The organism is Neobacillus sp. MER 74 (assembly GCF_023714155.1).
The window spans coordinates 633670-749012 of record NZ_JAMAUV010000001.1; the positions used below are offsets into that span (position 1 = coordinate 633670).

122 protein-coding genes, 2 riboswitches and 1 other annotated feature (2 of these 125 only partly in view) are annotated in these 115343 nt (G+C 37.4%); of the genes, 45 read left to right on the plus strand and 77 right to left on the minus strand.

Translation table 11 applies throughout. The features are described 5' to 3' along the window. The 3 genes from opp3C to M3610_RS03130 all read right to left on the minus strand — a co-directional run. A protein-coding gene (gene opp3C, locus M3610_RS03120) for an oligopeptide ABC transporter permease (RefSeq protein WP_098572451.1) crosses the window boundary here: on the minus strand, positions 1-204 show its 5' portion. Its footprint begins 825 nt before the window's first position; 204 of the gene's 1029 nt are visible here — the first part of the coding sequence; it begins with the start codon at positions 202-204; the stop codon falls past the left edge of the window. Next, entirely contained in the window at positions 201-1133 is a 933-nt protein-coding gene (gene opp3b, locus M3610_RS03125; RefSeq protein ID WP_098572450.1) for an oligopeptide ABC transporter permease, read from the minus strand. The genes opp3C and opp3b overlap by 4 nt, the downstream gene beginning before the upstream one ends. 113 nt (positions 1134-1246) lie before the next feature. After that, positions 1247-2944, minus strand: coding sequence for a peptide ABC transporter substrate-binding protein (locus M3610_RS03130; protein WP_251456458.1), 1698 nt, complete (start codon positions 2942-2944; stop codon positions 1247-1249). Between the two features lie 221 nt (positions 2945-3165). Here M3610_RS03130 and M3610_RS03135 point away from each other — a divergent pair, with 221 nt between their 5' ends. Both M3610_RS03135 and trpS read left to right on the plus strand, forming a co-directional pair. Next, complete coding sequence (locus M3610_RS03135; RefSeq protein WP_098572448.1) at positions 3166-3522, plus strand: DUF3899 domain-containing protein; 357 nt, start codon at positions 3166-3168, stop codon at positions 3520-3522. Between the two features lie 55 nt (positions 3523-3577). Further along, positions 3578-3832: a binding site (T-box leader), on the plus strand. Positions 3833-3880: 48 nt separating this feature from the next. After that, positions 3881-4873: a tryptophan--tRNA ligase gene (gene trpS, locus M3610_RS03140; RefSeq protein WP_251456755.1), complete on the plus strand. Its 993-nt coding sequence runs from the start codon at positions 3881-3883 to the stop codon at positions 4871-4873. A gap of 58 nt (positions 4874-4931) precedes the next feature. Here the strand turns inward: trpS and M3610_RS03145 are convergent, their stop codons facing one another. The 12 genes from M3610_RS03145 to M3610_RS03200 all read right to left on the minus strand — a co-directional run bounded on the left by M3610_RS03145 (position 4932) and on the right by M3610_RS03200 (position 17041). Continuing rightward, positions 4932-5678: a YjbA family protein gene (locus tag M3610_RS03145; protein ID WP_098572447.1), complete on the minus strand. Its 747-nt coding sequence runs from the start codon at positions 5676-5678 to the stop codon at positions 4932-4934. Positions 5679-5841: 163 nt separating this feature from the next. Then, the gene (opp4C, locus tag M3610_RS03150; protein ID WP_251456460.1) at positions 5842-6753 is read right to left on the minus strand and encodes an oligopeptide ABC transporter permease; all 912 of its coding nucleotides are present in this window, start codon (positions 6751-6753) and stop codon (positions 5842-5844) included. A 13-nt stretch (positions 6754-6766) separates the two neighbouring features. Then, the gene (gene opp4B / locus M3610_RS03155) at positions 6767-7732 is read right to left on the minus strand and encodes an oligopeptide ABC transporter permease (protein ID WP_251456462.1); all 966 of its coding nucleotides are present in this window, start codon (positions 7730-7732) and stop codon (positions 6767-6769) included. A gap of 129 nt (positions 7733-7861) precedes the next feature. Continuing rightward, complete coding sequence (gene opp4A / locus M3610_RS03160; protein ID WP_098572444.1) at positions 7862-9577, minus strand: oligopeptide ABC transporter substrate-binding protein; 1716 nt, start codon at positions 9575-9577, stop codon at positions 7862-7864. A gap of 74 nt (positions 9578-9651) precedes the next feature. Continuing rightward, positions 9652-10662, minus strand: a complete 1011-nt coding sequence (locus M3610_RS03165) for an ABC transporter ATP-binding protein (RefSeq protein WP_285850897.1) — start codon at positions 10660-10662, stop codon at positions 9652-9654. Further along, a complete protein-coding gene (locus M3610_RS03170) occupies positions 10659-11684 on the minus strand; it encodes an ABC transporter ATP-binding protein (RefSeq protein ID WP_251456464.1) in 1026 nt (341 codons plus the stop codon). Before M3610_RS03170 ends, M3610_RS03165 begins: the two co-directional genes overlap by 4 nt. 136 nt (positions 11685-11820) lie before the next feature. Further along, positions 11821-12621 carry a DUF2268 domain-containing putative Zn-dependent protease gene (locus tag M3610_RS03175; protein WP_251456467.1) on the minus strand — a complete coding sequence of 267 codons (801 nt, stop codon included), beginning with the start codon at positions 12619-12621 and terminating at the stop codon, positions 11821-11823. A 117-nt stretch (positions 12622-12738) separates the two neighbouring features. Beyond that, complete coding sequence (gene fabF / locus M3610_RS03180) at positions 12739-13977, minus strand: beta-ketoacyl-ACP synthase II (protein WP_251456469.1); 1239 nt, start codon at positions 13975-13977, stop codon at positions 12739-12741. Between the two features lie 45 nt (positions 13978-14022). Then, entirely contained in the window at positions 14023-14955 is a 933-nt protein-coding gene (locus tag M3610_RS03185) for a beta-ketoacyl-ACP synthase III (RefSeq protein ID WP_251456471.1), read from the minus strand. Positions 14956-15118: 163 nt separating this feature from the next. After that, complete coding sequence (locus M3610_RS03190) at positions 15119-15307, minus strand: ComZ family protein (RefSeq protein ID WP_251456757.1); 189 nt, start codon at positions 15305-15307, stop codon at positions 15119-15121. A gap of 92 nt (positions 15308-15399) precedes the next feature. Beyond that, positions 15400-16239: a hypothetical protein gene (locus tag M3610_RS03195; RefSeq protein WP_251456473.1), complete on the minus strand. Its 840-nt coding sequence runs from the start codon at positions 16237-16239 to the stop codon at positions 15400-15402. Positions 16240-16318: 79 nt separating this feature from the next. Next, positions 16319-17041, minus strand: a complete 723-nt coding sequence (locus tag M3610_RS03200; RefSeq protein WP_098572437.1) for an alpha/beta fold hydrolase — start codon at positions 17039-17041, stop codon at positions 16319-16321. A gap of 235 nt (positions 17042-17276) precedes the next feature. Here M3610_RS03200 and M3610_RS03205 point away from each other — a divergent pair, with 235 nt between their 5' ends. Continuing rightward, positions 17277-17462: a YjzD family protein gene (locus M3610_RS03205; RefSeq protein WP_026566124.1), complete on the plus strand. Its 186-nt coding sequence runs from the start codon at positions 17277-17279 to the stop codon at positions 17460-17462. A gap of 35 nt (positions 17463-17497) precedes the next feature. Here M3610_RS03205 and clpB read toward each other — a convergent pair whose 3' ends face one another. Then, the gene (clpB, locus tag M3610_RS03210; protein ID WP_251456475.1) at positions 17498-20095 is read right to left on the minus strand and encodes an ATP-dependent chaperone ClpB; all 2598 of its coding nucleotides are present in this window, start codon (positions 20093-20095) and stop codon (positions 17498-17500) included. Positions 20096-20251: 156 nt separating this feature from the next. Then, entirely contained in the window at positions 20252-20431 is a 180-nt protein-coding gene (locus M3610_RS03215) for a YjzC family protein (RefSeq protein WP_026566122.1), read from the minus strand. Positions 20432-20700: 269 nt separating this feature from the next. Here M3610_RS03215 and M3610_RS03220 point away from each other — a divergent pair, with 269 nt between their 5' ends. Continuing rightward, positions 20701-21393: a Crp/Fnr family transcriptional regulator gene (locus tag M3610_RS03220; protein ID WP_098572435.1), complete on the plus strand. Its 693-nt coding sequence runs from the start codon at positions 20701-20703 to the stop codon at positions 21391-21393. A gap of 87 nt (positions 21394-21480) precedes the next feature. Here M3610_RS03220 and M3610_RS03225 read toward each other — a convergent pair whose 3' ends face one another. The 4 genes from M3610_RS03225 to M3610_RS03240 all read right to left on the minus strand — a co-directional run bounded on the left by M3610_RS03225 (position 21481) and on the right by M3610_RS03240 (position 24716). Beyond that, positions 21481-21651 carry a hypothetical protein gene (locus M3610_RS03225; RefSeq protein WP_251456477.1) on the minus strand — a complete coding sequence of 57 codons (171 nt, stop codon included), beginning with the start codon at positions 21649-21651 and terminating at the stop codon, positions 21481-21483. A 414-nt stretch (positions 21652-22065) separates the two neighbouring features. Then, positions 22066-22794, minus strand: a complete 729-nt coding sequence (locus tag M3610_RS03230) for a YwiC-like family protein (protein WP_251456479.1) — start codon at positions 22792-22794, stop codon at positions 22066-22068. 135 nt (positions 22795-22929) lie between these two features. Then, entirely contained in the window at positions 22930-23463 is a 534-nt protein-coding gene (gene mobB, locus M3610_RS03235; protein ID WP_251456481.1) for a molybdopterin-guanine dinucleotide biosynthesis protein B, read from the minus strand. Continuing rightward, complete coding sequence (locus M3610_RS03240) at positions 23451-24716, minus strand: molybdopterin molybdotransferase MoeA (RefSeq protein WP_098572432.1); 1266 nt, start codon at positions 24714-24716, stop codon at positions 23451-23453. The genes mobB and M3610_RS03240 overlap by 13 nt, the downstream gene beginning before the upstream one ends. A gap of 237 nt (positions 24717-24953) precedes the next feature. Here M3610_RS03240 and ric point away from each other — a divergent pair, with 237 nt between their 5' ends. After that, positions 24954-25649, plus strand: coding sequence for an iron-sulfur cluster repair di-iron protein (gene ric, locus M3610_RS03245; protein WP_251456484.1), 696 nt, complete (start codon positions 24954-24956; stop codon positions 25647-25649). 66 nt (positions 25650-25715) lie between these two features. Here the strand turns inward: ric and moaA are convergent, their stop codons facing one another. Beyond that, positions 25716-26732: a GTP 3',8-cyclase MoaA gene (gene moaA, locus M3610_RS03250; protein ID WP_251456486.1), complete on the minus strand. Its 1017-nt coding sequence runs from the start codon at positions 26730-26732 to the stop codon at positions 25716-25718. A 284-nt stretch (positions 26733-27016) separates the two neighbouring features. Between moaA and M3610_RS03255 the strand changes: the two genes are divergently transcribed. Next, the gene (locus M3610_RS03255; RefSeq protein ID WP_251456488.1) at positions 27017-27715 is read left to right on the plus strand and encodes a Crp/Fnr family transcriptional regulator; all 699 of its coding nucleotides are present in this window, start codon (positions 27017-27019) and stop codon (positions 27713-27715) included. A gap of 82 nt (positions 27716-27797) precedes the next feature. Here the strand turns inward: M3610_RS03255 and M3610_RS03260 are convergent, their stop codons facing one another. Together M3610_RS03260 and M3610_RS03265 are read right to left on the minus strand one after the other, a co-directional pair. Continuing rightward, positions 27798-28928, minus strand: coding sequence for a TIGR04053 family radical SAM/SPASM domain-containing protein (locus tag M3610_RS03260; RefSeq protein ID WP_251456490.1), 1131 nt, complete (start codon positions 28926-28928; stop codon positions 27798-27800). A gap of 162 nt (positions 28929-29090) precedes the next feature. After that, positions 29091-29399, minus strand: a complete 309-nt coding sequence (locus M3610_RS03265) for a metal-sulfur cluster assembly factor (RefSeq protein ID WP_098572428.1) — start codon at positions 29397-29399, stop codon at positions 29091-29093. A 282-nt stretch (positions 29400-29681) separates the two neighbouring features. Between M3610_RS03265 and M3610_RS03270 the strand changes: the two genes are divergently transcribed. The 3 genes from M3610_RS03270 to M3610_RS03280 all read left to right on the plus strand — a co-directional run bounded on the left by M3610_RS03270 (position 29682) and on the right by M3610_RS03280 (position 30946). Continuing rightward, on the plus strand, positions 29682-30494 hold the full coding sequence (locus M3610_RS03270; protein ID WP_251456493.1) for a Cof-type HAD-IIB family hydrolase: 813 nt from the start codon (positions 29682-29684) through the stop codon (positions 30492-30494). A 111-nt stretch (positions 30495-30605) separates the two neighbouring features. Further along, entirely contained in the window at positions 30606-30758 is a 153-nt protein-coding gene (locus M3610_RS03275; RefSeq protein WP_180230019.1) for a hypothetical protein, read from the plus strand. A 2-nt stretch (positions 30759-30760) separates the two neighbouring features. Continuing rightward, positions 30761-30946: a DUF3813 domain-containing protein gene (locus M3610_RS03280; protein ID WP_098572427.1), complete on the plus strand. Its 186-nt coding sequence runs from the start codon at positions 30761-30763 to the stop codon at positions 30944-30946. Between the two features lie 49 nt (positions 30947-30995). Here the strand turns inward: M3610_RS03280 and M3610_RS03285 are convergent, their stop codons facing one another. After that, a complete protein-coding gene (locus M3610_RS03285; protein WP_251456495.1) occupies positions 30996-31838 on the minus strand; it encodes a YitT family protein in 843 nt (280 codons plus the stop codon). Between the two features lie 124 nt (positions 31839-31962). Between M3610_RS03285 and M3610_RS03290 the strand changes: the two genes are divergently transcribed. Continuing rightward, entirely contained in the window at positions 31963-32829 is an 867-nt protein-coding gene (locus M3610_RS03290) for a DegV family protein (protein WP_251456497.1), read from the plus strand. Between the two features lie 74 nt (positions 32830-32903). On the opposite strand, the gene M3610_RS03295 is transcribed toward M3610_RS03290, so the two are convergent. Both M3610_RS03295 and M3610_RS03300 read right to left on the minus strand, forming a co-directional pair. After that, positions 32904-33035, minus strand: coding sequence for a DUF3941 domain-containing protein (locus M3610_RS03295; RefSeq protein WP_081825501.1), 132 nt, complete (start codon positions 33033-33035; stop codon positions 32904-32906). A 66-nt stretch (positions 33036-33101) separates the two neighbouring features. Then, on the minus strand, positions 33102-33965 hold the full coding sequence (locus M3610_RS03300) for a CvfB family protein (protein WP_098572424.1): 864 nt from the start codon (positions 33963-33965) through the stop codon (positions 33102-33104). Positions 33966-34153: 188 nt separating this feature from the next. Between M3610_RS03300 and M3610_RS03305 the strand changes: the two genes are divergently transcribed. Together M3610_RS03305 and M3610_RS03310 are read left to right on the plus strand one after the other, a co-directional pair. After that, positions 34154-34651: a YajQ family cyclic di-GMP-binding protein gene (locus M3610_RS03305; protein WP_251456499.1), complete on the plus strand. Its 498-nt coding sequence runs from the start codon at positions 34154-34156 to the stop codon at positions 34649-34651. 321 nt (positions 34652-34972) lie between these two features. Beyond that, the gene (locus tag M3610_RS03310) at positions 34973-35845 is read left to right on the plus strand and encodes an SDR family oxidoreductase (RefSeq protein WP_251456501.1); all 873 of its coding nucleotides are present in this window, start codon (positions 34973-34975) and stop codon (positions 35843-35845) included. Between the two features lie 95 nt (positions 35846-35940). Here the strand turns inward: M3610_RS03310 and M3610_RS03315 are convergent, their stop codons facing one another. After that, on the minus strand, positions 35941-37452 hold the full coding sequence (locus M3610_RS03315; protein WP_251456503.1) for an alpha-amylase family glycosyl hydrolase: 1512 nt from the start codon (positions 37450-37452) through the stop codon (positions 35941-35943). 113 nt (positions 37453-37565) lie between these two features. Continuing rightward, positions 37566-39413 (minus strand): asparagine synthase (glutamine-hydrolyzing), encoded by a 1848-nt coding sequence (gene asnB, locus M3610_RS03320; protein ID WP_251456505.1) that lies wholly within the window; start codon positions 39411-39413, stop codon positions 37566-37568. Between the two features lie 79 nt (positions 39414-39492). On the opposite strand from asnB, the gene M3610_RS03325 reads away from it, so the two are divergent. Next, positions 39493-39717, plus strand: a complete 225-nt coding sequence (locus M3610_RS03325) for a hypothetical protein (protein WP_251456507.1) — start codon at positions 39493-39495, stop codon at positions 39715-39717. A gap of 102 nt (positions 39718-39819) precedes the next feature. Then, positions 39820-40383, plus strand: a complete 564-nt coding sequence (locus M3610_RS03330; RefSeq protein ID WP_098572419.1) for a DUF2777 domain-containing protein — start codon at positions 39820-39822, stop codon at positions 40381-40383. Positions 40384-40450: 67 nt separating this feature from the next. Here M3610_RS03330 and M3610_RS03335 read toward each other — a convergent pair whose 3' ends face one another. The 3 genes from M3610_RS03335 to M3610_RS03345 form a co-directional block, all read right to left on the minus strand. Beyond that, on the minus strand, positions 40451-40807 hold the full coding sequence (locus tag M3610_RS03335) for a YisL family protein (protein ID WP_098572418.1): 357 nt from the start codon (positions 40805-40807) through the stop codon (positions 40451-40453). A gap of 137 nt (positions 40808-40944) precedes the next feature. Further along, positions 40945-41853, minus strand: a complete 909-nt coding sequence (locus tag M3610_RS03340) for a fumarylacetoacetate hydrolase family protein (protein ID WP_251456509.1) — start codon at positions 41851-41853, stop codon at positions 40945-40947. A gap of 150 nt (positions 41854-42003) precedes the next feature. Beyond that, positions 42004-43152, minus strand: coding sequence for a TadA family conjugal transfer-associated ATPase (locus tag M3610_RS03345; RefSeq protein ID WP_285850909.1), 1149 nt, complete (start codon positions 43150-43152; stop codon positions 42004-42006). Positions 43153-43199: 47 nt separating this feature from the next. After that, positions 43200-43286, minus strand: a riboswitch (cyclic di-GMP riboswitch). Between the two features lie 249 nt (positions 43287-43535). Here M3610_RS03345 and M3610_RS03350 point away from each other — a divergent pair. The 6 genes from M3610_RS03350 to M3610_RS03375 are packed head-to-tail and all read left to right on the plus strand — an operon-like array spanning position 43536 to position 45537. Further along, positions 43536-43757 carry a spore germination protein gene (locus tag M3610_RS03350; protein WP_098572417.1) on the plus strand — a complete coding sequence of 74 codons (222 nt, stop codon included), beginning with the start codon at positions 43536-43538 and terminating at the stop codon, positions 43755-43757. A gap of 17 nt (positions 43758-43774) precedes the next feature. Continuing rightward, entirely contained in the window at positions 43775-44005 is a 231-nt protein-coding gene (locus M3610_RS03355) for a spore germination protein GerPB (protein ID WP_098572416.1), read from the plus strand. 58 nt (positions 44006-44063) lie between these two features. Continuing rightward, positions 44064-44678, plus strand: a complete 615-nt coding sequence (gene gerPC, locus M3610_RS03360) for a spore germination protein GerPC (protein ID WP_251456513.1) — start codon at positions 44064-44066, stop codon at positions 44676-44678. After that, complete coding sequence (locus tag M3610_RS03365) at positions 44675-44851, plus strand: spore gernimation protein GerPD (protein ID WP_098572414.1); 177 nt, start codon at positions 44675-44677, stop codon at positions 44849-44851. The genes gerPC and M3610_RS03365 overlap by 4 nt, the downstream gene beginning before the upstream one ends. 5 nt (positions 44852-44856) lie before the next feature. Beyond that, a complete protein-coding gene (locus M3610_RS03370) occupies positions 44857-45264 on the plus strand; it encodes a spore germination protein GerPE (RefSeq protein WP_251456515.1) in 408 nt (135 codons plus the stop codon). A gap of 54 nt (positions 45265-45318) precedes the next feature. After that, the gene (locus M3610_RS03375) at positions 45319-45537 is read left to right on the plus strand and encodes a spore germination protein (protein ID WP_251456517.1); all 219 of its coding nucleotides are present in this window, start codon (positions 45319-45321) and stop codon (positions 45535-45537) included. Between the two features lie 46 nt (positions 45538-45583). On the opposite strand, the gene addA is transcribed toward M3610_RS03375, so the two are convergent. Together addA and addB are read right to left on the minus strand one after the other, a co-directional pair. After that, the gene (gene addA, locus M3610_RS03380) at positions 45584-49378 is read right to left on the minus strand and encodes a helicase-exonuclease AddAB subunit AddA (RefSeq protein ID WP_251456519.1); all 3795 of its coding nucleotides are present in this window, start codon (positions 49376-49378) and stop codon (positions 45584-45586) included. Continuing rightward, on the minus strand, positions 49371-52865 hold the full coding sequence (gene addB, locus M3610_RS03385) for a helicase-exonuclease AddAB subunit AddB (protein ID WP_251456521.1): 3495 nt from the start codon (positions 52863-52865) through the stop codon (positions 49371-49373). The genes addA and addB overlap by 8 nt, the downstream gene beginning before the upstream one ends. A 137-nt stretch (positions 52866-53002) precedes the next feature. On the opposite strand from addB, the gene M3610_RS03390 reads away from it, so the two are divergent. After that, the gene (locus M3610_RS03390) at positions 53003-53185 is read left to right on the plus strand and encodes a hypothetical protein (RefSeq protein ID WP_251456523.1); all 183 of its coding nucleotides are present in this window, start codon (positions 53003-53005) and stop codon (positions 53183-53185) included. Positions 53186-53235: 50 nt separating this feature from the next. Here the strand turns inward: M3610_RS03390 and lepB are convergent, their stop codons facing one another. The 3 genes from lepB to M3610_RS03405 are packed head-to-tail and all read right to left on the minus strand — an operon-like array spanning position 53236 to position 55422. Beyond that, positions 53236-53790, minus strand: a complete 555-nt coding sequence (gene lepB / locus M3610_RS03395) for a signal peptidase I (protein ID WP_251456525.1) — start codon at positions 53788-53790, stop codon at positions 53236-53238. Continuing rightward, positions 53780-54445, minus strand: coding sequence for a TVP38/TMEM64 family protein (locus M3610_RS03400; RefSeq protein WP_098572194.1), 666 nt, complete (start codon positions 54443-54445; stop codon positions 53780-53782). The genes lepB and M3610_RS03400 overlap by 11 nt, the downstream gene beginning before the upstream one ends. 41 nt (positions 54446-54486) lie before the next feature. Continuing rightward, positions 54487-55422 (minus strand): LCP family protein, encoded by a 936-nt coding sequence (locus tag M3610_RS03405; RefSeq protein WP_251456527.1) that lies wholly within the window; start codon positions 55420-55422, stop codon positions 54487-54489. Between the two features lie 270 nt (positions 55423-55692). Between M3610_RS03405 and M3610_RS03410 the strand changes: the two genes are divergently transcribed. After that, the gene (locus tag M3610_RS03410; protein WP_098572192.1) at positions 55693-56058 is read left to right on the plus strand and encodes a YhjD family protein; all 366 of its coding nucleotides are present in this window, start codon (positions 55693-55695) and stop codon (positions 56056-56058) included. Positions 56059-56078: 20 nt separating this feature from the next. Here M3610_RS03410 and M3610_RS03415 read toward each other — a convergent pair whose 3' ends face one another. Then, positions 56079-56681, minus strand: coding sequence for a competence protein ComK (locus M3610_RS03415; RefSeq protein WP_251456529.1), 603 nt, complete (start codon positions 56679-56681; stop codon positions 56079-56081). 160 nt (positions 56682-56841) lie between these two features. On the opposite strand from M3610_RS03415, the gene M3610_RS03420 reads away from it, so the two are divergent. After that, positions 56842-57078 (plus strand): IDEAL domain-containing protein, encoded by a 237-nt coding sequence (locus M3610_RS03420; protein WP_251456531.1) that lies wholly within the window; start codon positions 56842-56844, stop codon positions 57076-57078. Positions 57079-57243: 165 nt separating this feature from the next. Here the strand turns inward: M3610_RS03420 and M3610_RS03425 are convergent, their stop codons facing one another. The 10 genes from M3610_RS03425 to hemE all read right to left on the minus strand — a co-directional run bounded on the left by M3610_RS03425 (position 57244) and on the right by hemE (position 67733). Next, a complete protein-coding gene (locus M3610_RS03425) occupies positions 57244-58515 on the minus strand; it encodes a M48 family metallopeptidase (RefSeq protein WP_251456534.1) in 1272 nt (423 codons plus the stop codon). 130 nt (positions 58516-58645) lie between these two features. Next, positions 58646-58954, minus strand: a complete 309-nt coding sequence (locus M3610_RS03430) for an AzlD domain-containing protein (RefSeq protein ID WP_098572189.1) — start codon at positions 58952-58954, stop codon at positions 58646-58648. After that, positions 58944-59672 (minus strand): AzlC family ABC transporter permease, encoded by a 729-nt coding sequence (locus M3610_RS03435; protein ID WP_251456536.1) that lies wholly within the window; start codon positions 59670-59672, stop codon positions 58944-58946. The genes M3610_RS03430 and M3610_RS03435 overlap by 11 nt, the downstream gene beginning before the upstream one ends. 102 nt (positions 59673-59774) lie before the next feature. Then, positions 59775-60551 (minus strand): enoyl-CoA hydratase-related protein, encoded by a 777-nt coding sequence (locus M3610_RS03440; RefSeq protein ID WP_251456538.1) that lies wholly within the window; start codon positions 60549-60551, stop codon positions 59775-59777. A 53-nt stretch (positions 60552-60604) separates the two neighbouring features. Further along, entirely contained in the window at positions 60605-62164 is a 1560-nt protein-coding gene (locus tag M3610_RS03445; RefSeq protein WP_251456540.1) for a fatty acid--CoA ligase family protein, read from the minus strand. 151 nt (positions 62165-62315) lie between these two features. Beyond that, positions 62316-63305, minus strand: a complete 990-nt coding sequence (gene lplA, locus M3610_RS03450; protein WP_251456542.1) for a lipoate--protein ligase — start codon at positions 63303-63305, stop codon at positions 62316-62318. Positions 63306-63324: 19 nt separating this feature from the next. Next, positions 63325-64059 (minus strand): MBL fold metallo-hydrolase, encoded by a 735-nt coding sequence (locus M3610_RS03455; RefSeq protein ID WP_251456544.1) that lies wholly within the window; start codon positions 64057-64059, stop codon positions 63325-63327. 72 nt (positions 64060-64131) lie between these two features. Then, positions 64132-65556, minus strand: a complete 1425-nt coding sequence (hemY, locus tag M3610_RS03460) for a protoporphyrinogen oxidase (RefSeq protein ID WP_251456546.1) — start codon at positions 65554-65556, stop codon at positions 64132-64134. A 34-nt stretch (positions 65557-65590) separates the two neighbouring features. Continuing rightward, the gene (gene hemH, locus M3610_RS03465) at positions 65591-66526 is read right to left on the minus strand and encodes a ferrochelatase (RefSeq protein WP_251456548.1); all 936 of its coding nucleotides are present in this window, start codon (positions 66524-66526) and stop codon (positions 65591-65593) included. Positions 66527-66686: 160 nt separating this feature from the next. After that, positions 66687-67733, minus strand: a complete 1047-nt coding sequence (gene hemE, locus M3610_RS03470) for a uroporphyrinogen decarboxylase (RefSeq protein WP_251456550.1) — start codon at positions 67731-67733, stop codon at positions 66687-66689. A 300-nt stretch (positions 67734-68033) separates the two neighbouring features. Here hemE and M3610_RS03475 point away from each other — a divergent pair, with 300 nt between their 5' ends. Next, the gene (locus M3610_RS03475) at positions 68034-69434 is read left to right on the plus strand and encodes a hypothetical protein (protein WP_251456552.1); all 1401 of its coding nucleotides are present in this window, start codon (positions 68034-68036) and stop codon (positions 69432-69434) included. Between the two features lie 37 nt (positions 69435-69471). Here M3610_RS03475 and M3610_RS03480 read toward each other — a convergent pair whose 3' ends face one another. Then, the gene (locus M3610_RS03480) at positions 69472-70107 is read right to left on the minus strand and encodes a phosphatase PAP2 family protein (RefSeq protein WP_251456554.1); all 636 of its coding nucleotides are present in this window, start codon (positions 70105-70107) and stop codon (positions 69472-69474) included. A gap of 147 nt (positions 70108-70254) precedes the next feature. Between M3610_RS03480 and M3610_RS03485 the strand changes: the two genes are divergently transcribed. Then, positions 70255-71433 carry a M20 family metallopeptidase gene (locus M3610_RS03485; RefSeq protein WP_251456556.1) on the plus strand — a complete coding sequence of 393 codons (1179 nt, stop codon included), beginning with the start codon at positions 70255-70257 and terminating at the stop codon, positions 71431-71433. 15 nt (positions 71434-71448) lie between these two features. Here the strand turns inward: M3610_RS03485 and M3610_RS03490 are convergent, their stop codons facing one another. The 3 genes from M3610_RS03490 to M3610_RS03500 all read right to left on the minus strand — a co-directional run bounded on the left by M3610_RS03490 (position 71449) and on the right by M3610_RS03500 (position 74216). Then, a complete protein-coding gene (locus tag M3610_RS03490; RefSeq protein WP_251456558.1) occupies positions 71449-72174 on the minus strand; it encodes an EcsC family protein in 726 nt (241 codons plus the stop codon). A gap of 97 nt (positions 72175-72271) precedes the next feature. After that, on the minus strand, positions 72272-73483 hold the full coding sequence (locus M3610_RS03495; RefSeq protein WP_251456560.1) for an ABC transporter permease: 1212 nt from the start codon (positions 73481-73483) through the stop codon (positions 72272-72274). Then, a complete protein-coding gene (locus tag M3610_RS03500) occupies positions 73476-74216 on the minus strand; it encodes an ABC transporter ATP-binding protein (RefSeq protein WP_251456562.1) in 741 nt (246 codons plus the stop codon). Before M3610_RS03500 ends, M3610_RS03495 begins: the two co-directional genes overlap by 8 nt. Before the next feature lie 593 nt (positions 74217-74809). On the opposite strand from M3610_RS03500, the gene M3610_RS03505 reads away from it, so the two are divergent. Both M3610_RS03505 and M3610_RS03510 read left to right on the plus strand, forming a co-directional pair. Beyond that, positions 74810-75229 (plus strand): HIT family protein, encoded by a 420-nt coding sequence (locus M3610_RS03505; protein WP_098572176.1) that lies wholly within the window; start codon positions 74810-74812, stop codon positions 75227-75229. Positions 75230-75377: 148 nt separating this feature from the next. Then, positions 75378-75905 (plus strand): tryptophan transporter, encoded by a 528-nt coding sequence (locus M3610_RS03510; protein WP_098572175.1) that lies wholly within the window; start codon positions 75378-75380, stop codon positions 75903-75905. Positions 75906-75961: 56 nt separating this feature from the next. Here M3610_RS03510 and yhzF read toward each other — a convergent pair whose 3' ends face one another. After that, on the minus strand, positions 75962-76153 hold the full coding sequence (yhzF, locus tag M3610_RS03515) for a membrane protein YhzF (protein ID WP_098572174.1): 192 nt from the start codon (positions 76151-76153) through the stop codon (positions 75962-75964). Positions 76154-76439: 286 nt separating this feature from the next. On the opposite strand from yhzF, the gene M3610_RS03520 reads away from it, so the two are divergent. Further along, a complete protein-coding gene (locus M3610_RS03520; RefSeq protein ID WP_251456564.1) occupies positions 76440-77021 on the plus strand; it encodes an HTH-type transcriptional regulator Hpr in 582 nt (193 codons plus the stop codon). A gap of 6 nt (positions 77022-77027) precedes the next feature. Here the strand turns inward: M3610_RS03520 and M3610_RS03525 are convergent, their stop codons facing one another. Beyond that, on the minus strand, positions 77028-77363 hold the full coding sequence (locus M3610_RS03525) for a DUF1878 family protein (RefSeq protein ID WP_251456566.1): 336 nt from the start codon (positions 77361-77363) through the stop codon (positions 77028-77030). A 236-nt stretch (positions 77364-77599) separates the two neighbouring features. Between M3610_RS03525 and M3610_RS03530 the strand changes: the two genes are divergently transcribed. After that, the gene (locus M3610_RS03530; RefSeq protein ID WP_251456567.1) at positions 77600-77779 is read left to right on the plus strand and encodes a hypothetical protein; all 180 of its coding nucleotides are present in this window, start codon (positions 77600-77602) and stop codon (positions 77777-77779) included. A gap of 84 nt (positions 77780-77863) precedes the next feature. Here the strand turns inward: M3610_RS03530 and M3610_RS03535 are convergent, their stop codons facing one another. After that, on the minus strand, positions 77864-77956 hold the full coding sequence (locus M3610_RS03535; RefSeq protein ID WP_066251949.1) for a YjcZ family sporulation protein: 93 nt from the start codon (positions 77954-77956) through the stop codon (positions 77864-77866). Positions 77957-77993: 37 nt separating this feature from the next. Further along, positions 77994-78077 carry a YjcZ family sporulation protein gene (locus tag M3610_RS03540; protein WP_142332969.1) on the minus strand — a complete coding sequence of 28 codons (84 nt, stop codon included), beginning with the start codon at positions 78075-78077 and terminating at the stop codon, positions 77994-77996. Positions 78078-78286: 209 nt separating this feature from the next. On the opposite strand from M3610_RS03540, the gene M3610_RS03545 reads away from it, so the two are divergent. Beyond that, positions 78287-79159, plus strand: coding sequence for a peptidylprolyl isomerase (locus tag M3610_RS03545; RefSeq protein WP_251456568.1), 873 nt, complete (start codon positions 78287-78289; stop codon positions 79157-79159). Between the two features lie 42 nt (positions 79160-79201). On the opposite strand, the gene M3610_RS03550 is transcribed toward M3610_RS03545, so the two are convergent. The 6 genes from M3610_RS03550 to M3610_RS03575 form a co-directional block, all read right to left on the minus strand. Next, complete coding sequence (locus tag M3610_RS03550; RefSeq protein ID WP_098572168.1) at positions 79202-79390, minus strand: sporulation YhaL family protein; 189 nt, start codon at positions 79388-79390, stop codon at positions 79202-79204. Between the two features lie 106 nt (positions 79391-79496). Further along, the gene (gene yhaM, locus M3610_RS03555; RefSeq protein ID WP_098572167.1) at positions 79497-80441 is read right to left on the minus strand and encodes a 3'-5' exoribonuclease YhaM; all 945 of its coding nucleotides are present in this window, start codon (positions 80439-80441) and stop codon (positions 79497-79499) included. 51 nt (positions 80442-80492) lie between these two features. Further along, on the minus strand, positions 80493-83498 hold the full coding sequence (locus M3610_RS03560; RefSeq protein ID WP_251456569.1) for an AAA family ATPase: 3006 nt from the start codon (positions 83496-83498) through the stop codon (positions 80493-80495). An 18-nt stretch (positions 83499-83516) separates the two neighbouring features. Continuing rightward, positions 83517-84737 carry a metallophosphoesterase family protein gene (locus tag M3610_RS03565; RefSeq protein WP_251456570.1) on the minus strand — a complete coding sequence of 407 codons (1221 nt, stop codon included), beginning with the start codon at positions 84735-84737 and terminating at the stop codon, positions 83517-83519. A gap of 377 nt (positions 84738-85114) precedes the next feature. Then, positions 85115-86368 carry an ABC transporter permease gene (locus tag M3610_RS03570; protein WP_251456571.1) on the minus strand — a complete coding sequence of 418 codons (1254 nt, stop codon included), beginning with the start codon at positions 86366-86368 and terminating at the stop codon, positions 85115-85117. Further along, positions 86361-87260 (minus strand): ABC transporter ATP-binding protein, encoded by a 900-nt coding sequence (locus M3610_RS03575; protein WP_251456572.1) that lies wholly within the window; start codon positions 87258-87260, stop codon positions 86361-86363. The genes M3610_RS03570 and M3610_RS03575 overlap by 8 nt, the downstream gene beginning before the upstream one ends. 124 nt (positions 87261-87384) lie before the next feature. Here M3610_RS03575 and M3610_RS03580 point away from each other — a divergent pair, with 124 nt between their 5' ends. Beyond that, complete coding sequence (locus tag M3610_RS03580; RefSeq protein ID WP_251456573.1) at positions 87385-87570, plus strand: YhzD family protein; 186 nt, start codon at positions 87385-87387, stop codon at positions 87568-87570. A 66-nt stretch (positions 87571-87636) separates the two neighbouring features. On the opposite strand, the gene M3610_RS03585 is transcribed toward M3610_RS03580, so the two are convergent. From M3610_RS03585 to M3610_RS03595, 3 genes are all read right to left on the minus strand, one after another. Next, positions 87637-88428, minus strand: a complete 792-nt coding sequence (locus tag M3610_RS03585; protein WP_251456575.1) for an enoyl-CoA hydratase — start codon at positions 88426-88428, stop codon at positions 87637-87639. A gap of 150 nt (positions 88429-88578) precedes the next feature. Beyond that, entirely contained in the window at positions 88579-89448 is an 870-nt protein-coding gene (locus M3610_RS03590; protein WP_251456577.1) for a Cof-type HAD-IIB family hydrolase, read from the minus strand. A 122-nt stretch (positions 89449-89570) separates the two neighbouring features. Next, entirely contained in the window at positions 89571-89918 is a 348-nt protein-coding gene (locus tag M3610_RS03595; protein ID WP_098572159.1) for a YlbF/YmcA family competence regulator, read from the minus strand. Positions 89919-90094: 176 nt separating this feature from the next. Between M3610_RS03595 and M3610_RS03600 the strand changes: the two genes are divergently transcribed. The 8 genes from M3610_RS03600 (at position 90095) to M3610_RS03635 (ending at position 97766) form a co-directional block, all read left to right on the plus strand. Beyond that, positions 90095-91477, plus strand: coding sequence for a YheC/YheD family endospore coat-associated protein (locus M3610_RS03600; RefSeq protein ID WP_251456579.1), 1383 nt, complete (start codon positions 90095-90097; stop codon positions 91475-91477). A gap of 1 nt (position 91478) precedes the next feature. After that, positions 91479-92582, plus strand: a complete 1104-nt coding sequence (locus tag M3610_RS03605) for a YheC/YheD family endospore coat-associated protein (RefSeq protein WP_251456581.1) — start codon at positions 91479-91481, stop codon at positions 92580-92582. Beyond that, the gene (locus M3610_RS03610; RefSeq protein WP_251456583.1) at positions 92560-93924 is read left to right on the plus strand and encodes a YheC/YheD family endospore coat-associated protein; all 1365 of its coding nucleotides are present in this window, start codon (positions 92560-92562) and stop codon (positions 93922-93924) included. Before M3610_RS03605 ends, M3610_RS03610 begins: the two co-directional genes overlap by 23 nt. Continuing rightward, positions 93921-94967, plus strand: a complete 1047-nt coding sequence (locus tag M3610_RS03615; protein WP_251456585.1) for a YheC/YheD family endospore coat-associated protein — start codon at positions 93921-93923, stop codon at positions 94965-94967. Before M3610_RS03610 ends, M3610_RS03615 begins: the two co-directional genes overlap by 4 nt. Before the next feature lie 74 nt (positions 94968-95041). Further along, positions 95042-95251 carry a YheE family protein gene (locus M3610_RS03620; protein WP_251456587.1) on the plus strand — a complete coding sequence of 70 codons (210 nt, stop codon included), beginning with the start codon at positions 95042-95044 and terminating at the stop codon, positions 95249-95251. Positions 95252-95333: 82 nt separating this feature from the next. Next, positions 95334-95525, plus strand: coding sequence for a hypothetical protein (locus M3610_RS03625; protein ID WP_098572153.1), 192 nt, complete (start codon positions 95334-95336; stop codon positions 95523-95525). Positions 95526-95649: 124 nt separating this feature from the next. Continuing rightward, positions 95650-96561 (plus strand): helix-turn-helix domain-containing protein, encoded by a 912-nt coding sequence (locus M3610_RS03630; protein WP_251456589.1) that lies wholly within the window; start codon positions 95650-95652, stop codon positions 96559-96561. A 104-nt stretch (positions 96562-96665) separates the two neighbouring features. After that, positions 96666-97766 (plus strand): ABC transporter ATP-binding protein, encoded by a 1101-nt coding sequence (locus tag M3610_RS03635; RefSeq protein ID WP_098572151.1) that lies wholly within the window; start codon positions 96666-96668, stop codon positions 97764-97766. A gap of 81 nt (positions 97767-97847) precedes the next feature. On the opposite strand, the gene M3610_RS03640 is transcribed toward M3610_RS03635, so the two are convergent. Beyond that, positions 97848-98090, minus strand: coding sequence for a hypothetical protein (locus M3610_RS03640; RefSeq protein WP_026566045.1), 243 nt, complete (start codon positions 98088-98090; stop codon positions 97848-97850). 358 nt (positions 98091-98448) lie between these two features. On the opposite strand from M3610_RS03640, the gene M3610_RS03645 reads away from it, so the two are divergent. After that, on the plus strand, positions 98449-98652 hold the full coding sequence (locus tag M3610_RS03645) for an alpha/beta-type small acid-soluble spore protein (protein ID WP_026566044.1): 204 nt from the start codon (positions 98449-98451) through the stop codon (positions 98650-98652). A 72-nt stretch (positions 98653-98724) separates the two neighbouring features. Here the strand turns inward: M3610_RS03645 and fumC are convergent, their stop codons facing one another. From fumC to M3610_RS28485, 3 genes are all read right to left on the minus strand, one after another. Continuing rightward, positions 98725-100107, minus strand: coding sequence for a class II fumarate hydratase (fumC, locus tag M3610_RS03650; protein WP_251456590.1), 1383 nt, complete (start codon positions 100105-100107; stop codon positions 98725-98727). 145 nt (positions 100108-100252) lie between these two features. Next, on the minus strand, positions 100253-100714 hold the full coding sequence (locus tag M3610_RS03655) for a PaaI family thioesterase (RefSeq protein ID WP_251456591.1): 462 nt from the start codon (positions 100712-100714) through the stop codon (positions 100253-100255). A 154-nt stretch (positions 100715-100868) separates the two neighbouring features. Then, positions 100869-100964 carry an acyl-CoA synthetase family protein gene (locus tag M3610_RS28485; RefSeq protein WP_396953630.1) on the minus strand — a complete coding sequence of 32 codons (96 nt, stop codon included), beginning with the start codon at positions 100962-100964 and terminating at the stop codon, positions 100869-100871. Positions 100965-101276: 312 nt separating this feature from the next. Between M3610_RS28485 and M3610_RS03660 the strand changes: the two genes are divergently transcribed. After that, complete coding sequence (locus M3610_RS03660; RefSeq protein WP_251456592.1) at positions 101277-101897, plus strand: NAD(P)-dependent oxidoreductase; 621 nt, start codon at positions 101277-101279, stop codon at positions 101895-101897. A 36-nt stretch (positions 101898-101933) separates the two neighbouring features. Here the strand turns inward: M3610_RS03660 and M3610_RS03665 are convergent, their stop codons facing one another. The 8 genes from M3610_RS03665 to thiT form a co-directional block, all read right to left on the minus strand. Further along, the gene (locus M3610_RS03665) at positions 101934-103949 is read right to left on the minus strand and encodes an ABC transporter ATP-binding protein (protein WP_251456593.1); all 2016 of its coding nucleotides are present in this window, start codon (positions 103947-103949) and stop codon (positions 101934-101936) included. Beyond that, the gene (locus tag M3610_RS03670) at positions 103946-105703 is read right to left on the minus strand and encodes an ABC transporter ATP-binding protein (RefSeq protein WP_251456594.1); all 1758 of its coding nucleotides are present in this window, start codon (positions 105701-105703) and stop codon (positions 103946-103948) included. Before M3610_RS03670 ends, M3610_RS03665 begins: the two co-directional genes overlap by 4 nt. A gap of 437 nt (positions 105704-106140) precedes the next feature. After that, positions 106141-108114 (minus strand): transglycosylase domain-containing protein, encoded by a 1974-nt coding sequence (locus tag M3610_RS03675; RefSeq protein ID WP_396953634.1) that lies wholly within the window; start codon positions 108112-108114, stop codon positions 106141-106143. A 194-nt stretch (positions 108115-108308) separates the two neighbouring features. Next, positions 108309-108764 (minus strand): helix-turn-helix transcriptional regulator, encoded by a 456-nt coding sequence (locus tag M3610_RS03680; RefSeq protein ID WP_098572144.1) that lies wholly within the window; start codon positions 108762-108764, stop codon positions 108309-108311. A 110-nt stretch (positions 108765-108874) separates the two neighbouring features. Continuing rightward, a complete protein-coding gene (locus M3610_RS03685) occupies positions 108875-109030 on the minus strand; it encodes a FeoB-associated Cys-rich membrane protein (protein WP_251456596.1) in 156 nt (51 codons plus the stop codon). Between the two features lie 21 nt (positions 109031-109051). Continuing rightward, positions 109052-111055, minus strand: coding sequence for a ferrous iron transport protein B (gene feoB, locus M3610_RS03690; RefSeq protein WP_251456598.1), 2004 nt, complete (start codon positions 111053-111055; stop codon positions 109052-109054). Next, positions 111055-111279 carry a FeoA family protein gene (locus M3610_RS03695; protein WP_098572141.1) on the minus strand — a complete coding sequence of 75 codons (225 nt, stop codon included), beginning with the start codon at positions 111277-111279 and terminating at the stop codon, positions 111055-111057. The genes feoB and M3610_RS03695 overlap by 1 nt, the downstream gene beginning before the upstream one ends. Positions 111280-111465: 186 nt before the next feature. Then, on the minus strand, positions 111466-112047 hold the full coding sequence (gene thiT / locus M3610_RS03700) for an energy-coupled thiamine transporter ThiT (RefSeq protein ID WP_251456600.1): 582 nt from the start codon (positions 112045-112047) through the stop codon (positions 111466-111468). A 113-nt stretch (positions 112048-112160) separates the two neighbouring features. Next, positions 112161-112269, minus strand: a riboswitch (TPP riboswitch). A 216-nt stretch (positions 112270-112485) separates the two neighbouring features. On the opposite strand from thiT, the gene M3610_RS03705 reads away from it, so the two are divergent. The 4 genes from M3610_RS03705 to M3610_RS03720 form a co-directional block, all read left to right on the plus strand. Then, a complete protein-coding gene (locus M3610_RS03705) occupies positions 112486-113613 on the plus strand; it encodes a histidine kinase N-terminal domain-containing protein (protein ID WP_098572139.1) in 1128 nt (375 codons plus the stop codon). 148 nt (positions 113614-113761) lie between these two features. Continuing rightward, positions 113762-114316 carry a GNAT family N-acetyltransferase gene (locus tag M3610_RS03710; protein ID WP_098572138.1) on the plus strand — a complete coding sequence of 185 codons (555 nt, stop codon included), beginning with the start codon at positions 113762-113764 and terminating at the stop codon, positions 114314-114316. A gap of 9 nt (positions 114317-114325) precedes the next feature. After that, positions 114326-114508, plus strand: coding sequence for a hypothetical protein (locus M3610_RS03715; protein WP_251456602.1), 183 nt, complete (start codon positions 114326-114328; stop codon positions 114506-114508). A gap of 144 nt (positions 114509-114652) precedes the next feature. Further along, a protein-coding gene (locus M3610_RS03720) for a hemolysin family protein (protein ID WP_098572137.1) crosses the window boundary here: on the plus strand, positions 114653-115343 show its 5' portion. The gene runs 638 nt beyond the window's last position; only the first 691 of its 1329 coding nucleotides appear in the window; its start codon is at positions 114653-114655; the stop codon falls past the right edge of the window.

Below are 115343 nucleotides of genomic sequence, written 5' to 3' on the forward strand. Positions count from 1 at the left end.
CGTAATCATTGGACCAACAAAGGCCATTAATATCATTATAACTAGAATGACCATGCTGACTACAGCACCTTTATTTTTCCTGACTCTTAGCCATGAATCTTGCCAGAAATTCAAACTTGGTTTGGCAATCTTTTCACTTTTTGATGGATCAATATGGACAGGAGCAAACATATCCTTTGAAATTGTTATGTCTTTGTTGCTCATTTAGTTTTCCCCCCCGATACACGAATACGTGGGTCGATGATTCCATAAAGAATATCAACAATTAAGATTACTACGATAAATAGGACCGCAAATAATATGTTAGTTCCCATAATAACGGGGTAATCATTCATATTAATAGATTTAACGAACTGCTCACCAATTCCTGGGATTCCAAAAATTTGCTCAATAACAAGTGAGCCAGTCATTAAACTAACAGCTAATGGCCCTAAAACAGTAACTACAGGTATTAACGCATTTCTTAAAGCATGCTTAAAGCTAATCTGCCAGCGGCTCGCACCTTTAGCTCTCGCCAAAGTTATATAATCAGACCCTAATACTTCAACCATTTCAGTACGCATAAAACGCGCTGCAATCGAGATTGGAAACATCGCTAGTGCAATAGTAGGAAGAATTGTATATTCAGGTCCTTTCCATAACATTACTGGAAGCCAGCCTAACTTTACCGAAATATAATACTGCATTAATCCAGCAAAAATAAATGATGGGATTGATTTACCAACTACTGCGATAAAAGTAGAACCGTAATCTATCCAAGTGTTTTGCTTTAGAGCAGCAATTACACCTAATAAAATACCTAAAATTGAGCCTACAACCATTGCTTGAAAACCTAATTGTGCAGAAGGTCCAAGGCGATTAGCAATTAGTTCTGTCACAGGGGTATTATCAAATTGGAAGGAAACTCCTAAATCCCCTTTTACCAAGTTCATCATATAGTTAAAATATTGAACAGGCAGGGGGTCGTTCAAGCCATATTTATCCAGCAAAATATTTCGCTGAACTTCAGATAGCTTTTCGAAGTTATTAAAGGGACTACCTGGAATTAGCTTCATGAGGAAAAAGGTAAGCGATGTTACAATAAAAAGTGTAATAATCATATAGCCAACACGTTTTAGTATATATTTGACCATGCCTACACCTCCTAATTATTTTGAATTTTCGACATCTTACGACAATTCTAACACAGGTAAAAAGAGAGTATATTGGTAAATATACTCTCTTTTTATTTGATTAGTTATAGTTACTATTTTGTGATTTTAATCCACTGGTAACTATAGTCAGGACCAAATGCATGGTGAGCAAAACCTTGAACCTTAGGATTGATTAATAGGTTCACTGAACGTTGGTATAATGGTGCGATAGCCGCATCATCTTCTAACAAGATTTTTTCTGCATCTTGAAGAGCTTTCCAACGATCTTGTGGCTTAGCTACAAGTTCTTCACTAGCTGATTTGATTAACTTATCAAATTCAGGATTGCTATAGCTCATGTGGTTTTGTCCGCCGTTAGTTACCCATAGATCCATATAAGTCATTGGGTCAGCGTAGTCAGGTCCCCAACCACCCATTAATAAATCATAATCTTCAGCATCTTCACGAGCGATACGAATTTTGAAAGGAACTGCTTCGATTGTAATTTTTAATCCTGGTAAGTTTTTCTCTAACTGATCTTTAACGAATGCATCAGTTACTTTTGAAGTTTCAGTATCTTGACCTACATAAGTAAACTTAACTTCTTTAAGTCCTGTTTCTTTAAGACCTTGTTCCCAAAGCTTTTTAGCTTCTTCTTTGTTAGTGCTTAAGTAAGTTCCAGTAGTTTCACGGAAGTCTTTATTATTTGTGTCAAAAGAGAATCCTTTTGGAACTAAGAAATCAGCAGGGATGGATCCGTTTGCTAATACATCTTCAGTTAAAGCTTTTTTGTCAACAGTTAAAGCAATTGCTTTACGGATATTAACATTCTTTAATGCTGGGTTCTTTTCGTTCATTTTTAACCACCAGATTGATGGTTCTTGATAGCGAAGTAAATCTTTTTGTCCTTCAAATTGTGAAAGAATTGCCGCTTGTGCAAGTTTTGGTGTGATATCAGCTTCACCAGCAGTATACGCGTTTGCAGATGCTTGTGGATCTTTAGAAACGTTAAAGTTAATTTTCTCTAAAGTAACGTCCTTTGCATTTACATAATCAGCATTCTTTTCTAATACCCACTCAGTTCCTGTTGGACCATCCCATTTAGTCATTTTAAACGGACCATTGTAAAGTAGGTGTGTTGCATCTTTCGCATAGTTATCGCCTTCCGCTTCAACAAACTTTTTGTTTTGTGGGAAGAACAATGGGAAAGTTAAGTAAGATTCGATGTATGGAAGTGGTCTTACTAATGTAATTTCCAAAGTATAATCATCTACTGCTTTAATACCTAAATCATCAAGTTTTGCTTTTCCAGCAACAATTTCAGATGCATTTTTGATTTTGCCTTCCATGAAGTATGCGCCGTATGGAGCAGCAACTTTAGGATCAATTGCACGTTGCCATGCAAATACAAAATCATGTGCAGTTACAGGGTCACCATTTGACCATTTTGTATCTTGTTTTAATTTAATTGTGATAACAGATTTATCATCATTATAAGTTGGTGCTGCTTCAGCAACGCCAGGAATAACTTTTTGGTCTGGATCTAAACGATATAAACCTTCGTTTGTAGCATTTAACATTGTGAAGCTCAATACGTCTTGAGACATTACGCTGTCCATTGAAGGAATTTCTGCAGACTCAAGAACATTTAGGACTTGCTCATCTGCTAATTGGGTTTCTTCAGTGCCGGCTTTATTATCGCCTTCATTTTTGGACGTACCTTCATTCTTGTTTCCGCCCGAACATGCTGCAAGGAACATGCTGAGAACTAGTGATAGTACTAATAGTAGTGAAAGTTTTGATTTCTTCACTAGTAGACCTCCCTTTTCTATTATTCTGAAAAATTACTACATTCTCTATTATACATATTTTCTAGAAATTGTACATTATTTTTTTGAAGTTTATTTACATTTCAGAAACATTCTTTACGTTATCATTACATTTTCCTATGTTATAATTTAGACTTATACGGATTTTTAATATAATATACTTAAGTAAACCCCTATTAAATCAATCTTTTGGAGGTTATTTAGTGAATTATCAACTTAAGAAAAAACTCCTAATTATTGCATTCATACAACTAGTGATTATTTTTATTTCTTTTATTAACAATCACAAAGTGTCCTTGTTAAGCTATATCAATATATCTTTTTATTTTTCAGCAGGACTCTTGCTTACTTCCTTGCTTGTTTATACTATCCATTCAGGCTTTTATGACGTCATTTCAAAATCTTTCAGTTTTGCGTTTCAAAGAGGTCATAATAAAAGACGATTTGATGAAATACCTCCTTTATCAGAACTTGTTACTTTCAACCAAAAGCCCTTAGCTTTTTACGGGCTTATTAATGGACTGTTTATGCTTATTGCCCTTGTCATATATTATTTTTAACTGACTTGAAAATAATTATTCGTTTCATTATAATAAGTACAATTGTATAGTTGCTTAAAAGGCGATGATAAAGAGTAGTACGTATTTACATTCGGATCAGAGAGTTTGTGGGTGGTGGAAACAAACACGAATAAATACGGAATGGACTTTGGAGCCTCTATCTGAACAAATTATTTCTATGTTATATATAAGTAGGATTAGACGTAACCTTGCGTTAAAAGGTGGCTAAATTGTCTTCGAGATGGTTTTAGCAATGAGTGACTCTTTTTTGAGTAATTTAGGGTGGTACCGCGAACCATTCGTCCCTATTCGTTTTAGGGGATGAATGGTTTTTTTATATATTTTTTAGGAGGAAATGATTATGAAAACGATTTTTTCTGGTATTCAGCCAAGTGGAACGATAACACTCGGTAACTATATTGGAGCGTTGAAACAATTTGTAGAAATGCAAAACGAATACAATTGCTTTTTTTGTATCGTAGACCAGCATGCCATTACCGTTCCGCAGGACCCAGGAATTCTGCGGAAAAATATCCGAAGTTTAGCTGCATTGTATCTAGCAGTTGGAATTGATCCAAACAAAGCCACATTGTTTGTTCAGTCGGAGGTTCCTGCTCATGCTCAAGCGGGATGGTTGATGCAGTGTGTAGCCTATATTGGAGAATTAGAAAGAATGACTCAATTCAAAGATAAATCCACAGGGAAAGAGGCAGTACAAGCAAGTTTATTAACTTACCCTCCTCTTATGGCAGCCGATATTCTTCTATATAATACGGATTTAGTTCCTGTTGGCGAAGATCAGAAGCAGCATATGGAATTAACTCGTGACTTAGCAGAACGTTTTAATAAAAAATACAGAGACATTTTAACTATTCCTGAAATAAGTATTCCTAAGGTTGGTGCAAGAATTATGTCTCTGCAAGAACCAACGAAAAAAATGAGCAAATCTGATCCAAACCAAAAAGCTAATATCACACCTTTAGATGATCCAAAGCAAATGGTGAAAAAAATCAAGAGTGCTGTGACAGATTCTGAAGGGATTGTTAAATTCGATAAAGAAAACAAACCTGGCATATCAAACCTATTATCAATTTACTCTATCTTGGGTGGAAAAACTATTTCTGAAATTGAAGGAATGTACGAAGGGAAAGGCTACGGTGATTTTAAAAGTGACCTAGCCGATGTCGTTGTCAACTTCTTTACACCAATACAAGAAAGATACTATGAATTACTTGATTCACCCGAACTTGACCGTATATTGGATGAAGGTGCAGAAAAAGCAAACTTAGTGGCTAATAAGACATTAAAGAAAATGGAAAACGCTATGGGGTTAGGCCGTAAGAAGAGGTAGAATTTAAAAAAGCCTGAATCCCAACAGATATGTGTAGCATATCTGTTGGGTCAGGCTTTTAATTTACTTTTGGACCGTGTTCCATTTCCCAAAGTTTTTCAAAAAATGGCTGTCCTTTTATTAGATTTTCACAAAATGTTTCATGCCTCTTCGACCATCCATACTTTGTTTCCTCAAATAACTGTTCCCATGCGGCTTCAAAATTTAAAGCTTGAATCGTTGAATAATTTTCTGGACACCATTCAGTGTACCAATACCTAACTTCTGCCTCATTACTCGATGAGAGTAATTGGTCAAGTGCCATAAATAATAGTTGTTTTAATTGACGCTCTTTTCTTGTTAAACCTCTCATTAATTCCGGCTCAGGTGAGAGAATGTGATAGTCTTTTGATTTTGGCTGCTCATAAAAGTGGTATTTATTAGCCTCATGTTGACTTATCATTTCGTAAACTAACTGCTCTTGTCTTGGAATTAATCGGCTTTTACGGATTGGAATATTATAGCCAATGGTATCAATGGCTAATATACCAATTCCATCTGTAACTACAAAACAATAGTCAAGTTGAACTCTTTCATGATTCTTCCTCAAATACGCTTTCTGAAAGATATCATCTAAGAGCTGTTGAGGTAATTCTGACAAATCATTTTCAATGTAATTAAACAAAATCGGTTCAACTTTCATCAATGGCACTTGGTCTAATAACTCCACGCCATCATCCTTACGCCATTCATGGAAATGACATACATTGTAACCGTTTTCTTCCCCTTCAAACCAATTCACCCATACATCATGAAGATACAACATTGTACAACCCCTCACTTCAAGAAACTGTTTGTAAATCAGTATGGGCAGACCTTAGTTAAATTATTCCTTTATATATATTTTGCTCCAATTACATTTATGAACTGCAATCAACAATGAATTTTAAAATGCCAACAAAAAAAATCCACCAGGTAATGGTAGATCTTTAACGTTTAGATTTTGGATTAAAGGCATCCTTTAGACCTTCACCGATAAAGTTAATAGATAAAATGGTTATTGTGATGATTAATGCTGGCGGTACCCAAATCCAAAGTTTGAATTGAAGAACATCAGGCTCATTAGCTGAATTCAACATATTTCCCCAACTCGGAATTTCTTGCGGTACACCAAAGCCAAGAAAACTTAAACCTGTTTCAGCAACAATCATCGTTGCAAATGTAATCGTTGCTTGAACAATAATAGTAGATAAAATGTTGGGAAGAAGATGTTTCACAATAACTTTTGTTGGTGAACAACCTATAGAAATGGCTGCTGTAATGTATTCATTTTCTTTTTCGGAGAGAATCTTACTGCGGACAATCCGGGCAATCCCCCCCCAACTTAGCAAGCTTATTGTTCCAATTAATACCCACAATCCGTTAACTTTTCCAAAAAGGATCGCATTTAGAACAATGACAAATACAAGGAATGGAAAGTTTAAGATAAAATCGGTAAATCTCATTAATAAGCTATCAACCGCTCCGCCGAAATACCCTGAGATTGAGCCGATTAAAGTTCCCAGTATAATAACAAAAAATGTACAACTGATCCCTACTAACAAAGAGATACGTCCGCCATAGAGCAATCTTGTAAAAACATCGCGTCCAGATTTATCTGTTCCCAGCCAATGTTCACTACTTGGCTCTAACGACATTTGCCCAATGTTAATTCTAGTTATATCTGCCGTAGTGATATAGGGTGCGAGGATTGAAACAATCGTAACAAGCAGTAAAAAGAAAAGGCTAATCATTGCCAATTTATTTTTCACAAATTTCTTTCGTGCTATTGCAAAAGGAGATAAACTTTTTTTCGGGGGTGTTACTAACATATTTTTCTCATTTTGCGTTACTATTTGCATCTTTTCCTCCCCCTTAATCTAGTCTAATTCTCGGATCTACAACACCATATAAGACATCCGCTATTAAATTGCCGATTAATGTTAAGAATGAGAATAACATTGTCAATGTCAATAAAACTGGATAATCCCTCGTCCCTACAGACTGTAGGAATAGTTGTCCTAAACCAGGATAAGTAAAAATTGTCTCAGTAATAATGGCACCACTAATAATGGCGACGATATCAAATCCTAAAAATGTTATAAGTGGAATAATTGAGTTTCTTAAAATATGAACATTATAAATCTTTCGTTCCGGCGTACCCTTTGCACGTGCTGTGCGGACATAGTCCTTGCGGCTATTTTCGATAATATCGTTACGTAAAAATTGGGTATAACTAGCTGTACTTAATAATCCTAGTACGACCGCAGGCAGAAAGACATGATGTAAACGGCTTAACCACCATTCAATGGTTCCCTCGGTCACACCAATATCGACTGAACCATTGGATGGAAACCAGCCTAGCGTAAAGGAAAAGAAGAAGATAGCGAATACCCCAGCAATAAAGGATGGGATGGCCAATCCTATGTAGTTTAATCCTCCAATTAGATTATCAGTCAGGGTATAAGGCTTTCGTCCTGCATAGGAACCCATTATAAATGCGAGAATATAGGTTATTAATATGGATGAAAAACCTAAAAGTATTGTGTTAGGGAGCCGCTCACCAATAACCTCGGATACCTCTATTTTGAAACGTGTTGACTTTCCAAAATCCCCCTCAACGAATCCACTAATCCAACGGAAATACTGCTGAGGCAGCGGGTCATTATACCCCAATTTCTCTCGCATTTCTGCGATATACTCAGGATTCGTATTTCTAGGATCTATTTCTCCACTTAGTGAATCGCCCGGCATTAATTTTGCCAATGTAAATACTACAATGGAGGTAAGGAGTAACATTGGAATCATTCCCAATATTCTTCGAAATGCATATTTCAGCATGTGCATTCTCCTTGTCTATTAAGCTTTGGTACACACTCTGTGTAAATCGAATACCAGCTTATTCAAATGGGAGAAGTAAGCCTTCTCCCATTTGAAGATTAAGATTGTGTTAGTATTTTTTAGCAGAACCTATTGCTTAATCCACCATTCGTTTGGACGATTCATACCAGATACATCAAATTTAACGTCCTGCACTCGCTTGCTGACTGCCATTGTTTCTTCTAGTTCAGCAATAGGTAATGCTGGTAGATCTTGCATGAATAGCTTTTGCCATTGGACATAAAGATCCTTACGTTTATCGTTATCTGTTCCTACAATATTGATATCAAGTGCTTGATCTAGCAATTTATCACTATCAGCATTTACCCAGCGTGGGTAGTTCCAAACTGCTTTCGATCCCCAAAGTGGAGTCGGATCTGGGTCTGACCCAGTTGACCAGCCACCGAAGAATACTTCCATTGATTTATCAGCTTTATCAAGCATTTCATAATAAAGGTTTACATCTGTCATTGTTAATTTCGTTTTCAAACCAACTGCTTCCCAATATTGAGTCATTGCCTTAGCGCGCGATTCAAATGTAGGGTTATCGGTTGCATAGTGGCTGAAATTAACAACAAATTTCTTCCCATTTGGATCTTCACGGAAGCCATCGCCATCAATATCTTTGTATCCCGCTTCATCTAATAATGCTTTCGCTTTTTCCGGATCATATTTGTATTGCTCTAAATCTTCATTAGGGGCTGCAATCCAATGGTTTGTAGGTATTGGACGATTGACTGGCTTACCTACACCAAAGAAGAACGCCTTAACCCATTCCTCACGATTGATTGCATAATACATTGCTTCACGAAGCTTCTTCTCTTGGTATTTAGGTTCGTTCATGATGTTTTTCTCGCCATCCCAGGTACCTAATCTGAAACCAACATAGTAGTAGCTTACGCCTGGATAGGTAACAGCATTTACATTATCGAGCGCTTTGACTTGATCAATAATACTAGGATGGAAAGAAGTCATATCAAGTGTCCCGTTTTTAAGTTCTCCAACAGAAAGTGAAGGATCAATCACTTTAATAACTACTTTTTCGATATGTGGTTTGCCGCCAAAGTAATCATCAAATCGTTCCATTTCTATGGATTCACCTGGAATTACTTTCGTTACTTTAAATGGTCCTAAACCAACAGGCTTGGTCCGAACTTGTGCGGATGCCATCATATCTTTTACTGCAAGTCCTTTAAATTCCGTACGGTTCATCGGGTATGTCCAAAGATTATCCAAGTTGTTTACACGAGCTTTATCAAAAGTAATTTGGATGTGGTAATCATCCACTACTTTGATACCAGCGATTTCTTTCGCTTTGCCGTCATGATAATCTTGTGCACCTACAATATTTCTTACGTTATCAAAACGTGGACCATCATAATCCTTGTCGGCGATAACTTTCAATGCAAATTCCCAGTCTTTCACTGATAACTCATCGCCATTGTGCCACTTTACACCTTGCTTGATTTCGAAATCAAAAACTTTATTGTCTGTTGTTTTCCATGAGGCGATATGAGGCTGCGCTTTTAAATTCTCGTCATAATCAATTAGGTTTTCATCAAAGAAATCAATGACATACTGATCAGATGCATTACCATAAAAAGAATAGTTAAATTTACCCTCTGGTGCGGAATCTAGTGCATAAACTAGTGTCCCGCCATCTTGTGGTTTTCCGGCCGTTTCGCCAGTCTTACCATCATCTTCATTTTTGCTTGTCCCTGTTTTTTCTCCGCCGCTGCAGGCCGCTAAAAATGCGGATAGAACCAGCATCAATGCGGCTAGCATAAGCATACTTCTCTTCTTCATTTATTTACCCCCCTATAGTTTTTATTTTTCCTTTCGTTACTGCCTAGTGAAAGCGTACATGTGCATTCGCTTTTCTAGTAAAGGTGGCAAGCAACTCGATGAGAGGGCTTCACCTCCTTTAATACCGGCAAAATTTTAGAACATTGCTCCATTGCCATGGGGCAGCGGGGATGAAATCGGCATCCTGTTGGAGGATTAATTGGGCTCGGCACATCACCTTTTAAGATAATCCGCTCTTTTTTCACCCTGGGATCAGGAGATGGAATTGCTGAAATTAATGCTTGTGTATATGGGTGGAGAGGTACAGCATATAAATCTTCTTTATCCGCAACCTCGACCATATTACCTAGATACATAACACCAATTCGATCACTCATATGTTTAACAACACTTAAATCATGTGCTATAAAAAGAAAGGTAAGGTTAAATTCTTCCTGCAAGTCTTTTAACAAATTTAAAACCTGAGATTGGACTGAGACGTCGAGTGCTGAAACAGGTTCGTCGGCAATAATTAATTTCGGCTTTAATGCTAACGCTCTAGCAATTCCGATTCTTTGACGCTGGCCCCCAGAAAATTCATGTGCATACTTGTAATAGGCATCTGGCGATAATCCTACTTTATTTAACAAATCCATGACTTCCTGTTTTAATACATCCTTACTTTTTTTAGAAAAGTTATAAATAGGCTCAGCGATAATGTCTCCAACCATTTGCATCGGATTCAAAGAAGCATAAGGGTCCTGAAACACCATTTGCATATCCTTTCGAATCTCGCGAAGTGATTTGCCTGATACTTTGGTAATGTCTTTACCATTAAAAAGAATTTGACCCTCTGTTGGTTTTAATAGTCGAAGGATTGTTCTGCCTGCAGTTGATTTACCGCATCCAGATTCACCAACTAGCCCAAGCGTTTCCCCTTTTTTAATCTCAAAAGAGATATTATCCACTGCTTTTACATTTCCAATCGTGCGTTTTAAAAATCCGCCTTTAACAGGATAATAGGTTTTAAGATTCTTAATCTCCAATAGATTCTCTGACTTCATGGGAGAATGGTCATCCTGTTTATGTACTGAAACAGTCTTCATGATCTCACCCCTTCAATTGGTTTACTTGTTTCATAGAGTAAACATGCAACTTCTTGGCCATGTTCTACCTCTTCAAGTAAAGGGGTATTTGTCGTGCATTCAGGCATTGCTTTTGGACATCGATTTGCAAAACGGCAGCCCACTTTTGGCATATTAATAAGCGAGGGTACGATACCCTTTATCGAACTTAACCGTTCATTTTGTCCATCCATTTTTGGGATAGCCCCCAATAGTAGACTAGTATAAGGATGTTTGGGATTATGGAAAAGCGTATCAACATCCGTACGTTCAACAATCCTTCCGGCATACATCACCATAACTTCATCACACATTTCAGCAATCACGCCTAAGTCATGGGTTATTAAAATGATAGACATGTCATTTACTGCCTGAATTTCCTGAAGAAGTTCTAATATCTGAGCTTGAACAGTAACATCCAGTGCAGTCGTTGGTTCATCAGCAATCAATAATTTAGGCTGACAAGCTATGGCAATTGCGATCATCACTCTTTGTCTCATCCCGCCGGATAGTTGATGTGGATACTCATCAACCAGTTTTTCAGGCCGTGAGATTCCGACACTTTTTAATAAGGCAATTGATTTTAACCTGGCTTCTTGCTTCGAAATTTTTAAGTGATTAAAAAGGACTTCTTGTAATTGATAACCTATTGTAAAAACTGGATTTAATGAAGTCATTGGCTCTTGGAAAATCATCGAGACGTCTTTCCCTCGAATTTTATTGATTTGAGATTCGGTCATTTTCTCAAGATTTATTCCATCAAAAATAACCTCACCTGTTTTTATTTTTCCGCTCCCCTTAGGCAAAAGCTTCATTATTGAGAGACTCATAACGGATTTGCCACAACCGGACTCTCCAACAATTCCAACAACTTGACCTGGCTTAACATTAAATGAAACATTATCTACTGCATTATAATCAGTTCCGTCAATATCAAATGCCGTCTCTAAGTTTTTCACCTCGAGCAATGGTGCCTCTTTTTGCAACGATCTTTTTGTGCTCATAGTACACCTACTAACTTTTTAAATTATTCTGTTTATTCAAACTATTTACTTGAAATTTTATTACGGAATTGTTACAATTGCAAGATTTATTTGAATTTTATATAATATATGTCAGTCTATTTTTTTAAGTCTAGTTCTATTGGCTTTTTAAGATGTCATTCTTATAGTGTTCTAGGTACTTTATTGCAGGGATGGAAAAAGATAGTTTCGTAGAATAATGATTGGTTTTGTAAAAGTGTTCAACAATATCATATCCAAAAGAGTAACCGAGAAGTCTTGGCAGTCTTCCCACTCCGTATAGTAATTCATCATGTCCTCTTTCATTTTTCTTCGTACCTAGTTGTTTTTTTATATATTTATCCCAAAATTTTTGTAACTCTTTTTTATTATACATACGGCACCATGAGGCTAAATATTCCGAACCACAATTTTTTAAAACGGCATATTCAGCAAGTCCTTCTATAATTATCGAATCAAGCAAGGTATAATCTTCCATTCTTTTATTCAACTTACTTAGCCTGCAGACGTGATGATATTCATGGACCATTAGTGCCTCTATTTCTTTAGGATTCTCAAAATGCGAGAGAAAAAGGAACATTTTATCAGGAAACGAGACACCAGCTTTACTTTTAACTTCCTTAAGAAAGAAACCGCCTGCTTGTGCTACGGGAAAAAGAAATACTGGTATGTCAGGACCATTCCATTTCTCTTTATAGTGATTAAAGAGTTGTTCCACTTGAGCCCATGCCTTATGTTCTTTCATTCGGTCAATAATAATTCGAGCAGATTTAGAGGGTCGGTACATACCAAAATTCAATAATTGATTGTATATTTCCTTTGGCGTTTGCTTTACAAAGAATGGCTCTAGTTTTTCACACAACTTTAAAGGTCTGTCAAACTCCTCTTCTATCCAATAATCTGTTCGAATAATTCCCATTTTTACACCCCATTTACCTAGCCTCTTCTGAACAGTTTATGAAGGTAATCGAAAGAGGTTCATAGATAAAATGGTAAAAAAACGACCAGATATATTTGTCTGGTCGTTCGTAGATGTTTATTCGTATTTTTTAAATACAATCGTAGCGTTGTGTCCGCCAAAACCTAATGAATTACTCATTGCTGCTTTAATTACCTTTTGACGTGCTTTATTTGGTACATAATCTAAATCACATTCTGGATCTGGTGTTTCATAGTTAATGGTAGGTGGAAGCATACTGTCTCTTATCGCTAATACCGAAAAAATTGCTTCTACACCGCCAGCCGCACCCAGAAGATGCCCTGTCATCGATTTTGTTGAACTAATCGCTAATTTATAAGCATGCTCACCGAAAACCTCTTTAACAGCAAGAGTTTCAAACTTGTCATTATATTCTGTACTAGTCCCATGGGCGTTAACATAGTCAATTTCATCTGGATTTAATCCGCTATCATTAATGGCCATTTTCATAGCGCGGGCGCCGCCTTCACCACCTGGTGCCGGTGCCGTAATATGGTAGGCATCCCCAGTTGCACCATAGCCAACAATTTCAGCATAGATCTTGGCACCACGCGCTAAGGCATGTTCAAGTTCTTCTAAGACAATAATCCCTGCACCTTCGCCAATGACAAATCCATCACGGTTTTTATCGAATGGTCTACTCGCTGTTTTTGGGTCTGGATTGGTGGACAAAGCAGTATTTGCACAGAAGCCTGCGACCGACATTTTTGTAATCGGTGCTTCCGCTCCGCCTGTAACCATAGCATCTGCATCACCGCGTTGAATGACTTTAAAGGCGTCACCAATCGAATTTGTTCCAGTTGCACAGGCGGTTACTGTACATGAATTGAAGCCTCTCGCACCTAATGTAATGGAAACTTGTCCTGTTGCCATATCTGGAATTAACATTGGAACAAAAAATGGACTAACACGCTTATATCCTCTGTTTTGAAATATTTCAAATTGCTGTTCAAAGGTTTCCATTCCGCCAATTCCAGAACCAATCCATACTCCTACACGATGGGAGTTTTCTTCGTTAATTGTTAAATTAGCATCTTTCACTGCCATTAATGCCGACGCAACCGCAAATTGTGTAAAACGATCCATTTTACGTGCATCTTTTCTATCCATAAATTCCTCAGGATTAAAATCAGTGGATTCAGCAGCAACTTTTGCCGGATATTCATCAGCATTAACTCTTGTCAGCGGCCCAACCCCAGATTGACCCTCTAAAATATTTTTCCAAGTAGTTTCGGCATCATTTCCAAGCGGCGTTACTGCACCTATGCCTGTTACTACAACCCTGCGCTTTTCCATATTATCTATCTCCTTCATTTCTTATCTTTTTGCTCATACTGTTCTTTATCTTCCCCATTTGATCGCAATTGCACCCCAAGTTAGGCCTCCACCGAAACCTACCATGACAATAATGTCATCATCCTTAATTCTTCCCTCTTCCAAATCTTCTACAATAGAAATGGGAATCGACGCTGCAGAAGTGTTACCGTATTTATTAATGGTTTTTGACATTTTTTCAACTGGCAATTCCAATCTTTGTCTAGACGCTTCCATAATTCGAATATTTGCCTGATGAGGAATGAGGAAATCGACATCATCTTTTGATAAACCTGCTTTTTCGAGAACATTAATACAGCTTTCCCCCATTTGCCTAACAGCAAATTTGAAAACTTCTCTACCGTTCATAATAATATATTCATCCTGGTACAGATGCTTAGATCCTGTCCCATCAGCTCCAAGTTCGAAGGATAGAATTCCACGGTCTTCCGAAACAGGTCCGATAATTGTCGCTCCAGCACCGTCCCCAAATAATACTGCCGTATTGCGGTCAGACCAATCTGTAATTTTCGAAAGTTTTTCCACTCCAACGACAAGTACATATTTATAAACTTCAGTTTCAACGAATTGTTTACCTGTCACAATACCGTACATAAAACCAGCACAAGCTGCACTGACATCCATTGCTGCAGCCTTCTTTGCTCCCAGTCTTTCTTGAATTCTGCATGCAACCGAAGGAAACGGAGTGTCTGGAGTTACCGTAGCTACCAGTATTAAATCAATCTCTTCTGCAGTGATCCCCGCATCTTGAATCGCCTTTTGGGCAGCTTCAAATGCCATGTCTGACGTGTCAACATCGTCGGCTGCGATTCTCCTCTCTTCAATTCCTGTCATTGTACGAATCCATTCATCAGATGTATCCATAATTTTTTCTAAATCCTTGTTGGTGACAATTTTCTCTGGTAAATACCTACCGATACCTACAATCCCTGCTCTCATACGGTCCATCTCCTTTATTTATGACAAAATTCTATATCCTATTGTTTAATATCAATTATTATGACTTGGTCCTAATTTTATCAAATAATGTCCATTTTAAGCAACTGTTTAAGTCAAATATTAAAAAAGAAATAAGCTCCCGCATCCGAGAGCTTATTTCTTTTTACATTTCTTTACGCCCCTCAGCTAAACCAAGTTCGTATGCCTCTTGCATAACCTTTGAAAAAAGATTCATAAACGGCTGAATTAAATCCATTGATAATTCAACACCAGCCTTGTCCAATTCTTCTTTAGCCTCTGGTAAGTATTTCATCGCGATCTGCATAAATTCTAAAGATTTATCCTGACTAATCATATTATCTCCTTCTAAATGTCATTAGCGAAATGAATCCTATCTTTCATCATCCCTATTTCCAACATATTCTATACAAAAATCAGGACACATTACAACTGATTTGCATACAGTCGCTGGACATGATCCTTTTGTTCCTGAATGGATTTTTTTAATGAAGTTCCTTTTTTTACGGAAACTTTTACAATGCCAGAATTCAAATCCAATGATTCATAACCATTTTTCGCCCGATGATTTTCGGCGATATTTAGATAATCAGCACATCTTAACCATTGATTCTTCTGGCCGCTTTCAAGCACAAAACTACCTGGCTCTCCTGTTTCAATAATATCCACAATAGACTCTAGCGCATCATTTATAAAAAGGACATCATTGGACCATTCCCTTTCATCAGTTGTAATCTCTATTTCTTGATATTTTGAACTTAATACTTTTTGAAATAAAAAAGTATTCGTTTGCCATGGGCCATAAACTGCGGGTAAGTAAATAGATTGCGTATTATTTCCTACTCCCTTTATTAAATCTAGGAATCCTTCTATTTCCTTACCCCTAAATGTACTTGTCAGCATTTGGACAGGGAGAATAAGAACATTGCTAACTTCATTCCTATTACCCTCCAGATATTTAACCATCTGCCTAGTTACATTTTTATCCTCTAAAATTTGTTCTTTTTTGCTCATAAAAAGATCATATATTGAAATGATTAGACTGGTATTGGGTGTGGATTTTTCTTGGTCAATCCCCCACTCGGATAATGATTTTTCTATTAAGTTTGCATTACGGCCTACTTCAAGCCTTTTTTCTTCTAGAAATTCTATTTGCCCCGTCTCTGCTAGATGAATCCCCGTGACCTCCAGCCCTTTATTTAACAAACTCTTGCAAATATGAAAATTCACAAAGTCAAACAAACCAAAAAGAATTGCCTTGTCCATATATTTTTCCTCCCCACACTAACCTTAATGAATCCTATGCGCATCGTTAAGGAATTATTTCTTGTAGGGAGGATGAAGTTTATAAGACCGATTCATGACGGTTGAAGAACTTTATCATAATTATCGCTAGTCGTTGTTTTTTCTCTGGAAGAATAAATGTTGGATTTATCTCGGACCCACTAATTAGTTGTTGATACAATTTAGACTGGTTATAAGATTTTGCCCCAGACAAGACATGGATTATTTTAACTGGACAGTCAAATGGTTGTTTAATGTTTTCTTCCCTGCTAAGAAATGTGTTTTCAAGTACGTTCTGCTCCATTTGATGCGCTAATGATAATTCCCTCAGTAGCTTCTTATAAAAAAATTTATGTTCCTTTTCTTGTTCAAGATGATGTTTTAAGGATAGAATCGGATTAAGTAAAATAATCGACCTTATCCTGTGCTTCATCTTTTCCATTAGTTTCAAAGCAACCAATGCCCCCATACCTTCTGCCAAAACATGAATTTTGTTATTTAGGATCTCGCTTCGGATTACATGCTGATATAACCTCTCTGCGAGTTCAACAGCATTATCGCTTCCCCAGTTTCGCCCATAAAGATTCGAGGAAAAAATGGTGTACCCTTTTTCTTTTAGCTGGTTGATAATTGCCAACTTACCTTCGTTTTGTGTCCAAAAGCATTTACAGTCATCGACAAAATGCCTTTCATCTCCAAGTATTAAGATCCCAAATCCTGTGGGCTTCTCTGGGTAATGAATAATATTCCATTGGGTATCCATCTGAAAATTACGATTTTCCATCGTTAAATCTCCTTTTCCATATTTCCTCACAGTATTGTATGCCGGCATATTAAAGTTGAAAGGGGTTTTGCCTATTTATACGCGGCACAGATGGAATTCAAGCAGGAAAAAAAGAAGAAGAGCACGGTAAGCCGGAAAGGACAACTTACCACGAAAGGAAGTTTAGCTTTATCATTTCTGAATCATATGATAATATAATTAAAGATGTAAAATAGGTTGTTAGAGGTGAAGAATAATGCGATTTTTTTGGACCCTTTTCTGGTCATTTCTATTAGTGCAAATGCTTACATATGTAGTGAGCTCAATGACTGCTGGTGCAAAATATGATTTCGTTACTGGTACTGTTGCTGCAGTTGGTGTAACTATTCTAATTTACGTAGTAACTGCATTGATTCCAAATGAGCCAGTTTCAAAACATTAAAAAAAGTCATCCAAGCGGATGACTTTTTTTATGGATCACGATTTAACAGCTAATGAAATTTCTCCATTGTTAATACCTATCTCCACTTTGGATTGATCAAGTAACTTTCCAGCAATTATTTCACGGGCAAGTTTTGTCTCGATATTTCTTTGGATAAAACGTTTTAACGGTCTAGCACCATATATTGGATCAAATCCATTTACAGCAATAAATTCTTTAGCTTCCTCATTGATGAGAATATCTATTTGTTGATGTTTTAAACGATTTTGCAATTCTCTCATCATTTTTGCAACAATATTCTTAATCTCGTCTAGTGATAGTGGCTTAAAGAGAATTGTTTCGTCTATGCGATTTAAAAACTCTGGGCGGAAATGCCCCCTCAATTGACTCATCACTTTTTCTCGCACCACATCAGAGATTTCACTTTCATTTTCACTTTGTTCTAGCAAAAATTGTGAGCCAATATTTGATGTCATAATTATCACTGTATTTTTAAAGTCAACTACACGCCCTTGCGAGTCTGTAATTCTTCCGTCATCAAGCGCTTGAAGGAGAATATTAAAGACCTCAGGATGGGCTTTTTCAATTTCATCCATTAAGATAACCGAGTATGGTCTTCTCCTCACAGCTTCCGTTAATTGTCCGCCTTCTTCGTAGCCAACATATCCAGGAGGTGCACCAATCAAGCGGGAAACGGCATGCTTCTCCATATACTCAGACATATCAATCCGGACTATATGTTCTTCACTATCGAATAAAGACTCCGCTAGGGCTTTAGCTAACTCCGTTTTTCCAACCCCAGTTGGACCTAAAAATAAAAATGATCCGATAGGCCGGTTAGGGTCTTTAATTCCAGCACGAGCCCTTAGGACCGCATCTGCCACTAAATTTACAGCTTCATTCTGACCAATCACTCTTTCATGAAGGATCGATTCTAATCGGAGCAGCTTCTCTCTTTCGCCTTCGACTAGTTTAGAAAGCGGAATTCCTGTCCATCTAGATACGATGTTCGATATTTCTTCACCTGTTACTTCTTCACGAAGTAATTTTTCATCCTTAACTGAGGCGGTTTCAAGTTCCTTCAGTTCTTTTTCTGCTAATGGAATTTGACCATGCCGAAGTTCTGCCGCACGATTTAAATCATATTTATCCTCTGCTTGTTGAAGTTCCCTGCGAAGTTTCTCTAAATTCTCCCTTTTCTCCTGCAATTTCTGAATACTTTGTTTCTCATGCAGCCATTTTGCCTTCATTTCATTAGCTGTCTCTTTTAGGTCAGCAAGTTCCTTTAGAAGTACTTCCAGCCGTAACTTGCTTCCTTCATCCACCTCTTTACTTAAAGCTGCTTCTTCAATTTCTAATTGCATAACTCTTCGTGTTACTTCATCCAATTCTGTTGGCATGGAATCTATTTCAGTCCGGATTAAAGCACATGCTTCGTCAACAAGATCAATGGCCTTATCGGGCAAGAACCGATCCGTAATATAACGATCTGATAATGTTGCCGCTGCCACCAAAGCATGATCATGGATTTTTACACCATGGTGTACTTCATACCGCTCTTTTAAGCCTCGTAGTATTGAAATAGTATCTTCTACGTTTGGTTCTTGGACGAGTACCTGCTGAAATCTTCGTTCAAGTGCAGGATCTTTTTCAATATATTTTCGGTGTTCATCAAGTGTTGTTGCTCCTATGCAATGAAGTTCACCACGTGCAAGCATCGGTTTTAACATATTTCCAGCATCCATTGCACCTTCCGTTTTCCCTGCGCCAACAATCGTATGAATTTCATCGATAAATAATAAGATCCTGCCTTCACTCTTTTTAACTTCATTTAATACGGCCTTTAATCGTTCTTCAAACTCACCCCTAAATTTTGCACCTGCAATTAACGCACTCATATCTAGTGAAAAAATGGTTTTATCCTTTAAACCCTCTGGAACATCTTTTCGAACAATCCTTTGTGCCAGCCCTTCTACTATGGCTGTTTTTCCTACACCAGGTTCACCGATTAAGACCGGATTATTCTTTGTTTTTCTTGATAAAATCCTAATGACATTTCGGATTTCAGAATCACGTCCAATAACAGGATCCACTTTTCCTTCTCTAACTTCTGCAACAAGATCCCGTCCATATTTTTTTAAGGCATCGTATCCTGCTTCGGGATTTTGTGATGTCACTCTTTGATTCCCCCTTATATCTTTTATTGCTTGTAAAACATGCTCTGGCTGCTTTCCTAAAGCTCGTAATATCTTTCGCATTTCTGCGTCATCTGAATATGCCGCAGCTAACAGAATATGCTCGACAGATAAATACTCATCTGAAAATTTTTGCATATATTCTTCAGCTTTTACAAGTAACTTTTGCAGCCTTGCTGTAATATATAGTTTTCCTTGTTCAACACCGCTGCCTGTAACCACTGGTTTTTTTGACAGAGATTCCATAAGGTTCTTTTTGGTTCTTTCAGAAGATACTCCTGCTCTCTCTAATATGCTAGAAATGAGGTTATCTTCATGCTCCATTAACGAGATAAATAAATGAGGTTCATCAATCTCTTGATGATTTTTCTTTACCGCTACCGATTGGGCATCCATCATTCCTTTCTGTAACCGTTCTGTCATTCGATTCATATCCATTTTTCAACACCCTCTTTGACCAAGTTTGACCTTTATTTTTATTATAAAACAATCCCGTCTAAAAAGGAAATTTTCTCGGTTTAGATAATACAGTCTTTAGTCGAGAGTTACACAAAAGAAAAAGCCACCCAATGGATGACCTTTTCTGTATTAAATTTATGGTTTTCTCTGATATGTCCAAACTCGTTCATCATTGGAAGTCTCTGGGAAGGCATCCCCTGCTTTTAACTTAATCTTTTTCGGATTATTGACATTGCTTCCTGTATCTCCCACTTCAATATAAACACCATTATTAGGTGCTTTACTCCCAGATTTAAACTGGCGATTTTGACCCATTCTTTTTCCCTCCTTTTCTTCACATTGTTATTATTTCCGTTTCAGGCTCTGTCATTATTGGCATTTCTTACAAATTCCTATACTAATCGACATTATTTCCTAAGAAATAAACAAAGTCGGCACGAAGTTATGACGATTGTATGAACTTATTACTCATTTATTGCTAATTATTCTTTGTTAACAATATAATTATAGTATTATCTTGTAAATCTAACCTTGACTGTCAATTTTTTAGACAAATTTTCGTACCTTTAAAGGTGGTTATGAGTATGCAGTCAGTAAGAGAAATACCGGTAACACTGTCCCATCTTTTTGATACAGTTCACCATATAAAGAAAGTTGAAAAAGGGAATTTTTTATTTCAGGAAGGTTCTACTGCTGATGAATTGTACATAGTACAAAGTGGAATTCTTCAAATCAGCAAAATCATTCCTGATGGAAGGGAACTCACTCTGAGAATGTGCTCGAGTGGTGATTTTGTCGGTGAATTAAATTTATTTTCTCCTTCTTCCAGATATTTATTAAGTGCTCGTGTCGTAGAGAGTGGAGAGGTAGCCGTTATTATGAAAGACACACTTGAAGAAAGACTATCACAAAACCAATCACTTTCATTTGAGTTCATCAAGTGGATGAGCCAACAATACCGAAAGACCCAAACAAAGTTCCGCGATTTGGTACTTCACGGAAAAAAAGGGGCTTTGTACTCCACACTTATTCGAATTACCAATAGTTATGGTATCAAGACCAATAAAGGAATACTTATCGAGCTGCCGCTTACCAATCAAGAGTTGGCCAATTTTTGCGGTACTTCACGGGAAGTTGTCAATCGCTTGTTAAGCGATTTACGAAAGAACGGAATTGTATCCATTGAAAAGGGCATGATTACCATTCATGATTTAGACTATTTAAAAAGGGAAATCGATTGTGAGGACTGTCCAATAGAAATCTGTAAAGTGGATTAGGAATTCTTTAAGCAAAAAAATCGGTCATTTGACCGATTTTCAGGTTATCGAAACTTTCGATAGCCTTTTTATTTTAATATTTAGGCTTTACGACAAGTCTGTTGATTTCCACTCCAGGTGCTTCGCTTTCCGCGGGCGTGCCGGCGAGCCTCCTCGTCGCTGCGCTCCTGCGGGGTCTCCCCTGCCCCGTACTCCCGCAGGAGTCTTCGCACCTTCCGCTCCAATCAACAGTTGTAGTAATAAAGATCTAAAACTCAATAAATAATAATTCAATTTTTAAGCCAAAAGAATATAACCAAATTGAATATGAATATGTCTTTAATGATGAATGAACAGGTTCTCCTTACTGTAGCTTTCAAAAGTATAATAAAGATTGCAAAATTTGGCTAGGGTAGCAAAAGTGTGTGGCAATGCTTGGGTTGACTTGACACCCTGTTGATTGGAGCGGAGGACACTCGACTCCTGCGGGATATAGAGGTCACTGGAGACCCCGCAGGCGCCAATGCGCCGAGGAGGCTCCAGGACCTCCCCGCGGAAAGCGAGTGCCCGGAGCGGAAATCAACAGGCCCAATAGCAGGGACAAAATCAAAAAATTGTTTCAGATAAAGAAAAAAAATAGCCGAGAAAAGTTCCCTTTCTCGACAATCTGAATTGGTCATTTGACCGATTTTTTTATGTTAATATGCTTAGTTGGATGGCTGATATCGTAAAGAATACTGCTGAATTAATAATTTCGTAAATGCCAATTTGTTTTGGGGATAAGGACCTGCCGTAAAAACCAATTGCTCTTAGTAAACTAGGGATAAATGCTAAAGCAACTATCCAGACACCAAAACCGAAGCAAGAAATGATTAACACAATATGGTAAAACCATGAAATCCATTTAAATTGAGTGTTCTTCTTTTCCCTAATCATTGTTTTTACATAAAAGGTACAACCAACAAAAAATAGAACCGATGTTAAAAAGGTGAAAATAAGTGTCTCGAAATTTATTTCTCCATCTGTTAAAAAACTGCTTGCTAATCCGGCAATTGAAAAGGCAAAAACCGCACTGAGATCATTCATAAACGCCCGGTCTTGATTCTTTGAAGTATAAATAGCATTAATTATAAAAAACGGCAGCATCAGAAGGCCAAAATATATTATTGTCGGTCTTTCCAACAAAGGAAAAAGTAAAAATAGCAGCGAGGGAATCATGTATAAAAGAGTCCATTTAGTATAAAAAGTGAGTTTTTTCCTTTTACATAAAAGGAGCATCGGATAGGTTGCCAAGTACAATAAGAGCCAGCCGATGAAAAACGGGATATGTTGCCAAATAAATCCTCCATTAATAACACCAAGCCAAAAAGGGATGATTAACATTGCCCATGCACCATGTTGTTTCGGTAAAAATAACTTCATTATTTTCACTCCTTTATCCTAACTAGCCTAAATATAAGCTAGCTAAGCAAAAAAATATGTGAAACACATCACATATTTCCCCCAAAAAAGAAGGCTTTCGCCTTCTCTTTGTGACATTTTCTTAACTATTTTGATCTATTTTTTGACAAGTTCTTGAAGTAATTTCAAAGTCCAAGTTATCGCCCTTTTATCATCAATATGAAAACAAGGAATATTGGTTTTCAACTTGATTACCTTTTCCATTTTATCTTTCCAGTATACAATAGCAGCAATATTGGAAACGCTTTTTAATAAAGAAAAGTCATTCTCATCTCTTAATAAAAGCAACTTTGGAAAAGCCTCTAGTTTGTAGCCTTCGATTAAAATCACATCTGGCTGAAAAAACTTCATCAATTCTATCTGGTCTTCAAGTGAATAATAATGGTTCTCGGCTTGGAGGAGCAAACTTCCATCTCCTTCGACGATTGATGCAATTGCTCCTGCCTTTATATGTTTTTCTGTATCTTTCAGAGGTAGATAGTCTGGTCTGCCACCATGTCCGTGGTGCTTTATGGTAACTGTTTTTACCCCATTTTCTGTTAAAAGATTAATCAACTTTGAAGTAATTGTTGTCTTTCCACTATTTTGATACCCGACCACTTGAAAGATGACAGGAGTTACCAAGGCCATTCACTGCCAACTTGATCTTCAAGCAGCAGAACATCTACTTCACTGCCAGCAGCATAGCCTCTGGTTCCGCCCGGAAGAATCATCAAGGAATTAGCTCCAGAAAGGCTCATAATGATGTTAGACTTGTCCAGCCCACTCGGTGTGGCCTTAAGTCTTCCCGCATCGATAAATGTTGAACTTCGAACAAACCTAGTGAATGGATTTGCTTTAGGAAAATCCACTTCTAAAAGAGCTTTTTCAATTCGAAGATGCGGTTTTTCTGAAAATAGCATTCTTCGGATGATGGGACGGGCAAACAATTCGAACCCTACATAACATGCTGATGGATTTCCCGAAAGCCCAAATAGAAGTTTGCGATTATACTGTGCCACCGTCGTCACACTTCCAGGCCGCATGGCAACTTTATTAAAGAAAACCTCCGCACCAAGCTTTTCATAAATAGCAGGCAGATAATCAAAATCACCCACTGAAACCCCGCCGGTTGTAATTAACAAGTCAACATCGTTTAATGCATTTTTCACTGCTTCAAAGCAAGTTTCAAACTCATCCGGAAGTTTGCCTAAATAGCGGACAATCCCTCCTGCTCTTTCAATTTGCGCTGCAATCATATGGGAATTACTGTTTCGAATTTTCCCAGGAACTAGGGGCTCGTTCACCTCTAATAATTCCGTCCCTGTGGCAAATAAACCTACAAGAGGTTTTTTTGCAACGGATACACGGTCATATCCAAATGTCGCAAGCATGGCTTGTATCCCTGGATTGATCAACGTCCCTTTTCTTACCAAAATTTCTCCTTGCCTAGCATCCTCTCCACTGAATGAAACATTATCGCCTTTTTTAAAGCTGCGTTTAATTGACATATAGGGAATTCCATTCTTTTCGTACCCCTGTGTAAGTTCGAACATAACCACTGCATCTGTACCCTCAGGCATCATCGCTCCAGTCATAATTCTTACAGCTTGGAATGCACCAATTACTTTTTTTGAAACCATGCCAGCACCAATATGATCGACAACTTCAAACTCAACAATATTCGTTTGTGAGGCATCACAAGTATCGATTGACCTGACAGCAAAGCCATCGTAGGGAGCCCGATCAAAATGAGGAACATCGCTTGTCGCTATTAAATCCTCAGATAAAAAGCGGCCATAGCTTTCATTTATTGAAATCAGTTCGGTTACACCCGGTAATTGATATTCCATAATTTTTTGGACAGCTTCCCCAACGGGTATTGGTTTTCTTCTTTCAAACAAAATCATCAACTCCTGCCTTAACCATATTTATTTTTGATATGTATCATTAATCATTGAATATTCATTATAAGCTTATTAGAAACTTAGAAACATATCAAATGTCACAATTCAAAGGAATTCAGACATAAAAATGTAAATCATATCGAATGTGTGATTTAGGTCACCAAATTTTTTGCTTTTTTACATTATGATTATCGTAGATTTACTCAACAGGATTTTTTTAAGGAGGAATATACGATGAGTTTCACTATTACTGCAAATTCATTAGTTAAAGATATTGTAAATGAATTACCAAAAACAAGTGATGTGTTTAAAAAGAACAGGATTGATTTTTGCTGTGGAGGGAACATTCCACTAGCAACTGCTGTTTCTCAAAATAATCTTAATCTCGATACTTTATTAGCGGAATTAAAAGAAGTATTTGAAACATATGAAAATGCCGAAAAAGACGTTGATGTTTGGACTAACTCTGATTCAACTACAATAATTAATCATGTCATCTCCAATTACCATCGTGTATCAGAAGAGGAACTAACGATGCTTAGTCCGTATGTAACAAAAGTATCACGTGTACACGGTGATAACCACCCCGAATTATTACAGGTGAATGAACTCTTTTATGAATTTAAAAAAGAATTGATGGAACATATGGCAAAAGAGGAAGCTGTTGTATTTCCTTTAATTAAGCAGCTGGCCGATGGAACGGTTGAGAACCGAGAAGAAGCTATTGAAATGATTGTTGAATTAGAAAAAGAACATGACCATGCCGGAGAAATTTTAAGGAAAATTCGTGCTGTTACATCTGACTTTACTCTTCCTTTGGATGCTTGTGGTACGTATCGTCTTGTTTATGCCCGTTTAGAAGCATTAGAAGGATTAACTTTTATGCATGTGCATCTTGAAAACAACATTCTATTTCCTAGATATATTTGATGATAAAAACAGTCTGTATCCCAGGCTGTTTTTCATTTGAAAAAACTCTCTTCTGATGAAGAGAGTTTAACCGCCAATATAAGACATTTCTATTTTTTTACGATTTTTGTACGTTTCGGCAGTTCTTTCGTCTGAATATCGATCATCTCGACCATTCCAAATCGCAGTTACTCGTTCCCGGATTTCTGCATCCGTGGCACCATTTCTCATAAAGTTACGAATATCATGCCCATTCCCATTAAACAAACATGTAAAAATCTGACCATTCGCTGATAAACGAGACCGTGTACAACTTGTGCAAAAAGATTCAGACACAGAAGTAATGAATCCCACATTCACATCTTTATCTTTATAACGATATAGTTTCGCCACTTCCCCATAATAGGCAGGGTCTACTGGCTCGAGCTCAAATCGTCCTTTTAATAGATAATAAATCTGTTTCTTAGTAATGACATCATCCATCTTCCAGCCATTTGTAGAGCCAACATCCATATATTCGATATAACGCAACTCCAGTCCATTCTCTTTGCAATATTCTGCCATAGGAATGATTTCAGTATCATTCAAGCCTTTCTTTACAACCATATTAATTTTGACCCCAAGCCCAGCTTGTTTGGCAGCTTCAATGCCCTCCAATACAGGTCCAGTGGCTACCCCGCGCCCGTTAATTTCCCCAAACAATTCATCATTTAAAGTATCAAGGCTGACATTAACACGTTTAAGACCGGCATTCTTTAACTCTTTTGCCAATTTTGGCAAGAGTACACCGTTTGTCGTTAATCCGATATCATGTAAATCCTCAATTGCGGATAATTTCTTAACAAGAATAGGTAAATCTTTCCGAAGAAGAGGCTCCCCTCCTGTTAAACGAATTTTTTCCACTCCCAAACTTACAAATATTTTCGCAAGGCGTTCAATCTCTTCATATGACAGCAAAGCGCTTTTTGGAAGAAATTCAAAATCAGGCCCGAACTGGTCTGCTGGCATACAGTACTGGCAGCGGAAATTGCATCGATCGATGACAGAAATTCTTAAGTCATGCAAGGGTCTATTTAATTTATCTTTAATAATGGTTTTTTCCATTAATCTCAACTCCATTATTTTTAAGGAACCTGTTTTTAGTGTATCAGTCATTCGTAGAAAAGACTGTTACATTATTCACTATGACAATACTTATAATTATATAAGTCTTATCTTAGCAGAAGTTTGCGTATCTAGAAATACTTTTAGGTCCTTATAAGTTTTCACTATATTGTCATTGTTTACTTCTATTTTATGCCTTCTAATAGGATAAAATATTATTAACAAACAAATCATGAAGATTTCAAAATAGATGGTTATTAAAATGATGCGTAGAGGTGAAACCGATGACAATACCAATGAAACCAACTCATTCCATTGAAATAAAAGAATTACTTAGATTTGCAGATCGGAAATTTAAAAGTGAAAGAGGAAGCTTTTTATTTCAAGAAGGAATGGTTGCTGAAGAACTTTATATTATCATTTCTGGAAAAGTTCAAATTAGTAAAATCACATCAGATGGTCGTGAACTTTCGTTAAGAATTTGTGGAGAAAATGATATTTGCGGAGAATTAACCCTATTTACGGATAATCCTAAGTATTTATTGAGTGCAATGGTTCTTGAAGAAGGAGAAGTTGCTGCAATAAAAAAAGATGTCATTGAAAGCGAAATTTTTCAAAATAGTAAACTTGCCTTTGAATTCATGAAATGGATGAGTGATCATTTCCGTAAAACGCAAACAAAGTTTCGCGATCTTGTCCTAAATGGGAAACGCGGGGCACTATTTTCAACTCTTATCCGAATGACAAATAGTTATGGTATTCAAAAAGATAACGGAATTCTAATTGATCTTCCGCTTACAAACCAAGAACTGGCTAATTTCTGCGGTACATCCCGTGAAAGTACAAACCGGATTCTAAGTGAACTAAAAAAGGATAAAATCATTTCTGTTAAAAAAGGAAAAATATCCATTTTGGATTTACAATACTTAAAAAATGAAATCGATTGTGAAAATTGTTCGGCAGTCTATTGCAATATTGAATAGTATGGATGCCGTCTTTTTTTATTTTCCATAACATTACAGACAAGGCTGTCTCATTATAATCGGCCAGCCTTGTCCTATTTATCTAATTATCCTGAACTTGCTTCTCTCTTAATGCTTTTGGAATATAAACGCAGAATGGCTCGCTTTCTAGATAATCTCCTGTCATCGCATAGGCCCTTGACCTTGACCCTCCGCACACATGACGGAATTCACAAACACCGCATTTTCCTTTAAAGAGGTCAGGGTTCCTTAGTGATTTAAATATTGGTGATTCACGGTAAATTTCTGCCAACGGGGTTTCACGAATATTCCCCGCTTTCACTGGTAATAGTCCACTTGGATATACATCTCCAATATGGGAGATAAACACAAAACCGTTACCATCATTAACACCTTTTGGAGCCCGTCCCAATCCGTCAATGGAACCTGTTAATCCTTTTTCTGTTAAAGCACTTAAATACTCGATATCATCGGTTGTTTCTTTCGCTTCACGCATTTTCTGTTGAATCACAACCCGTCGGTAGTGCATTGCCTCTGTCGTTTTGATATCAAAAGAAACGCGCTTACTTAAATCGTATAACCATCTAAAAACTTTTTCATGTTGAACAGGAGAAATCATATCCGATTCTTGACCTCTTCCTGTTGGAACTAGGAAAAAGACACTCCAAAGCACACAGCCAAATTCCTCTACCATTTTTGCCATTTCATCAAGGTAGTCAATATTGTAACGGGAAATTACCGTATTAATTTGAATAGGTAATCCTACTTCATGCAAATATTTTATTTTTTCCATGGTAAGGTCGAAGGAACCTGCAGTTCCCCTAAAATGATCATGAATCTCAGCTTTAGGACCATCGATACTAAATGCCCAACGTGCTAGACCGACTTCTTTCGCCTTCTCAATAGCTTCTTTGGTTACATTCGGTGTCGCACTTGGCGTCATTGATACCCGTACACCTTTTTCAACTGCATATTTTGCAATTTCAAAAACATCTTCTCTCATCAACGGGTCCCCGCCTGTAAAAACAAGCATTGGATTGTTCATTTCATATATTTGATCAATTAATTTTTTTCCTTCTTCTAACGATAGTTCACGTGGATCTCTTCTATACTGGGCATCCGCACGGCAGTGCAGGCACTTTAATTGGCATGCTCTAGTGAGTTCCCAAATAACGATAAATGGGTCTTTATTAAAATCTCGGCTAAAATTCATATTGAATATGCCTCCTAATACTGGCTTTTAATCAGATAGCCTTATTTAAATGTATTATAAAGGTGGTTATGTTCGAAAAAAGTGAACTTTCTCACATTCCATGCAAATAAATATGTCTAAAAAATGAAGAATAAAAAAAACAGCAGAAAATTCTGCTGTTTTCTAGCGAATACCTAAGGCAATTTTCGCATAACGTGACATCATATCTTTATTCCAAGGAGGATTGAAAACAATATTTACTTCAACCTCTTTTATTTCTGGGATATCAGCCAATGCTCGTTTAACTTGGTCCACAATCGTACCCGCAAGCGGGCAGCCCATTGATGTTAATGTCATCGTAATGGTTACGTTCCCTTCTTCATCCATTTCCGTATCATATACTAACCCTAAGTTTACGATATCTACTCCTAGTTCAGGGTCAATAACTAACTCTAACGCACCCAATATATTCTCTTTTAGTTCTTCATTCATTTTTCTTTCACTCCTCAAATGTCTTTGACCTAAAATTATTATAGCAAATATCTTTGATATCATTAAAATTGAGACTTCATAAAAAAAAGTATATAGTTTTTTTATACCTTTTGGTGTGAATTTTTTTACAGTTTCGTTATAAACTTGTTAACATAGTGAATATAGAAATAATAAGGGTCCTTGGAGTATGAAAATTCTTTATTAGCAGTGTATCATGAATATAAAATTTTTCCTAAAGCACCATTTATATTAGCGATGAAATTAATATTAGAAGGAGTTCTTATGGCAAATAGACACTTAATTGCATTAGATTTAGATGGAACTTTATTGAAAGATGATAAGACGATATCTTTAAAAACAAAAGAAATTATTAAAAAGGCAAGAGAATTAGGTCATATCGTCATGATTGCAACGGGGCGGCCTTTTCGTTCCTGCGAGATGTACTATCGTGAATTGAATTTAGACACACCGATTGTTAATTTTAATGGTGCGTTTATGCATTACCCCGGAAAGCCAAACTGGGGCTATCACCAACCACTAGATATCAAGGTTGCACATGAAATTGTTGAAGCGTGCAGGAGCTTTCATTTTCATAATATTATCGCTGAAGTAATTGATGATGTGTATTTCCACTATCATGATGAAAAGCTTTTAGACATTTTTAATTTTGGAAATCCTAACATTACTACCGGAGATTTAGCAGAATATTTAAAGGAATCACCAACAAGTTTGTTAATTCATACAGATGAAGATCAGCTAAAAACCATTCGCGATCATTTATCTGCAGTCCATGCGGAAGTGATTGATCACCGTAGTTGGGCAGCACCTTGGCATGTGGTTGAGATTATTAAAGTTGGCTTAAACAAGGCTGTCGGGCTAAAAAAAGCGTCTGATTACTTTGGCATTCCTGCCGAGCGGGTTATTGCGTTTGGCGACGAAGACAACGACTTAGAAATGCTTGAATATGCCGGTCACGGAATTGCGATGGGAAATGCCATTGATAAGGTAAAAAACATTGCCAATCATGTTACCTTAAGCAATGAAGAAGATGGAGTGGGTAAATATTTGGCAGATTTGTTAAATATAAAATTTTAACCCCCTTCGCCATTGTTTACCTAAATGAACATCCCCATTTTGGTACATACTATTTTTTGAGGCAGCGATGCTGTTTCAAAAAGAAGCCTTGAGCATATTGGAGGGATTCGAATGGGTAAACGAAACAAATCAAAACGCTTTGTCCAGCAAGGAGCGGATACGGTCAGTAAACATGCGGAGCGTATTCCCTATCACATGACCTATGCTGAAGCGGAAGCTCAGAAGATGGCCAATGTGCAAGAATCCTCGCTTGGAGGAATATAATCATGGGAAACCAATTGTTCCAAGAAGCACGAAGATTTGTTGAAATGGCAAACTCAGCCAACCCTGCTGAACTTGATTCTGCTGTGGCGAAAGCGAAAAATGCATTAAGTTCTGCTTATGCAAATTCCACTGTAGCAGAGCAGGCACAGCTCCAACAAATGCAACAAGAGCTTGATCAACTGTCTTAACAGAAAAGCGGAAAGAGGAAGCGCTAATAAGGTGCTTCCTCTTTTCACTTTACTCTTTTCTAAAGAATCCGTAGATATTAGTGGTTTGAATAATATTTGTAAATGCGTTGGGATCTACTTCCTTAAGGATTCTTTCCAAATCAAACAGTTCGTATCGTGTAATGACGATCATTAACATTTCTCTCGCTTCGTTTGAAAATGCCCCTTTGGCAGGAAGGATTGTAATTCCTCTTACAAGTTTTTCTTGTATGGCTTTTTTCATTACATCCGCCTTTTTTGTAATAATCATTGCCGTAAGTTTTGCATGCCTAGTATGGATAGCGTCAATCACTCTTGTCGAAGTATATAATGTTACAAGCGTATAAAGAGCTTTTTCCCAGCCATACAAAAATCCTGCTGTTAAAATAATCACTCCATTTATGACCAACATATAGGGTCCAATCGGCTTGTCTTTCATTCTCGATAAAACCATAGCAATGATGTCTACACCGCCTGTTGATGCTCCCCATTTCAACGTAATTCCAACACCAACGGCTTGGATGACTCCACCAAAAACTGCATTTAGAAGGATATCATTTGAAACCTGTTTGATTGGGATAAGTATCAAAAATAATGAAGACAGTGCAACGCTAATAAAGCTGTATACTGTAAAAGATTTTCCCACCCTTTTCCATCCTAAAATAGCCACAGGAATATTCAGCAATAGTAATAAAAATCCTAGAGACACATGTATTGGTGTATAGTCACTTAACACTTTTGAAAGTAATTGGGCTATTCCTGTAAATCCACTTGAGTAAATATTTGCAGGTACCAAAAATAAATTCATCGCTAAGGCGCCCAACAAGGAACCCGCTGCTACCACTCCAAGCTTCTTTATCTGAAGCCAAATCATATCTATTACCCCTTTACCTGAGAGAATATGAATCCATTGAAATGTTTTCTGTGATAGATAATTGTATTTTTATTGTTAAACCGATAAACTGAAACTATAAATTGTTTGAAAGCAGGTGAGCTATATGCAGGTACAAATACTAGCTGATAGCGCATGCGATTTACCAAAAAGTTTTTATGAAGAGCACCAAGTAACATTATTTCCTTTAAAAGTAGAGATTAATGGCAATGAGTATGAAGATGTAAAATCAATTGATCCGAACACTGTATATGAAACAATTCGTAGTGGAATTGTTCCAAAAACATCTCAAGTCTCTCCACTTCTGTTCGAGGAAGTATTTACCGAAATGGCAGAAAAAGGTGAAGACGGGATATACATAGCCTTTTCTTCAGAATTATCTGGTACATATTCAACTGCTGTTATGATTCTTGACCAAGTGAAGGAAAAATATCCAAATTTTAATTTAACAATTGTCGATACCAAATGTGCTTCGCTTGGAATTGGTCTTGTGGTTCGAGAAGCAGCCGTTCTTGCTGCTAAAAATATTGAAAAAGAAAAAATCTTAGAAGATGTGCAATTTAGATGCACTCATATGGAACATCTTTTTACAGTGGAAGATCTTGATTATTTAGCAAAAGGAGGGCGTGTATCCAAAGCCTCTGCATTTCTAGGAGGATTATTGAATATTAAGCCTATCCTCAATGTAGAGGACGGCAGACTCGTCCCAATTGAAAAAATACGCGGGAAGAAAAAAGTGATGCGCCGGATCATTGAAATCATGAAGGACCGCGGCTCAGAAATGAATAATCAAGTCATTGGAATTAGCCACGCGGATTGTGAAGAATACGCTATAGAAATGAAAGCGATGATTGAAGAAGAATTCCATCCGATCGAAGTTTTTATATCATCAATCGGTTCGGCTATTGGGTCCCATACAGGTGCTGGTACCATCTCCATTTTCTTCTTAAATAAAATACCAAAAAGTGAGTGAGGTGGATTCCTCACTCACTTTGAAAATTGTCTAGCTCCAGGCCATACGCCGCTGAACAGGGCGTTCCGCTTTTCTTATTTATGATCTGTCTTCTTGGAATATTGATTTTTTCCAGCTTGACGGTTTTTTTCACGCATCATATTCTTTTCATGGCGAAGGGCATTGTTGTCTTTCGCTTTTTTGTCGTTGTCTGAAGTGTGCGGCATAACCTTACCCCTTTCAAATAGTTTCACACTTAGTTTCTGTCAATTTGAAAAGAGTATGTAAAAACATTAATCTTTCTTCACATATGTCCAGCTGCCCTCTTGGTATACCCTGCCCTCCTTCATTAGTTTTCCAAGCGCTCTTTTAAAGGCACCTTTACTTAAGTTAAATCGATCTTTGATATCTTCAGGCATGCTTTTATCGTTATATGGCATAGCACCATTTCTGCTCATCAAATACTCATAAATTCGTTCCGCATCAACATCTTGCGTTTCCTCTTTTCTTGCCAGCAAGGAAACATTGATCGTACCATCTTCTTTTACATCAATAATCCGGCCTTCAACTTTTTCTCCAATCCGCGGCTCTTGCTGTCTTTGCGACTCATGTATGAATCCTTTAAAACCTTCGATGGTGTAGATCCAACTTCCGACTTTAGCCGTTCTATAAATATGTCCTTGCACATTTTTATTAAAATTTGCTCTTGTTGCTTTTACAGAAATAGATTCAATCACTGGGTCCGTGGCTAGCTTTGCGTAAAGGAGATAATTGCTGCTTAGCTTTAAGGTAATATAAACTAAATCTCCAGGTTTGGGCCAAACGGATTTATGTACAGGCAAATCATCAATACCTAACAAGATATCCTTTGGAAGTCCAATATTTAAAAAGACACCAATCCTTGGATTTGAGTCGGTTACCTTCACCCAAGCATAATGTCCAATCGCTATTTCAGGAATATTGGTTGAAGCAGAGATTCGACCTTCTGAATCAACATATAGAAAAACCTCAACTTGATCATTTTCTTCAAATTCTTGATGGGCTTGATTAAAATGAAGTAATACATCTTCATTTCCATCTGTTAAAAAATACCCAAACGAAGCTTTCCTAGCTACAGTTAATGTGGTTGTTTGACCAATTAATTCATTTAAAGACATATATATATCCTCTTTTCTTTTCACGGAGAATTAGTTTATCTCATTCGGAGCGCCTATTTATCCGTTTGAACGTGCGCTTCCTTTTTAAATAGTTGTTTGAACTGCTATATTTTACTATAATGTACCCATAAAGGGAAACTTTAGCAGGCATGATCTTAATATAATGTTTATAAAATGGAGGTTTTGTTATGTCCAAAGATAGTTCATTTGATATTGTATCTCAAGTTGACTTATCGGAAGTGTCAAATGCGATTGCCCAAACAATGAAGGAAATTGGTACACGCTATGATTTTAAAGGCAGCAAAAGTGAAGTCTCACTGGATAAAGATAAAGAGGAACTGGTCCTTGTTTCCGATGATGAATATAAAATGGACCAACTAAAGGATGTTTTATTTAGCAAATTAATAAAACGTGGAGTTCCAGTAAGGAATCTTGACTACGGAAAAGTCGAAGGAGCATCAGGCGGAACCGTTCGTCAACGAGCTAAACTAGTTCAAGGAATTGACAAAGAAAATGCTAAAAAAATTAATACCATCATTAAAAATAGCGGCGTCAAGGTAAAGAGTCAGGTTCAGGACGACCAAGTACGTGTTAGCGGTAAAAACCGGGATGATTTACAAAAGATCATCTCCCTTGTTCGCGAGGCTGACTTAACAGTGGATGTCCAGTTTATTAATTATCGATGAAGAACAATAGGCGCAAGCGCCCGTTTAGCGGCGTATGGACTGGAGCGCTCCAACCAAGATAAAGGAAACACGAAGAGCATTAGCGATTCGATGTTGACTTATCGCAGGGCGGAGAGCGAAGTACACTAGCCGCTGGGCGCTGGAGCTGGATTCAGAGAACTATTTCTATTTATCCACAATTAAATATTTTATTATTTACTATACAGTAAAAACGGCGGAAGGATGAATAAATCCTTTCGCTTTTTTTTTCATTATTATTTTTCATAATATGACCCATTTATCTAAAACTAATAAGGAGTAAACACTTGGAGGTTTTAGGTAATGAGCAATAATAAAAATCAACAAAAGAAGACCTTTCCAGCACAACATCAAAATCATCAGCCTGGCATAGAAAGTGAAATGAATCCACTGCCCATCTCGGTCGACCCCAATTATCAACCAAGTGGAAAATTAACTGGTAAAACTGCGATTATTACTGGTGGTGACAGTGGGATTGGCAAATCAGTTGCGATTTATTTTGCCAAAGAAGGGGCAGACGTAGCGATTATTTATTTGGAGGAGCATCAAGATGCAGAAGAAACCAAGCAATTAATTGAAGCGGAAGGACGAAGATGCCAGCTTTATTCCGGAGACATAGGCAGTGAAGATTTTTGTAAGGATACCGTGAATAAGATTCATTCTGAATTTGGCAGGCTAGATATACTTGTTAATAACGCAGCGGAACAACATCCGCAAAAAAGTTTATTATCCATCACTTCACAACAATTGGAAAAGACGTTCCGAACAAATATTTTCTCCTTTTTCTATATGACCAAAATGGCGCTCCCTTTTTTAAAAAAAGGGGCATCGATTATTAACACTGCTTCCATTACGGCCTACAAGGGGCATGAACAATTAGTGGACTATTCTTCAACCAAAGGAGCAGTAGTTTCCTTTACCCGCTCTTTAGCACTGTCCCTTGCACCTCAAGGAATTCGGGTAAACGGTGTGGCTCCAGGTCCAATATGGACACCACTGATTCCTTCGACTTTTACAGCAGATCAAGTTGCTACCTTTGGTTCAAATACGGCAATGGGTAGAGCAGGACAACCGTATGAATTAGCAGCCAGTTATGTTTTTCTTGCCTCAGATGACTCATCTTATGTGAGTGGGCAAATGATTCATGTAAATGGCGGGGAAATTATTAACGGATAAGAAAAGCGCTAGGGCGCTGGAGCTAGACAGTTATCTAAGTTCAAAAACCTATACTATGTTATCATAAAAAAATGTCGGGGAAAGCCCCCGACATTTTATCGCTTGTTTTTTCTTAATTTAAGAATAAATAACGTAAATAACAGGTAAACAACTACTAACCCTGCAATTAATGGAAAATTGATGCCGCTTTTTTCAGTTGCAACATACACTTCCGAATTATCCCGATCTAAAATAATCATATATTTATTATCATGACTATTAACTTTATCTCCTCCAAGTAAGCCCCTCAGTTCTTTTCCATCTTCAATTTGTTCATTTGTTAATGTTACGCTTTGAGACTTACTCGAATTATTGATCGCAATAATGGATGTTTCCCCTTTATACACTCGTTTATAAACAGCCATTCCCTTTTGATCATAGAGCATCTCCATGGTTCCTCTAGTTAAGGATGGAAGTTGATTCCTTAATTCGCCCACCTTGGTAATGTAATCAATCAATTCTTTTTCAGCCCTGAAGCTCATTTGCCCGCGGTTATCCGGAATACCTCCTCCATTTAAAGCAATTTCGGTCCCATAATTAATAATAGGAACTCCCGGGGTGGTATAAAGGTACAACAATGCTGTTTTCCAGCGTGAGCCTGGGAATTGTTTTTTTGCGACAATGTCGCTTGTAAATCTTGTGGTATATTCGTTATCCAAAAAATTTGGCCTTAAAAATGATTGCTGATTTTTATCTACATCCGAGTATAGTGAACTAAAGGATTGATCAGTACTTGCAAAAGTATTTCTTAATTTTTCACTATATTGATACGTAACAACACTGTCTATCCCAGCACCTGTATATGCTTGCATATCTATAGAATTATCTTTGGAAATGACCCCTAACAGGAAAAAGTCTTTCTTTACCTTCTTAACTTTAGTTGAAAAATCAGTCCAAAAGCTGAGTGGAACATAATTTACTTCCGGTAAGCTCATCCCATCAATGTCTGTTTTATTGATCCACCATTTTGCTGTGTCTATTAAGTATTTCTTTACTTCTGGGTTGTCCTGATTAAGATCGGGCAATCCATCAATCCAGCCTTGCTCAAGTTCCTTCTGATTCTCATTTCCAGATGCGATATCTTGTTTTACATGAAACCAGTCCTTTTTGCTGGTATCATTTAGCCAAGGATGGTCAACTGCTACATTATTTGTAACAAAATCAAAGATCACTTTCATTTCTCGTTTATGAGCTTCTTTTACTAACGTTTGGAAAGTCTTCATAGTTCCAAAATGTTCGTCAACTTTGTAGAAATCTTTAACCCAAAAGCCATGGTATCCATTCTTACCATTGTCAAAAATAGGGGTTAATCGAATCGCAGTAAATCCCATGTCATGTATGTAATCTAACTTATCTATAATTCCCTGAATATCTCCGCCATTATATGTTAATGGATCTTTTGCATTTACATCAATGTCATTATTCCGATCTCCATTGTTGAAACGGTCAATCATAATGGAATAAACCGATTCATCCTGCCATAAGCGTCCTTTCTTTTCAACAGCCGCATGTGCAGAAAGCGATGAGTTTAGTAATAACAAGATTAAAATAAGTGTAATTTTTTTCATATAGTTATATCCTCCTCTAAAAAAGGGAAGAGGATATCCTCTTCCCTACACTATTTTAATCTAATCAAGTTTTTATTCCAAATTTAAATTCTTCCTTTTCTCAGAAAATCACCCTAATTCACTAGGTTAATATTATACTCCTTAAACCATGTGTGCAGTTGCACAAGGTACGCCAATAATTGAGGACCTGTCATCAACTGACCAAACCAAGGTTCTTGAAATGAATTTCCACCAGACTTCACGATATTTTCAAGTTGCTCTTTATTAAAAAATTCATGTAATGCGGAGGATTTATCCTGTAAAATATTCTCCACCTGTTTTTGGACAGCAATGGTATAAGCAGGATTGTGGGTCTTCGGATAGGGGCTTTTTTTACGATACAGTACTTCTTCCGGTAAAATACCTTCAAATGCTTTTCGGAGGATCCCCTTTTCTCTCCCGCGATACATTTTAATTTCCCACGGGATATTCCAGACATATTCTACAAGTCGGTGATCTGCAAATGGAACCCTGACTTCTAGACTTGCACCCATGCTCATCCGGTCTTTCCGATCAAGCAATGTAGTCATAAAGCTTATCATATTAATATAAAATAGCTCTCTCCGTTTTGATTCCTCCACGCTTTCACCATCTAATCTTGGCGTTTCGGCGATCGCCTGATCATACTTTTCCATAACATAATCATTCAATTTAAGTTTATCCCGCCAATGTGATTTCAACAAATTTTGTCGTTCCACTAATGACCGCATCCACGGAAACCCTGCTCGTTCAAGGTCTTGTTTTCGATGAAACCAAGGGTACCCGCCGAAAATCTCATCCGCACATTCCCCTGAAAGACTGACAACAAAATCCTGTTTGATTTCCTTACAAAACCAAAGTAACGAAGAATCAACATCTGCCATCCCAGGAAGGTCTCTTACATGGGTCGCTTCCACCAAGTCATTAACCAATTGCTCCTGAGTAATAATTTTGTTATTGTGAATGGTATTAAATTTATCCGTAATCATTTGAATATATTTTCCATCCGCATCTGGTTGAAATTCAGTTGAGGAAAAATATTTGTCATTTCCTTCATAATCAATGGAGTAGGTGTGGAGCTGCCCTTTGTTTTGGTCCTGAAAACCTTTCGCAGCAATCGCTGTAATGATGCTTGAATCTAAACCGCCAGACAAAAATGTACTTAATGGAACATCAGAAACTAGCTGCCTCGTTACAGCATCTGTTACTAAATAGCGGACCTTTTCTGCCGTCTCCTCCACGCTGTCCTTATGTTCTTCACTTTTAACATTCCAATAACGCCAAATTTTCAGACCATTCTTCGATAATGTTAGAGCATGTGCTGGTCTTAGCTCATTTATTCCCTTAAAGACTCCGGAACCTGGCGATCTAGATGGACCAATTCCAAAGATTTCAGCAAGACCTTCTTGATTGATTTCAGTTTTCACCTCAGGATGGGCTAAAATAGCCTTGATTTCAGAAGCAAATAAAAGACCCTTCTCATGTTCCTTGAAGAATAAAGGTTTTACCCCTAAACGATCGCGTCCAATAAAGAGCTGTTCCTTCTTGCTATCCCAGACAGCAAATGCATAAATTCCGTTCAAATAATTTACACATTCTTCCGCCCATTCTATATAGGCAGATAATAGAACTTCTGTATCAGAATGACCTTTAAATGAATATCCTTTAGTATGGAGAACTTTGCGGATATCTTCTGTATTATACAATTCCCCATTATAGCAAATGGTGTAATTATATCCGTCTTTTTGTTTGGACATTGGCTGTCTTCCCCCTTCAGGGTCAACAACAATCAGTCTTTTATGACCAAAAGCCACATTTGCATCAGACCAGATGTTTGTTTCATCAGGGCCTCTTTTTGCCAGAGTATTCGTCATTTTGGTCAGTGTTTCTACTTCGTTTTTGAGTGACCTATCAAAATTAATCCAGCCTGTAATGCCACACATTTCCTTTCACACTCCTCATTAACAGAACTACTGTACATGAATCATGTTTTATAGTATTCAGCCCATAAGAATTGGTTAATTGTCCAAAAAAAAAGCGGAAGCTGGTAAGGAAGTCAGATTTTTAAGATTGGCTGTGTTAAAGGTTAATGATGATTTTGGCTCTCTGTTGATTGGAGAGGAAGGCACGAAGACTCCTGCGGGAGTACGGGGCAGGGGAGACCCCGCAGGAGCAAAGCGACGAGGAGGCTCCCCGGCACGCCCGCGGAAAGCGAAGTGCCTGGAACGGAAATCAACAGACAAGTAAAACGCAGCCTTAAGATAAAAAAATAATACTTTATTTTTCAGTTATAAAATCCCATGAAGATGTCTAAAAAGAATATGATATCATCTGGCACGGAGGTTAATAATGAATCGACAACAACGAATGAGACTATACGATTATCAAGAGAGAGCCTACACAGAAGGAACGGTTGAACAAATTAATGACCAATGGATCTTCTTTGATGAGGAAACGGAAGAAGCTGAAATGTTAGATGATTACCTTCAGCAAGAAATTGAAGTCTTCCGAATGAACCGTTGGAAGAAAGGTAAATTGTATGAAACAGGAAAAATCCGGATTGGAAATGAAGCAACCATGCTCCGAAATCATGATTTAGTCAGGATTAGGAAACATTTAGTTTATTCGCTTGAAAGGCTTTTAGATGGGGTAAATGATGATGCTTTTTTTCAATTTGTTACCACTCTAAACTCCTTAAACTTTTCCATTTACGATTGCATCTACTGTTATAATCATTTATCTTTCTTATCGGATGAAAATCGCAAAGATGGGGTAAATTTTATAGTTTTCGATAATCAGGATCAAATTTGTAATGTCCAACACCATTTTTGCTATTACGAAAAGGTGAATGATCGATTTGAATTTACATTAAATACAGGAAAACGATTAGTGATAGAGAAAATGATTTCATAGATAAAAGGCATGGGAAATTCAAAAGGCTGCCGAATTGTTCGACAGCCTTTACAAGATAACATAAAAATTATGGGTTTAAAAATGACATTGGCAATCTTCCACCCAGATATAAAACAAGAACCCATGCAACGACAAACTGAATCCAAAATACAGAAGTTCTTCTGTTATTAGCCACACGGCTAAGAATCATTTCGAATAATCCGATTATCCAAAGTCCGACAACCGCTTTTAAAACATACCAAACATCAATTTTGTAAACCGAAAATAGAAGCCCTGCACCAGTTGCAATAATAAGCAAATATAATACTCGTAAAATCATTTTAACAATTTTTGCACCTTTTTCTTTTCCACCCTTATGTAAAAAAAGTGCTACTACAAATAGAATTAATGCTAAAAGCCAAGCCGTAATATGACCGTGAATCAAGTTAGTTCCTCCTTATGTATAAAATTTCTTTTAATTCGAACCTTATCATACCATAAACAGTATATAAACACGAAAAAAAGCAAGTCAAATAAAGTAATAAATAGAAGAATGCTATAAATTATTTTTCAAGTATAGCTTTATTCTTGAATAGTATTCTTCAGTGTCCCAATTTTTTCAATTGTGACTGCCATTTGATCACCTGGAGATAAAAATTTAGGGGGCTTAAACCCTTTCCCTACACCAGCTGGTGTGCCAGTTGCAATAACATCACCAGGTTCCAGTGTCATTCCATCTGATAAAATGGAGATAACCTCTTCAATTGGAAAAATAAAATTCTTAGTATTTGAATTCTGTCTTAATTCTCCGTTTACTTTCGTCTCGATATTTAGGGAATTCGGATTATCGATAGAACTTTTATGAACAATGCAAGGTCCCATCGGACAGGTTGTGTCAAGGCTTTTGCCGATGAAAAACTGCTTGTGCCTTGATTGCAAATCTCGTGCGGTTACATCATTAATAATGGTATAGCCAAAAATGTAATCCAATGCCTTATCTTTTTTTATTGCCCGCCCCTTTTTACCAATGATGACGGCAAGCTCGCCTTCATAATCAAGTTGAGCCGTTATATTTTTGTGATTTAGGACCATTTCATTAGGCCCAATAACTGTTGTTGGTGCTTTTGTAAAGACCATAATATGTTCAGGGATATCGGCTTCACTCCCCATTTCAATCGCATGTTCTGCGTAATTTTTCCCGACACAAAAAATATTCTTACTTGGTCTCGGAATAGGAGCAAGCAAAGTTACCTGTTCAATTGGGACGAAAAAAGATGAAGTTTGTCCGCAATTAGTAACCCAATCCAGAACCTCTTTCACCTTTTCAATAAAGAGATCTCCTAAGTCGATACATTTAAGCAGGGAAGGAGGAAAACTTCTTATGCCCATTCTTGCTTCTTCAGCAAGGTTTAACAAAAGGACTGTGGCCTCAGTTTGGTCAAGCAATCCAACGAACAATTCATTGTTATATTCTAATGTCACAAATTTCACTCTTTTTCACCTCAATATGATTGTCTCACACTTATTATATTAAAAGAAATAACTCCCTCGAACAAATTTAATGAACAAAAAAGCCGAACCCTATTTAAAGGAAATTCAGCCCCTAACCATTCATAACTTAATGCCTCTTATTACCTGAGATTATTTAAACAATGACGCTGGAATATGAATCCCTGATGCCTCTAGGCGATCATAAAATTTGGGGCGGACACCAGTCGGTATAAGTTGTCCAATAATTTTCCCCTCAGAATTAATTCCTTTTTGTTTAAAGGAAAAGATGTCTTGCAGAACGATATTTTCTCCTTCCATTCCTTGAACTTCAGTAATATTGATAATTTTCCTTGTTCCATCCATTAAACGAGTTTGCTGGATAATCACATCGATTGCTCCTGCAATTTGCTCTCGAATGTCTTTAATAGAATTATTCAATCCTGCTAAAAGGACCATTGTTTCCAAACGGCTAATCATATCCCTTGGACTATATGAGTGCCCTGTAGCAAGTGAACCATCATGGCCAGAATTCATTGCCTGAAGCATATCAAGCGCTTCTCCACCACGGATTTCTCCGATAATAACACGGTCAGGTCTCATTCGTAACGATTTCTTGAGAAGCTCTCGAATCGAAATGGCTCTTTTACCTTTTATTTCGGAAGGTCGAAGTTCTAGTGAGATTACATGACCCTGTCCCAACTGAATTTCGGCTGCATCCTCAACCGTTACGATTTTTTCTTCATCAGGTATAAAATTGGAAAGGGCATTCAGAGTGGTTGTTTTACCAGACCTCGTACCACCGCTAACAAACATATTCAAGCGGGCTTTCACGCATGCATCTAGAAAAAATGCCATTTCCTCTGTCACTGTCCCAAAGTTGATTAGATCTTCAATTTTGTAGGGATCCTTTGAAAATTTCCTGATTGTAATGGCTGGTCCATTTAATGCAAGGGGAGGAATGAAGGCATTAACACGTAAGCCATTAGGCAGCCTAGCATCTACCATTGGCGAACTTTCATCGATTCTCCATCCAAGTGGGGCAAGAATTTTGTCTATCATTGTCTTGACATGTTCATTGTCACGGAATTGTATTGACGTTAATACCAATTTTCCTTTACGTTCACAGTACACCTGGTTAGGTCCATTTACCATAACCTCTGAAACATCTTCATCTAAAATAAGGGGATTTATGGGTCCAAAACAGGTTAAGTAGTCGATTAGTTTCCACCTCCATAAAAAAGAAATAGCCCCGCCTTTACCAAAGGGGGGATAGAATTCATAGAATATCCATAGATACATAGAACAACTATGCAGACATGAATATCCATTATGAAACACCCTAATCTTTCGGTAACTGGCTGGCTTAGTGTAAATGCACCTTAGCCCCTATAGCTTTGCGTCACTGATTTTCATCAGGTTTGCCTTTATCGAGAAACAGTGTTTATTTCCGACTGATCTCTTACTCATATAATAGTCCCTTTCTAAACAACCGAAAACCCAACTTATTTATTATTTTCTGTACAAGCAAATAGGTAATTATAACTATTTCTAATCGATCGTTCTACAAATGAATATTAAAAATCGTATACGATTCTTGATTTCAATAATTTTGGGCGTATCAATCACATTACCTTTACCCATACATAGGATGTAGAAGATACTATGAAAAAAGGGTGTTGAAAATGCCAGCAATTGTTGGAGTTGCACAGGTCATTACGCTTGGCAGCAGTTCTGTCTTCCATATTGGCGATGTATATAAAATTATGCCATTTTCTACCGCAAAAACATTTTCTGGCGCTGGTTCCTTTAACACTGGGGAAAGCTTACAACTTCAAAATAATGTAAGTTCCACTAATACAAGTGATTCAGATGTTTACGATCAAGGGATTGCACTTAATGCTTAATGAATGGGTGATTTTAAATGAACTTTTATATCCAGCAGTCCATTCAGATTAATTTCATAAAAATTGGCGGGATTACCAATTCCTCAGTCTTACAAATAGGTAGTGCTGGGATTATTAAACCGATGGCTCATTTATATAATACTGGCGGATTTACTGGACCTGCACCACAAACAATCAAATCTTCAGGCTCTTTATTAGGGACACCATCAGTTCCCCTACAAGCCGCAGTAAGAAAACAGGATAAATAGGCCGCCGATCTTATGATAATCAATACGTTTATTGGAGAAATAATTGTGAGGTGATTACATGTATCAGGATTATTCCCAATATCTTCAATGGCTGCAGATGTGTATTCAAGCTCAGGAGCAAAGAATTCAGTCTTTAGAGAGCACTCTCCAAAAAATGCAAGCAGAAATCAAACAATTATATGAAAAACAGGCCATCCATGTAGACAAAATTGAGTATAAATTTGATCAACTAAAGGTAGAGACTCTTGAAGGTACGTTAAACATTGGTCTAAATCCATCCGAATTAGCAGGAATTGAAGACTTTGCCGTACAAAATCAATCCTTATCCACCCCAATATCACCAAAAGATCAAATGCAAAGATCAATGAAAATCGAGGAAGCCATTTATAGATATTTAGAATCGGATTTACCTGCTATGGTGGAAGCTACTCAGAGAGAATTGAACGTTCTGCCAAATGACGAGTATTTAGCATTTATAAAACAAGACATCATTAAACAGCTTCCGAGTAGGATAGAACATCATTTAAACACCCATCCTGCGGACAATCGCACGATTGCAGATACCCCTTCAGATGATTTAATTATTGAAGCATTAAAGAAGGAGATACAAAACGGGGTAATGGTCTTTTTTAGTAATTTACCTGATAACCTGAAAGGGATGCATACAGAATGAACTTTGTAGTTTATAACCGTGAACTCTTTGTCCAAAACATCAAAATCACCGGGGTGGCAAGTTCCTCGTTAGTAATGGTGGGAGATACAGAAACAATCCAGTTAGCCTCTACTTTTGATACCCCTGCGGAATCATTAATTATAGGTCCTTTTGTTCCGCTATCACCGGAGTGAACAACATGCTGCAGAGAACCTCTTGTGTAGATACAATTAATATTAAAATCGTCTCTTTTTCCTCTACGGTACAGATAGGGGATTCCTGTATTATCAATGGTCTTTCAAGAGCACTCGCGGTCCAAAGGGAGAGCGAAGTGTTTTATGGAAATGAAGGGGATTTATCCTCTTACCAGGTCTATTCCGAACCTATTCCATTTCTCCCTATTAATGAATCTTTCACATATTCCCGTCAAAATCCTAACCCACTAATTAAGGTTGGCCGAATTGATATTACGGGGATATCTTCAGCTTCCCTCTTGCACGTTGGAAGCTGCAACCATGTTTCCATGGAAGCTAGAATTAAACATATTCGACAGTTATATCCCAGTCCTAGAAATAGCGAAAACGAAGGAGAACAGGGACAAAGATAAATGCATAAGTTACTCATAAGGATAAAAGTAACTTTTCTAAAAAGGATGTTTGTTATGCCAGCGATTATCGGTCCCGTCCAAATCGTTAACGTAGGTGGCGGTATTGTTCAATTTGGCGATACTGTATATATCTCTCCAAAAAGTGCCTCTAAGACAAATGCAGGCTCAGGTGCATTTAACACCGGGGGAATCGTCGTAACGAATTCTGGATTAAGTGGCACCAATGTACTTGATACGAACTTAATCGATCAGCCAATTGTGGGTAATAATTAAAAAAATGACATAAACCATAAGATGGTCTATGTCATTTTTTATTGAATTAATCTCTTTCAACCTTCAAAATATGAGCCCCATCAAAGAAAAACAAATACCGCTCATTGACCTTCCTTTTCCAGATTTGTTCAATTGCACGGGTATATAAGTTAATTTGCATCTTATAGCGGTTTTCAAGAATTGTCTTGGCTTGGTCAAACCCGCCTTTATAGCGATCAGTTATCCGATCTGACTTATAATCCACTAGAACCAGCCCATCTTCATCCTCTAAGATACAGTCAATAATCCCCTGAACAAACACAGATTCATCTTCCTCGTTCCAATTAGGATACACATCACGAGCATGCATGGAAAGTGTAAATGGAACTTCTCTGTTGAGTGTTTTAGCATTAAAGTATCTTCGCCCCAATTCGGAATCAAAAAAATGAATAATCAAATTTTTATCGATTACTGCAGCTTGTTCCAGGGTTAATAATTCATTATGGACCATCCATGTTAATTGTTCCTGAAGAGATTCTTGATTCACTGGCTTAGTTAAATCGACGTGCTGCATGACCATATGCATAGCAGTGCCTCGTTCGGCTGGGCTTAATTGCTTTTCCTGCATAAATTTAGGACGTTTTACTATTGATTTTTTAAAGTGGTTCACTAGATCGGTCCCACTTTGTTCATCTGCCATTTCCCTTTGTCGCTTTATTTCTGAAACAGATTGTTTCGAACGATGGCTTGCTGCATTCGAAAAAGAATATTCCCAATCTAAGCGGGCCCGAATTTCTTCAGCAAATGGTGACGCAGTCTCGACAAGTTCCCCTTTTTGTACTCGTTCAAGAAGTTGATTTTCTTCTAGTTCTTCTTCTGTTTCTTTCTGTTTCACCTCTTCAGCACTTAGCAAAGAGATTTTCCATAAAGAAGGGTGACTCGAGATATCTTCAGGTATGAGGGGATTTATCGTTTCTTTATTCCTTAATTCTTTACTGTCCTGATGACGAACAAGGGCGGGACCAATCCAATCAATATAGCTTGAAACTGCTGCCCGTTCGTAATCTTTCAACAGCCATTCAGTATTTGCTGCCACATCATTCCATTGGTCAATTCTTTTGAGTGTATCTTTTAATGTTGCAGTTAAATAAAGTTTTTCTTTTGCCCTTGTCATGGCTACATATAAGACACGCATTTCTTCGGCGAGCATTTCCATTTTCTTTTTTCGCTTAAAAGCAATTTGTGGTAAAGAAGGATACGAAATTCTTTTTTCTGCATTTACATACTTAGAAGCAAATCCATATTCTTTATCAAGCATATATGGTTTACGAATATCTGCCATATTAAAGGTTCGAGCCATTCCCGCCATGAATACGACAGGAAATTCAAGCCCTTTGCTGCTATGAATAGTCATAATTCGAACTACATCCTCTTGCTCTCCAAGTGCCCTTGCTGCCCCAAGGTCATCCCCTCTTTCCATCATACGTTCAATAAACCGCAGGAACCGGAACAGACCACGGAAAGAAGTGTGTTCATATTGCCGTGCTCGATCATATAGCGCACGCAGGTTTGCTTGACGCTGCTTTCCTCCTGGTAAGCCTCCGACAAAATCATAAAACTGGGTATCTCTGTATAACTGCCAGATTAACTCAGACAAAGAACCCTGTCTTGCCATAGAGCGCCATTCTGTTAAAAAGTCATAAAAGCGGCGCAGTTTTTCGTAAAATGCAGCCGTATTTTCAGCTTGTTTACTTTTACAAAAAGCGGTAACTGCCTCCCAAAATGAACCTCGCTTTTGTTGAATACGAATGATGGATAGTTCCTCCTCATTCAACCCAACGATGGGGGACCGTAATACAGCGGCAAGAGGGATGTCTTGGAATGGATTATCAATAACACGCAGGAGTGATATCATAATGGCCACTTCCGTTGCGTTAAAGTACCCTGTTGAGAGGCTGGCATAAACGGGAATCCCTTGCTGCTTGAATTCTTCAATAATCTGCGGTGCCCATGTCATCGAACGAAGTAGAATAACTGTATCCCGATACATGAGCGGCCGAGTAGATTTCGTTTTTGGATTATATACTGGTGCTCTAGTAGCAACTAATTCCTTGATCTTAGAAGCAATAACCCTTGCTTCGAGTTGGGATTGTTCCAGTCCAACTGCATCAAATTCTTCTAGTTCTGCGTCTGCCCCTGCCTCACCTTCAGCTGGCACAGTTGATGATTCCTTTTCTTCAACGTTTTGGTTAATAAGCAGAAGTTCAACCGGAAAGGGCTCATCTTCTGGATAGGGTGCGCCAGCACGTAACTCTGCTGCCTCGTCATATTCGATTTCGCCAACCTTGACACCCATAATTTGTTTAAATAAATAATTGGTCGCATCAAGTACTTCACTTCTGCTTCGGAAATTGCGTGCTAAATCAATACGTAATCCTGTTGAATCTCCGTCAACTTTAAAGCGGGTATACTTGCCTAAGAAAAGATTCGGCTCAGCCAATCGAAAACGGTAAATGGACTGTTTAACATCTCCGACCATAAACATATTTCCATTGTGCTCTTCTTTCTTCGTGACAAGTTTCAGGATGGTTTCCTGCACCATATTTGTATCTTGATATTCATCACAATAGACTTCTTTAAAATGCCTTTGGTATGCCAGAGCCGCTTCCGATGGGAGAAATTCACCCTCAGTTGAGATTTCCTTTGTCAAAATGCCAAGGCAGTAATGTTCTAAATCAGCATAATCGACAAGTCCTTTTTCTCTTTTAACCTTTGAAAACCGCTGAGAAAATTCCTTCACAAGATGAACCAATGTTTCTATTAACGGCCGCATCTCTTCCATTTCACGTAAAAAGCTTTCAGGTTTTCGAGAGAATAATTCCCCTTTTATATCTTGAATTTTTTTCTTTGCCTTATCGCGAAGTTTTTGGGCCTTCTCCGTTAGTTCTTTATCAAAGTGATCACCTTTCACTTGTTTTGCCCGTGAAAAAGACCAGGTCATTAATGCTTGATAAAGTGTTTCCCAAGAATCCTTTTTGGCAAGCAGGAGAGTATCAATTACCATTAAATCATCTAGAAAATTTTCGGCCCTAGGTGCTGGTCCGCCTGGAAGCTTCGTTAATTCCAGCCCTCGGTTGATCATTTCTCTAGCCGCTTCTAATTGTAGTTCAATATCAAAAAGCAGGTCCTTGATAAAGGGAAGATCCTCAATATTATGAATCGATGAAACATCATACATATTTATTATGGACCGTAAATATTGATCTGGCTCTGGATTTGAGCTTGCAAAATCGTAAATAGACCGAACAATATCCATTAAGGCAGCATCGCTGCGGTCATTAGTGAATGAATCCACCAGGTTAAAAAAGGCTGCATTATCTTTTTGGCCATATTCATCTTCAAATAACTCGTCCATCACTTCATCCCGGATTAATTGCGCCTCTGTTTCATCAGCAATTCGAAACCCTGGATCTACGTCGATTAGGTAATAATATTTTCGGATGACTTCCATACAAAAGGAGTGAAGAGTTGAAATAGATGCTTTGTTTAATAAACTAAGCTGCTTTCTTAAATGGCGAGAACTTGGGTCCTCATCAATAGCTTTTTCTAGGGCCTCCCCTATTCGATGCCGCATTTCAGCTGCCGATGCATTCGTAAAGGTCACTACTAATAATTCATCCACATCAATCGGATCTTCCTTTGAAAGAATTTTTTGAATGATTCTTTCTACGAGGACTGCCGTCTTTCCCGAACCAGCCGCTGCCGCGACGAGTATGTCTCTATCTTTTGCCATTATTGCCTTCCATTGGTCATCAGTCCATGTTGCATTTTCTGGCTTGGGCGGAATAACAACCTTACTCATATTCTCGAACCTCCTTCCTAATCAATTCTAGTACATCTTCCTTCGAGTGCGGTGTGAGAACCCGGAATTGATTAGTCTCAATAGCCTCGTCAAATTGACAAACTGATTTAAAAGAACAAAATGTACAAGGTGTTTTATCCTTTAATTTATATGGTGCTAGATCAATCTGACCATCGATAATAGCGTTACCTGTTTTTAGATATAATTTACGGACATAAGTTTTCAGGTCATCAAACTCTGATAGACTGGCAACTTTTGATTTTTTCGATAAATTTCCATCTTTTTTGATGCCAGCTGCAATAATTTCTGAATCACCCGATTCGAGTGTTTTGTCCATAAGCCGAATTACGTTTTGATCACTTACCATTAATCCGTTCATTTTAAACTTTTTCATCATTTCCTTTTCGATTTCATCAATCGTCAACATTTTGGTTGTATTAATAAAAGGATTATGAACATGGAAATAGAGAACACCTGCAGGACTGGCTTTCATTTCTACCAATTCATTCGAATGGGTCATGACAATATCAAGGTAGGTTAACATTTGCAGTGCAAGCCCATAATACACTTCGCTAAAATTGACGTCCTTTTCACTTGACTTGTAGTCGATAACTCGTAGAAAGACACTGTCATCTGCAGCTTTTGCCTGATCGACTCGATCAATTCTACCAGCTAACTCCATTCTTTTCCCATTTTTCAGTGAGAATGATAATGGCGGCAGTTTTCCGTTTGGTCCAAATCCTAATTCCAAACCAATAGGTGAAAAGCCACTCACTTTAGCATGCTCACTTAAAACAACAGAGGCACGGGTAATAATTTGCTCCAATTTCCTTTTTATATAATGATGTCTCTCTGAACTTAATAATATTTCATTTTGCAGTTTAGGGGCTAAAGTCATGACTGCTTCCTTCGAGAGCTCTTCACATTGTTTCCTTGAAAGCTCTGCCCAAGAAAGGTTTTGTTCATTGACAATATCCGCAATCTGTTTTAAGGCTGCATGAAACAACTCCCCTATATCAGGAGCCTCTAACCGATATACTTGGCGGTCGCGGAGCTTTAAACCGTGCTGAGCGAAATGAGAAAAAGCACAAGAGTTATATAGTTCCATTCTGGAAACACTCGCTTGAATGGCTTCGCCATATAATTCATCTGCTGTCTCTGTTGAAAGTTTTACGACTGGGTTCGAATAAAACAGGCTTGAAAACACTTTTTGGGCCTTGTCCTTCCCTGAACTCTCGAGATAGTAGTTATAAACATCCCACCAAACATCAGAAATAGGATATCCTCGTTTTTTCCATTGCAGTTGGGAATTGAGATAAGACAACGTAGTTGTAAAATTTGAAATAAAACCTAGTTGACTCCGTTCCGAAACTTGTGATGGATCTGAAACGTAGAAAAGCTCATTTGCATTTGGAAACATATCTTTTAATCTCTTAATATACGAGGAAGGAATTAACGCTTTTCCTTCATCATTCGCAAGTGGAAAACACACAAAAAGAGCTTCAGATGGTGCGGTAAAAGCTTTATAGGCTAGATAGTTTTCATCGAGCAACCTTGTCCTGCTGCTCGGTGCAATATTGACCCCAGCTGCCAAAAGCATTTCCCTGTCTTCATCTGAAAGAATCCCTTCATCCGAAATTTTCGCCGGCAGTATTCCTTCAGTGACACCCACCACAAAGACAATTTTTATTTCATTCAGCCTTGATTTTTCTAAATCCCCAACCAAAACCTGGTCCAGTGCAGGTGGAATAAGTGAAAAATGTAAGGATTCAAAACCTGACTCTAACACCGCCGCTAATGACTTTAATGAGACTGGCTCATCCCCAAGTATTTCAACATATTCATCGAGCAGATCAATGACAGCATTCCAGACTTGTTCGTGCTCACGCATTTTTACAAGATTACCCTTTTCCTCGGCATCTGCCTTCCACTTTTCAAGCTTTGCGGGGACATCCAATTCCTCTAGTAATAAATAGATGGCTTCGCAGAGTTTTCTTCCTGAATCCGCTTTTTTCAATCGTCTTGATAGACGTAATAACGGCGCTGTTATCATCAGTTTTAATTCATTTAACTCTTGTTCCATTTCTTTTTCTGCATCGGTTTGAGAGTTAACCTCTAATTCCAGCCCTCTAATTCGTCGATAGCTCCAACGATCTTTTTTCGTCCATTTACTTCCGTTTATTCCGTAAGCCAGACAATAATTTTCTAGCTTGTCCATTCTCTCGCGCATTTTTGCGGTATTTTCCTGGATAGGGAATAATAATTCTGTCTTAATCACTCTAAATACCGGTTCATAGCGCCAATAAGAATTAATCACTTCAAGACTTGATCGGATTAATTCAATTAAAGGATGGTTCAGCATCGTCCTTTTTTGATCAATAAAATAGGGAATCTGATGATCGTTGAAAACTGGTTCAACAATCTCATGATAGTCCCCCCCATTTCTGATTAACAATGCGATATCCCGGTACCTGAAACCCTTTGTTCTAACAAAATCACGAATCTCTCTGGCAATCCCTTCGATCTCGGCTCTTCTATTTACTGCTTGGCAAATATTAATTTGGGACGTATCCAAATATGGTACAACAGGCCGCGTATCAAATTTTTCTTCCAGATGACGCAATGATGGCTTAGTCCACTTTTTTTGCTCTTTTAAAAAGACTGGCTGCTCCATCTCGATCCCGTTTGCTTTAGCTAAATCATAAATGGAAAAACAAGTTCCACCGGATAAGCGGAATAAGTCTAGTTCATCAGGAGCTGAACCAACGGATAATTGATCGGTGGTTAGTGCGATTGATACGGTTTTACAATGCTTCATTAATTCCAACATTACACCATATTCCTGAGGTGAAAAACTATCAAAACCATCGATATATATTTCTGCATCCTTTAAATAGGTTGAATGGGACACTTTCTCCGCTAAGAGTGTAAAGTAATCCTCTGAATCAATATATTTACCAAAAATTTCATCCTCGAACTTTTTATAAATAATTTCTAAATCTTTGATTTTATCATTTAAGGCATTGGCGGCCGTTGCATCACCATTTGATTGAAATGCGTTATGAATTAACTCCTCTGGCCTTATACAATATCTTTTAAATTCAGTGATCATTTGCTCAAGCTGTTTGATAAATCCAGTTTTATCGGCAGCACGCTGAAAAAGTCCTAGCTGTTCCTTTTGCTCTTCAATAATTTTGCGAATGAGCATACTCATGCCTACACTGCTTAAATGAATTCGGCTAATCCCGCCTGTTTCTTGCAAAATCCGCCACGCTAGTCGTGAAAAACTATATACTTGAGCGCGGATCATTCCGCCGATAGCAGGGTCTGTTGCCAAGCGATATTCAGATAAAAAAGTCATCTGTTCAGGAACAATATAAATGATCGGTGTACCTTCTGGCTTTTCTTGCAGCCGCTCTTTTATTTCTTCTATGAACATAGCAGTCTTGCCGCTTCCTGAACGCCCGATTACCATTCTTAATGACATGTAAAAACCTCGCTTTCCACAACCACTCTTAAACTTTTATATCTCCCATTCTATCACAAAATAAGCACAAACGTTTGGAATACCCATATACAGATTCAAGCCATAAATGGTAAATTCTACGGTTTTAAGACAAGGCTATGTTAAAGGTTAATACTGATTTTAGCACTCTGTTGATTGGAGTGGAAGGCACGAAGACTCCTGCGGGAGTACGGGGCAGGGGAGACCCCGCAGGAGCAAAGCGACGAGGAGGCTCCCCGGCACGCCCGCGGAAAGCGAAGTGCCTGGAACGGAAATCAACAGACAAGTTTAACACAGCCTAAGACAAAAAAAACACGATTGTACATCGTGTATAGTGCCTTCATCTCTTTATTTAAAAATGGACGTCCATTTCATTTAATGGCCAGTAGCGTAAATCGACTTTTCCTACTACTTGACTAGCGTTTATAAAACCAAATTGTCGGCTGTCCCAACTTCCTAAACGATTATCACCAAGAACAAATAATTTTCCGTCAGGGACTGTATTTTCACCGGTAATTTCTTTTAAGCTGAAATCACCAGTAATCCTTATTCCAGGAGATTTTTGTTTATACACATTTAAAAACGGTTCATCATACTTATGCCCATTAATATACAATAGGTCATTTCGGTATTCAATCTTGTCACCTGGCAGGCCAATAATTCGTTTGACAAAATCCTCTTTTTCATTGGCATGAAAAACAATCACATCGAATCGATTCAATTCCCCCACTTGATAACCCAGCTTATTAACTACCAGCTTGTTCCCATCCTGAAGCGTTGGCATCATTGATTCGCCTTCTACTACATAATTTGAAAAGAAAAATGTACGAATAAAAGCAAAAATAATGATTCCAATCGCAAAAGCCTTAGCCCATTCCATGCCTTCCTTTTTCCATTCAATCTTCATTAACGCTCCTCCGTCTCTCCTGTTTATAGTTTCTATCTATTTCACCATTATGGTCAGTTTCCATGCTCTTATTCATTCTGCCCTCAATTCTTTTACCAACAAACCAAAGAATGAATATAATAAGCAATACTACAACAGTCCGAAGCGGCTTCGTCAGCAATGACTGGATATCATAGCCTACAAAACTAATTGTGAATATCATCACCATCTTCCCGATACACACAGCTAGCATGTATTGAGAAAGACGAATTTTAGAAAGACCTGCAACTATATTCACTACAGCTGAGGGGGTAAATGGAAAACATAGCATTAAAAAGAGGGGGCCGAATCCATGACGATCCAGCCAATCCATTAATTTACGAACCTGAGGGTGCTTGGACAAGAAAGATAATAACTTTTGCTGCCCAAACTTTCTGATAAGTAAAAATACGAGCATAGCCCCCATACAAGCACCGAGCCATGAGTATAAAAATCCTAACCAAAGTCCAAAAGCACTGGCATTAGCCATTACAAATATAAACAATGGGAGAAACGGCAAAAATGCCTCAATGACAATAAGCATTATGCCAGGTATGGGGCCAAGGGCTCGGTATTCCCGAATTAAATTCATTATATGTTCAAGCGTAAACCATGCTCTTAATGATTCAATATCCATCCTATTTCTCCTCATTTTTTTACGAATTAGCAGTGTAAATATTACTTTGTGATAAATTGATGAAGTGCCTCTTTATTTTTTTCAACATTGATATCTAATACGGCTCCTTCTCCAGCTATACGCGCATCTGAATAGCTATTTTCAACAGGAATTCGTAACGTATCAATATTTCCACGATCATTTGAAAAGAAATCCTTCGCCATAAATGTTATGTCTGAAGTTTTCATATTTGTATTCACATAAGGAGTCACTACACCAATCAGTTTAGGGAGCTTTGGAATTGTTTGCAGTCCCATCAATTGATCCCCGATTGCCTTAACCGCCTTTTGTTGACGTTCTACCCTTCCAAAATCCCCGATAGCATCATGACGGTAGCGGACATAACCAAGCATTTCCTCTCCATTTAATTTTTGCAGACCTGGCTCTAAAGTTACATCAATATTTTTTGACATTTTTTTCTCTACATCGATTTCTACCCCATTTGGGAATGCTTCATCAATAAGTTGCACAAAGCCTTGAAAATCGACAATGACATAATATTGAAGGTCAATATCAAAATTGTGCTTAATTGTTTGCCTCATTAATTCTGGTCCACCGCGTGCGAATGCTGAATTAACTTTGTGTTTACCATGCCCTGGAATTTCGAGGTAACTGTCCCTCATAATTGAAGTTAATTTAAAGGTTCCTTTGTCTTCATTATAATGAACAATCATGATAGTATCTGCGCGAGACTTTTCTTTTCCTCTTGCATCACTGCCAAGCAAAAGGATATTCGTTCCCCCATACTGATCTTTTTGCCCTTCGAAGGTATAGACAATATTTGATGCGTTTTTATCAATTTTTTTTAATGATTGGTTAACGCCCTGCTTGTACTGAAAATAAGCATAGCCTGCAACTGCCCCAATTAAAAGTAAGAATATCAGTAACACTGATGGCCATCGTTTCTTTCTCTTCACTTGATGTTTATCAGATCTCATTTGATTATCACCTATTCATCCATGTTTTTTATGCTCCTATTTATAAGACTGTTTTTTCTTTTTAGGGGTTTCTTCATTTAATTCATTTTCCCCCATCAGATATCCTTCTATTAATAAAAACTTTCTCATATAACAACTGCAATTTTCAATAAATAAAACTCGACCAAATGACGAGTTTTGTTTATGTATAGTCCTATTGCTTTTAATGTTCCTTTTTTGTAAAATAAAAAAGAACATTTGTTCTCATAAAAGTGAAAGGTGTGGCTGAAAATGACCAGAATCCCCGAAGATGATCGAGACATAATGGAGAAGGCAATGTATTTGCCAATGGTTCTAATTATCTTAAACCGGGATTTATCCGTTGTCGAAAAGAGCCCTTTTAAACTCAAACAACCCTATTTAGATTTGATTGAGGAAACGATGAAGGAAATTCAGAAGGAATTGGCGGAAGTTAAACAATATATGAAAAAAAATAAACTTCAAGTAATTGAAAAAAAACGGGACGATGCTTTTACTTTATACAGGTTTATTTATAAAGGCTACGAAGAAAACCATAATTACTTTAACCCAAGGATACGTAATAAGGTCCAAGAAATAATGGAGGCCTACTTATTAAAAAAACATCTGTCCCGTTAATTGTATAGAAATAACCAACCTTATTTGGGACCCTTCGAATGGGCATCGTACTCTAGGGAGCTTTCCAGAGCATTTATTAACTGGGGTCCATTTGCTTTATTAGAGAACTTTCTCCCATTACTTTCTATTCTTTGCATGAGCTTTGTTTTTAATAATGACGTTCTTAACATCTGTCCTTCTATTGTACTTACCGGAACTGGAAATATATGTGATTGTTTGTTACGGAAAATGATCATTGTCTTTTGTGCGGCTACGCGGCGATAACATTCCACATGTTCAAATGCTATCCAAATACACTCAGGTTTTAACGGCGAAACTGTAGGAAAAAAATAGATGTGGTAAGTTGGTTCAATGATAATTGAAAGTTTTCGGAAATAACCAATTAGCTGCCGTGTACCTCTTTTCCTGCTTTCGTAATCGACACCATAATAATTGCAACTTTTTTTAATCAGATCTAAGGGCTTAAGGGGTAACAAGAATTCATCTTCTACTTCAACTACACGTGAATAAATTTTACTTCCATAAACCACCGGTTCTACAAACATCGTACGTGAATTGATTTCATAATCTTCGATCTCGGTTTGCTTCAATTTATTCAACTCCCTTTTCATTTTATCCATCATTATCTTAACACTCCTTGTTTTTTATTCCCTTACTTTTCTGAACTGTTCCTAAATTATTCACAAAATTTAGGAGAAATAAATATTTATCTGAAAATTTCAAAATTAATGATATTCTTCAAAAAAAACCATATAATTTTAAAAAGCATCAGAGGTGATTTTCATGAATGAAAAATCATACACGGAATTAATGAAACTTGGTGCCATGAAACGCAATCGCTTGAAAGAGAATTTTGTCCAGGATTTATACATTGACATGCTGTTGTCCGAAATTCAGTTAACAGTCGAAAAGGAAAAATTACTGCAGAAAATCGACGCGGCCATTGATTCCCGAGACAAAAAATCATTTCTCCTGTTATCCATGCAACTAAAGGAAATTTACAAAAAGTTTGGAACCTAAAAAACTTTAACTGCCGTCAGGACTGACGGCTTTTTTCGTTTCATCAAATGCTTGTCTAATGAAGGAACATATATTTAAAAATATTTCCACTTCCTTTGAGTAATTTTATGTAACAAAAAAGGCTGTAGACATATATTGATGTCTCAGCCCTTCTTATGTTGGCACCTATTTATTCCTTTGGTTCACTTCATACTCTTCAAGCATCGATATCCGATCAAGCATGGAAGGATGAGTATACCTGAAGATTTTTACTAATAACGGCGGATTTACTTGACTTAAACCAGAACGAGTTAATTCCTGAAAAGAAGTAATCGCAGCCTCTGAATTTTTAGTCATTTCAATCGCATATTTATCGGCGCGTGTTTCCTGATAACGAGAAGTAAAATTAGTAAATGGACTGGCAGCAAACAGAAGCATCGAAAGGATCATAAAAAATAATGGAAGTGAACAAATATCTCTTACATCCGAGATTTTCAATTCGCTGCCCCATCGTTTGGTTGCCCAATTCATAATTCTATAGGTCAAATACAAACCGAGCAGTGATATCAAAAGGTACCCAGCTATTCCAAAATAAATATGTTTTTCTACATAATGGCACATTTCATGAGCCATTATGAATAAGATTTGATTATCCGATAGTTTATTTAAGGTAGTATCCCATAGGACAATCCGGGCATTAGAACCGATCCCCGTGACATAGGCATTTAAAGCATTGGTTTCTTCTGACTTATTCACTTCAAATACATGGGTAGCTGGAATTTGAGCCCTTTCGGCCAGTGTCAAGATTTTTGTTTCCAATGCTTTATCTTTTAAAGGATAAAAGTCATTATATAACGGGTCAATCACAACTGGCTGGAGAAACATCATAAATAATGTAAATGGAATAGATAAAAGCCACCCATACAGCCACCAGCGTTTTTGACTTTTCTTCATCAACCAGTATAATACCGGGACAATGATCAGCCAGGTCCCATAATTAAGCCAAAAATCTATTACCTCATCTTTCATCCAGGAAGCAAACGACTGGGTCGAAATATTATAGGTTTTTGATAAATTAAAACTAATATAGCTTATTGGAAATGTCGCCAAATAAGCGAAAACAGATAACCAAATCAAATAAATGGCTGTTTGCAGCAGTTTATACTTAGTGGAGTTTTCAGCCCAATTCTTAATTGCTTTAGATAAGCCAAATAATAATATGAAGAAGTAAATGAGCCATTCTAAGGGAGTGGATAAGAAAAATAATAAATTCCTTATTTTGGAGTACTCCTCACTCAACATAAGTTCCCTGCCATTCAAAAAGGTGGCCGGGTCCGCCTTCGATCCTTCATATTCAAATGGGAGGCTCGAATCAGCAAAATAGAATAAATACCAATAAATAATCAATCCATATAGAATGTAGCCCACGACCGCATAGACTCCCATTTTTCTCGCCACGATTTATCCCCCTTTTTGTACAAACTCTCTATACTTAGTTTAGTTAAAAAAGGACAAATTAGAACAATTAAAATGCAAGTGCCTCGGCACTGGAGCCTAGATAATAAAAAAGCCGGTTTTAAATACCGACTTACATAAGATATGAATATATCGATAGAACAGCAATAGATCCAATGACTACTACGATGACATTAGCCCCTAATATTGCCGCAATAAAAGCAGCTACGGCCCCTATTACCCCATACCAGATATCTTCCTTCTGAATAAAAATAATCGCTGGGAAAATTAAAGCCCCTAGTGTAGCATAAGGAACATTTTTTAGAACTCCTTGAATAAAAGGAGGCAGTTCTTTCCCTTTAAATAAAACAAAAGGCATCATACGCGGTATATACGTAACCAAACCCATCCCAAGAATCATCCAAACGATTTCAGCTTTCATTTCTTACACTCCGATTCCTTTTAATTACTTCAACTGATTCGATAATGACGGCTGATAAAATGGTTGCGGTAACAATTGCCCAGCCTTGAGCCATGAGGTCTCCAATGGTAAATATCGAATTAAATATCGCGCCTAGTACTGCTAGAAATACTACCTTTACGCTTTTTTTCATGGATGGGACTAGAAGTCCAATAAACATGGCATATAGCGCGACCCCCATGCTTTCCTGCAGAGTTTGAGGCAGGTTAGCTCCAATCAAATGACCCAGTCCAGAAAAAACTACCCAACTAGAATATGATACCGAGATAACACCAAATAAAAAGCCAGTTGCCGCCGGTCCCTCTTTTGTAGCAACCACTGAAAATGTTTCATCCGTTATCCCAAATGAATAAATTAACTTATTAATTAGATGGTCCTCTTCAACTTTTTCATTCAAGGATGTACTCATTAGGAAATGACGAATATTTACAATAAACGTTGTTAAAATAATTTCAAATATTCCTGTACCATAGGCGATCAGACTAAGTGATATGTATTGGGATGCACCTGCAAATACAATTATACTCATTAACACCGTTTCGGATAGAGATAGTCCTGAAGTCTTAGCGAGAAGACCAAAGGTCAGTGCAATTGGAAAATAGCCAATTCCGATACTTATCCCGGCTTGAAGTCCTTTTTTAAATTCCGACGATTCTTTACTAAAAGCTAAATCCGCCAACTCTATTCCTCCCCTTGTTACACTTACACATGTAAGAATAAATAATAGCAAATTTTCAGTCAAAATAAAATAAAAAAACATGGCGCCAAGCACCATGTTTCGTTATTTCCCTTTAAAGGCTGGCTTTCTTTTTTCAGCGAAAGCTTGCAATGCTTCGATTCGATCTTCTGTTGGGAGTGTTACTTCGTATGCTTTTCTTTCTATTTGTAATCCTGTGTTTAGATCCGTATTCATCCCATTTTTTATAGCAAACTTGGCTTGTTGCAATGCAATAGGCCCATTTGCCAGTAATTGCGAACAAAAGGCTGAACACGCTGTCATTAAATCTTTTCTCTCTACAACTTTTGTCAGTAGTCCAAAGGCATAAGCCTCATCAGCGGACAAGCGGCGTGCTGTCAAAATGAGTTCCAAGGCCTTCGCCTGACCTATTAAGCGTGGTAAACGTTGTGTACCTCCTGCACCTGGAATGATAGCAAGACTCGTTTCCGTTAACCCCAATAGTGCTTCTCTTGCTGCAAAACGGAAATCACAAGCCAAAGCTAACTCCATTCCTCCACCAAAAGCAAATCCATTTATTGCGGCAATAGTCGGTTGGGGCAGACTATCAATTGCCGTAAAAACCTCATTAATTTTATATAGATTTCGCTTCACTTGTTCGTCAGTTAATGATTTTCGTTCCTTCAAATCAGCCCCCACGCTAAATGCCTTTTCACCGGCACCAATAAAAAGAACAGCCTGAACTTTTGGATTTATTCTAATTTCTTCAACCGTTTTCTGTAAATCAAGTAATGTCTCATAATTAAACGCATTTAAAGAATCGGCCCGATTAATTGTGACAACTGCCAAATGATTATTAAACTCCAGCAAAATTGGCTCCACTATGCTCCCCCTTAATAGGGCAGGTTAACACAACCTGTCCTCTGAAGTAAATTCTAGTTTCTGGTTTCGACTACCTGTGTCTTTAGTGCCCTTCTTAAGATTTTCCCAGTTGTATTCTTTGGAAGTTCATCAATGAATTCAATCGAAGAAGGAATTTTATATTTGGCTAAGTGCTCCTTGCAATAATCTAGTAATTGTTCTCTTGTTAGCTCAGGGTTCCTGCTGACAACAAAGGCTTTTACAGCCTCCCCGAGATCTAGGTCTGGAACGCCGAGAACAGCCACTTCGACAACATCTGGATGGTTATAAATAACCTCTTCCACTTCACGCGGATAGACATTATAGCCGCCTACTAGGATGAGATCCTTTTTTCGATCGACAATATAAAAGTACCCATCTTCATCCATTCTGGCAAGGTCCCCAGTATGAAGCCAGCCATTTCGAATAGTCGTTATGGTTTCTTCGGGCATTTTATAGTACCCTTTCATGACATTAGGACCTCTCACAACCAATTCTCCTACCTCGCCAATGGAGACTTCTTCACCAAGCTCATTAAAGATTTTATTTTCAACGTGGAGGATGGATGTCCCGATTGACCCTGGCTTTCGAGGGCGGTCAAGCGGATTAAAGCAAGTAACAGGAGAAGCCTCAGACAACCCATAGCCTTCAGAAATGACAACAGTAAACTTTTGTTCAAAATTCTTTAAAAGGGCTACGGGTAAGGAAGCCCCTCCTGAGATACATAGGCGTAAAGATTTTAAGTCTTCAGGATTTCCATCAGGATATTGAAGAAGGAAATTATACATGGTTGGGACACCTGCAAAAACAGTAGCTCTATTTTCTTTAACTAATCCAAAAATTTCCTTTGGACTGAATTTTGGAGTGATTAATAGCGTTGCTCCACTTAATAATGGTGCATTTAAGGCAACAGTCAAACAGAAAACATGGAACATAGGAAGGACAGTTACTACCTTATCATCGGAATTCATTTTCAAATATTCGCTTACATCTTTAGCATTACTATATAAATTTCTATGCGTTAACATTGCACCCTTAGGTTGTCCTGTCGTACCTGATGTATAAAGAATGACAGCTGTATCATCGTCCTCGAGCTCAGGTCCCTTAAAGGTTAAGTCTCCAGCTGCAATTACCAATGAAAACGATTTCATTTTTGGAGAGCATGATAGATTCTCAATTTTCGATTCTACATTGCTATTTGGTGCTGTTTCACAAAAAATATAATGTTCTACTTTGGGAAGGGAGGTGTGAATTTTTTCAACTAATGGGATTGCCAGGTCAAGCCCGATAACTGCTTTAACGTCAACATTATTTAATATATAGCCAATCTCATCGGCAGTATAGATAGGATTTACTGGGATAACAGTTGCCCCCAATCGTAATGCACCATATAAGCTGATTACAAAGTGCGGCGAGTTCCCCAGCAATATGGCAATATGATCCCCTTTTTTCACCCCTAATTTTTCTAAACCGGATGCAAATTTAGTAATCGCACCATCTAATTCAGCATAAGTACAGATTTGGTTCATAAAATAATAGGCTGGTTTAGCAGCAAAGTTCTTCGCTGATTCTTCAAACTTTGATAAAAGATTCATATTCTCCCTCCTGTTGAATGAATGTTCATTCACAAAATTACAGCAATTTTCTAAACTTATTATATTAAAAGTACAGAACCTATACAAGTATAATACTTGAAAATTCAGATAAAAAGATAGCACAGCATTTGAAAATGCTGTGCCTCACTTCTTAATATAACAAATTTAAAAAATCTTTCTTGTCAATATTTCCAAAGTAATGGGTAGTGTCAACATCTGCAAGAGCCTTTTCGATTTCATTTTTTTCATATCGCGCGCCCGTTAACTTTGCCTCAATTTCACTTACATCCCCAACACCAAAAAAGTCGCCATAGATTTTACAATTTTCAATGACCCCCTTATTGACCTCTAAACGAACATCAATACTGCCTACAGGGAAGCGGTGCGAATGCTGTAAATTGAACTTAGGCGATCTTCCATAGTTCCAATCCCAGCTTTGGTAACGTTCTTTTGAAAGTTGGTGAATTTTTTCCCAATCTTCTTCCGTAAGAAGATATTCTGGCACTTCCTCTTGCCCCTCAAATATATTCTTTAACAGTAAGGATCTGAATTCACCAACTTCTATCTTTTCAGTAAGAAACTCAGAAATATTGGCAACCCGGCTGCGGACAGATTTAATTCCTTTGGACTCGATTTTATCCTTTTTAACTTTTAACGCTGAGACGACATTTTCTATTTCGGAATTCAGCATTAACGTCCCATGGCTAAACATTCTACCCTTGGTTGAAAATTGGGCATTTCCAGAAATTTTTCTGCCTCCGACCTCAATGTCATTTCTGCCGCTTAATTCGGCGTTTACTCCTAATTTGTTTAATGCCTTCACAACCGGTTCAGTAAATTTACGGAAATTATGAAAACTCTCCCCGTCATCCTTTGTGATAAAACTAAAGTTTAAATTACCAAGATCATGATAGACCGCACCGCCGCCGGACAGTCTCCGGACAACTTTAATGCCGTTACCTTCCACATACTCTGTATTAATTTCTTCAATGGTATTTTGGTTCTTACCGATTATGATAGACGGTTCATTTATATAAAATAATAAATACGTTTCATTAATATCAAGATTTTTCAGCGCGTATTCCTCAATCGCCAAATTTATCCTTGGATCAGTGACTCCTTTATTATCAATAAATAACATAATAGTTGATGGCCCCTTTTTATAGTGAAATAGATTGAAATTCTTCTGCAAGCCTAATTATACCCGCAAACTGACTTGATGCTTCAGTAATTAACTGAGGTAAGGATCCATAGTGAGGCAAATGTGTTAAAACTAATTGCTTCACTTCTGCTTTATGTGCAAACTTTCCCGCGTCAATACTGTTCATGTGCCCTGCTGATTTTCCATTTTGATGTCCATAAAAGTTACATTCACAAAGTAGTAAATCAGCATTGCGACTGAACTCAATAAACTCCTCTTTATACGAACTATCACCTGTATAAACAATTGCTTTTCCATCTGCTTCTATTCTCATTGCGTAGCACGGGGCCGGGTGGTCTGTTCTAAGAAAAGAAACATGAAATGGACCTATGGTGAGAACCTCACTAGGATTATAAGAAACCCCTTTTGTTATATCTTTATAGGTTAATTTGTTAAATTCAGATTGATCCAAATCATGACCATATAGAGGCAATGTTTGAGTCTTCTTTCCTAAAAATCCTTGGATTAATCTTGCATGCTGTAAGACGCCAATATCTGCGATGTGGTCAGGATGGTAATGCGAAAGGATTACCGCATCTAGTTCCTCAGGCTGGGTAACATTTTGTATCTTAGAAAGTACCCCGCTACCACAATCCATTAACAATTGAAAGCCATCATGTTCAAGCAGATAACCAGAACTAGCTTCATTCTGCTTCGGATATCCACCCCAATAACCAATAACCGTAAGTTTCAAAATAACGCCTCCACCTTCATAGTGTAAATTACAAGCAGAAGAAAGAAGCTGCCAGCAATGTACAGCTTCGTTTTAGAAATTTTCTTTTTTTAAATAATCTAATACATTTTTGACGGCTGCCTCGCCTTGATCAATACAATCAGGAAGTCCGACACCGCCATAAGAAGCACCTGCTAAAAATACCCCAGGCAGCTCTGCATTCATATGCTTTATGATGTCCGTTACACGTTGTTTATGTCCCACTGTATATTGAGGCATAGAATTTTTCCAGCGGGAAATAATTGAAAAATCAGGATTCGTCGTGATATCCATGATCTTTTTCAAGTCATCCAAGACAATCTTGATAATCCGGTCATCAGAGAGATCGACGATTGTTTCTTCTCCTGCTCGTCCCACATAACAACGTAAGAGTACTTTCCCTTTTGGTGCTGAATGAGCCCATTTTTTATGTGTCCACGTACAAGCAGTAATTGAATAATCGTTGTTTCTAGAAACGACGAAACCTGTTCCGTTAATATCATTTTTCACAGCTTCTTCAGGAAAAGCTAGAGCAACGGTGGCTACTGATGTAGAAGGGACTGTTTTAAAAGGATCAAAAAAGTGATAATCCGCAAACATTGACTGTGTTATCTTATGAGGAGTAGCTGCGATAATGCTATCCGCAACTAATGTTTCCCCATTATTGAGATATACATCATATTTATTACCGTGCTTAGTAATTTTATCAACTCGATGACCTTTTAAGATCGTTTTTGGATCTATTTTGGCTTCTATGGCCTCAGCAAACGATTGTAATCCAGTTTTAAAGGTTAAAAATGCACCTTTCGCTTTTTCCTTGCTAACAGGCGTTTTCGGTTGGGAAGGAGTGGATTTTTTCATACCAATGATCAGGCTTCTGTATTTCTGTTCTACTTCATAAAATTGTGGAAAAGTAGACATGAGGCTTAATTGATCAATATCTCCCGCATAAATCCCAGACAATAACGGTTCAATTAAGTTTTCAACCACTTCATCTCCAAGTCTTCTTCTGAAGAATTCACCTAAGGATTGGTCTTTTCCACTTTCTGATTTTGGTAGAATGAAATCCGCTGCAGCTCTTAATTTACCAGGAATGGAAAAAAGATCAGTTGTGAGAAAAGGTCCAACTTCGGTTGGTATTCCCATAATTGAACCACCGGGCATAGAGTGAAGTTTCTCATTAACTAAAACGTATGATTTACCTGTAGAATTATGGACTAATTGTTCTTCCATTCCTACTTCCTTTGCAAGCCTGCTAATACTTAACTTCCGGGCTAAAAATGAATCCGGCCCTCTCTCAATTGTAAAACCGTCCCTAATAACAGTTTGCATTTTGCCGCCGAGACGATGTGATGCTTCGATAAGTTTCAACTCAATAGGGAGATTCTCTTCCTGAATTGCTTTTTGAAGATAAAAAGCTGAGGTAAGCCCAGCAATCCCTCCCCCGATAATGATAATTTTTTGTTTTTCTTCCGCCACGGTGGTCACCTTCCTTCGACACACATTCTAAAGCCTATTCTGCAGTCATTTTTAGGACGACGGTCGATAATGCATCAATAAATTCTTCCTTAGCATTAGGCATTTCCGGACGATAATAATTAACACCTAATTCTTCCGTCACTTTTCTACATTCAAAATCATTATCATACAACACTTCAAGGTGTTCACATACAAACCCTACTGGTGCATATACAAATGCTTTATAATGATGGGCATGGTACAAATCCCTGGTTAAATCCTGAACATCAGGACCAAGCCATGGTTCTGGAGTTTGCCCAGCACTTTGCCATCCTACTACATAATTTTTTATTCCTGCCTGTTTTGCAATAAGGTCAGCAGTTTCTTGAAGCTGGCTTGGGTATGGATCCCCAAACTGTAGAATCTTTTCAGGCAGACTATGTGCGGAAACAATCAGAACAGATTGATCCTTCTCATCTTGGGGCATTCCTGCAAATACTTCCTTTACCTTGTCCACCCAATAATCAATAAACTTCGGTTCCTGATACCAACTGTCTATGGCTCTTATTTTAAGCTTTCCGCCTAATTTATCTGCTTCTTCTCTGGCTCTTCCATTATAGGATTTAATACTGAAAGTAGAATAGTGAGGAGCAAGAACGATACTAATAGCTTCTTCGATTCCATCATCATGCATTTGTTTCACTGCATCTTCGATAAAGGGGGTAATGTGTTTTAACCCAAGATACATTTTGAATTCTATCTCCTGTTGAACACTATTTAAATGTTCTTCGAGCTTTTCTGCTTGCAGCAGGGTAATCTTTGCTAAAGGGGAAATCCCTCCAATAGCCTCATACCGGCTTCGAAGTTCTTCAATCATTTCTGGAGTAGGCTTCCGTCCATGCCTAATGTGGGTATAATATCCCTCTAAATCATCTAATGTATATGGGGTACCGTAAGCCATTACAAGTAGACCCATTTTCTTTTTTGTCATGTTCGCACCTCATTTATAAATCTGTTCGCTAGTTCCCATTCAAATGTTTGGGCTGGGTCACTAAAAGCTGTGATGCCCCTAATGACCCATTTTAAAGCAGCCCATCTTATTGTGCCAAAAAATTGGACTCCTTACCAATTTTAAACCTTAAAATGGGATATTATCGATTTAATTTTGATGCTGAATACTCATGGACAAATGAAGTTAATTTTTTTAATGTTTCTGGATTAACAGAAGGGAATACCCCATGACCTAAATTAAAAATATAGCCATTGCGTTCCATTCCTTGATCTAAAATCGCCTTTGCTCTTTCTTCAATAACATCCCATGGGGCTAACAAAATAGCTGGATCAAGGTTTCCTTGAACCGTTTTATCGATTCCCATTTCTCTTGCTTGGTGAATTGGTAAACGCCAATCTAAGCCTACCACATCAAGCGGAAGGTCATTCCATTCTAATGCAAGATGACTCGCACCCACACCGAACATAATTAACGGAACATTTTCCTCTTTTAATGATGTAAAGATCCGGTTCATGATAGGTTTAATGAAGTAACGATAATCCTCCACATTTAATGCTCCTACCCATGAATCAAAAATCTGAATTGCCCTTGCACCGGCTTTGATTTGCGACTTTACATATGTAATGATCATATCGCCAAGTTTGTCCATTAATGCAAACCATGCCTTCGGCTCCGTGTACATAAACGCCTTGGTCTTATTATAGTTTTTAGAAGGGCCGCCTTCGATCATATAACTTGCCAGTGTAAAAGGTGCACCGGAAAAACCGATTAACGGTACGGATAACTGCTCTTGTGTTAATAATTTAATGGTGTCCAATACATAGGGAACGTCTTCCTCAGGATTAATTTCACCCAGTTTTTCCACATCCTCTAAAGAACGAATGGGATTGTCAATAACAGGTCCAATCCCTCCCTTTATTTCTACCTCCATGCCAATCGCAGGAAGGGGTGTCATAATATCTTTATAAAGTATCGCCGCATCAACGTTATATTGTTCAACAGGTAAGCGAGTTACATACGCACATAACTCAGGCTGGTGGGTGATTTCAAAAAGGGAGTACTTTTCTTTAATCGCTCTATACTCCGGCTGCGATCTGCCTGCCTGACGCATATACCAAACAGGGACATGATCAATCTTCTCTCCCCTTGCTGCTTTTAAAAATGTTTCATTAATTGTTCTTGCCATTACTATAGTCCACCTTTCAAAACACATGTCTGTTGTCCATTTTAATATATATAGCTTGAATTTAAAACTTACTGATTCTTACTAAACTGTATTTACTATATCTATTAATCCTATTTGTGTATAGCTAACGATAATAACTGTCAAAAAAGTGTCGTTTTTACGTTTTAAAATTTGTTAAATTCGACAGAATGCTTCGCAATATTTTTTCACTTTTTCCTCTCACCACTTAGGGTGATTTTCATATCCTGTATTACATCCAACAGGGCTATAGCCCCCTGGATGAAGAAAGGAGGGAATAGTATGATTGTCGAGCTTACTGCTCTTCATTGGATCTATGTGACGTTTATTGTCCTTATTATCGGATTTATGGTCATGAGAAGGGACACGTCGATTGTATGTATTGTAGGTATTTTCCTCATTGCTATTACCGCAACAGGTTCGTTAAGTCATTCAATCAGCAGCATTTTTAACAGTTTCAGTTATGCCATTACAGAATTATTATCTACCATTCTTGTTATTTCAATAATTGTTGCGATGAGCAACACATTAACAGTAACTGGAATAAATGATGTTATGATTTCACCTTTTCGAAAGTTAATCCGCAACCCAACTCTAGCGTATTGGACGATTGGGATATTAATGATGGTGATCTCCTGGTTTTTCTGGCCGTCCCCTGCTGTTGCACTTCTAGGTGCTGTTCTTCTTCCGGTTGCGATTCGGGCAGGACTTCCAGCACTTGGTGTTGCCATGGCAATGAACTTGTTTGGTCATGGAATCGCTTTATCCGGTGACTTTGTCATTCAAGCTGCTCCTAAGTTAACCTCTGATGCCGCTGGTATACCCATTCAAGATGTCATTAATGCAAGCATTCCATTAGTGTTTATTATGGGGCTTGTTACAACTGTTACGGCCTTCTATTTCTTACGAAGGGATATGAAGCGCGGTATACTCACTACTTCAACCTCAGTCAGCGTGGATTCTCCTGCTGAAGAATCCACTGATCAATCTTCACTTTTATCACTTGCCCAAAAACGTTTCTTTGCTTTTTTAGTGCCATTATTGTTTGCTGCGGATGTTGCTACTATGTCAATCCTTGATTTAGCCGGTGGGGATGCCACCGCATTAATCGGCGGTACCTCCATTCTCATTCTTTTGTTAATTACTCTAACCAGCCATAAAAATAAAGGTTTAGAAAAAACAACTCAATATCTAATCGAAGGATTCCAATTTGGATTTAAGGTTTTCGGACCTGTTATTCCAATCGCTGCGTTTTTCTACCTAGGTGATGCCGGATTTGGAAAAATTATTGGCGACTTTTTACCAAAGGCTTCGCAAGGTATTGTAAATGACTTAGGCGTATCCCTCGCTAATATCGTACCGTTAAGTAAAGAAGTTGGGGCGATTACCCTAACAACTGTGGGTGCAATCACTGGTTTGGATGGTTCCGGCTTTTCAGGAATTTCTCTTGCCGGCTCGGTAGCAAGCCTATTTGCAGTTGCCATCGGCAAAGGCGCAGCCACATTGACAGCCCTTGGGCAGATTGCTGCCATCTGGGTTGGCGGAGGTACGCTTGTACCATGGGCGTTAATCCCAGCAGCTGCCATCTGTAATGTGGACCCATTTGAACTGGCAAGACGAAACCTTCTTCCAGTTGTGATTGGTCTTGTTGTAACGACAATTGCGGCGATGTTCCTCATTTAATCCATGTAAAGAGGCTGATCTCTGACCAGCCTCTTTGTTATTTTATCCTTTTTTTAAAGTAGTTGTATAATAGAATCCAGATAACTACCCAGAGATAACCTAAAGCATAGCCGCCCAGTACGTCCGATGGATAATGAACTTGTAAAATAATTCGGCTTGCACCAATCAATAAAAGTAAGATGGCAGTAATAACTGCGATGATTACTTTCCCTGCTTTGGATCTTGCTTCTTCCATTAATAGATACGCAATCATAAAATATACAATCATTCCAACCATAGCATGACCGCTAGGGTAACTATAACTTTTTACACTGACAAGATGTTCAAGGTCTGGTCTGGGACGCTCAAAAAAATCTTTAAATAACTTACTAACTTCATTTCCAATCGCCGTTGATAAGGCCAATGCAGCAGCACCGACATAATTTCTCTTTTTTATTAATAGCCAGGCAAGCGCTAGTATTGCTACAATTCCTATCCCTATTTTATCACCCATTGCCGTTATTTTAATAAAAAATGGAATGGCAAGTTCAGGCACATGTGCAGCTAGCCCGGCAACTTTTATATCAATCCAAAAATTACTGTTCATTGCAACCTTCATGCACGTAAATACTGCCCATAAAAATGCAAAAATAATAAATAAATAGGAAACACTTCTCTTGTTCTTCCGTTCCATCCTCCAAACCCTTTCTTCTTTCTCAGCTAATAAAAATTCTAGTAAAAGTATAATTAAAAAGAATATAAAAATCTACTTTATAATATAAAAGTGTTAAAATAGTTAGAAAATACTTTCTTCATTTCTGAAATGTTTGGGGGATTAGATATGTTAAACAAACTGTTTACTGCACTTGAAGGTTGCTATGACGAAATGGTTGCTATCCGCCGTTATTTACATCAGCATCCGGAATTATCTTTTCAGGAGTATAACACCGCAAAGTATATTCAATCATTTTATGAAGAACTCCAAATTGAAGTCAAAGGTAATGTTGGCGGAAATGGGGTGGTTGCGAAGGTTTATGGAAAAAAGCCCGGCAGAACGGTGGCATTACGAGCAGATTTTGATGCTCTTCCTATTCAGGACGAGAAGAATGTTCCCTATAAATCCTTAGTACCTGGAGTAATGCACGCTTGTGGCCATGATGGACATACTGCGACACTCCTAGTCCTCGCAAAAACATTAAACGACTTTAAAGAGGAATTAGAAGGCACGTATGTCTTTATCCATCAGCATGCAGAGGAGTATGCCCCAGGCGGTGCGATTTCAATGATTGAAGATGGCTGCTTAGAGGGTGTAGATGTGATTTTTGGGACTCATTTATGGGCAAGTGAACCTACCGGTACGATACAATATCGAACCGGACCGATCATGGCGGCGGCAGATCGATTTGAAATTGATATTCAAGGTAAAGGCGGGCACGGTGCCCAGCCACATAAAACCCAGGACGCCATCGTTATAGCATCCCAGCTTGTCTTAAATCTCCAGCAGATTGTCAGTCGCAGGGTAAATCCGATTGATTCTGCTGTTGTCACTGTCGGCTCATTCACAGCTCAAAATGCATTTAACATTATTGCGGACAAAGCTCAACTCATCGGCACTGTTCGTACCTTTAATGATGACGTCCGCCAATTTATTGAAGATGAAATGGACAGAATTATTTCAGGCACATGTGCTATGACGGGAAGTTCTTATCATTTTAATTATGAGCGGGGTTATCCAGCAGTAGTTAATCATGCAAGTGAAACAGCATTTTTGGCGTCATGTGCAGAACAAGTATCTGAAGTAATAAACATTGAAGAAACTGAGCCGCAAATGGGCGGAGAAGATTTTGCTTATTATTTGCAATATGTGCCTGGTACTTTCTTCTTTACAGGTGCGAAACCTACCAGTTCTGATATTGGCTACCCGCACCACCATCCTAAATTTGATATTGATGAAAAAGCAATGTTGATTGCTGCGAAAACATTAGGAGCAGCAGCTATAAACATCCATGGAAACAAATAAGAAAATCCCCTGCCCTCAAATTGGGTCAGGGGATTTTTGCAGTAACCTTAATCGATAGGCGTTCATGGCTGTTTCTCCTAGATGCTTGAGAAGGTTGTTATTGGCATAAGCACCGACAAACGCACCAATTCCTGGAACAAGCTGAAGCATTTTTGCAAGGTCGATATAGTCCCGGTACTCCTGCTGGAATTTGCGCCAATCCATTTCCACAAGGGTCTCTTTACGTTTTTCCCAATTTTCAATTTCTGCTAATGTATTCTTACGAATATCTTCACTGGAAAACGCTAGTTGAAAAACATGAAGGATAAATAGTCTTTCGGCATACTCCTTTGTATTAAAACCATAGATGGAGGCTGCTTCAAATAGAAATTTCATCTTAATCGAAAGGAGAAGAGGAAAGTCAGCCAGCCCTAGCAAAATTCCACCTGCCCCTGTCCCTGCTCCTTCAATCATCGCTGTCTTCTGAAAAGCAGCAATCTTTTTGATGGCCAATTCATCTCTTTCTGCTAAATTTAACCCTAACGCCTGGTCTTTATTTGTTGTCATCTGTGATCCAAATAATGTGGCTTTGACCATGGCTTTGATACTTTCTGTCATAACCTCATGAACTTTATCAGGTATTAATTCATTAATTTTTCCTTGAGCTTTTTTCGATATACGGTTCATCATCCCTGAGCGTCTAGTTAATTTTCGCTTCCACTCTTCGATCTCTTCATACACCTTAATTTCATACTCGTTCATATGCCACCCCTCCACAATAATTTTATGCATATATACGAAATTTCCGCCCATTAGTTTCAAGAAAAATCCCCTTTCATGGAAAAGGGGATTTTAGAGTTTATGCATTTAATCGTTTTTTTGCGTAAATATGAACAAACATATAGGTAAATACAAGTCCTGCAAGTATATTCAGCACTGAATTTAATACCTCTCCTTTTACCAGAATAAGCAGAGTATAGACTACCGATTGGATCGTTAAGATAGTCATTAATAAAGAGGAAAAAGCTGCTGTTTTAAATCTTTTTTCCACTGGGTATAAATCCACCCAAAGTTTGTTTTGATGATGGTTCCAAAGCGGCAGGAGTTGAAACCCTGTTAAATATAAGAATAAAATTCCGAGCAAGATTTGGCCCATACCAAAAGAAATAAAATAAATCGCAAGAGCGCCAATGATAGTTAAACGTAGAAAAAGACCTAGATAATCAGATGAACGTAAAAAAGCTCTCGAAAACAAATAAAGGTATGTATTTTTTTGGGAAAATGCCATACGGTTAAGAAATAAATCCAGCCATTTTCTCCTTTTAACTGTATCCCTTAATTTAGGCACATCAGTAAACATATTAGCAAGTCGATAAAATGAAGCCATTCTTTTTTCTTCTTGATTAATTAGTCTATCCCATTTTAGCCCCATGTTCTTTGTCTGAACATAAAAAGTACGATAATAAAGTGCACAAACCACCGCAATGACTAACAACATATACAGACTAGCTTGTTTAAATAATAAAAAAGTAAAAGTTGCATTTATAAAATAGCGAACAATCATGTCCCACCGATGGACTGCTGACTGTACAAAATAATCAATCCGCCAGCTTGCTGCTAAATTCCATGCTTTTAAAACGAGCAGAATTACAAAAAAGGGAAAAAATGAACGAAATCCATTAATGCTTATGTGTGCATACATTGGCATTAGTACAGCTAAAACCATGAGCAGCAAGTATCCCTGGAAAACAAGGCTGGCAATTCCAGAACGAAGGAAATACCCTTTTAATTTATCCTCAAGTGGTAGGATAAATATCTGATCTGCCTCAAGTAGAAAATTGTAAACAGGGCTGTAGGTAAGTAAAAATCCAATTACAACTGCAATCACTATTTCAACAGGAAAGCCAGCAGGCAGATTTTCAATCCACTGTTGGTAATAAAATGAAGCTGTCCCAATTAAGAACAATAAGACAACAACAAGATGTCCATTAAAAATATAGCGCAAATACCTTCCTAAATCCTTAACACGACCGCTAGCTCGTTCCTTCCAAAGCTTTTTATCATCAAACATAATTTTCTTCCTTTGTTAATTGAATATACAGATCATCTAAAGAAGCAGCAGGCATTGAGAACTGCTCCCTCAACTCTTCTAATGTCCCTTTCGCTCGAATTTGCCCTTCATGCAAGATTACAAATCGATCACAATATTTCTCAGCCGTCGCAAGAATGTGAGTAGACATTAAGATGCCTGCACCGTTATCTTTCATTTTTTTCATCAAATCAAGCAATGATTGAATCCCTAATGGATCAAGACCAACAAAAGGTTCATCAACAATGTATAAGGATGGCTGAATTAAAAAGGCACACATAATCATTACTTTTTGTTTCATACCTTTAGAAAAATGGGCAGGAAACCACTTTAAACGTTTTTCCATTCGGAATTCTTTCAGTAAAGGATTAACACGCTCTTTATAGGTGGATTCGTCTAGGCCGTATGCCATCGCTGTAAGCCTTAAATGTTCTTCAAGTGTCAATTCTTCATACAAGACCGGGGTTTCCGGAACAAACGTAAACAATTTACGATAGGCTTCTTTATCTTCTGTAAAGGTTTGTCCTTTTATTTTTACTGCACCCTTGTGCGGCTCCATCAGGCCAATTATGTGTTTTATTGTGGTACTCTTGCCTGCCCCATTTAAACCAATGAGACCTACCAGTTCTTTTTCATTTACTTCAAAAGAAATATCTTTTAGGACAGGGTTTCTGGTATATCCCCCAACCAGATTTTCAATCAATAATAAAGACATTTGCAACGTCCTTCCTAAGCACGATTATTTTTTTATTTTAACAAATTGTGGTTGATAAAAATAGTTTTCAAATTTTTATCATTTTTTTTGTATATTACTTCTTACATTGGTTATCATAATATTCGAAGGGGAAAACAACTTACTTCAATGAAGCGATTCATTAAAACTTGAGATGAGGTGTCTGTCAAAGACAATTAACATTTCAAATAAGTGAGCTTCCAATTCGTTTCAGATAAGGGGATGGTTGTTTTGTACAACGTGCACAGTAACCATTTTGAGTTCTAGTAACACCAAGTAACTGTTTATCTTAAAAAAATAAACATTAAATGAGGTGTTTACCGCAGATCGCTACCTGTTTTTATAAGTTGGGAAAACATATAAAAACACCATAGGGGATGGTCAGCTTGAACAATAATGTTTCTTTATAAAAACACTCTACGAAAAATGAGGTGTTTATCAAAGAACACTCCTAATGAACGTACCTTTTGAAGCAATTCCCCTTCGAGAGGGCAGGATTCCATGCGGATCCTGCCTTTTTCTTTTTTTCGTTTGTATGGTAAAATAATACAAACAATATTGAAGGGACAGTGTATATGAGCGATTGTATTTTTTGTAAAATTGTTAATGGAGAAATTCCTTCTGCCAAGGTTTTCGAGAATGAACATGTTTTAGCTTTTCTAGATATTACCCAAGTAACAAAGGGACATACTTTGGTTATTCCAAAAGTACATAAGGAAAACATATTTGAATTAACACCAGAAATTGCAAGAAACATTTTTGAAGTGGTTCCTGCCATTGCTAATGCCTTAAAAAGAGAATTTAATCCAATTGGGTTAAATACTGTAAATAATAATGGTGAACATGCAGGACAATCTGTTTTTCATTATCATATGCATTTAATTCCGCGTTATGGCAAAGGAGATGGATTTGGAGCAGTATGGAAAAGTAATCAAAGTGATTATTCTTTTGACTTATTACAAGAAATGGCCGGGAATATTAGTAAACAAGTATAAACTTAGATATAAGGTTTAAATAATCTGAAAATTATATCTTTATTATTAATAAATTATTATGTTATAATGAAAGCAGGTTTTTCGCTGTAGGCAATGAGTGCACTGCAGGAGAAACAAAATGATTAGTATAGCAGAGGAGAGAAGAGAAATGAATACGAAGAACATTGTAGTTTTAGCACTATTAGCTGGGATTGGGGTAGTTTTGCATACGGTAATGCCTAGTTTTCTTGGAATTAAACCTGACATGATGCTTGCAATGATGTTTTTAGGAATTATCCTTATTCCTGAGTTAAAGAGTGTTATGCTTTTGGCTATTGTAACTGGAGTATTGTCAGCGTTAACTACAGGTTTTCCTGGCGGACAAATTCCAAATATCATTGATAAACCCATTACTGCTTTAGTTTTCCTTGGTTTATTTTTAGCTTTAAAAAAATACCGAAATTCGATTGTTAGTGTTGGCGTTTTAACTGCCATTGGAACTCTTGTTTCAGGGACAATCTTTTTAACAGCAGCATTCTTTCTAGTGGGCTTACCAGCGTCATTCACTGCACTATTTGCTGCAGGAGTTCTGCCGGCTATCGCACTAAATACCGTTATTATGATTATTTTGTATCCTGTAGCCCTGTCCATAGTGAAGCGAACTAAATTAACAACACCTTCCGTCATTCAAAAATAATCGACGGGATCCTTATTAAGAAAAGAACCCAGCGGGGTTCTTTTCTTAATATACCTCTATATAAGTTTAGAGATTAATACAGCAATTAATAGAAAAATCCCTCCACCTCCACATAATGCAGCAACTTTTTTTCTTAAAATTTGTTTAGGTGGATAAACACCTGGTCTTGTTAGTTCGATTAAATATTTAATAGCACCCAATAAAAGGATAGCACTAAAGATAAAAAAAATAATGGCAGCAATTTTCATCTTCCTTGTCCCCCTATTTTGTTTCAAAAGTTCGACTAAACGTTGTAACTATTTATATGTTTACCCGTCCATTCGTATGAGCAGGACTAAATGTAATTAGGGAGATCCACAAGTTTTTTTAAATTCAATTGTCTAAATGTTGTTATTATTTAGTAGAATCAATTTCACTTTTTAAAAAATTTCAATAGATTATTATTCTAATTTTTTAAAAATTTGTGAATTTTTTCTTTATTAATTTTTATTTTATTGGCATAATGAAAATAGAGAAATATAAAAGTAGGTGAAAATGGGGATGACTGAGAAACAATATTCAATGAAGGAAGCGATGATTTTTACTCAAAGAGTTGCTCAACTAAGTAAAGCCTTGTGGAAAGCGATTGAGAAAGACTGGCAGCAATGGATTAAGCCTTTTGATTTAAATATTAACGAACATCACATTTTATGGATTGCCTATCACTTAAACGGTGCTTCCATTTCGGATGTGGCTAAGTTTGGGGTCATGCACGTTTCAACAGCATTTAATTTTTCGAAAAAGTTAGAAGAACGAGGTTTGCTACAGTTTTCCAAAAAGGAAAATGATAAACGCAATACGTATATTCAACTTACTGAAGCTGGAGAAAATATCTTACACCAACTAATGGAAACATATGAGCCAAATGGCAATGCTGTTTTTTCTGGTGCTTTGCCCCTTCGTGAATTATATGGAAAGTTTCCAGAGATTGTTGAAATGATGGCAATCGTCCGTAATATTTATGGTGAAGATTTTATGGAAATCTTCGAGCGGTCTTTTCATAATATTGAAAGCCGCTTCGTTGAAGAAGATGGAAAGCTAAAAAAATTACAAAATCCTAAGCAAGAGTTGGTTTAATCAGTCTTATAAGTATTTTTCCAACTCTTGAAAAAGGGACAGGCAAATCTGTTGTTTTAAACAGGCATGGATAACGTCTTTTATCTTTAGGGTTGACGGTAATGATAATGATAATTCATGAAAAAGCGGATGGAAGTTTACGTACCCTTCCGCTTTTTGTTCTTCTAATTTTAAGTTCATTTTCTCACATAAAGAAAAAAATTGTCCTGCTTCCTGTTCTGTTATTCCGTTTTCAATTATAAGTTTATATAATTCGAGCTTTGGATTGTTGAGTAACTTTAATAGTAGCTTTTGATGATATTCAAGAAGGTTTATTTTGTCCATCAATTCATTTTCAGTCATCCATTAGGCCTCTTTTCAGAACTTTTACATTATATATATTTATTATTAACCTTTTAAAAGATGGGGTAAACCATTTTTACTTAAAACACGGAATATTTTTTGGATTTCCTTCAAAATAAATTAGGTTCCCGATACCCTTTAGAAGCCTAAACTCTTCCATTCTTTATGACTATCTTTTTTTTGTAATTTTTGATATTGTATTAAACATAACACGAACATCAGGGAGGGAATCATTGATGATCTCCATTTTTATTGTCTTCGCTATTTTCATCTTGTTTTATGTAAATAAAATGACCAATTCACTTTGTATGCAAAAGGAAATTCCTGAAGAAAACCAACATAAGGTATTTCGTACCATTAATATCCTCATTACGATTCTTCTGATATCATCATACATAGAAATTTTATATGCATAATCCAATTAGAACGCCAAGCGAAAAAGGATATTAACACATAGAAGCGATGAGAGTATTTCTCATCGCTTTTAGTTTGTAACTTTATTAATAAACCCAAGAAGCTCCGATGATGATTAATAAGATGAATAGAACTACCACTAAAGCAAATCCTCCACCGTAACCTGCTCCACCAGACATATATTTACCTCCATTCATTAATGACTAATTGTGTTTTTTAAAACCAAGAAGCTCCAACAATAATTAATAGTATGAAAAGTACTACAATTAGAGCAAAGCCCGCTCCATATCCATGGCTCATCGTAATACCTCCTTTTTCATTTTCTAGGATATACTATTCAACGAGTGGTCATTTCGTTTAGGCACTTCCCATTTTTTTTTGAAAAGTTCCATTTACCCTTTTGTGGAAAATTTCAAAAAATAAACATAGTTATTATTTTTGCAGTAGTTACCATTTATGTTATAGTAGAGTTTGTGGACAAGAATATACTGTTTAGGAGAGATTTCATCATGAAAAAATTGATATTAGCCCTTACATTAGCAGGCGGAGTACTTGCATTAAGTGCATGTAACCAAAGTGGTTCTGATACAGTGGCAGAGAGCAAAGTGGGTAACGTTACACAAGAAGAACTCTATAATACAATGAAGGATAAATATGGTGATCAGGCCCTTCAGCAACTAGTATATGAAAAAGTTCTTTCTAAGAAATACAAGGTAACAGATAAGGAATTAAATGCAAAAATTGATCAATTGAAAACAGATCTAGGTGCAAATTTTGAAACTACCCTTGCACAATATGGCTATAAAAGCGAAGATGATTTGAAGAAAACAATGAAGTTAGGCATGATGCAGGAAAAAGCTGCTCTAAAAGGCGTTAAGGTAACTGAAAAGGAATTAAAGGATTACTATGATACGTACCAGCCAGAGATTAAAGCTCGTCACATTCTGGTTGCCGATGAAAAAACAGCAAAAGAAGTAAAGAGCAAGCTTGATAAGGGAGAAAAATTTGAAGATGTTGCAAAAAAATATTCAACAGATGAAGGTTCTAAGGCAAACGGCGGTGATTTAGGCTGGTTTGGTACTGGGAAGATGGATCCTGACTTTGAAAAAGCAGCATATGCTCTAAAAGTAAATGAAATTAGCGGTCCAGTTAAGTCACAATTTGGCTATCATATCATCCAAGTAACTGACAAAAAAGAGAAGAAACCATTTGCTGAAATGAAGAGCGAAATCGAGACTCAAGTAAAAACTTCAAAATTAACTACAGAAGAAATTAATAAAGCGATGCAGCGTGAACTTAAAGCTGCAGATGTTAAAGTTAGCGACAAGGACTTAAAGGATGCGCTTAATCCTCAAACTGGAACAGAGGCTGCTGCACAATAAACAGAAAAAAGCGGAAACGCCAATAAAGGCGCTTCCGCTCTTTTATTCTCCTGTTGCTCCAATTTCTTCTCGTTTTTCTTTCTCTCGTTCAAGGCGCTTCATATAGATTTCGCCTTCCAATTCAATGTTTTCCATCTCTAATTGCCGCTCTTCTCTCCCCGTTTTTATCGCCATTAGTGCACTTATTACAATACCAACCACAACTGCATATACCCAAATAGGAATAGTCAATTTATCTTGCTCCTTTCATAGTGGTTGTCCACTTTTACTAAATCATATTCAGATAATAGGAAATTATGAGCTGTTACAAAAAAAATAACCTCGAGTTGAGGTTATTTTACTTATGAAACACCGGTTTATAAAAGGAACGATTCTCCAACGCAAAAATTCTTTCTGTAAATTCACCTGGCTTCACTCTTTCCAAGGCACGGTCCAGCATATTCATTTTCGCATCAAGATTATCAATATAATGGAGGATTTCTGCTTCTTTAATCATCGGTGGTTTTGGACTTCCCCATTCTGCTTTTCCATGATGACTCAGTACAAGGTGTTGAAGAATTAGTACTTCTTCACCAGAAATACCTAGTTCTTCCGCCGCTTTACCGATTTCGTTAACCATAATCGTAATATGCCCAAGTAAATTTCCTTCTATGGTATATACCGTTGAAATCGGACCTGAGAGTTCTAATACTTTCCCCATATCGTGCAATATAACCCCTGCATAGAGCAAGTCTTTATCAAGACTCGGATAAAGGCTGGCAATTGATTTAGCCAAATCAAGCATACTAACTACATGAAAGGCAAGTCCTGATACAAACTCATGATGATTTTTTGTTGCGGCAGGAAACTCTAAAAAAGCCTTCTGATGCTTTTTAATTAAATGGCGTGTTATTCTTTGGATATTGGGATTTTTCATATCAAAAATGTACTGTGTGAGTTTGCCAGCCATTTCTTCTTGGCTTATTGGGGCTGTCTCCAAAAAGTCATCCAACTTTACGCCGTCAGATGGACCTGTTCGTCGGATTTGACGAATTTTCAATTGACTTTTCCCCCGATAATTTTGTAGTTCTCCCATTATTTTTACAATACTTTGTGGTGCATAACTCTTTCCATCCTCTTCATTGACGTCCCAAAGCTTCGCTTCAATTTCCCCGCTTTTATCCTGAAGAATCAGTGTTAAAAAAGGTTTGCCGTTGCTTGCAATCCCTTTTGTTGTATTTTTTATTAGTAGAAATAATTCTACTTGCTCTCCAATTTCATGCTTTAATATTCCTTTACCCATCTTTTTCACGTCCTTCCTACTAGTAAGAGTATAACATATCCTAATATTACTCTATGAAATTATCTGAACAGCACCTTTTTCTAAAAAAAGAACATTTTCCCTTTGAAAATAGGTCAGCAAATGCTTATGGCAAGTAAAAAATAATAGTTGATTTCTTTTCATCCCTTTAAGAAGTTCTAACACCTTTTCCGTTCTTTTCGCATCGAAATTAACAAAACTATCATCGATAATAATTGGAAACTGATATTTTTCATATACTGTGACGGCAAAGGCAAGCCGAATGGCAACGTATAATTGTTCGGTTGTTGCTTGACTTAGTTCATTTGCTTCAAATATGGTATGATCCTTTCGCTCAACTAAGAAGCCTGAACCAGAACTTTGTAAATGGATTCTTTGGTAGTTTCCATCTGTGAGAAACAACAGATATTCTTCCGCTTTTGAAATCATTCTTGGTAAATGTATGTTCTTATACTTTTCAATCGTATTGGAGAGGATCTGTTGCGCTACACAGTAGACTGACCACTCTTTTGCTGCCTCTTCTAATTCAAATTTTTTCTGCTTATAGTGATGGAGGATATCTGAATACACACCGCCTTCTTCTAATATTTGTATCTCGTATTTAATGGAAGCCTGCTCTTCTTGAAGTTCCTTTAGTTTAGCTTCCCAATTATGAACCTGCTGATTACATTCAGCCACTAATTCTGTGCTTTGACGCATTTGGAGAAAAGTTTCTCTCTCTACATCTGAGAGTATTGAGTATTGGAGTTGACTCTGCAGTGATTTGAGTTTTTCTAACAGTTGACCATGTTTTTCTGCTTTTGCACCAAGTTCGTAAAATTGTTGCTCTGTATCTACTTTTGCTGATGAGATAAGGTTATTAAATTCTGTTTGGAGATGATTAACTGCCTGTACTTTTTGCCTTAAATCGGCTTCGAAGTCGCTAAGTTTCACATTTCTCTCTTGACTCATGATTTGCTTAGCATGCTCTTCCTTTAATTTATTGCGAAGCAAATAGGCTCCGTTATACAGGTCCAGCCCCTTATCATTTAGATAGAGATTTGAAAAATGGTTCAAACCATTTTCTATTTTTTCCTGTTGCTGCTCTATTTGTTGAAGTCTTAAATGATATTGTTTTTTCTCTCTACTAATCACCTTAAACTGTTCAATTAGTTTGTAAGCTTCTAGTAAAAAGGCCTCCGCAATATACTCAGGTATTCTTAGTGAACGACTAATGGAAGCAAGCTTTTCATTTGTTTGGGCTGACTCCAACTCCCATTGTTCAAATTTGGCAATGATCTTTTCATATTGAGAATGTTGATGTTTCAACTTGATTTTTACGATCTGAAGCTCTGCTCTCCTCTGATTATCCAAGGCTAATTGCTCTTCTAGCTTTGAGATTTCAATATATTGGGCTGATTGCAGTTTTCGCTCTAACTGTTCTTTCTTTTCTATTAACTCATTTAATGTTTGATTTAGCTCTGCCCCTTTCGGCAGGTTCTTCTTTTTTGTCATCAGGATGAGTAGTAATATACAACCGAGAATCCCGATCGTAAATAAAAACCACTGCTTTGTAGCCACCCCATAAACTGTTATGGCAATTAAAATAACCTCAAAAAGTACATACTGAAGATTCTTTTGCTTCCCTTCTCTTTCAGCTTCGGCTTTATCACGTTCATTAAACTGTTGATAAAAGTCTATTTTGTCACCTAAGTTTCTTATTTCCTTTTCTATGCTCTCTTTATCATTTCTCGACTTTACCTTCTCTTCTAGTGCCAGCCGTTCCTGTTTTGTAAGAACCTGTCTCTCTAAAGACCGGACCTCTTTTTCGATTTCCTCTAATCTGCCTTTTTCTTCCTGATACTGATTTTCTAACTCTTCCTTCACTTCTTTTAGCTTTTGGATTTTCTGTGATACCACTTCAACTTGGTTTTTCATATAAATATTTGTATTTAGAGCTAAGATCTCTTCTTCATCAATATGTAAATGAAGTTTTTCCCTAGTAATCGACAACTCTTCTTCAAAGGCTATAAGTTTTGTTTCATATTGAAGTCTTTCCTGCTTTAATTGGTCGTAGAGAGGAACTTGATCTAGTAAAGCTAAGATAGCAGGCTCCTGTTTAAGAAACGATTGATTGGGTTGACTCCTCTCCGCTTCCTCTCTCAAATTTTCAATTCTTTCGGAAATACTATTAATCTCAGCCTTATAGGGGTGGATGAGTTCATTTATCTTTTCGATTCTCTCAATCCCACGTACAGGGAATTCAACATCTCTTAATTCATTCAGCTCTTTCTTTGTCAGCCTTTCATCTTTGACAATGGATTCGATTCTTTTCCATTCGTTAAGTTTTTCTATTTTCTCTTTAATTTCCTGCAACGATTGGTTTACTGCCTTCATTTCCTTTTCGAGCATTTCTTTCTTTTCTACTAAGTTTGTATAATTTCTATTTTTGGATTCTGCTGCTTTCAATTCTTTATTTATTTCATGTAGTGCCTGTAACCTTTCATTCAATAAGGGTTTCTTCCCTGATGGCTTAAATCGTGCATCGAGCTCCTTCTGTAGAACAGTTTCTGTTTTTGATAACCTTTCTGTCCCTAATGTCCCCGCGGAAAACAAGAATTTACCAATCTCTTCACTTTTCATCTGATGAATATTTTGTAACCCCTGCAAATTAAATGAAAAAATAGATTGAAATAGGCTTTTATCAAAGTTTGCTATTAATTCCTTAAGAAGTTCTTCACCGCCCATCCTGCCATTGTCCATATAGACCTTTACATCACCTGCAGCCTTTCCCTTTACGCGTTCGATTACAGCACCGCCATGCTTTTCATGGAAAATTCGGATTTTACCACCATATTTAGTACTGTATTTTGGCTCGTAACGGAGTTCGGTTGTTTGCTGTTTTGTAGGGAAGCCAAAAATAATTGCATGGATAAAGGCCATAATTGTGGACTTCCCAGCTTCATTTTCTCCATAGAAAACTTGAAAATCATGAAGGTCGGTAATTTCTACATTCTCTAATTGGCCAAACCCATAGATATGCATTTCGAGAATTTTCAACTATCCTCATTCCTTTCTCTATGATTGATAGAGTAACTCGAGCAGCAATTTCTCTGCTTTATTGATTAGCTCTTTTTGATCGGCAGTTGATAACTGACTGATATACTTTCTCCCTAATTGATGCTCCAATAAGGGTGCTAAGGCTTGATCTATATCCGCGTAGTTTTCAATTGTTTCAAACAGTTCAGCATAAAAGTTTGCGTCTCTTTTCAACTGTTCCTTATTTATTTGCTGCCCTTCTATAACAGTTAAGTCAACAATCCATACAAAGGAGTCCTCTTCTTTTTCATTCTCTAATAGGAGTTCTAACAGCTCACCATTCAAGCTTCTTTGTTCACGCTCATCTGCTAGTACAATATTTTTCAAGGAAAGTGATAATAACGTTCCTTTTTGTTCCCTCCGAAAACTATTGATGGTTGTTTGGCATAATTGTAATACATCAAGGAAGTTTTCAGCTGCAGAAGCATCTACTACTGTTTCTTCCCAAATAATATCGGCCGTTTCTATAAAATTTATCTTCTTATCAAGATCAGTCAATGTTACATGATAAATACCTTTCATACCTGTTTCTTTCTTATTCCTGCCTTGAATATTACCTGGATAAATAATCGGCGGAGATTCTGATAGGACAGCACGTTTATGAATATGACCTAAAGCCCAGTAATCAAATTCTTTCTTATGTAAATCACTAACTGAGAAAGGCGCATAGTTATCATGTTCAGCCCCTCCGCTTTCATTTCCATGAAGTATCCCAATATGAAAATCGGCGCCATCTTTCTTCCGATAATCATCTATTTTTCTATCATAGACATGCCTTGTTGGATAACTGAAACCATACAGATGGACGATCGCACCATTCTTTGTCTGTAAAACTTTTGATTCAACCTCACTATTAAACACATGAACATTTGCGGGCATATTAAGATGTACCCATGATCCATTTAAATGGTCGTGATTGCCGTGGATGACATAAACTTGAATCCCGTTTTCTGCCAACTTAAGCATCTCTGTCCGAAACCGAGACTGTGCCCGTAGGCTGCGATCTTCACCGTCGAATAAATCGCCTGCTAGAATCACAAAGTCGACCTGATGAAGAATTGCAGCCTCCGTAACCTTTTTTAAAGCCGCAAAGGTGCTCTCTTTAACTCGGGTAAAGATGTCTTGTGGCAAGTACTTTAATCCGACCATCGGGCTGTCCAAGTGCAGGTCCGCTGCATGAATGAATGATATTCTTTTCATAAGACATTCCTTTCCACTTCTTTTCTTCATTGTAGCACCGCAGAAATACGAATGCACGTTCTTGTCAGTTATTTATTGAAAAAAAAAGCATTTACCGCTTGGTAAATACTAAGATTGTCGAGGAGGGGGTATAGTTAATTGATTGTTTCTGCTAATGGACCTGTTGATTTCCGTTCCGGGCACTCGCTTTCCGCGGGGAGGTCCTGGAGCCTCCTCGGCGCTTTGGCGCCTGCGGGGTCTCCGTGACCTCTCTATCCCGCAGGAGTCGGTGCCCTCCACTCCAATCAACAGGGGGCAAATCAACAGACAAATATAAAAACGATAAAAAAAGGGGTGCCCCTAAAAATTATACTTTTGGGACACCGTCTTTTCCTGCCTTATTCGTTCTTTGTCAGCTGTAATGCTTTTTTTATATCTTTAAAGGAATTGGATTGTCCATACATTAAAACACCACCCCGATATACTCGAGCGCCAAATATAGCTAAGAAAACAATCGTTGCGACTAAGATAGCAATTCCTGCAATTGCTTCCCAGACTGGAATGGTCAACATTCCTACCCGCAGAAACATAATCATTGGTGTAAAGAACGGGATGAAAGAGGTCACCGTTATGAACGGAGCATCCGGCTTTCCTAAGCCAAACATAGCAATCATAAACCCAGCGACAACAAGCATAGTCATTGGTGTAATCATTTGTTGAACATCTTCAATTCTGCTGACAAGAGAGCCGAGAAATGCGGCAAGTGTGGCATAAAGAAAATAGCCTAGAATAAAGAAAACAACCGAATAAATAATCGTTCCCAAAGGGATATTATCAAAACCATAAACACCGAAAAATCCTTCTTTTAAGGATTCCATATTTTGTTTTAGAGAGAAATAACCTACGGACAGAAATACAGCGAGCTGTGTCAGACTTAATAAACCGATTCCAATTATTTTTGCAAACATCTGTTTAATTGGAGAAACACTTGAAATTAAAATTTCCATCACTCTAGACGACTTTTCTGTTGCTACTTCCATCGCAATCATATTAGCGTACATTATTACTGAAAAATAGATGATAAAGAGCAAGACATAAACCAGACCGCGTGCCTGATTCAGTTCCTCTTCCGTTTTTGCATTCTTCTCAAGAGCAATTTTCTTAAAAGACACTGGTTCATAGAGCTTTTCGAGCTGAACAGGAGTCAATTGAATTTGTGAAGCCGCCAGCATGGTTTTTACTTGCTGAAGACTCGTTTGAAGATCAGTAAACAGGGATGAATCAGCAATACTCTTGGCCTTATAAGTAGCTATCGGAAGTCTTTCATCATTTAAACCAAGAAGAACAATTCCTTGGTAAGTTCCTTTTTCAACTGCTTTTTCTGCCTCTGCTTCACTGCCCTGGAAAATTGTCAAGTTAATATCTTTATTAATTGCCCTAACTTGTTTATTGAATGGATCAAAAAGTTGACCTGTTTCATCAAGCACAGCCACATTTTCTTTCCCATCATTTTTATCGAAGATAGCAATGATATTAGTTAGGTTGGTTAAGACCAAGACAATAACGATTGTTAAAAGGGTTGTGATGATGAAGGATTTTGTTTTTATTTTATTAATATAGGTGTGGAACAAAATAATCCAAAAACTATTCATATGAATCACCTACTTTTTCTATAAAAATATCATTTAATGATGGTTCTTCCAGGGCAAACTTCCGGATAAACCCTTGGCTGACAATTTCCTTAAGTATTTTTTCAGCTATGTACTCTCCTTCAATTTGCAGGTGAATTCCTTCCATAGTTGGTTTTGACCTTACGACTCCAGGATAATTTTTCAAGAAATCTAATGGAAAATCGGCATGGATCACAAGGTTCTTTTTCCCAAAGGAACGCTTGATTTCTTTTAATGAACCATGGACGACTGGGCTTCCTTTGTGCAAGATACAAAGATGTTCACACATTTCCTCGACATGTTCCATTCTATGGCTTGAGAAAACGATAGTCGCCCCATCCTCTTTCAGAGATAGCACAGCCTCCTTTAGCATTTCCACATTTACTGGGTCAAGACCGCTAAATGGCTCATCCAATATTAGTAATTTAGGTTTATGTACGACGGCAGCAATGAATTGTATTTTCTGTTGATTACCTTTGGAAAGCTCCTCAACTTTTTTATTTTCATATTCAGGAATTTTGAATCGTTCAAGCCATGATTTTAATTCCGAAAGTGCCTGAGATTTTTGCATTCCTCTTAATCTGGCTAAATAGACGATTTGGTCACGAACCTTTAATTTCGGATACAAACCTCTTTCTTCAGGAAGATAGCCAACCAAATGACTGGTGGAATAGTCAATCGGTTTCCCGTCCCAAGTAATCTTACCACCGCTAGTGTCCAGTAATCCTAAGATCATTCGGAAGGTCGTTGTTTTCCCTGCACCATTAGCCCCTAAAAAGCCAAACATTTCTTTTTCAGGAATCACTAAAGACAAGTCATTCACAGCTGTAAAATTCCCGAATCGTTTCCTGACATGTTCAAGTTTCAGAACCATTTCACACACTCCTCTCCCTCTTACATACGAATTTAACAAATTTTGGTTTCATTTATTTTTTGCGCAATTTTAGTAATTATGTGAAAATAGATTAATAACATGATTCTTTTAAGGGGTTGTTGATATGAAAACGTATAAATTAACTGCTTTTGAAAGCAATGGGGAAAAAATTTTAGATGAATCCTTCCAGGCTGAACATGATGATGAGGCAAAAGAATTAGGCCAAAAATTGTTAGCAGAAAAAAACTTATTAGAACGTACACATCGATGCTCCTCACCAAGCGGTAAGCTATTACTCTTTCATTCTTAATAATGAAAGCGCTATAAACAGGAAAAGGATATCAAAAAAAAGCAAAGAAGCCGCGGGCTTCTTTGTTTATTTACCAATAAATCTGGGTGGTCTTTTTTCGATAAATGCCCTTATTCCTTCTTGGTGATCAATGGTTTCTCGCATTTTTTGCTGTGAATGTTTTTCTAATTCTAAGATTTTTAATAAGTAAGGACGATTCATATCAGCTAAAATCTTTTTCGTTTTAATCATCGCCTGAACGGGTCTCCGTAACCAATCTGAAATTCTAGCATCTAATGTCTCCTGAAGATTGACTGCCGCTACTTCTTCAATTAATCCTAACTTTAACGCTTCATCAGCATCCATCATTTTCCCGTCCCAGATTAGTTGTTTCGCTTTCGTCTCTCCTAACTTTTTCTCTAAGAAGAAATGAGCACCGCCATCTGGAATCAGACCAATCCCGATAAAATTCATTGCTAGCTTACTATTTTTATCAGCAATAATATGGTCAGTTGCTAGCGCAAGGCTAAACCCCAAGCCGGCAGCTGGACCTGTAACAGCACTTATAGTAAGTTTAGGCATGCTATAAAGAGTAACAATTAGTTCACTAATACTGTCCATTACAGGATAGAAATCACTTTCGCTCGAGTTTGAAAACATGGTTTTAATATCGCCCCCTGCTGAAAAGCCTCTTCCTTTTCCCGTTAGAACGACAATATCAATTTCATCCGACTCGCTAATTTCCTTCAGTTTACATACTAACCCCCTAATCATTTCTGTATCCATGGCATTTAATGACTCAGGTCTGTTCATTTCTATTGTCGCCATACGCCCTGTAACTTTTACATTCACCTTATTTGTTATAAAGTTTAACGACACGAGAAAACCCTCCCTCCAATTCAATCAATTCCATTATAAATGGAATTGAGGACATAAATATAGGTAAGTTTTTTAAAAATAGTGAATTTTCTATCCCATTAATTCAAAAAAAGACATCAACGGCCATTCACCGTTGATATCTTTTTTGGGCTATTTTTTAATAATATTCATCCTTCTTAAAAACTCAATTGGCTGTTGTTTTCTAAAGTGTTCTTTTACCATATAGGCAACACCTTGTTCGTTCTGTGACCGTGTCACCCAATCTGATGCTTTCTTCACTTCAAAATCCGCATTCCACATCGATACACCAAGGCCTGCAGCTTCAAGCAATGGAATATCATCAATCCCATCTCCAATATAGACGATTTCTTTTCTTTGAATCCCTAATTGGCTTGCAAGGTATGATAAACCCGATAATTTTGAAACACCGGTTGGGACAATATCCAAACGTAAAGCATCTAGTTGAATTAATTCAATCTCAGTATACATTTTTTGAAGTGCTTTTTTCGCATCCTGAAGGTCACTTTCTTCTTCAAAATAAACTTCTATCTTCGGAGGGCTCACTGGCTGGTCATGTAGATACTCTGTTAGTGACGACACGAATTGCTGCGAATAAAAAACAGGATCCCCTGAGGTAAAAACAGTTTTTGCCAACAAATTATTATTCAATTTTAATTTATTCGCTAATGAAAATTGTTCGTGGACAAGACGAATTTGACACGGCAGCGCCTCTAAAAAGCTGACTGTATCATAGGTAATTTGTTCACCAATCCTTTTCACATAGATTGGTTTGTCCTCAGAACTTGCAATAAATGCACCTTGATGGGTAATGAGAGGTGATTTTATTTTTAATGCTTTGGCTACTTTTCTTGTGGAAGGAAAGCTCCGCGATGTGACAAGCGTGACATAAATACCCTTTTGCTGAACATAATCAATAGCCTCTTTTGTGGATTTATGGATTTTTCCATTTGTTTGAAGAAGTGTGCCATCAATATTTAAAGCAAGCAAGCGATAAATCATTCCGTTGCCCCCTGTTCTTGGTGAAATAGCCTTTATAACACTTTTATGATTTTTTAGGCATTTGTAGAACAGAGCTAAAAAAGAAAAAGCCTTCGGTTAATACCGTAGGCTCGTATTTCAATTTACATTTTTCCGTATAGGTCTTCAAGAGGCTTCATAATTACTTTGTTTAACTCGCCAATAACCATGCTCATCCGTTGTTCTGCTTGCATTAACCTAGCAATTTTTTCATTTTGCTGTACTAGTCCTACAGTTGATTGTGCTTGCGCAATTTCTTGTTCAGAGATATTCTGCCCCATCATCTGTTTCTGTTGCAAGTCTAATTGGATTTTGCGAAACTGATCAAACATTTGTTTTGCAGCTGGGTCTGCGTTCACTTCTTTATAAGCTTGCTGTAGTTGTGTGTATTCATCACTTTGACGAATAGCTGTTTCTAACGCATAGGCGGAATCATATAGATTAACTGCCATTGGTATCCACTCCTTTTTATTCACGCTTTTCAATCCGAATCAACTATAACAAACTATTCACCAAAATGCGAGAATGTTAAAATCACCATCTCGAATAGTGTTACATACATTACTATATCAACTAATGCCCATAAGGAAAAAATGGTTCCAATATAGATAGAAATCGGGGAATGTCTATGCCTTTTCCATTAACTCAGGTTACCATAAAAGCAAGAACACCTAAAAATAAGAAGGACAGCATAGTAAAAATATCCACCCACTTGTTTACTAGTTTGGGATTAAATAAGAAACTTCAATTAAATATTAAGTTAGGGAAAAAGTCGATCCAAACTGCAATCCAACCAGTAGACCTGGACCCTAAAAATTTGATCCTTATTCCTGAAAATATTCTCAAGAATTTTTGCCTGCCCACCCAGAGTTATAAATTTCAAGCCATCTATCGGGATGAACTTCTAACACTCGAACTCGGACCTGTGATTGGACTAGTAACAGATTTCCCCTCCACTAAACAAGAAGAACCACATTTTCGTACTATTCATGCTTTTTGCGAGGAACTACATCATGGAATTACTGAAATAGGCGGCTTTTTTTATGTTTTTTCATATGAGGAATTTTTAAATCAAGGTTATTATCTTATCAATGGAAAATGGAGATCGTTTGAGCATCCAATACCGGATGTGATTTACAATCGTATCCATTCCCGTAAACTTGAACAATCTGTCCCATTTAAACAATTTCGTAAAAGACTTGAAACCATGATGATTCCTTTGTTTAATGAACGTTTCCTATCAAAATGGGAAGTATATAATCAAATATTTCAAGAAAAACACCTCCTGCACTTCTTACCTAAAACAAAAATTTACACAAAAGAGCATCTGTATGAACTTACCGACGAATGTGAAACAGTTTTTATAAAGCCGGTTCATGGCAGCCAAGGAAGAAATATTATCAAGTTAAAAAAAGAAGATAATAACCGCTGCACTTTACAAACCTCGATTGCAACACTTAACGACAACTCTAGCCATCAATACTCCTTAGACGAAATACACAACCTAATCAAGCCTATTCTCCATAATCGTTTTTATATTATTCAACAAGGTATTGAATTATTGGCGTATGACTCATGTTCCATGGACTTTCGGGTACTATGTCACAAAAATCTGAACAACCATTGGCAAGTTACCTCAATTGTGGCAAGGATAGCTGCAAAAGATGAGTTCGTTTCAAATATTGCCAGAGGTGGAAAGATGCTTAGACCCTTAGAGGTTCTGCGAACTTGTCTTGGACCCAAGAACGCTTTAGAGGTGCTTACACATATGAAAGAATTAGCAGTGGAAACAGCGTCGACTATTAGTAACTCACAAACAGGAATAACAGGTGAACTTGGCATCGATATTGGCATAGACCAAAACGGAAAGCCGTGGATTATTGAGGTAAACTCTAAACCCTCGAAAAACTTTGAAGATGGATTAGGAAAAATTAGACCATCTGCGAAAGCACTTATTCAATTTTGTACACTGCTTGCATTCGATACGACTTTTATAAAGGAGGACTCGTGATTTGATTGCCTTTGGAATAATGACCATACGTTTTGACAGTGAGCAGTCCTATATCAACGACATAGCAAACCTTGCAGAACCCTGTGGGATAGAATGCTATCGCTTCTCCCCCGCCAATATAAATCCACTTACATTAAAAGTAAAAGGAAAAAAATTCATTTCACAAACAAAATCCTGGGTAGATAAGGAGTTTCCTATTCCAACTATTATCTATGATCGTTGTTTTTACGGGGATGATGACTACTCCAAGCAGTGCATTCCGATTGTATCTTGGCTCAAGAACAGACCAGATATAACCTTTTTAGGATATGGACTTCCTAATAAACTGGAACTCTATGAGGTATTAAAAAGTACAGTTTTATCAGCTTATTTGCCCCCAACTCAGGCAGTTTCTAGTACTAACATCGTGTTAAATGAATTAATATCCAAGAAAAGAATAATTTTAAAGCCAATTAATGGCTCTCAAGGAAATGGTATTTACTATTTGAAAAAAAACAACAAATCCTTTCATGTTAAAACAGAAAAAAACAAGAATATTATCTCAAGAATATTCCCAAATGAAACCAAACTTAATAAATGGCTGCAACCACTAATTAACAAACGTCCCTACCTAATGCAGCCGTATTTAGAATTATCAAATGATGACCTGAAGCCATTTGACATTAGGATCCTCTTACAGAAAGGGATCGAGGGAAAATGGGGAGAAATGGGCAGAGGGGTTCGAGTCGGAAGTACCGGGGGAATCCTTTCCAATTTAAGTGCTGGTGGTTCAATTGTTCCTTATTTGGATTGGGCAGCCTCTTTTTTACCTGCAAAAAAGGAATACATCCATCAGGAATTAGAGTACATTCTTTCTAATCTTCCACCTATACTTGAAAATGCTTTTTTACCATTATTTGAAATCGGCATCGATATCGGAATTGCAAAAGATGAATCTATTTGGATTCTGGATATCAATTCGAAGCCCGGTAGAAAGGTCATCCTTCATACACAACCAAACGTAAAGGAGACATTAACCCTTGCCCCTTTGCTTTATGGGAAGCAGATAAGTCAAATGGATTTAAAAGAAAGGAAGAGCTATTATGAGAAAACATTATCTCATTGAAATTGCTCAAAATGATCAATTAGTAGTTTTCTGTCCTCCTGCAATACTAAGAGAAAAAGAGTTATCACGAATTGCCTTTGGTTCAAGATCAATAGAAGTTGATTTTATCCCACATCCTGATCAAGATGATCGGATTTCAATCAGCCGGGAAATTCAAAAAGCACTTCAATTTCCAAGTTTCAACATTCCACTTCATGTTTTCTTATCTAACCAAAGTCTAATTATCGGTCCACTTATAGGTATTTTTACAGCAGGATTTACTTCCCTGCCATTTGAACCGATTGGCGATCGAACCCAGTTTTTCTCAAAACTACTATCGGTTAATAAAATGGTGGGCGCCTTACCATTTGTGTTTGGAGAACAGCATATTAATTGGGATCTTGGATGCATTGAAGGTTATTTTTATCATAATAACGGTTGGGAAACGGTTGATATTCCCTTTCCGAATGTTATTTATGATCGACTTCCAAATCGAAGAAGTGAAAATAACCCAAGATTAATAAAAGTGAAAGAGCGATTGCAAAAAGAGTACCTTATCCCTTGGTATAATCCTGGATTTTTCAACAAACTCGAAATTCATGAAAGACTTATTCAAGATGAAACCGTGTCTAATCTCCTTCCAGATACATTACCATTTACATCCTTCTCATCTATCGAAACGATGCTTTCAACCTATGGTCATGTTTTTATTAAACCTAAGAATGGCAGTCTCGGCTTAGGGGTTCACCAAATTATTTACGACAAACACACCGATGATTATTATTGTCGATACCAAGATAAAAGCAATGTAAACCGTCTGAGAAAATTCTCGAGTTTAGAAAGCTTGATGGGAAACGTATTTGCAAATCAATCTCTTGAAAAAATGCTAGTACAACAAGGGATTAATTTAATCCGCACCGAATCCCGCTCTATTGATTTTAGAGTCCACACCAATAAAGATGATATGGGAAATTGGCATGTATCTGCGATTGCAGCGAAGATAGCAGGACCTGGCAGCGTGACCACCCATTCAAGAAGCGGTGGAGATATTAAGACAATGGAAGAGATTTTTTCCAACGAGGAAAGTTCACTATATACAAAGAAACTTTCCAACGCCGCATTGCTTTTAAGCGGCTCAATCGATCGGCATGTAGAAGGAATAATTGGTGAGATTGGATTTGATTTAGGTATCGATCGAAATGGAGAAGTTTGGCTCTTCGAAGCAAATTCCAAGCCTGGAAGAACCATCTTTACTCATCCTGAATTAGAGGTATTTGATTTGCTAACACGAAAATTATCAATGGCATTTGCCGTCTTTCTTACCGAACAATCCTTACTACATCCAGTGGAGTTAATCCAATGAGGACCAATTATCCAGGCCCTCTGGTTGGAATTATGACATCAAGAAAAGCGGATGGTTCTATCGCCGGTAATGGCCCGCTTTTTATTGCATTACAAAAAAAGCTTATTTCACACAAAGGAATAAGCTTTGTTTTTATACCAGAGGATGCAGGTATACACCATATAACAGGCTATACCTTTTTACCTGAACAAAATCACTGGATAAAAGAAAAATTTCGCTACCCCGACATTGTATATAACCGGATCCCCTTCCGAAAGTCAGAACAAAACGAACAATGTCAACAATTTTTTTCTATTTTAAAGGAGAAGAATATCCCATATTTCAATCCATGTTTTATTGATAAATTTGAGCTCTATGAGGTGTTTAAAAAACATCCATCCCTGAAAACGTTCCTGCCAGAAACCATCCCTATCCGCGGAAAAATGGACTTATTCATATTTCAAAAGAAGCATAAGAGCATTTATTTAAAACCTTCCCAATCCTCCAAAGGAAAAGGAATTTTCCGCTTAAAGCTAACTAGTGCTACTGGACTTCAATTAGACGGGATACACCAGCATGAACTTTTTAAATCCTTTGATCATTTTTGGGATAAACACGGTGTGGCATTGTTGGCAAAAAATTACTTAGCACAAGAGGAAATAAAATCAGCCAAGTACAAGGGGAATCGCTTCGATTTTCGTATCCTCGCCCACGGAGCAGACAGTGGTTACACTGTAACAGGAGTTGGAATTCGGCAATCACAGACACAGGATATTACAACCCATATTCCAGCCGGAGGCAGACTCCTGCCCTATGAAAATTTACAAACTAAGGAGCATGATCGTTTTATTGAAGCAATTGTTCCTGAAATCGGAACGGCACTGTCCGATCGATTTGGCTATTTCGGAGAGTTTTCAATTGATGCAGGAGTAAGTATGACTGGCCAGTACTATATTTACGAGGTAAATTCCAAACCAATGAGATTTGATGAAGAGGAAATTGAGGAAAAGAAAATCGAACAACTTTGCCGCATTTTCCTCCAACTCTCCAATTATAAAAACTGACAGAAAATTCATATTTAAATATTCTCCCAAACCAGTTAAGCTATAGGTAAGAATAATAAAGGGAGGATTTCGCGATGATCTTGCACTTTCAATTAAAACCATTATTTGAAAACAAAAATATACCCGGCTGGAATTTTTCCTTTTATCATAAAAAGCAGCGGGTGACGGGAATTTATCACCAAACAGGGAAAATAGAATGGACTACAAATGTGCCTGAACAGGATGAGATTGAGGCATTATCAAGCCAAATCCATGAACTAATGCTTTACCATGTATATGAATAATCGATATTTTGAATGACCATCGTGCATGAAAACTTGTCTTTTCCGCAAAACTAAATATAGTTTTGGGAAAGGAATGATAAGGATGGACAAAGGAAAAAGCATGGGTACGGATGCAGGATCTGCATATGAGGGCAGAGATAAAGTGTTTATGGATGTTGACCGAATGATTAACGAAGGAATGTCCGGCGGGTCAGTGCATTCCCGCCAGGAGTCAACTAATATCGAAGAAGCCCGTGACCTTCAAGAAGAACAACCACCCTATGAATGCGATTGATACCAACAACCATAATAAAGGCTAGCCGAATTAACCTTGGCTAGCCTTTATTATTTATTAGGTTAAGTAACTACTGATATAATGTTAGATGTCACTAAAAAATTTTAAAATGGGGAAATCAAAAATGCTAAGAAAATTATTGTCTATTTATGAAAATTCCATTTTGTTTCCCGATCAACCAATTACTCATTCAGAACAGTTGTATGTATTTTTCAGCGAGATGGAAAAAGAATGGATTGGCATTCCAAAATCTGAGGTAACTGAAAAGGAATTAACCCTCCTTCAGACGATTTATCAATTAGTTGAGAATCCATCAAGTGTCCAAAGTTCTGTTACCCAAGGATGGGATGCGTATTTATTAGAGGATGGTCCTCCCCCTTCTTATCATGCTGAGACAAACCTTAGGTTCATTCAATTTCAGATTAACGGAGATGATACGAATCAATTTGAGATTGAGTCCGCATTAAAGGGATTCTTTACTGAAGGAGTTATAATCATCTGGGAGAACAAAAGACGAGGAATTATTATTGAAGAGGCCACAATAGTCTCACTTACGGAAGAAGAATTGATTTCTATGTCAGAAACTTTAGAAAGTGACTTTTATGTCAAAATCGCTTTTTTTGTTGGAAAGTTTAATTCTTTTCACGACCAACTTCGGTCAAAGTTCCTGCTTGAGAAAGAATTTTTTTCCTTTGGCCTGATCAATCTTGTCTCCCTTATGAATATTTTTACATATGAACGGGTTCTTCCTGCATATGTGGCATATCACTTGCCGATGGATTTAAAACCAAAGATCCATCAAGGAATATTCGAAGTTTTTAATGATGAGCCTGAGATGTATTCGACCATTAAAGTTTTTCTTGAAAATAATTTAAATGCCAGTTTAACGGCAAAAAAGTTATACATCCACCGAAATACACTCCAGTATCGAATTGATAAATTTATTGATAAGTCTGGAATCCAATTAAAGGATTTTTACGGGGCCTTTACAGTCTTTTTAGCTTGTCTTCTATTTGAACAAAGTCAAAAAAGGTAACAAAGTGCCCAAAAAAGCGTTTTCATTCTTTGTGCAGTCTGTCCATACCTATTTTCTTCTGCTGCTTGTAAACTATTACTAACAAGATAAAGGGAGGAATTACAATGGCTGAGTTAAAATTAGATCATATTTATAAAATTTATGATAATAAAGTAACAGCTGTACAAGACTTCAATTTACATATTGAAGATAAGGAATTTATCGTGTTTGTTGGACCATCAGGGTGCGGGAAATCTACTACACTTCGAATGATTGCTGGTCTTGAAGATATTTCTAAAGGTGATTTCTACATCGATGGTAAAAGAGTAAACGATGTAGCTCCAAAAGATCGTGATATCGCGATGGTTTTCCAAAACTATGCCCTTTATCCACATATGACTGTTTATGATAACATGGCGTTTGGCTTAAAACTTCGCAAATTTCCAAAAGATGAAATTGATCGCCGTGTAAAAGACGCAGCAAAAATTCTTGGTTTAGAAGCTTACTTAACTCGTAAACCTAAGGCACTTTCAGGTGGACAACGCCAGCGTGTAGCATTAGGCCGTGCGATTGTACGTGATGCAAAAGTATTCTTAATGGATGAACCATTATCAAACCTTGATGCAAAGCTTCGTGTTCAAATGCGTGCAGAAATTGCTAAACTTCACCGCCGCTTAGATACTACTACAATCTATGTAACACATGACCAGACTGAAGCGATGACAATGGCAACACGTCTTGTCGTTATGAAAGATGGAATCATTCAGCAAGTTGGTTCACCTAAAGAAGTTTATGAAAAGCCTGAAAATGTTTTTGTTGGCGGCTTTATCGGATCCCCTGCGATGAATTTCTTTACTGGAAAACTAGAGGATGGAAAATTCGTCATTGGAAATTCTTCGCTTGCTGTTCCAGAAGGAAAAATGAAATATCTGCGCGAGCAAGGATATGTTGGAAAATCAATCATCCTAGGTACTCGACCAGAAGATATTCATGATGAGCCAGTTTTCATTGATGCATCGGCTGGATCAAAAATTAAAGCTCAAGTAGATGTTGCCGAGTTAACTGGGGCAGAATTAATGATCTATTCCAGCATTGGCGGCCAAGATTTCGTAGCCCGCGTTGACTCTCGTGGAGATATTCATCCTGGCGATTCATTAGAACTAGCATTTGATATGAATAAGGCACATTTCTTTGATGAAGAAACAGAATCAAGAATCCGCCCGTAATATATAAAGTGGAAGTCCCGCTGGGCGCTTCATCTGGATTAAGAGAATATGGACAAGTAAGCCTCGCTTAATTAGCGAGGCTTATTCTTTTATAAAAAATACTTCTTCTAGATGACAAGCAGGACATCGATACACATGGGGGCACTTATGACCTGAATTTGTATCAGGATATCCATCTTCCATCTTCATTAGGTCAATCTCCATATATGGACTATAATCATCATAAAAATCCATTAGACGGCCACTTTCCATCATAGGTTCACCGCAATTTGTACATAATAAATAGGCCTCACGAAAACCATTACATACTGGGCATTCAGACATTCCATTCACCCTTTTGTTTATTTGATAACCTTAGTTTGTGTTAACTTACATGCCCTATGTAACGGAATAAATTACCAATTAATTTCCCGAATAAGTCTTTCTGTTTTAATCATAATAAGTATTACAAAGCAAGCAACCATTCAACAACACGATGGATGAAACCAAGAAGGGTAATAGCCGGTGCAAGTCCGACTCATCCAGCCAAAACCAAAGTTTTATGAATGTATCTCCAATTTGTAGAAAGATTATCAAAGTATTATTGATAACATGGGTTAGGCCTAGGCGGCGATGGTTTAATCTCCATTATGGTTCAACTCCATACTGACCCCAAATTTATTAAGAGGAGTGTTATTCAACTATGGCAAGTAACAACAACTCTAATCAACTTCTAGTACCAGGTGTCGAGCAAGCTCTTAGTCAAATGAAGTATGAAATTGCTTCAGAATTTGGTGTAAATCTTGGTGCAGACACTACTTCACGTGCCAACGGATCTGTTGGTGGAGAAATTACAAAACGTCTAGTAGCAATGGCTGAGTCTCAACTTGGCGGATTCCAACGCTAATATTTAGTAATCTGAGTAAATACAAATAAATATTATGGCTAAGCCCCTTCCACTTGGAAGGGGCTTTCAATTTCATATCATATTTTCTGGTTTAACCCATTGGGAAAACTGTTCTTCCGTAAGATGACCTAATTTTATTGCTGCTTCCTTTAAGGAACCATTTTCTTTGAAAGCTAATTTGGCAATTTCCGCTGCCTTTTCATAGCCAATATGAGGGTTTAATGCTGTAACAAGCATCAATGAGCGATTCAAATGTTCTTTAAGAATCTCTTCATTAGCCTGAAGACCTACAGCACAATTTTTATTAAAGGATCTTATACCATCTGAAAGAAGTCTAACCGATTGGATAAAATTATTAATAATAATTGGTTTAAAGACATTTAACTCGAAATTCCCTTGACTCGCTGCAAAAGCAATAGCGGCATCATTTCCAAAAACCTGACACGTTATCATTGTCAAGGCCTCACTTTGGGTTGGGTTGACCTTACCTGGCATAATGGAACTTCCGGGCTCATTCGCAGGAATGCTAAGTTCACCAATCCCACTGCGTGGTCCGCTTGCAAGCCAGCGGACATCATTAGCAATTTTCATTAAATCAGCAGCCAAAGCTTTAAGTGCACCATGTACATGCACAATCTCATCGTGACTGGTTAAAGCATGAAATTTATTTTCTGAGGACCGAAATGGATATCCTGTAAATATAGAAATTTGCTCAGCCACCATGTCACCAAATAATGGGGGTGCGTTGATTCCTGTTCCAACTGCCGTTCCTCCAATCGCCAAATCAAGCAGATATTGGCTTGCCTCTTTTATCATCTTTTCACATTTCTCTAGCATCCACCTCCACCCGCTAATCTCTTGTCCCAGTGTCAGTGGTGTTGCATCCTGTAAATGTGTTCTTCCGATTTTAATGATTTTAGAGAAATCCTTTTCCTTTTGGAGGAGTGTATGTTTAAGTTCTGATATTGCCGGAAGAAGTTCTTCTACGATTTTTTGATATGCAGCAATATGCATGGCTGTTGGGAAGGTATCGTTAGAGCTTTGCGACATATTGACATCATCATTTGGATGGATTTTTTCATGCCCAGCACCTAGGTCCTTTAAATATTCATTGGCCCTGTTGGCTATCACTTCATTTACATTCATGTTGGATTGAGTCCCACTACCCGTCTGCCAGACCACTAATGGGAAATGTTCATCCATATCTCCTGCAAGAATAGAATCACATACTTTTTGAATCGCCTTCATTTTATTTTCACTTAGTTTTCCTAATTGGAAATTTACTTTGGCTGCTGCTTTTTTAATAAAAACCAAGCCACATATTAATTCCAACGGCATCTTTTCTGAGCCAATTTTAAAATTCTCCTTGCTCCGTTGTGTTTGCGCACCCCAATATTTCTCAATGGGCACACGAACCTCACCGAGCGTATCCTTTTCAATTCGATAATTCTCCACTTATCAACACACCTCACAAATTCATGTACTTCAATATATATACCCATTCCTATCTATTTTATTAAGGAAAGTAGGGATGTAATCAAAAAAACTGCAGACAGTTGTCTGCAGTTCTGAGTGTAGAGAAAAGAAATCGAATGTGGAGTTAATTGCTTTCACTCTCTTCTACTGGAACAAAATAGTGGCTTTTACGATAAACCAATGCTTCCATCGTAGCTAATAGTTCTCCATCACTTTCTACACGGATTTTATACCATGCCGTACTGTTGTTTCGCTTTTCTTCTTCGGCTATAGCCCTTAGACGGGATCCTCTCCGGCCAGGAGACATAAAATTAACATTTGTTGACAATCCAACAGAAGTTTTCCCATAAGAATTACTCGCTGCTGCAAATACATAGTCAGCTAAAGAAAAGATGATAGCACCATGAACCGTGCCGTGTGAATTCAACATATGGTCATTTACTTCTAACTCAGCCGTTGCAGTCCCCTCTCCCATCTCAATTAATTTCATACCGAGAAACTGGGCATAAGGCTCTTGTTCGAGTGTTTCAAAAATTTGCTTGTAATATTTTTGATGAACTTCCTGTTCAGTCATACTGGATTTCATATTGACTCCTCCTGTTTTTTTTGTATGTATGCTCCAAGGAAACCTTGTGAGATGAGACATCGTCTATTTTATTTCTTTATTATAACACACCGATAACGACATAGTGATTTTCCGTTATACAAAAAACCAAAAAATTTTTAAAAATTTAAATATTTCATTTAATTACTTCAACCATTCGCTCATCCACAATGCGTACCGCTTTTCCTTCAGACCGAGGAATACTTCTTGGAGCTAGCACCCTTACCTTCAAATAAACTTACCTCTTTTGATCCATTATTTTAATAATCATAAAAAAAGACTGGCGATAAATCCGATTTAATTCGAATTTATCGCCAGTCTGAACTTCAGACACTTATCTGTAGTTAATTTAATGTTTAATAATTGTATATCCGATATAATAAGAAAGGATTAAAAAACTACCGATCAATAGCACTACCGAATACTCTGACATATACTTCCCACCCCTATATAAGTAAATGCTAAATCATCTTTAAAATATCATAAGCGGAGGGTGCCGCAAGTGATGAATATTACACTTTATTAATTAAGAGGTGAACTTTTTGTGAACATTTGCCTTTTCGGAGCAACAGGCAGAGTGGGTTCGATTATTTTAGAAAATGCTTTAACCAATCAACATTCCGTCCGAGTACTGGTGAGAGACAGCAGTAAACTAAACATTAAAAAAGATGGCCTTCTTGTTAAAGAAGGTAATGTACTAAATGAAACGGATATTGCAGGTAGCTTAACAGGATCGGATGTAGTGATTAGTTCTCTAAATACAGCAGGTACCACGGTACTGTCTGAATCGATGCCCTTTATCATTAAACATATGAAAGCGCTCGGAATACACCGAATTATTACCATTGGAACGGCTGGAATTCTCCAGGCTCGGTCTGCCCCCCATTTATATCGATTTCAATCGTCTGAATCAAAGCGGAAAAGCACACGTGATGCGGAAGAACATTTGCGCGCCTTTTTATTATTAAAAGACTCAGGGCTGGATTGGACAATTGTTTGCCCCACTTATTTGCCTATTGGAGAGAGATTAGGATATTACAGATATGAAAAAGACTTTCTTCCTGATGATCCTTCGTCCATCTCTATTTACGATACAGCGGACTTTGCCTATGATCAGCTATTTAGCAATGAATTTATCGGTTCACGAGTTGGTTTAACCTATTAAAAACACCCCTTAACATGTCATGTTAAGGGGCGAATTCTATCCAGCCAAATTTGTACCACCCTGTTGGAGTTGATACATTTGATAATATTTACCTTTCTTCTTCATTAATTCGTCATGTGTTCCCTTTTCAACAATCATCCCACGATCTAAAACAATAATCTGGTCAGCGTTACGGATTGTTGATAATCGGTGGGCAATAATAAAGGTGGTCCTCCCTTTTTTCAGAACTTCCATGGCCTCTTGAATCACAGTCTCCGTTTCTGTATCAATACTTGAGGTAGCTTCGTCAAGTATAAGTATAGCTGGATCGAAAGCCAGCGCTCGTGCAAAGGAAATAATCTGTCTCTGCCCACTTGAGAGGGTACTCCCTTTCTCTAGGACTGGCTGATCATAACCATTTTCTAAGTTCTTGAATACCTTGTCAGCCCCTACATCTTTTAATGCTTTCTCTACTTTTTCTTTGGTTATCGCCGGATCATTAAGACTTACATTTGAAGCTATTGTTCCTGTAAATAAATAGGGATCCTGCAAAACAATACCCATATGGTTACGAATAGATTGACGGGGGATCGTTGCAATATCTCTTCCATCAATGGTAACTTTTCCTTTTTGACAATCATAAAAACGGAAAAGTAAATTCATAATGGAACTTTTTCCAGATCCCGTGTGACCAACAAGAGCAACTGTTTCACCATGATTCGCTTCAAAATCAATATTCTTTAAAACGTATTCCCCGTCTTTATAACCAAATGATACATGATCAAAAGATACATTTCCTTTAAACCGGGCAATTCTCTCACCACTTACATTTTCACCTGGTTCATCCATCAATTTAAATACACGTTCTCCCGCCACTAGAGCAAGTTCTAGATTGGCCAATTGATTGACAATCCCCTGAACCGGTTGGAAAAGCCGGTTGATATAATCAACAAAAGCGTAAAGCATCCCTAGTGAAAGGATCGTAGAAGTATTGAGTGCCTGACCGCCGAAATACCAAATAAATGCTACAAAAATAAGGTTTCTTAAGACACCGACCAAGTTGTGCGAGGTTAATGAATTGAGACTTAATAGTTTATTTTGGTACGTAAAATGTTCATGGTTAAGTTTCTCAAAATCCGCTTTTGTTTCTTTCTCACGACTAAACGCTTGGATGATACTCATCCCTTGGATTGACTCATTAATCATCGCATTTATTTCGCTGTTCCTCGACCGAATCACACGGTTATATTTTGAAGCATACTTACGGTAAATCAACATCCATACATAAAGAATTGGTAATAACAATAAACAAATCGCTGCAAGCTTTCCATTTAAAATAAACAAAGCCACATAAATGCCTGTAATATAAATCGAACTTGTAAAAAAGGTGGCAAGAACCGTAACATATAACTCACGGATTGCCTCTGTATCATTCGTAATTCTTGCTACTACTTTCCCAGCAGGCAGGTTATCAAAATAATTTATTGGCAGACGTTGAATCTGACCATACACATCTTCACGCATTTTTTGAATAATACGGTTGGCAGATTTTTGCAATAAGAAACGTTCACCATACTGAAAAACAGCTGAAACAACCAAGAGTCCAAAATAAATGGCTAAAAGTTGAACGATTGGGAGAATCTCAGGCTGATAAAATGCTAGGATTTCAGAAAGACTTAGGTTTTTAGCATGATATTCTTCCTTTCTAACCCCATTTTTTATCTCCAATGTTCCGGCTTTTAAGGTCCGCTTTCCATCAAATTTAAGCTTTTTGTCGATGAAAACAAATTTGGATCCGACTTGCAAAATTTGGATTTGCTTTCCCCTTTGTTCATTACTAGATACATACTTTGCTCTTTTATAAAATTTCCCGTCATAATTTACTGCTTTTTCGCCGCTTGATGTTTCATACCAAACAGATTCAATTCCTAAAATATGCTGATCAATGATATTTTTAGCAATAAACGGGCCAGCGAGATCGGTTACGACAGAAATGGTCAGCATGACCATTGCTGCGAAAATAATTTTTTTATACGCAAATGCGTATTTAGCTAATCGTTTCCCTGTTGTCATGATTGCACCTCTTCCTCTATCTTCCCTGCAATCTGCTGGCGGATAAATTGTTCTTTATACCACCCATCATGTTCAAGAAGCTGTTCATGTGTCCCCTCTTCTATAATTTTACCATCGTCTAAAACAATAATATGATCGGCATGTTGGACAGCGGACATTCGATGTGTGGTAATGATGGTGGTCTTGTCATTTCTCGCCTTTCTAATATTATCAATGATTCGCTTTTCTGTTTTGGCATCAACTGCCGATAAGGAATCATCGAGGATGAGGATTTCTGGATTTTTGATCAGCGCGCGCGCTATGGAGATCCGTTGTTTTTGCCCTCCTGATAAAGCCACACCCTTTTCTCCAACGAGCGTACTTAATCCTTCTGGAAGAAGGACAAGATCTTTTTGAAATGCCGCTAAATCAATGGCCTCTTCTAATTCTTCCTCGCTTGCATCTTTCCTGCCAAAAAGGATATTGTCTTTCACACTGCGAGAAAACAGTACATGATCCTGAGGCACATAACCAATCCAGTCGCGAACTTGATTTATGGTTTGCTCCTCTAAAGATACCTCAGATATGGTTACCTCTCCATCGCCTAGTGGATATTGTCTTAATAACTGCTTAATAAAGGTGGTCTTTCCTGAGCCTGTTTTCCCAACAATACCCAATGTCTGCCCGTGTAACAGCATAACATCAACTTGGTTTAGGTTATCATTCTTAGAAGAGGGATAACGGAAAGTTACCTTTCGATAATCAATTCGATCAGCACGTTGTATGGAAACAGGGTCTAGAGGATTGACCACTTCCTCCTCATAGCTAAGTGTTTCATTAACGCGGTCAAGTGAAGCATTCCCCCTCTGCATCACATTGATTAACTCGCCAATTGCGAACATGGGCCAGATCATCATCCCTAGATACACATTAAACGACACAAGATTGCCCAATGTAATTGATTGATGGAATACTAAATAGGCACCATACCCGAGGCCAATTAGATAACTAATACCAACAAGCACCTTAATCGTTGGGTCGAATAATGCATCAATTTTTGCAACGTTAATATTCTTGTGATAGACATCCTCCGTAAGTTGATGAAAGCGCTTGCTATCTGCTGTTTCTTGAACAAAAGCACGGATAACTCTAACTCCTGCGACTGATTCAAGTACACGGTCATTCAGTTCACCAAACGCATCTTGGGCTTCCATGAAGCGAGTATGAATTCTTTTTCCATACATTTGCATTAAAATCGCCATAATTGGCAACGGAATAATTGCCGCCAGTGTTAACTTCCAACTAATTAAAATTCCCATTGTTAACAGTAATGTCAGCATCCATACACTTGAATCTACAAGTGTCAGAATCCCAAAACCTGCTGTGATTGAAATGGCCTTTAAATCATTGGTCGCACGCGCCATTAAATCTCCAGTCCGATTTTTTTCATAGAATATCGGAGTCATTTTTAGTAAGTGAGTAACAAACCGGGACCTAAGTTTCCTTTCTACAAGGAAGGCTCCTCCAAACAGTCGGTACATCCAGATATAGGTTATTGCATAAGATGAAACCATGATTGCCAATAGAATACCAAGATATTGTATTATTTTCTTATGACTTATACTGCCCACATGAATATCATCAATTGCCAATCCGATTAATTTAGGCGGAATCACATCCAATATACCCACTAAAATTAATAGTGTAACTGCAATGACATATCGCTGCCAATTTTCTTTAAAGAACCAACTTAATTTTTTTAAAACCGCAAACATACCTAACTTCCCCCTTATGTTATACTATCCGCCCTCTATTGCTCCTACTGTATTTCCCTTCCAAGACCCTGCCAAATACCTCATCCATATTTCCTCCCTCAAATTTGTTTTGAACTATAAAAAAAGACATACCGCAACAGTGCAGTATGCCTCCTTTTTAAAAAAAGGGACAAAAAAACACACGTCACGTATTAAAGAAAACGTAACCTGTGTTTTTGTCATTAATCAATTTCTTCACATTGATAAATTAACAGGAAAATTCTTCAGGACAGGTTACATTCAAATATTTAATTGTTAAAGAAACATGATTGAAATTAGTCATCTTTGTAACCCTCCCTTTCCTTTTTTCTTCCTTTGTAGGTTATCACCAGTTCTTTTAATTGTCAATTCCCATTTTTCTGAATTGTCTCAAATAGTTTTCTTTACCTAGAGGAATATTAATGCCCTCCCTTATCATTCCATTTTTTTCTCCATTTTTCCTTTTGTTTATTCCATTTCTCCTCCCATTTCTGAACCTCGTTAGTAAAATTCTCTTGAAAATTAAACCGATTCTTAGCAGCATCTTCCTGCTTTTTCTTTTCAATCAATGTGGAGATATGCGGGACATTAAAGCTTTCAGCAGGCGCATTCGCTAAGGCTTTCGTCATAACTTCCCGAAAAACAACTGCTGAACCTTTATTACTGACAGGCGTGATATAATGATCTTTGTCTGTTTTATCATAGCCAACCCAGATCGCCCCAACCAGCTGCGGGGTATACCCAACAAACCATTGATCCTTCAGGCCGTTTATCCCTTCTATTGGAACCTGAGTTGAACCAGTTTTTCCTGCCGTTTCTCTGCCAGGTATTTGTGCAGCCTTACCTGTACCATGTTCCACTACACCAAGAAGCATGGTCGTCATATTATCGGTTACAGCCTTGGTTGTGACTCTTTCTTTTTTTGCCTTCCAGACAGCCACAACCTTTCCATCAGCATCAATAATTTTTTTAATCGCATGGGCCTTCATTCTCACTCCGTTATTGGGAAAGACAGAAAAAGCTTCAGCCATGTTCAAAGGAGAGACACCTTTGTGTAAACCACCTAAGGCAAGGGATAAATTACGGTCATTTTTGTCCAATGAAATTCCGAACCGCTGAATGGAATCTAATCCTTTTTCAACCCCAAGTTCATTTAATAGCCAAACCGCGGAAACGTTTTTAGATTCTTTTACAGCTTCATACATGGGCACCTGACCGGAATATTGATCATCGTAATTACTTGGTTGATAACTCCCAAAAGTCATTGGTTCATCTTTTAACATATCAGTCATCTTCCAACCTTCCTCCAATGCAGGTGTATAAACCGCTAATGGCTTAAAGGAGGAACCCGGCTGAGCCTTTAACTGTGAAGCTCGATTGTAACCTCTAAACGTATGTTTTCCCCTGCCGCCAACAATTGCCTTAATTCCACCAGTCTTGGGGTCTAGGAGGATACCACCGCTTTGAACAAGGATATCTATTCCTTCTTGGAATAAAGAATCATTTTGATAGGTCTCTTCCATGGCTGTTTGCATTTCAGGTTCAAGCTCTGTAAAGATTTGATAGCCCCCTGTTAGTAATTCATCCTGTGATAATCCATATAAGTTTATAGCCTCTTCTAAAACCTGGTCAACATAGTATGGAAACTTGCCTCGGAACGGGTCACCGCCTTTATCATTCAAAATTACTTTTTCATGTATGGCTTTTTCATACTGAGAAACGGAAATATATCCTTGTTTCTTCATTTGTTCTAATACTAGATTTCGCCTTTCAGTCGCCTTCTCTATATGCTCATAAGGATTCAGGGCAGATGGTGCTTTAATTAGTCCTGCAAGTAATGCGGATTCACTGATTGAAAGGTCTTTAACCTCTTTGGCAAAATATTTGCTCGCAGCCGTTTTAATCCCCCATGCACCATTACCAAAATAAATTTGATTTAAATACATTTGCAAAATTTCTAGCTTTGAATATTCCCGCTCAATTTGTAGTGCTAAAAAAACTTCCTCCATTTTCCTATTTAAGGTTTTTTGTGAAGTGAGAAGTGTATTCTTAGTTAATTGTTGCGTTATCGTACTGCCTCCTTCAACCATTCCTCTAGCTTTTAAGTCACGGACGAGCGCCCTTGATGTCCCAATCAAATCCACACCGCTATGTTGATAAAATCGACGATCCTCAATCGCAACAATCGCATCTTTCATTGAATTAGGAACCTGCTTAATAGAGACACCTTCATTTTTATTCGCCGACACTTTACTAGCTATATCTCCATTCACATCATAAAACACGGTTGCTTGTGGCAGTTCGTTCTTAAGTCCTGATATATCTGCATCCTTAGAAAAATAATAAAGTAGTCCAAAAAAACTTAAGATAATGATTAACATGGAAAGCACCATAATTTGGAGCAAGTGCCACTTTTTCAAGTTATTAAAGATAGTCCTAATTTTCTCTTTTAATACCAATTGAAAAACATCCTTTATCAGTAATCTATCATTGATTAATTTTCGTAAATAGGGAAAGTTTTTATGACAATATTTAGTATTCCAAAAAAAAGAAAAAAGATGGCGAATTCCCATCTTTTTTCAGTCGTTTATTCATTTTTCGTTAATTCTTTAAAACGGTGTTTTGATACCTTTTCATCAATACTGCTAAAGATCCGATAATTTTCTTCATCCAAAATCCGAAAATGTTTACTGAGAATATTTTGTTGAAGAATATACCCGTTCTTTTTCGATACAACTCTCCACCAAATCCGGCCGCCAAGCGTTTTTGACTTCCGAATATCTATCCCTTCGCGGGCAACCGTTTCTAACACCTCCAGCGGCTCATTCCCAAATAAAAATTGGACTGTTTCAGTTTCACGAAAAAGTGCACAAATCGAAACGACAGTAGACCAATTGGCTAAAACTCTACCTTTCTCAATTTGAACAAGTGTTTTCTTAGAAACACCAATAATGTCTGCCATTTTATCCTGTGTATAGCCAACTTCCGTCCGTATAAGGCGAAGCTTTTCAGAAACCTGCATTATAATTTCATCTCTGGTCAAGTTAAGCCCTTCCTTCAATTACAACTAGTGTAATTTTACACTAGTTTGTTTATATCTTCAAATCCTAACATCAAAAAACTGCTATCTTTTTAGATAACAGTTTCAATTATTTATAGGGATTTAGGTGGTATTTCGCAATTGCTAGAACATGAATTTTTCAAATCGCATGCCCCGCATTTTCCCTTTTTTGATTTATTAATAAACCTAACTAAAGCCCATGATGCATACCCAAAAATAGTTGCTCCAATTAATATATTGGCAATCATTTGCTCCACCTCTTTCTAGAATTAAACAAGTCCTAACAATTTGCCGCCTTGATAGATGATCAAAGAAAGCACATAAGCAATTGCAAATGCATAAATCATAGAAAAAGCTGTCCATTTTTTTGAATTTGTTTCTTTATAGATCGTTGCTACTGTCGCAAGGCATGGGATGTATAACAAAATGAAAACCATGAAACTATAGGCAGCAAGCGGAGTATAATAGTTCGCCAATAACCCTTGCAAACTTGCATCATTCGGAACAAAATAAATAATATTCATGGTAGATATAATGGCCTCTTTTGCCAAGAACCCTGTAATTAACGAGGCGGATGCCTGCCATGTTCCAAATCCAATTGGATCAAAAATTGGGGCAATCATATTCCCAATCGCGGCTAAATAACTATCATCCATGTCAACCTTTAAACCATTGGGGCCAGCATAAGATAATAACCAGATAAAGACAGAACCCGCAAAAATAAATGTTCCAGCTTTTCTAACAAACCCTTTTCCTTTATCCCAAGTACTCCTCCACAGTGATTGAAACTGGGGAAGACGGTAAGGGGGCAGTTCTATAACAAATAATGAAGCTTCCGATTTTAGTAATGTAGACGAAAAGATTTTAGCTAGGACCAATGCAACTACAATCCCAAGGACATATAGGCTTAGCACAACTAAAGCCTTATTTCGCGCAAAAAAAGCTCCAACAAATAACGCATACACGGGTAATCGTGCTGAACAGGACATTAACGGGGTAAGCAATATGGTAACCAGCCTTTCCCGTGGTGTCTCTATTGTTCTGGCAGCCATTATTCCTGGTACATTACAACCGAAGCCAATCATCATAGGGATAAATGCCTTCCCATTTAACCCAACTGACTCCATAATTCGGTCCATTACCAATGCAACACGGGCCATGTACCCGGAATCTTCTAATAAAGAAATAAAGAAAAATAGGATAAAAATTTGCGGCACAAATACGAGTACGCCGCCTACCCCAGCAACTAAACCATCAATAATTAATGCATGAATAAAATTTGAAGCATGAATGGCGGTTAAAACTGACTCAAATCCTGCCGTAATGGGTCCTGTTAAAAATCCGTCCAAAGCATCAGATAATGGTGTTCCGAGCCAATCAAAAGTCAGCATAAACATGACATACATAAGCAGTAAGAAAATAGGCATTCCTAAAAAGCGATTGGTAACGATCATATCAATTTTCTCAGAAAGCGGAATGTCAAAGTTACTTTTTACGGCCACTTCGACAACAATTTTTTCTATTGCTTCTCTTCTTTTTTGATAAATATAGTTTGCTAATGATTTTACATTATAAAGTGTTTGTAAGGTTGACTCCAAGTTAACAATTAGATCATTAAGCTTTTTCTCGCCAACAATAATATTTACATAGTTTCTAACATATTCATTACCTTCAAAATATTGAATAGCTAGAAATCGTCCAGAAAGGTTGGTTTTGCCATGAATCTCAGCCGTCAAAGCAACAATTGCAGCTTCTACCTCTTTACCATAGTAAACAAGATTCTTTTTAGCAGGCTGGATTGATTGAGTCGATATGACATCAACTAATTTATCACAGCCCTTTCCATTTCTCGCCACAATAGGAACAACCGGGACTCCGAGAAGCTCAGAAAGTTTAGATGTATCAATTTGAATTCCGCGTTTATTTGCTACATCGACCATATTAAGTCCAATAAATGCTGGTTTTTCAAACTCAAGCAATTGCAAAGTTAGATGTAAATTTCGTTCTAATTGTGAAGCATCTAATATATTTAGCAGGCGGTCCACTGATTCATTAAGAAAGAAGGATGTAACTACCCCTTCATCCTTCGATAAGGGATTAAGTGTATACACACCAGGTAAATCAGTCAAATGACCAATATTATTTTTAAAAACACCAACTTTTTTTTCAACGGTGACACCGCTCCAATTACCAACATACTCATAGGAACCTGTAAGATTATTAAATAATGAAGTTTTCCCAGTATTAGGATTTCCAATAAGTGCGATGTCCATTATATTCTCTCCACTTTCATTCGAACTGCTTCTCTACGGCGAATACCCACACATTGTCCGCAAGATTCAATCATAATTGGACCGCCAAATGGCATGACACACTTTACACACACTTCAGAGCCTTCAGTAATCCCTAAGTCAAGTAATCGTCTTTGTACCAGGTGACCTACAAGAGAAATATCAATAATTTTCCCTTTATCTCCTACTTTTAATGAACCAAACATGTATATCACCCTATCTCCACTAATTGAGAATGATTATCTTTCTTGTATTTTAACACTTTTTTTGAGATAAAAAGCTTAATAAATTTGTCAAAAGTTTGAAGAATTTTCATGAATCAACGACAATCGCTTTATAAAAAAAATAGAAAAGAGCTTGAAGCCCTTTTCCATTCGTATTACTAATAAATGTTATTTTGAAAATAATCTCTTTGGTACCGCACTCATTACAATGATGATAATGATTGCACTGATGATGAAGCTTGGCAGCATGAATGTTCCATTATATAGGAGTGAGTAAATGGCCACCGGCTGCCCCTTTGGCGCATATTCACCGAAGAACACGATGCCAGAAATAACATGGCAGATGTATCTTAAGGCACTTCCTAAGAATGCACCGATAATAACATATGTCATCCACTTACCTTTTTCATTTTTGGATATCGCCTCCTTCACCAGACCAGTAAAGACACCCGCTAACCCTACAACTGAAAAGGCAAGAAAATAATCAATAAATCCTTGTAAGAATGTGTATACTTGAGCGAATCCAAGGATAACCTGCAATAAACCTAGTAAAAATCCTGTTAACAAGCCCCCTTTTATCCCCCAACGATAAGCAATTAAAAAGATAGGTACCATGGCAATTGACACCGAACCTCCCTGTGGCCATATCTTTAAAGATAGAATTCCGGCTAGAAAATCCAATAAATAAGCTAAAGCAGAAAAAACTGCCACCTCAGCGATAAATAATGTGTTGCTTCTTTTTTGATTCACAACGTCTCCCCCAATTTTTGGACTCGTTAGAAGTCTTCCTATTACAAGATGTGCAATAAAATAAAGAACAAAAAAAGCAATGCACGACGCTAAGGATTGTCTGCATTGCTTTCATAATCGGCAAACCACATCCCTACGCTAGTGTTAACTAACAGGTTCATAGGGTCAGAACTTAACCGTTCACTCTCAGCCGCAAGAATAGCAGCTCCCCCTGTGGAAGTATTCAATTGTTTCCATAGAAAAAAATATACTCTTCTTTATTCACATTTACAAGGAAAATATACTTTCTTATCGTTATTATTACCTAGTCGAATCAGCAATTAAGACTATATGAATAAAATTCAAGACTTTTATTTTAAAATAAAGGAGGTATTTCTATTTATGTCTCGAATAAGTACAGTAAGGAGTTTTTTGTCAATAACATAGGGGGAAGACGGCATGTTCACGGAAAACCAAACAGATTTAATTGATTTTTTCAATCAAAATAAACAGAAATTAATTCAAGATTGGGAAAATGCCATTGTTACCACTAATACGGATCCTTTTAAGTTAAAAATTCACGAAAACGGCGAGGCTCTGCTCGATGTTTTACTTAATATGCATAAAATGACGGAAAAAGACCTTTTAGACATAATTGAAAAACTTGCTATTGAAGTATCGGAAGAAAGAGTTTTGGCTGATATTAACCTTGGTGATTTTGTTTATAATGTTAATCTTGGCAGAACAGTTCTATACAGCCATTTAAGCATTACTGGGATTCCATGGGCAGCCATGCAGGAAGCATTAAACAATGTAAATTTTTGTTTCGATAAATTTTTATACTATGCTGTATCCCATTACTCAGAAGCAAAAAACAAAATTATTGAAGAAAAAACAATGCACATTGATTCTACACATCAGGATCGATTAACATTGCTTGGGCAAATGACCTCAAGCTTTATTCATGAGTTTAGAAACCCCTTGACATCTGTTCAAGGATTTATCCAATTACTGAAAGCTGATCATCCGGAGATGAAATATTTAGATATCATTTCAAGTGAATTGGATCAACTTAATTTTCGTATATCACAATTTCTCCTTCTGTCAAAAAAGGAGTTAATTGGTAAAGAAAAGGATAACTTCAATTTAAATACATTAGTGGAGGAAGTCTTAAACTTCCTATATCCAAGCATACTTGATGGAAAAGTAAAAATAAGAAAAGAACTCAGTGAAGATATTACTCTTAATGGGTATGCAGATGAAATTAGACAGGTATTAATTAATATCATCTTTAATGCGATTGATGTTTTGAATCATGCTGAGAATCCGAATCCTACAATCGAGATCAATAGCAGTCTACAACATCAGTTCATCAAAATTAATATTTCCAACAATGGGCCTGTGATTCCTGCTGAACTTAGAAAATCTATTTTCGAACCATTTTTTACGACGAAAAAACTAGGTACAGGCCTCGGCTTGTTTGTTTGCAAGGAAATTATTGAAAAACATAAGGGAAATTTAGAATGTGATTCATCTCCAGATAAAACTACATTCTCGATTCTCTTACCGGTTGCTGCCCTAACCTAATCATATATACAAGTAATTTTATAGCTAGAATAACCAATCCCACTTTATATAAAGGAGGGATTTTTTTATTTCTTAATATTAAGTCTTCCCGATAACAACCTGCTTTGCATATGATGAACTAAAAATTTTTTATCGGGAGATTTGACTAATGTTTACATTAAGGGTTGATAATGATATTGAACTCCAGCTATTTCAACAACATCACGCATCAAGTCTTTATCAAATGGTGGAGGAAAACCGTGAACATCTGCGTGAATGGCTGCCATGGGTGGATAGCATGAAATCCCCGTATCAGTTTGAATCCATTATTCCGATATGGCTAAATCAATTTGCAGAAAATAGTGGATTTAACGTGGGGATCGTCTATAAAGGTGAGTTGGTAGGCTCAATTAGCTTACAACAAATAGATTGGCACAACCGAATGACAAGTATCGGATATTACCTTTCAAAAAAGGCAGAAGGTCATGGAATAATGACTCGATCCGTTCAGTTCCTGCTTAACTATGCATTTTTCCAATTAGGTTTAAATCGTGTTGAAATCCGCTGTGGTATCAAAAACAAAAAAAGCCGTGCCATACCTGAAAGACTCGGTTTTATAAAAGAGGGTATCATTAGAGAAGGCGAACAATTATACGGCCGCTTTCATGACCTTTTTATTTACAGTATGCTTGCCCGGGACTGGAACAAACGAGTTCTTATTTAAATAAAGGCTGTGTTAAAGATTATTGTTGATTTTGACACTCTGTTGATTGGAGAGGAAGGCACGAAGACTCCTGCGGGAGTACGGGGCAGGGGAGACCCCGCAGGAGCAAAGCGACGAGGAGGCTCCGCGGCACGCCCGCGGAAAGCGAAGTGCCTGGAACGGAAATCAACAGACAAGTTTAACACAGCCTAAATAAAAAACTGACTATCAGTTTCATGGATGTTGCCGAATTGGCAGCATTTTTTCTGTTCGATTTGCTAATAGATTTTTTTTTTGAAATAATGTTTAGAGACCAACGGAAGTGAGGTGGCATACCTTACACCTGTAAGGTGATAGATGATTTGGATGAATGTATTAATTATTGTTATCCTAATAGCCTTTACCGCCCTTTTTGTTGCTTCAGAATTTGCGATGGTAAAGGTTCGATCCACAAGAATTGATCAATTATTATCGGAAGGTAATCCAAAAGCAGAAGCAGCTAAGAAGGTAATTTCAAATTTGGATGGTTATTTATCCGCCACCCAGGTGGGCATTACAATTATCTCCCTTATTTTAGGCTGGCTCGGGGAGCCTACTATTCGGGAACTGTTAGATCCAGTTTTTGACCTAATTCACATCCCTTTATCACTTAAACACATTATTTCGTTTATCCTTGCTTTCATTGTCATCACTTTTTTCCATGTAGTCATTGGTGAATTATCACCCAAAACGATTGCGATTCAGAAAGCAGAAGAAATTCTCTTGTTTTTTGCTCGACCGTTAATTTTGTTTCATAAATTGATGTACCCGTTTATTTGGATACTAAATAGGTCGGCGCGGTTTGTTACTGGACTTTTCGGGGTACAGCCCGCATCCGAACACGATATTGTCCTTTCTGAGGAAGAATTAAGATTAATTCTCTCACAAAGTTATGAAAGTGGTGAAATAAACCAATCTGAATATCGATATATGGACCGAATATTCGAATTTGATAATCGGGTTGCTAAAGAAATTATGGTTCCCAGAACTGAACTCGTAACACTTTCAA

Coding starts and splice junctions, on each gene's coding strand:
- M3610_RS03505 (WP_098572176.1), top strand. CDS start 74,810: ATGAGCGATTGTATTTTTTGTAAAATTGTTAATGGAGAAATTCCTTCT.
- M3610_RS03625 (WP_098572153.1), top strand. CDS start 95,334: ATGGACAAAGGAAAAAGCATGGGTACGGATGCAGGATCTGCATATGAG.
- M3610_RS03535 (WP_066251949.1), bottom strand. CDS start 77,956: ATGTCTGGTGGAGCAGGTTACGGTGGAGGATTTGCTTTAGTGGTAGTT.
- feoB (WP_251456598.1), bottom strand. CDS start 111,055: ATGGACATCGCACTTATTGGAAATCCTAATACTGGGAAAACTTCATTA.
- M3610_RS03280 (WP_098572427.1), top strand. CDS start 30,761: ATGGGAAACCAATTGTTCCAAGAAGCACGAAGATTTGTTGAAATGGCA.
- M3610_RS03445 (WP_251456540.1), bottom strand. CDS start 62,164: ATGAATCTTTTATCAAAGTTTGAAGAATCAGCGAAGAACTTTGCTGCT.
- M3610_RS03705 (WP_098572139.1), top strand. CDS start 112,486: ATGTTCACGGAAAACCAAACAGATTTAATTGATTTTTTCAATCAAAAT.
- M3610_RS03615 (WP_251456585.1), top strand. CDS start 93,921: ATGAGGACCAATTATCCAGGCCCTCTGGTTGGAATTATGACATCAAGA.
- M3610_RS03490 (WP_251456558.1), bottom strand. CDS start 72,174: ATGAACGAGTATGAAATTAAGGTGTATGAAGAGATCGAAGAGTGGAAG.
- mobB (WP_251456481.1), bottom strand. CDS start 23,463: ATGGCCTTGGTAACTCCTGTCATCTTTCAAGTGGTCGGGTATCAAAAT.
- M3610_RS03510 (WP_098572175.1), top strand. CDS start 75,378: ATGAATACGAAGAACATTGTAGTTTTAGCACTATTAGCTGGGATTGGG.
- addA (WP_251456519.1), bottom strand. CDS start 49,378: ATGAGTAAGGTTGTTATTCCGCCCAAGCCAGAAAATGCAACATGGACT.
- M3610_RS03410 (WP_098572192.1), top strand. CDS start 55,693: ATGACCAGAATCCCCGAAGATGATCGAGACATAATGGAGAAGGCAATG.
- M3610_RS03475 (WP_251456552.1), top strand. CDS start 68,034: ATGATTGTCGAGCTTACTGCTCTTCATTGGATCTATGTGACGTTTATT.
- M3610_RS03170 (WP_251456464.1), bottom strand. CDS start 11,684: ATGAGCACAAAAAGATCGTTGCAAAAAGAGGCACCATTGCTCGAGGTG.
- M3610_RS03290 (WP_251456497.1), top strand. CDS start 31,963: ATGCAGGTACAAATACTAGCTGATAGCGCATGCGATTTACCAAAAAGT.
- opp4B (WP_251456462.1), bottom strand. CDS start 7,732: ATGCTGAAATATGCATTTCGAAGAATATTGGGAATGATTCCAATGTTA.
- M3610_RS03275 (WP_180230019.1), top strand. CDS start 30,606: ATGGGTAAACGAAACAAATCAAAACGCTTTGTCCAGCAAGGAGCGGAT.
- M3610_RS03520 (WP_251456564.1), top strand. CDS start 76,440: ATGGGGATGACTGAGAAACAATATTCAATGAAGGAAGCGATGATTTTT.
- M3610_RS03295 (WP_081825501.1), bottom strand. CDS start 33,035: ATGCCGCACACTTCAGACAACGACAAAAAAGCGAAAGACAACAATGCC.
- M3610_RS03260 (WP_251456490.1), bottom strand. CDS start 28,928: ATGAATTTTAGCCGAGATTTTAATAAAGACCCATTTATCGTTATTTGG.
- M3610_RS03670 (WP_251456594.1), bottom strand. CDS start 105,703: ATGTTTGCGGTTTTAAAAAAATTAAGTTGGTTCTTTAAAGAAAATTGG.
- M3610_RS03635 (WP_098572151.1), top strand. CDS start 96,666: ATGGCTGAGTTAAAATTAGATCATATTTATAAAATTTATGATAATAAA.
- lplA (WP_251456542.1), bottom strand. CDS start 63,305: ATGTTATTTATTGATAATAAAGGAGTCACTGATCCAAGGATAAATTTG.
- M3610_RS03205 (WP_026566124.1), top strand. CDS start 17,277: ATGCGATTTTTTTGGACCCTTTTCTGGTCATTTCTATTAGTGCAAATG.
- M3610_RS03590 (WP_251456577.1), bottom strand. CDS start 89,448: ATGATTTATCGCTTGCTTGCTTTAAATATTGATGGCACACTTCTTCAA.
- M3610_RS03570 (WP_251456571.1), bottom strand. CDS start 86,368: ATGAATAGTTTTTGGATTATTTTGTTCCACACCTATATTAATAAAATA.
- M3610_RS03315 (WP_251456503.1), bottom strand. CDS start 37,452: ATGAAAAAAATTACACTTATTTTAATCTTGTTATTACTAAACTCATCG.
- M3610_RS03500 (WP_251456562.1), bottom strand. CDS start 74,216: ATGTCTTTATTATTGATTGAAAATCTGGTTGGGGGATATACCAGAAAC.
- M3610_RS03545 (WP_251456568.1), top strand. CDS start 78,287: ATGAAAAAATTGATATTAGCCCTTACATTAGCAGGCGGAGTACTTGCA.
- M3610_RS03665 (WP_251456593.1), bottom strand. CDS start 103,949: ATGACAACAGGGAAACGATTAGCTAAATACGCATTTGCGTATAAAAAA.
- M3610_RS03270 (WP_251456493.1), top strand. CDS start 29,682: ATGGCAAATAGACACTTAATTGCATTAGATTTAGATGGAACTTTATTG.
- M3610_RS03400 (WP_098572194.1), bottom strand. CDS start 54,445: ATGGATATTGAATCATTAAGAGCATGGTTTACGCTTGAACATATAATG.
- M3610_RS03350 (WP_098572417.1), top strand. CDS start 43,536: ATGCCAGCAATTGTTGGAGTTGCACAGGTCATTACGCTTGGCAGCAGT.
- M3610_RS03355 (WP_098572416.1), top strand. CDS start 43,775: ATGAACTTTTATATCCAGCAGTCCATTCAGATTAATTTCATAAAAATT.
- opp4A (WP_098572444.1), bottom strand. CDS start 9,577: ATGAAGAAGAGAAGTATGCTTATGCTAGCCGCATTGATGCTGGTTCTA.
- M3610_RS03645 (WP_026566044.1), top strand. CDS start 98,449: ATGGCAAGTAACAACAACTCTAATCAACTTCTAGTACCAGGTGTCGAG.
- M3610_RS03430 (WP_098572189.1), bottom strand. CDS start 58,954: ATGAAAGCTGAAATCGTTTGGATGATTCTTGGGATGGGTTTGGTTACG.
- ric (WP_251456484.1), top strand. CDS start 24,954: ATGAGTTTCACTATTACTGCAAATTCATTAGTTAAAGATATTGTAAAT.
- M3610_RS03480 (WP_251456554.1), bottom strand. CDS start 70,107: ATGGAACGGAAGAACAAGAGAAGTGTTTCCTATTTATTTATTATTTTT.
- moaA (WP_251456486.1), bottom strand. CDS start 26,732: ATGGAAAAAACCATTATTAAAGATAAATTAAATAGACCCTTGCATGAC.
- M3610_RS03220 (WP_098572435.1), top strand. CDS start 20,701: ATGCAGTCAGTAAGAGAAATACCGGTAACACTGTCCCATCTTTTTGAT.
- M3610_RS03640 (WP_026566045.1), bottom strand. CDS start 98,090: ATGTCTGAATGCCCAGTATGTAATGGTTTTCGTGAGGCCTATTTATTA.
- M3610_RS03405 (WP_251456527.1), bottom strand. CDS start 55,422: ATGAGATCTGATAAACATCAAGTGAAGAGAAAGAAACGATGGCCATCA.
- M3610_RS03530 (WP_251456567.1), top strand. CDS start 77,600: ATGATCTCCATTTTTATTGTCTTCGCTATTTTCATCTTGTTTTATGTA.
- M3610_RS03565 (WP_251456570.1), bottom strand. CDS start 84,737: ATGAAAAGAATATCATTCATTCATGCAGCGGACCTGCACTTGGACAGC.
- opp3b (WP_098572450.1), bottom strand. CDS start 1,133: ATGGTCAAATATATACTAAAACGTGTTGGCTATATGATTATTACACTT.
- M3610_RS03265 (WP_098572428.1), bottom strand. CDS start 29,399: ATGAATGAAGAACTAAAAGAGAATATATTGGGTGCGTTAGAGTTAGTT.
- M3610_RS03595 (WP_098572159.1), bottom strand. CDS start 89,918: ATGGCAGTTAATCTATATGATTCCGCCTATGCGTTAGAAACAGCTATT.
- M3610_RS03600 (WP_251456579.1), top strand. CDS start 90,095: ATGCCTTTTCCATTAACTCAGGTTACCATAAAAGCAAGAACACCTAAA.
- M3610_RS03620 (WP_251456587.1), top strand. CDS start 95,042: ATGATCTTGCACTTTCAATTAAAACCATTATTTGAAAACAAAAATATA.
- fabF (WP_251456469.1), bottom strand. CDS start 13,977: ATGGAAAAGCGCAGGGTTGTAGTAACAGGCATAGGTGCAGTAACGCCG.
- M3610_RS03610 (WP_251456583.1), top strand. CDS start 92,560: ATGAGAAAACATTATCTCATTGAAATTGCTCAAAATGATCAATTAGTA.
- M3610_RS03485 (WP_251456556.1), top strand. CDS start 70,255: ATGTTAAACAAACTGTTTACTGCACTTGAAGGTTGCTATGACGAAATG.
- M3610_RS03710 (WP_098572138.1), top strand. CDS start 113,762: ATGTTTACATTAAGGGTTGATAATGATATTGAACTCCAGCTATTTCAA.
- M3610_RS03415 (WP_251456529.1), bottom strand. CDS start 56,681: ATGATGGATAAAATGAAAAGGGAGTTGAATAAATTGAAGCAAACCGAG.
- opp4C (WP_251456460.1), bottom strand. CDS start 6,753: ATGCAAATAGTAACGCAAAATGAGAAAAATATGTTAGTAACACCCCCG.
- M3610_RS03675 (WP_396953634.1), bottom strand. CDS start 108,114: ATGGTGCTTTCCATGTTAATCATTATCTTAAGTTTTTTTGGACTACTT.
- M3610_RS03375 (WP_251456517.1), top strand. CDS start 45,319: ATGCCAGCGATTATCGGTCCCGTCCAAATCGTTAACGTAGGTGGCGGT.
- M3610_RS03195 (WP_251456473.1), bottom strand. CDS start 16,239: ATGGACAAGGCAATTCTTTTTGGTTTGTTTGACTTTGTGAATTTTCAT.
- addB (WP_251456521.1), bottom strand. CDS start 52,865: ATGTCATTAAGAATGGTAATCGGGCGTTCAGGAAGCGGCAAGACTGCT.
- M3610_RS03330 (WP_098572419.1), top strand. CDS start 39,820: ATGAATCGACAACAACGAATGAGACTATACGATTATCAAGAGAGAGCC.
- M3610_RS03525 (WP_251456566.1), bottom strand. CDS start 77,363: ATGACTGAAAATGAATTGATGGACAAAATAAACCTTCTTGAATATCAT.
- asnB (WP_251456505.1), bottom strand. CDS start 39,413: ATGTGTGGCATTACAGGCTGGATTAATTTTGATAGGTCACTCAAAAAC.
- M3610_RS03685 (WP_251456596.1), bottom strand. CDS start 109,030: ATGATTGCCAATATATTAATTGGAGCAACTATTTTTGGGTATGCATCA.
- M3610_RS03495 (WP_251456560.1), bottom strand. CDS start 73,483: ATGTTTGATGATAAAAAGCTTTGGAAGGAACGAGCTAGCGGTCGTGTT.
- M3610_RS03310 (WP_251456501.1), top strand. CDS start 34,973: ATGAGCAATAATAAAAATCAACAAAAGAAGACCTTTCCAGCACAACAT.
- lepB (WP_251456525.1), bottom strand. CDS start 53,790: ATGAAGATTGAATGGAAAAAGGAAGGCATGGAATGGGCTAAGGCTTTT.
- M3610_RS03175 (WP_251456467.1), bottom strand. CDS start 12,621: ATGGGAATTATTCGAACAGATTATTGGATAGAAGAGGAGTTTGACAGA.
- M3610_RS03630 (WP_251456589.1), top strand. CDS start 95,650: ATGCTAAGAAAATTATTGTCTATTTATGAAAATTCCATTTTGTTTCCC.
- M3610_RS03365 (WP_098572414.1), top strand. CDS start 44,675: ATGAACTTTGTAGTTTATAACCGTGAACTCTTTGTCCAAAACATCAAA.
- gerPC (WP_251456513.1), top strand. CDS start 44,064: ATGTATCAGGATTATTCCCAATATCTTCAATGGCTGCAGATGTGTATT.
- M3610_RS03695 (WP_098572141.1), bottom strand. CDS start 111,279: ATGTTTGGTTCATTAAAAGTAGGAGATAAAGGGAAAATTATTGATATT.
- M3610_RS03575 (WP_251456572.1), bottom strand. CDS start 87,260: ATGGTTCTGAAACTTGAACATGTCAGGAAACGATTCGGGAATTTTACA.
- M3610_RS03230 (WP_251456479.1), bottom strand. CDS start 22,794: ATGAAGTTATTTTTACCGAAACAACATGGTGCATGGGCAATGTTAATC.
- M3610_RS03300 (WP_098572424.1), bottom strand. CDS start 33,965: ATGTCTTTAAATGAATTAATTGGTCAAACAACCACATTAACTGTAGCT.
- clpB (WP_251456475.1), bottom strand. CDS start 20,095: ATGGATATGAATCGAATGACAGAACGGTTACAGAAAGGAATGATGGAT.
- M3610_RS03655 (WP_251456591.1), bottom strand. CDS start 100,714: ATGAAATCCAGTATGACTGAACAGGAAGTTCATCAAAAATATTACAAG.
- M3610_RS03370 (WP_251456515.1), top strand. CDS start 44,857: ATGCTGCAGAGAACCTCTTGTGTAGATACAATTAATATTAAAATCGTC.
- M3610_RS03255 (WP_251456488.1), top strand. CDS start 27,017: ATGACAATACCAATGAAACCAACTCATTCCATTGAAATAAAAGAATTA.
- M3610_RS03285 (WP_251456495.1), bottom strand. CDS start 31,838: ATGATTTGGCTTCAGATAAAGAAGCTTGGAGTGGTAGCAGCGGGTTCC.
- M3610_RS03420 (WP_251456531.1), top strand. CDS start 56,842: ATGAATGAAAAATCATACACGGAATTAATGAAACTTGGTGCCATGAAA.
- M3610_RS03200 (WP_098572437.1), bottom strand. CDS start 17,041: ATGGAAAATCGTAATTTTCAGATGGATACCCAATGGAATATTATTCAT.
- M3610_RS03185 (WP_251456471.1), bottom strand. CDS start 14,955: ATGAGAGCAGGGATTGTAGGTATCGGTAGGTATTTACCAGAGAAAATT.
- hemH (WP_251456548.1), bottom strand. CDS start 66,526: ATGACAAAAAAGAAAATGGGTCTACTTGTAATGGCTTACGGTACCCCA.
- M3610_RS03145 (WP_098572447.1), bottom strand. CDS start 5,678: ATGTTGTATCTTCATGATGTATGGGTGAATTGGTTTGAAGGGGAAGAA.
- hemE (WP_251456550.1), bottom strand. CDS start 67,733: ATGGCAAGAACAATTAATGAAACATTTTTAAAAGCAGCAAGGGGAGAG.
- M3610_RS03165 (WP_285850897.1), bottom strand. CDS start 10,662: ATGAAGACTGTTTCAGTACATAAACAGGATGACCATTCTCCCATGAAG.
- M3610_RS03305 (WP_251456499.1), top strand. CDS start 34,154: ATGTCCAAAGATAGTTCATTTGATATTGTATCTCAAGTTGACTTATCG.
- M3610_RS03580 (WP_251456573.1), top strand. CDS start 87,385: ATGAAAACGTATAAATTAACTGCTTTTGAAAGCAATGGGGAAAAAATT.
- M3610_RS03390 (WP_251456523.1), top strand. CDS start 53,003: ATGTTAAAGGTTAATACTGATTTTAGCACTCTGTTGATTGGAGTGGAA.
- M3610_RS03215 (WP_026566122.1), bottom strand. CDS start 20,431: ATGGGTCAAAATCGCCAGTTTAAATCTGGGAGTAAAGCACCTAATAAT.
- yhaM (WP_098572167.1), bottom strand. CDS start 80,441: ATGGGTAAAGGAATATTAAAGCATGAAATTGGAGAGCAAGTAGAATTA.
- M3610_RS03345 (WP_285850909.1), bottom strand. CDS start 43,152: ATGTATCTATGGATATTCTATGAATTCTATCCCCCCTTTGGTAAAGGC.
- M3610_RS03540 (WP_142332969.1), bottom strand. CDS start 78,077: ATGAGCCATGGATATGGAGCGGGCTTTGCTCTAATTGTAGTACTTTTC.
- yhzF (WP_098572174.1), bottom strand. CDS start 76,153: ATGAAAATTGCTGCCATTATTTTTTTTATCTTTAGTGCTATCCTTTTA.